This is a genomic window from Hydrogenophaga sp. NH-16, from assembly GCF_004006415.1.
GTDB lineage: Bacteria > Pseudomonadota > Gammaproteobacteria > Burkholderiales > Burkholderiaceae_C > Hydrogenophaga > Hydrogenophaga pseudoflava.
In genome coordinates this window covers 1,625,010-1,737,296 of the sequence record NZ_CP029344.1, presented here as the reverse complement: position 1 = coordinate 1,737,296, position 112,287 = coordinate 1,625,010, and the positions used below count along the sequence as shown (strand labels likewise).

108 protein-coding genes, 2 tRNA genes, 1 pseudogene, 1 riboswitch and 1 other annotated feature (2 of these 113 running past the window's edge) are annotated in these 112,287 nt (G+C 67.2%); of the genes and pseudogenes, 46 read left to right on the top strand and 65 right to left on the bottom strand.

The features are described 5' to 3' along the window. Window positions 1–253, top strand: partial view of a substrate-binding domain-containing protein gene (locus DD542_RS08425; protein WP_127805033.1) — the final stretch only. Its footprint begins 374 nt before the window's first position; 253 of the gene's 627 nt are visible here — the last part of the coding sequence; its start codon lies beyond the left edge, outside the window; it ends in the stop codon at window positions 251–253. Window positions 254–275: 22 nt separating this feature from the next. Here the strand turns inward: DD542_RS08425 and DD542_RS08420 are convergent, their stop codons facing one another. Further along, window positions 276–2,129: an integrase arm-type DNA-binding domain-containing protein gene (locus DD542_RS08420; protein WP_127805031.1), complete on the bottom strand. Its 1,854-nt coding sequence runs from the start codon at window positions 2,127–2,129 to the stop codon at window positions 276–278. Window positions 2,130–2,368: 239 nt separating this feature from the next. Continuing rightward, window positions 2,369–2,442, bottom strand: a tRNA-Gly gene (locus tag DD542_RS08415). Window positions 2,443–2,617: 175 nt separating this feature from the next. On the opposite strand from DD542_RS08415, the gene DD542_RS23920 reads away from it, so the two are divergent. From DD542_RS23920 to DD542_RS08395, 4 genes are all read left to right on the top strand, one after another. Next, window positions 2,618–3,949 (top strand): tetratricopeptide repeat protein, encoded by a 1,332-nt coding sequence (locus tag DD542_RS23920; protein ID WP_241559727.1) that lies wholly within the window; start codon window positions 2,618–2,620, stop codon window positions 3,947–3,949. After that, complete coding sequence (locus DD542_RS08405) at window positions 3,939–5,345, top strand: sensor histidine kinase (RefSeq protein WP_127805029.1); 1,407 nt, start codon at window positions 3,939–3,941, stop codon at window positions 5,343–5,345. The genes DD542_RS23920 and DD542_RS08405 overlap by 11 nt, the downstream gene beginning before the upstream one ends. After that, the gene (locus DD542_RS08400; protein WP_241559726.1) at window positions 5,311–5,970 is read left to right on the top strand and encodes a response regulator transcription factor; all 660 of its coding nucleotides are present in this window, start codon (window positions 5,311–5,313) and stop codon (window positions 5,968–5,970) included. The genes DD542_RS08405 and DD542_RS08400 overlap by 35 nt, the downstream gene beginning before the upstream one ends. Window positions 5,971–6,101: 131 nt before the next feature. Then, on the top strand, window positions 6,102–7,400 hold the full coding sequence (locus DD542_RS08395) for a DUF3047 domain-containing protein (protein WP_206610783.1): 1,299 nt from the start codon (window positions 6,102–6,104) through the stop codon (window positions 7,398–7,400). A gap of 12 nt (window positions 7,401–7,412) precedes the next feature. Here DD542_RS08395 and DD542_RS08390 read toward each other — a convergent pair whose 3' ends face one another. Genes DD542_RS08390 through gabT form a run of 11 tightly spaced genes read right to left on the bottom strand, consistent with a single transcriptional unit; the run spans window position 7,413 to window position 18,631 of the window. Then, window positions 7,413–8,891 carry an NAD-dependent succinate-semialdehyde dehydrogenase gene (locus DD542_RS08390; RefSeq protein ID WP_127805027.1) on the bottom strand — a complete coding sequence of 493 codons (1,479 nt, stop codon included), beginning with the start codon at window positions 8,889–8,891 and terminating at the stop codon, window positions 7,413–7,415. A gap of 33 nt (window positions 8,892–8,924) precedes the next feature. After that, window positions 8,925–10,001 carry an ABC transporter substrate-binding protein gene (locus DD542_RS08385; RefSeq protein WP_127805025.1) on the bottom strand — a complete coding sequence of 359 codons (1,077 nt, stop codon included), beginning with the start codon at window positions 9,999–10,001 and terminating at the stop codon, window positions 8,925–8,927. Window positions 10,002–10,011: 10 nt separating this feature from the next. After that, complete coding sequence (locus tag DD542_RS08380) at window positions 10,012–10,296, bottom strand: cupin domain-containing protein (protein WP_066158306.1); 285 nt, start codon at window positions 10,294–10,296, stop codon at window positions 10,012–10,014. Between the two features lie 26 nt (window positions 10,297–10,322). After that, window positions 10,323–11,282: an agmatinase gene (speB, locus tag DD542_RS08375; protein WP_127805023.1), complete on the bottom strand. Its 960-nt coding sequence runs from the start codon at window positions 11,280–11,282 to the stop codon at window positions 10,323–10,325. 4 nt (window positions 11,283–11,286) lie between these two features. Continuing rightward, the gene (locus DD542_RS08370) at window positions 11,287–11,892 is read right to left on the bottom strand and encodes a GNAT family protein (protein ID WP_066158310.1); all 606 of its coding nucleotides are present in this window, start codon (window positions 11,890–11,892) and stop codon (window positions 11,287–11,289) included. Window positions 11,893–11,895: 3 nt separating this feature from the next. After that, the gene (locus DD542_RS08365) at window positions 11,896–12,714 is read right to left on the bottom strand and encodes an ABC transporter permease (RefSeq protein ID WP_127805021.1); all 819 of its coding nucleotides are present in this window, start codon (window positions 12,712–12,714) and stop codon (window positions 11,896–11,898) included. A 13-nt stretch (window positions 12,715–12,727) separates the two neighbouring features. After that, a complete protein-coding gene (locus DD542_RS08360) occupies window positions 12,728–13,969 on the bottom strand; it encodes an ABC transporter permease (protein ID WP_241559725.1) in 1,242 nt (413 codons plus the stop codon). 2 nt (window positions 13,970–13,971) lie between these two features. Beyond that, window positions 13,972–14,997, bottom strand: a complete 1,026-nt coding sequence (locus DD542_RS08355; RefSeq protein ID WP_066158314.1) for an ABC transporter substrate-binding protein — start codon at window positions 14,995–14,997, stop codon at window positions 13,972–13,974. A gap of 39 nt (window positions 14,998–15,036) precedes the next feature. Further along, a complete protein-coding gene (locus tag DD542_RS08350; protein WP_127805017.1) occupies window positions 15,037–16,119 on the bottom strand; it encodes an ABC transporter ATP-binding protein in 1,083 nt (360 codons plus the stop codon). A gap of 44 nt (window positions 16,120–16,163) precedes the next feature. Beyond that, a complete protein-coding gene (locus DD542_RS08345; protein WP_127805015.1) occupies window positions 16,164–17,339 on the bottom strand; it encodes a CaiB/BaiF CoA-transferase family protein in 1,176 nt (391 codons plus the stop codon). Further along, window positions 17,336–18,631, bottom strand: a complete 1,296-nt coding sequence (gene gabT / locus DD542_RS08340; RefSeq protein ID WP_127805013.1) for a 4-aminobutyrate--2-oxoglutarate transaminase — start codon at window positions 18,629–18,631, stop codon at window positions 17,336–17,338. The genes DD542_RS08345 and gabT overlap by 4 nt, the downstream gene beginning before the upstream one ends. Before the next feature lie 147 nt (window positions 18,632–18,778). On the opposite strand from gabT, the gene DD542_RS08335 reads away from it, so the two are divergent. After that, window positions 18,779–20,185: a PLP-dependent aminotransferase family protein gene (locus tag DD542_RS08335; protein ID WP_127805011.1), complete on the top strand. Its 1,407-nt coding sequence runs from the start codon at window positions 18,779–18,781 to the stop codon at window positions 20,183–20,185. 104 nt (window positions 20,186–20,289) lie between these two features. Next, window positions 20,290–22,917, top strand: a complete 2,628-nt coding sequence (alaS, locus tag DD542_RS08330; protein WP_127805009.1) for an alanine--tRNA ligase — start codon at window positions 20,290–20,292, stop codon at window positions 22,915–22,917. 3 nt (window positions 22,918–22,920) lie between these two features. Here alaS and DD542_RS08325 read toward each other — a convergent pair whose 3' ends face one another. Continuing rightward, on the bottom strand, window positions 22,921–23,862 hold the full coding sequence (locus tag DD542_RS08325; RefSeq protein WP_127805007.1) for a pseudouridine synthase: 942 nt from the start codon (window positions 23,860–23,862) through the stop codon (window positions 22,921–22,923). 47 nt (window positions 23,863–23,909) lie between these two features. Here DD542_RS08325 and DD542_RS08320 point away from each other — a divergent pair, with 47 nt between their 5' ends. Next, on the top strand, window positions 23,910–24,167 hold the full coding sequence (locus tag DD542_RS08320) for a hypothetical protein (RefSeq protein ID WP_127805005.1): 258 nt from the start codon (window positions 23,910–23,912) through the stop codon (window positions 24,165–24,167). 14 nt (window positions 24,168–24,181) lie between these two features. Here DD542_RS08320 and trmB read toward each other — a convergent pair whose 3' ends face one another. Further along, complete coding sequence (gene trmB, locus DD542_RS08315) at window positions 24,182–24,925, bottom strand: tRNA (guanosine(46)-N7)-methyltransferase TrmB (protein WP_206610782.1); 744 nt, start codon at window positions 24,923–24,925, stop codon at window positions 24,182–24,184. Window positions 24,926–25,100: 175 nt separating this feature from the next. Here trmB and DD542_RS08310 point away from each other — a divergent pair, with 175 nt between their 5' ends. After that, on the top strand, window positions 25,101–26,258 hold the full coding sequence (locus DD542_RS08310) for an ABC transporter substrate-binding protein (RefSeq protein ID WP_066158331.1): 1,158 nt from the start codon (window positions 25,101–25,103) through the stop codon (window positions 26,256–26,258). Between the two features lie 7 nt (window positions 26,259–26,265). Here the strand turns inward: DD542_RS08310 and gluQRS are convergent, their stop codons facing one another. From gluQRS to DD542_RS08295, 3 genes are all read right to left on the bottom strand, one after another. Further along, window positions 26,266–27,156 (bottom strand): tRNA glutamyl-Q(34) synthetase GluQRS, encoded by an 891-nt coding sequence (gluQRS, locus tag DD542_RS08305; protein WP_127805001.1) that lies wholly within the window; start codon window positions 27,154–27,156, stop codon window positions 26,266–26,268. Window positions 27,157–27,163: 7 nt separating this feature from the next. Further along, the gene (locus DD542_RS08300; protein WP_127804999.1) at window positions 27,164–28,282 is read right to left on the bottom strand and encodes an FAD-dependent oxidoreductase; all 1,119 of its coding nucleotides are present in this window, start codon (window positions 28,280–28,282) and stop codon (window positions 27,164–27,166) included. A gap of 68 nt (window positions 28,283–28,350) precedes the next feature. Continuing rightward, on the bottom strand, window positions 28,351–29,295 hold the full coding sequence (locus tag DD542_RS08295; RefSeq protein WP_066158335.1) for a LysR family transcriptional regulator: 945 nt from the start codon (window positions 29,293–29,295) through the stop codon (window positions 28,351–28,353). Between the two features lie 147 nt (window positions 29,296–29,442). On the opposite strand from DD542_RS08295, the gene DD542_RS08290 reads away from it, so the two are divergent. The 3 genes from DD542_RS08290 to DD542_RS08280 all read left to right on the top strand — a co-directional run bounded on the left by DD542_RS08290 (window position 29,443) and on the right by DD542_RS08280 (window position 31,513). Continuing rightward, window positions 29,443–30,144 (top strand): pirin family protein, encoded by a 702-nt coding sequence (locus DD542_RS08290; protein WP_079367187.1) that lies wholly within the window; start codon window positions 29,443–29,445, stop codon window positions 30,142–30,144. 66 nt (window positions 30,145–30,210) lie between these two features. After that, window positions 30,211–30,765 carry a flavodoxin family protein gene (locus DD542_RS08285; RefSeq protein ID WP_066158339.1) on the top strand — a complete coding sequence of 185 codons (555 nt, stop codon included), beginning with the start codon at window positions 30,211–30,213 and terminating at the stop codon, window positions 30,763–30,765. Window positions 30,766–30,817: 52 nt separating this feature from the next. Then, on the top strand, window positions 30,818–31,513 hold the full coding sequence (locus DD542_RS08280; RefSeq protein ID WP_066158472.1) for a DUF599 domain-containing protein: 696 nt from the start codon (window positions 30,818–30,820) through the stop codon (window positions 31,511–31,513). Here DD542_RS08280 and DD542_RS08275 read toward each other — a convergent pair. Next, complete coding sequence (locus DD542_RS08275; RefSeq protein ID WP_241559724.1) at window positions 31,494–32,198, bottom strand: phosphatase PAP2 family protein; 705 nt, start codon at window positions 32,196–32,198, stop codon at window positions 31,494–31,496. The genes DD542_RS08280 and DD542_RS08275 overlap by 20 nt on opposite strands. Before the next feature lie 168 nt (window positions 32,199–32,366). Between DD542_RS08275 and DD542_RS08270 the strand changes: the two genes are divergently transcribed. From DD542_RS08270 to DD542_RS08195, 16 genes are read left to right on the top strand one after another with little or no spacing between them, the layout of a single operon-like run. Continuing rightward, a complete protein-coding gene (locus DD542_RS08270) occupies window positions 32,367–32,612 on the top strand; it encodes a phosphopantetheine-binding protein (RefSeq protein WP_066158342.1) in 246 nt (81 codons plus the stop codon). Further along, on the top strand, window positions 32,609–33,868 hold the full coding sequence (locus DD542_RS08265) for a beta-ketoacyl-[acyl-carrier-protein] synthase family protein (protein ID WP_127804997.1): 1,260 nt from the start codon (window positions 32,609–32,611) through the stop codon (window positions 33,866–33,868). The genes DD542_RS08270 and DD542_RS08265 overlap by 4 nt, the downstream gene beginning before the upstream one ends. Window positions 33,869–33,884: 16 nt before the next feature. Beyond that, the gene (locus DD542_RS08260) at window positions 33,885–34,166 is read left to right on the top strand and encodes a phosphopantetheine-binding protein (protein ID WP_066158346.1); all 282 of its coding nucleotides are present in this window, start codon (window positions 33,885–33,887) and stop codon (window positions 34,164–34,166) included. After that, entirely contained in the window at window positions 34,163–35,515 is a 1,353-nt protein-coding gene (locus DD542_RS08255) for an AMP-binding protein (RefSeq protein ID WP_127804995.1), read from the top strand. Before DD542_RS08260 ends, DD542_RS08255 begins: the two co-directional genes overlap by 4 nt. Next, on the top strand, window positions 35,502–35,807 hold the full coding sequence (locus DD542_RS23915; RefSeq protein WP_079367192.1) for a hypothetical protein: 306 nt from the start codon (window positions 35,502–35,504) through the stop codon (window positions 35,805–35,807). The genes DD542_RS08255 and DD542_RS23915 overlap by 14 nt, the downstream gene beginning before the upstream one ends. Beyond that, the gene (locus DD542_RS08245) at window positions 35,804–36,724 is read left to right on the top strand and encodes an acyl-CoA synthetase (RefSeq protein ID WP_206610781.1); all 921 of its coding nucleotides are present in this window, start codon (window positions 35,804–35,806) and stop codon (window positions 36,722–36,724) included. Before DD542_RS23915 ends, DD542_RS08245 begins: the two co-directional genes overlap by 4 nt. Next, window positions 36,721–37,290, top strand: coding sequence for an outer membrane lipoprotein carrier protein LolA (locus DD542_RS08240; protein ID WP_079367193.1), 570 nt, complete (start codon window positions 36,721–36,723; stop codon window positions 37,288–37,290). The genes DD542_RS08245 and DD542_RS08240 overlap by 4 nt, the downstream gene beginning before the upstream one ends. Further along, the gene (locus DD542_RS08235; protein WP_241559723.1) at window positions 37,287–39,650 is read left to right on the top strand and encodes an MMPL family transporter; all 2,364 of its coding nucleotides are present in this window, start codon (window positions 37,287–37,289) and stop codon (window positions 39,648–39,650) included. The genes DD542_RS08240 and DD542_RS08235 overlap by 4 nt, the downstream gene beginning before the upstream one ends. Beyond that, a complete protein-coding gene (locus DD542_RS08230; RefSeq protein WP_206610780.1) occupies window positions 39,647–40,288 on the top strand; it encodes a hypothetical protein in 642 nt (213 codons plus the stop codon). The genes DD542_RS08235 and DD542_RS08230 overlap by 4 nt, the downstream gene beginning before the upstream one ends. After that, entirely contained in the window at window positions 40,285–41,085 is an 801-nt protein-coding gene (locus DD542_RS08225; protein WP_127804993.1) for a polysaccharide deacetylase family protein, read from the top strand. Before DD542_RS08230 ends, DD542_RS08225 begins: the two co-directional genes overlap by 4 nt. Beyond that, window positions 41,082–41,804, top strand: a complete 723-nt coding sequence (locus tag DD542_RS08220; protein WP_127804991.1) for a class I SAM-dependent methyltransferase — start codon at window positions 41,082–41,084, stop codon at window positions 41,802–41,804. Before DD542_RS08225 ends, DD542_RS08220 begins: the two co-directional genes overlap by 4 nt. 25 nt (window positions 41,805–41,829) lie before the next feature. Then, window positions 41,830–43,020 (top strand): beta-ketoacyl-[acyl-carrier-protein] synthase family protein, encoded by a 1,191-nt coding sequence (locus tag DD542_RS08215; protein WP_127804989.1) that lies wholly within the window; start codon window positions 41,830–41,832, stop codon window positions 43,018–43,020. Then, the gene (locus DD542_RS08210; protein ID WP_079367195.1) at window positions 43,017–43,826 is read left to right on the top strand and encodes a beta-ketoacyl synthase chain length factor; all 810 of its coding nucleotides are present in this window, start codon (window positions 43,017–43,019) and stop codon (window positions 43,824–43,826) included. Before DD542_RS08215 ends, DD542_RS08210 begins: the two co-directional genes overlap by 4 nt. Then, entirely contained in the window at window positions 43,811–44,266 is a 456-nt protein-coding gene (locus tag DD542_RS08205) for a hotdog family protein (RefSeq protein WP_079367196.1), read from the top strand. Before DD542_RS08210 ends, DD542_RS08205 begins: the two co-directional genes overlap by 16 nt. Then, window positions 44,263–45,000 carry a 3-oxoacyl-ACP reductase FabG gene (fabG, locus tag DD542_RS08200; protein ID WP_079367197.1) on the top strand — a complete coding sequence of 246 codons (738 nt, stop codon included), beginning with the start codon at window positions 44,263–44,265 and terminating at the stop codon, window positions 44,998–45,000. The genes DD542_RS08205 and fabG overlap by 4 nt, the downstream gene beginning before the upstream one ends. 23 nt (window positions 45,001–45,023) lie before the next feature. Beyond that, window positions 45,024–45,518, top strand: coding sequence for a hypothetical protein (locus DD542_RS08195; protein ID WP_079367198.1), 495 nt, complete (start codon window positions 45,024–45,026; stop codon window positions 45,516–45,518). 12 nt (window positions 45,519–45,530) lie between these two features. Here the strand turns inward: DD542_RS08195 and DD542_RS08190 are convergent, their stop codons facing one another. The 9 genes from DD542_RS08190 to DD542_RS08150 form a co-directional block, all read right to left on the bottom strand. Continuing rightward, window positions 45,531–46,709 carry a cation:proton antiporter gene (locus tag DD542_RS08190; protein WP_127804987.1) on the bottom strand — a complete coding sequence of 393 codons (1,179 nt, stop codon included), beginning with the start codon at window positions 46,707–46,709 and terminating at the stop codon, window positions 45,531–45,533. Further along, entirely contained in the window at window positions 46,706–47,467 is a 762-nt protein-coding gene (locus tag DD542_RS08185; protein WP_127804985.1) for a class I SAM-dependent methyltransferase, read from the bottom strand. Before DD542_RS08185 ends, DD542_RS08190 begins: the two co-directional genes overlap by 4 nt. A gap of 1 nt (window position 47,468) precedes the next feature. Next, window positions 47,469–48,239, bottom strand: a complete 771-nt coding sequence (locus tag DD542_RS08180) for a glycosyltransferase family 2 protein (protein WP_127804983.1) — start codon at window positions 48,237–48,239, stop codon at window positions 47,469–47,471. Next, entirely contained in the window at window positions 48,236–49,006 is a 771-nt protein-coding gene (locus tag DD542_RS08175) for a lysophospholipid acyltransferase family protein (RefSeq protein ID WP_127804981.1), read from the bottom strand. Before DD542_RS08175 ends, DD542_RS08180 begins: the two co-directional genes overlap by 4 nt. Further along, entirely contained in the window at window positions 48,999–49,853 is an 855-nt protein-coding gene (locus DD542_RS08170) for a MipA/OmpV family protein (protein ID WP_127804979.1), read from the bottom strand. Before DD542_RS08170 ends, DD542_RS08175 begins: the two co-directional genes overlap by 8 nt. Further along, window positions 49,850–51,187 carry an NAD(P)/FAD-dependent oxidoreductase gene (locus DD542_RS08165; RefSeq protein ID WP_127804977.1) on the bottom strand — a complete coding sequence of 446 codons (1,338 nt, stop codon included), beginning with the start codon at window positions 51,185–51,187 and terminating at the stop codon, window positions 49,850–49,852. Before DD542_RS08165 ends, DD542_RS08170 begins: the two co-directional genes overlap by 4 nt. Window positions 51,188–51,263: 76 nt before the next feature. Continuing rightward, complete coding sequence (locus DD542_RS08160; RefSeq protein ID WP_127804975.1) at window positions 51,264–52,907, bottom strand: tryptophan 7-halogenase; 1,644 nt, start codon at window positions 52,905–52,907, stop codon at window positions 51,264–51,266. A gap of 61 nt (window positions 52,908–52,968) precedes the next feature. After that, window positions 52,969–53,766, bottom strand: a complete 798-nt coding sequence (locus DD542_RS08155; protein ID WP_127804973.1) for a beta-ketoacyl synthase chain length factor — start codon at window positions 53,764–53,766, stop codon at window positions 52,969–52,971. Then, window positions 53,763–54,980, bottom strand: coding sequence for a beta-ketoacyl-ACP synthase (locus DD542_RS08150; RefSeq protein ID WP_206610815.1), 1,218 nt, complete (start codon window positions 54,978–54,980; stop codon window positions 53,763–53,765). Before DD542_RS08150 ends, DD542_RS08155 begins: the two co-directional genes overlap by 4 nt. Window positions 54,981–55,103: 123 nt before the next feature. On the opposite strand from DD542_RS08150, the gene DD542_RS08145 reads away from it, so the two are divergent. The 3 genes from DD542_RS08145 to DD542_RS08135 all read left to right on the top strand — a co-directional run bounded on the left by DD542_RS08145 (window position 55,104) and on the right by DD542_RS08135 (window position 61,730). Next, window positions 55,104–55,790 (top strand): hypothetical protein, encoded by a 687-nt coding sequence (locus DD542_RS08145; protein WP_127804971.1) that lies wholly within the window; start codon window positions 55,104–55,106, stop codon window positions 55,788–55,790. Between the two features lie 36 nt (window positions 55,791–55,826). After that, window positions 55,827–59,393, top strand: a complete 3,567-nt coding sequence (gene dnaE, locus DD542_RS08140) for a DNA polymerase III subunit alpha (RefSeq protein ID WP_127804969.1) — start codon at window positions 55,827–55,829, stop codon at window positions 59,391–59,393. A gap of 111 nt (window positions 59,394–59,504) precedes the next feature. Beyond that, the gene (locus tag DD542_RS08135; RefSeq protein ID WP_164868368.1) at window positions 59,505–61,730 is read left to right on the top strand and encodes an ATP-binding protein; all 2,226 of its coding nucleotides are present in this window, start codon (window positions 59,505–59,507) and stop codon (window positions 61,728–61,730) included. Window positions 61,731–61,737: 7 nt separating this feature from the next. Here DD542_RS08135 and tolA read toward each other — a convergent pair whose 3' ends face one another. The 19 genes from tolA to DD542_RS08035 form a co-directional block, all read right to left on the bottom strand. Further along, on the bottom strand, window positions 61,738–62,655 hold the full coding sequence (gene tolA, locus DD542_RS08130) for a cell envelope integrity protein TolA (protein WP_164868367.1): 918 nt from the start codon (window positions 62,653–62,655) through the stop codon (window positions 61,738–61,740). A 10-nt stretch (window positions 62,656–62,665) separates the two neighbouring features. Beyond that, window positions 62,666–63,115, bottom strand: a complete 450-nt coding sequence (locus tag DD542_RS08120; protein WP_066261352.1) for a biopolymer transporter ExbD — start codon at window positions 63,113–63,115, stop codon at window positions 62,666–62,668. Between the two features lie 2 nt (window positions 63,116–63,117). Continuing rightward, window positions 63,118–63,822: a protein TolQ gene (gene tolQ, locus DD542_RS08115; RefSeq protein WP_066158399.1), complete on the bottom strand. Its 705-nt coding sequence runs from the start codon at window positions 63,820–63,822 to the stop codon at window positions 63,118–63,120. A gap of 32 nt (window positions 63,823–63,854) precedes the next feature. After that, window positions 63,855–64,286: a tol-pal system-associated acyl-CoA thioesterase gene (ybgC, locus tag DD542_RS08110; RefSeq protein WP_127804963.1), complete on the bottom strand. Its 432-nt coding sequence runs from the start codon at window positions 64,284–64,286 to the stop codon at window positions 63,855–63,857. After that, complete coding sequence (locus tag DD542_RS08105) at window positions 64,283–65,503, bottom strand: pyridoxal phosphate-dependent aminotransferase (RefSeq protein WP_127807325.1); 1,221 nt, start codon at window positions 65,501–65,503, stop codon at window positions 64,283–64,285. The genes ybgC and DD542_RS08105 overlap by 4 nt, the downstream gene beginning before the upstream one ends. 17 nt (window positions 65,504–65,520) lie before the next feature. Next, window positions 65,521–66,018, bottom strand: a complete 498-nt coding sequence (gene nusB, locus DD542_RS08100; RefSeq protein WP_127804961.1) for a transcription antitermination factor NusB — start codon at window positions 66,016–66,018, stop codon at window positions 65,521–65,523. Window positions 66,019–66,023: 5 nt separating this feature from the next. Next, window positions 66,024–66,488 (bottom strand): 6,7-dimethyl-8-ribityllumazine synthase, encoded by a 465-nt coding sequence (gene ribH / locus DD542_RS08095; protein ID WP_127804959.1) that lies wholly within the window; start codon window positions 66,486–66,488, stop codon window positions 66,024–66,026. A 22-nt stretch (window positions 66,489–66,510) separates the two neighbouring features. Further along, entirely contained in the window at window positions 66,511–67,143 is a 633-nt protein-coding gene (locus tag DD542_RS08090) for a riboflavin synthase (protein WP_066158405.1), read from the bottom strand. A gap of 67 nt (window positions 67,144–67,210) precedes the next feature. Further along, window positions 67,211–68,356: a bifunctional diaminohydroxyphosphoribosylaminopyrimidine deaminase/5-amino-6-(5-phosphoribosylamino)uracil reductase RibD gene (ribD, locus tag DD542_RS08085; protein ID WP_127804957.1), complete on the bottom strand. Its 1,146-nt coding sequence runs from the start codon at window positions 68,354–68,356 to the stop codon at window positions 67,211–67,213. A 4-nt stretch (window positions 68,357–68,360) separates the two neighbouring features. Beyond that, on the bottom strand, window positions 68,361–68,855 hold the full coding sequence (locus tag DD542_RS08080; protein ID WP_127804955.1) for a type IV pilin protein: 495 nt from the start codon (window positions 68,853–68,855) through the stop codon (window positions 68,361–68,363). A 10-nt stretch (window positions 68,856–68,865) separates the two neighbouring features. Beyond that, window positions 68,866–73,161: a PilC/PilY family type IV pilus protein gene (locus tag DD542_RS08075; protein WP_127804953.1), complete on the bottom strand. Its 4,296-nt coding sequence runs from the start codon at window positions 73,159–73,161 to the stop codon at window positions 68,866–68,868. A 46-nt stretch (window positions 73,162–73,207) separates the two neighbouring features. Further along, window positions 73,208–73,804: a hypothetical protein gene (locus DD542_RS08070; RefSeq protein ID WP_127804951.1), complete on the bottom strand. Its 597-nt coding sequence runs from the start codon at window positions 73,802–73,804 to the stop codon at window positions 73,208–73,210. Window positions 73,805–73,821: 17 nt separating this feature from the next. Then, window positions 73,822–74,856, bottom strand: coding sequence for a PilW family protein (locus DD542_RS08065; RefSeq protein WP_127807324.1), 1,035 nt, complete (start codon window positions 74,854–74,856; stop codon window positions 73,822–73,824). Then, window positions 74,856–75,446, bottom strand: a complete 591-nt coding sequence (pilV, locus tag DD542_RS08060; RefSeq protein WP_164868366.1) for a type IV pilus modification protein PilV — start codon at window positions 75,444–75,446, stop codon at window positions 74,856–74,858. The genes DD542_RS08065 and pilV overlap by 1 nt, the downstream gene beginning before the upstream one ends. 14 nt (window positions 75,447–75,460) lie before the next feature. After that, window positions 75,461–76,039, bottom strand: coding sequence for a GspH/FimT family pseudopilin (locus tag DD542_RS08055; RefSeq protein WP_127807323.1), 579 nt, complete (start codon window positions 76,037–76,039; stop codon window positions 75,461–75,463). Window positions 76,040–76,231: 192 nt separating this feature from the next. Beyond that, window positions 76,232–76,771 (bottom strand): GspH/FimT family pseudopilin, encoded by a 540-nt coding sequence (locus DD542_RS08050; protein ID WP_127807322.1) that lies wholly within the window; start codon window positions 76,769–76,771, stop codon window positions 76,232–76,234. Window positions 76,772–76,903: 132 nt separating this feature from the next. Further along, on the bottom strand, window positions 76,904–77,353 hold the full coding sequence (gene nrdR, locus DD542_RS08045; protein WP_066158421.1) for a transcriptional regulator NrdR: 450 nt from the start codon (window positions 77,351–77,353) through the stop codon (window positions 76,904–76,906). Further along, window positions 77,350–78,594 (bottom strand): serine hydroxymethyltransferase, encoded by a 1,245-nt coding sequence (gene glyA, locus DD542_RS08040; RefSeq protein WP_066158424.1) that lies wholly within the window; start codon window positions 78,592–78,594, stop codon window positions 77,350–77,352. The genes nrdR and glyA overlap by 4 nt, the downstream gene beginning before the upstream one ends. A 63-nt stretch (window positions 78,595–78,657) precedes the next feature. Next, a riboswitch (ZMP/ZTP riboswitch) is annotated at window positions 78,658–78,802 on the bottom strand. 53 nt (window positions 78,803–78,855) lie between these two features. Next, window positions 78,856–79,656 carry a lytic transglycosylase domain-containing protein gene (locus DD542_RS08035; protein WP_241559778.1) on the bottom strand — a complete coding sequence of 267 codons (801 nt, stop codon included), beginning with the start codon at window positions 79,654–79,656 and terminating at the stop codon, window positions 78,856–78,858. A gap of 838 nt (window positions 79,657–80,494) precedes the next feature. Between DD542_RS08035 and DD542_RS08030 the strand changes: the two genes are divergently transcribed. Then, window positions 80,495–83,164, top strand: a complete 2,670-nt coding sequence (locus DD542_RS08030) for a DUF349 domain-containing protein (RefSeq protein WP_127804945.1) — start codon at window positions 80,495–80,497, stop codon at window positions 83,162–83,164. 22 nt (window positions 83,165–83,186) lie between these two features. On the opposite strand, the gene DD542_RS08025 is transcribed toward DD542_RS08030, so the two are convergent. From DD542_RS08025 to DD542_RS08000, 6 genes are all read right to left on the bottom strand, one after another. Further along, window positions 83,187–84,035 carry a M90 family metallopeptidase gene (locus tag DD542_RS08025; protein WP_127804943.1) on the bottom strand — a complete coding sequence of 283 codons (849 nt, stop codon included), beginning with the start codon at window positions 84,033–84,035 and terminating at the stop codon, window positions 83,187–83,189. Beyond that, complete coding sequence (locus DD542_RS08020; protein WP_066158431.1) at window positions 84,032–84,826, bottom strand: UDP-2,3-diacylglucosamine diphosphatase; 795 nt, start codon at window positions 84,824–84,826, stop codon at window positions 84,032–84,034. Before DD542_RS08020 ends, DD542_RS08025 begins: the two co-directional genes overlap by 4 nt. Window positions 84,827–84,849: 23 nt before the next feature. After that, a complete protein-coding gene (locus DD542_RS08015) occupies window positions 84,850–85,356 on the bottom strand; it encodes a peptidylprolyl isomerase (protein ID WP_079367223.1) in 507 nt (168 codons plus the stop codon). Window positions 85,357–85,358: 2 nt separating this feature from the next. Beyond that, window positions 85,359–86,084: a peptidylprolyl isomerase gene (locus DD542_RS08010; protein ID WP_127804941.1), complete on the bottom strand. Its 726-nt coding sequence runs from the start codon at window positions 86,082–86,084 to the stop codon at window positions 85,359–85,361. Continuing rightward, window positions 86,084–87,328, bottom strand: coding sequence for a L,D-transpeptidase family protein (locus tag DD542_RS08005; protein ID WP_127804939.1), 1,245 nt, complete (start codon window positions 87,326–87,328; stop codon window positions 86,084–86,086). Before DD542_RS08005 ends, DD542_RS08010 begins: the two co-directional genes overlap by 1 nt. Before the next feature lie 233 nt (window positions 87,329–87,561). Next, complete coding sequence (locus DD542_RS08000; protein WP_241559777.1) at window positions 87,562–88,515, bottom strand: nuclear transport factor 2 family protein; 954 nt, start codon at window positions 88,513–88,515, stop codon at window positions 87,562–87,564. 382 nt (window positions 88,516–88,897) lie between these two features. Here DD542_RS08000 and cysS point away from each other — a divergent pair, with 382 nt between their 5' ends. The 6 genes from cysS (at window position 88,898) to DD542_RS07970 (ending at window position 94,512) form a co-directional block, all read left to right on the top strand. Then, a complete protein-coding gene (gene cysS, locus DD542_RS07995; RefSeq protein ID WP_127804934.1) occupies window positions 88,898–90,283 on the top strand; it encodes a cysteine--tRNA ligase in 1,386 nt (461 codons plus the stop codon). Beyond that, window positions 90,283–90,933, top strand: a complete 651-nt coding sequence (locus DD542_RS07990) for a DNA-3-methyladenine glycosylase (protein ID WP_066158440.1) — start codon at window positions 90,283–90,285, stop codon at window positions 90,931–90,933. The genes cysS and DD542_RS07990 overlap by 1 nt, the downstream gene beginning before the upstream one ends. A 60-nt stretch (window positions 90,934–90,993) precedes the next feature. Continuing rightward, the gene (locus DD542_RS07985; RefSeq protein ID WP_066158442.1) at window positions 90,994–91,977 is read left to right on the top strand and encodes an acetyl-CoA carboxylase carboxyltransferase subunit alpha; all 984 of its coding nucleotides are present in this window, start codon (window positions 90,994–90,996) and stop codon (window positions 91,975–91,977) included. An 8-nt stretch (window positions 91,978–91,985) separates the two neighbouring features. Then, window positions 91,986–92,969 (top strand): tRNA lysidine(34) synthetase TilS, encoded by a 984-nt coding sequence (gene tilS, locus DD542_RS07980; protein WP_347232069.1) that lies wholly within the window; start codon window positions 91,986–91,988, stop codon window positions 92,967–92,969. A 110-nt stretch (window positions 92,970–93,079) separates the two neighbouring features. Then, window positions 93,080–94,360 (top strand): aspartate kinase, encoded by a 1,281-nt coding sequence (locus DD542_RS07975; protein WP_066158444.1) that lies wholly within the window; start codon window positions 93,080–93,082, stop codon window positions 94,358–94,360. A gap of 59 nt (window positions 94,361–94,419) precedes the next feature. Beyond that, window positions 94,420–94,512, top strand: a tRNA-Ser gene (locus DD542_RS07970). A 418-nt stretch (window positions 94,513–94,930) separates the two neighbouring features. Here DD542_RS07970 and DD542_RS07965 read toward each other — a convergent pair. The 6 genes from DD542_RS07965 to DD542_RS07940 are packed head-to-tail and all read right to left on the bottom strand — an operon-like array spanning window position 94,931 to window position 100,579. Beyond that, window positions 94,931–96,232 carry an ATP-binding protein gene (locus DD542_RS07965; RefSeq protein ID WP_127804932.1) on the bottom strand — a complete coding sequence of 434 codons (1,302 nt, stop codon included), beginning with the start codon at window positions 96,230–96,232 and terminating at the stop codon, window positions 94,931–94,933. After that, window positions 96,229–96,951 (bottom strand): response regulator, encoded by a 723-nt coding sequence (locus DD542_RS07960; protein ID WP_127804930.1) that lies wholly within the window; start codon window positions 96,949–96,951, stop codon window positions 96,229–96,231. The genes DD542_RS07965 and DD542_RS07960 overlap by 4 nt, the downstream gene beginning before the upstream one ends. A gap of 10 nt (window positions 96,952–96,961) precedes the next feature. Next, window positions 96,962–97,678, bottom strand: a complete 717-nt coding sequence (locus tag DD542_RS07955; RefSeq protein WP_127804928.1) for an ABC transporter ATP-binding protein — start codon at window positions 97,676–97,678, stop codon at window positions 96,962–96,964. A 1-nt stretch (window position 97,679) separates the two neighbouring features. Next, entirely contained in the window at window positions 97,680–98,873 is a 1,194-nt protein-coding gene (locus DD542_RS07950; protein ID WP_127804926.1) for an ABC transporter permease, read from the bottom strand. 22 nt (window positions 98,874–98,895) lie between these two features. Then, on the bottom strand, window positions 98,896–100,047 hold the full coding sequence (locus tag DD542_RS07945) for an efflux RND transporter periplasmic adaptor subunit (protein ID WP_127804924.1): 1,152 nt from the start codon (window positions 100,045–100,047) through the stop codon (window positions 98,896–98,898). A gap of 16 nt (window positions 100,048–100,063) precedes the next feature. After that, window positions 100,064–100,579 (bottom strand): cytochrome b/b6 domain-containing protein, encoded by a 516-nt coding sequence (locus tag DD542_RS07940; RefSeq protein ID WP_164868365.1) that lies wholly within the window; start codon window positions 100,577–100,579, stop codon window positions 100,064–100,066. A 192-nt stretch (window positions 100,580–100,771) separates the two neighbouring features. On the opposite strand from DD542_RS07940, the gene DD542_RS07935 reads away from it, so the two are divergent. Continuing rightward, window positions 100,772–101,233 (top strand): hypothetical protein, encoded by a 462-nt coding sequence (locus tag DD542_RS07935; RefSeq protein ID WP_127804920.1) that lies wholly within the window; start codon window positions 100,772–100,774, stop codon window positions 101,231–101,233. 231 nt (window positions 101,234–101,464) lie between these two features. On the opposite strand, the gene DD542_RS07930 is transcribed toward DD542_RS07935, so the two are convergent. From DD542_RS07930 to DD542_RS07920, 3 genes are all read right to left on the bottom strand, one after another. After that, a complete protein-coding gene (locus tag DD542_RS07930) occupies window positions 101,465–102,133 on the bottom strand; it encodes a transmembrane anchor protein (RefSeq protein WP_347232068.1) in 669 nt (222 codons plus the stop codon). After that, on the bottom strand, window positions 102,130–102,771 hold the full coding sequence (locus tag DD542_RS07925; RefSeq protein WP_241559722.1) for a HupE/UreJ family protein: 642 nt from the start codon (window positions 102,769–102,771) through the stop codon (window positions 102,130–102,132). Before DD542_RS07925 ends, DD542_RS07930 begins: the two co-directional genes overlap by 4 nt. Window positions 102,772–102,933: 162 nt before the next feature. Next, window positions 102,934–103,359 carry a hypothetical protein gene (locus DD542_RS07920; protein WP_127804916.1) on the bottom strand — a complete coding sequence of 142 codons (426 nt, stop codon included), beginning with the start codon at window positions 103,357–103,359 and terminating at the stop codon, window positions 102,934–102,936. Window positions 103,360–103,425: 66 nt separating this feature from the next. Between DD542_RS07920 and DD542_RS07915 the strand changes: the two genes are divergently transcribed. Together DD542_RS07915 and DD542_RS07910 are read left to right on the top strand one after the other, a co-directional pair. Then, window positions 103,426–103,704, top strand: a complete 279-nt coding sequence (locus DD542_RS07915) for a metal-sensing transcriptional repressor (RefSeq protein WP_127804914.1) — start codon at window positions 103,426–103,428, stop codon at window positions 103,702–103,704. A 47-nt stretch (window positions 103,705–103,751) separates the two neighbouring features. Next, the gene (locus tag DD542_RS07910) at window positions 103,752–105,080 is read left to right on the top strand and encodes an MFS transporter (protein WP_127804912.1); all 1,329 of its coding nucleotides are present in this window, start codon (window positions 103,752–103,754) and stop codon (window positions 105,078–105,080) included. Window positions 105,081–105,419: 339 nt separating this feature from the next. On the opposite strand, the gene DD542_RS07905 is transcribed toward DD542_RS07910, so the two are convergent. Continuing rightward, entirely contained in the window at window positions 105,420–105,989 is a 570-nt protein-coding gene (locus tag DD542_RS07905; RefSeq protein ID WP_127804910.1) for a hypothetical protein, read from the bottom strand. A 605-nt stretch (window positions 105,990–106,594) separates the two neighbouring features. After that, window positions 106,595–107,472: pseudogene (locus DD542_RS07895) on the bottom strand (DUF2130 domain-containing protein). On the opposite strand from DD542_RS07895, the gene DD542_RS24280 reads away from it, so the two are divergent. Next, window positions 107,392–107,694 (top strand): DUF4113 domain-containing protein, encoded by a 303-nt coding sequence (locus DD542_RS24280; protein WP_127804908.1) that lies wholly within the window; start codon window positions 107,392–107,394, stop codon window positions 107,692–107,694. The pseudogene DD542_RS07895 and the gene DD542_RS24280 sit on opposite strands and share 81 nt — an antisense overlap. A gap of 39 nt (window positions 107,695–107,733) precedes the next feature. Here the strand turns inward: DD542_RS24280 and DD542_RS07885 are convergent, their stop codons facing one another. Further along, window positions 107,734–108,009, bottom strand: a complete 276-nt coding sequence (locus DD542_RS07885) for a helix-turn-helix transcriptional regulator (protein ID WP_127804906.1) — start codon at window positions 108,007–108,009, stop codon at window positions 107,734–107,736. 159 nt (window positions 108,010–108,168) lie between these two features. Here DD542_RS07885 and DD542_RS07880 point away from each other — a divergent pair, with 159 nt between their 5' ends. The 4 genes from DD542_RS07880 to DD542_RS07865 form a co-directional block, all read left to right on the top strand. Continuing rightward, window positions 108,169–108,522: a hypothetical protein gene (locus DD542_RS07880; protein ID WP_127804904.1), complete on the top strand. Its 354-nt coding sequence runs from the start codon at window positions 108,169–108,171 to the stop codon at window positions 108,520–108,522. A gap of 297 nt (window positions 108,523–108,819) precedes the next feature. Continuing rightward, window positions 108,820–110,051 (top strand): IS3 family transposase gene (locus DD542_RS07875; protein ID WP_241559720.1). Its coding sequence is split into 2 segments (ribosomal slippage): window positions 108,820–109,114 and window positions 109,114–110,051, totalling 1,233 coding nucleotides; the frame shifts between segments, so codons are not numbered across the junction. After that, window positions 109,101–109,217: a sequence feature (AL1L pseudoknot), on the top strand. Its footprint overlaps the gene before it by 117 nt. A 180-nt stretch (window positions 110,052–110,231) precedes the next feature. Continuing rightward, entirely contained in the window at window positions 110,232–110,909 is a 678-nt protein-coding gene (maiA, locus tag DD542_RS07870; protein ID WP_087864359.1) for a maleylacetoacetate isomerase, read from the top strand. 207 nt (window positions 110,910–111,116) lie between these two features. Continuing rightward, window positions 111,117–112,287, top strand: the 5' portion of a protein-coding gene (locus DD542_RS07865) for a serine hydrolase domain-containing protein (RefSeq protein ID WP_127804898.1). The gene runs 17 nt beyond the window's last position; only the first 1,171 of its 1,188 coding nucleotides appear in the window; it begins with the start codon at window positions 111,117–111,119; its stop codon lies beyond the right edge, outside the window.

The window sequence follows — 112,287 nt, the reverse complement described above, 5'->3', positions numbered from 1 at the left end:
CCTGTTCGAGGACGAGCTGCAGGGCCGCGAGCAGGTGGTCAGCACCTTCGACATGGCCATGACGCTCGTTGCAGCGGGCTACGGCATTGCCTTTGCGCCTGCCGCAAGGCTGGCCAGCTACCTGTGCCGAGGCATCGCCGCGCGGCCGCTGGCCGGCTCACCGGCCATCGTGATGGCCTATCTGCTGCGTCCCTGCACGTCCTTGACCGAGCCCCAGGAGCGATTCGCGCGCCGCGCCCGTTCCGTGTCCTGATGAGGGGCGCAGCGCAAGGCTGCTATGCGAACCCCACCACCTTCTCCTGATCCCACTCGCTTGCCTTCACGCTCGTGACCACGGCCATGATGATCTTGTCGAGATTGTTGGCGGTGGCGCCCTCCAGGGCCGAGCGGCCGCGCAGCATCGCACGCGGCTGCAGCAGCGCGTGGTAAATCTGCCAAGGGTCCGCGCCCCGGCTCAGCTTCATGACGGACTGGACCAGCTCGTGTTTGAGCGGGTCGAGGTGCCAGTCCGGCACCCGCTGGCCGCGGTTTCCCAGGTTCAGTGCCAGCAGGTTGCCCGCCTTGATCTCGTAGCTGATCCACCGGCGCGACTTGCCCGCCATCTTGGCGAACTCGACGACCGGAAGGTTGTGCGGCGACTCGAAAACATCGACGAGTTCCATCCGCTTGCGTTGAACGTCGGACAGTGGCTGCTCCATCACCGAGCGCGGCGCCGTGACCGCCGGCAGCCGCTGCGCCGCAGCTGACACCAGCGGCATCGCATCGCCAGGCTTGGTCACGAGCAGGATCGGCGTCGTCGCCGCCCTGGGCGGTGCGCTGTCAGCGGGATCGCCCCCGATGGCGGGCACGCCTTCCAGGTGAATGGTGAGCGGCATGCTCGCCGCTTCGACCATGTTCTGCTCAAAGAGGTCGAGGCGGTCGGCCCAATCCTGCATCATGCGGCGGCGCTGCTCCACGTACTCGGCGTGGTTGTACGTGCTGCTGACCTTGTTGGGATCGACGTGGGAGAGTTGCGCGTCCACCCAGGCTTTCGGATAGCCGAACTCGTTGAGCGCGGTGGACATCGTGGCCCGGATGCCGTGCCCGGTCAGCAGGTCACGGTAGCCCATGCGCTTGAGCGCACCGTTGAGGGTGTTCTCGCTCATGCGCTTCTTCAGGTCGTTGTCGTGCCGGAGCAGATAGCGCTGGGCCGGCTTGAACTCCTCCAGCATGTGCCGGACGATCTCGATGGCCTGCACCGACAGCGGCACGATGTACGGTGGAATGTCCTGCGGCCGCTGGCGCTTCCTGCGCATGTCCACCTGCAACTGTTTCACGACGTCGGGCGGGATGATCCACAACCCCTTGTCGAGGTCGAACTGATCGGGCGTCGCCAGCCGCAACTCGCCCGTGCGCACGCCGGTCAGGCACAGCAGCCGCAATCCAAGCTGGGTGCGCAGCCTGCCGCGGTACTTGCGCAGCCGCTGCAACAGTTTCGGCAGATCCTCCATGCGCAGGAACGGGTTGTGGTTCACCGGCGGCAACGGCACGGCGACCACATCGAGGTCGGACGCCGGGTTTTGCTCCAGCCCCGGCACGATCACCAGCGCGTAGCGAAACAAGTGGTTCAACCACGTCCTGACCTTCTCGGCGACGGAGAGCGCCTTGCGCTTCTCGATCTTGGCGATCACGTCCAAGAGGTCGGAGCGCTTGATCTCGTAGATCGAGCGCTTGCCCAGGTAGGGCAGTACATCCTTGTCGAAGACGCGCGGGAGGATGGAGTGCGTGGTCTGCCGGCCCTTCTTGAGGCTGAGCGCACGATGGGCAAACCACTTCCTGTAGATGACCTCGAAGGTGTGCTCGCCGGCGAGCTTGACCGCGGCGCGCTTCTGCTTGCGGTGAACACGGGGGTTGATGCTCTTGGCCACCAAGGCGCGCGCCTCGTCGCGCAGCGCGCGGGCTTCGAGCAGCGATACCTCGGGATAGGTGCCGAACGACATCCGCTTGGGCTCCTTGAGCCAGTAGTAGCGGAAGTGCCAGGTCTTGCCTCCCGTCGCTGCAACAGCGAGGGAGAGGCCCAACGTGTCGGGGAGGGTGTAGTCCTTGCCGGTGGCTTTGGCGCGTCGAACGGCCAGGTCGGAAAGTGCCATGCTTCTAGCTCCTGAACGTGAGTCAGGAACTCGATGCTGGTCACATCACCTGCGCGCCTCTACAAACAATCCGGAAGCGGTCGTGCCCGCAAAAATGGACACAATCATGGACATAAAAGTCCTGGCTTCAGGCGGATTTCCGTGGATGACAGCAGAACATCAAAGAGAGAGAAAACCGTTGCGTGACAACGACTTGCAGACTCCCTTGGATTTCAGCGGACCTCCGCAGAAAGATGCAGTGGAGCGGGTGAAGGGAATCGAACCCTCGTATGAAGCTTGGGAAGCTGCCGTTCTACCATTGAACTACACCCGCAATGGTGTGGCGATTGTAGCGGTGCCGGCCCGGGCCTCGCCGGTCGACCGGGCATTTTGCCCGCCGCCGCCCGGGCGGCGTGCCCTGTGTGCCTCCGGCCGCCCACAATCCCTGCGTTCCTTCCTAGCATCGCGCCACTCCCAAGCCCGGGAGCCCACGACACGAAGGAGCCCTCATGCGCAGGTTTGTGACCACCGCCCTGTTTCTCACCGCTCTCGCGGCACCTTCGGCCTGGGCCGCCGACGGCACCTCCGGTGAACAACTGCTGCCCATGCCGCCGGAGCGGGTCTGGCGGGCGGTGCAGCAGGCGCTGGCCGACCGCGGCGCGGACCACGCCGAGGTGCTGGTGCTGGACGGCGCGCGCTACGAAGCCCGCCTGCGGCCGGAAGCTCTAGACGGGTCCGACCTTCACCTGGATGTGGACTGGGACACCCGCACCGGCGGCACGCGCCTGCGCTGGTCCGCCACGGCCGCCGGGGCGCAGGTCCAGGCTGCGGCGTGGGTGCAGCGGCTGGCCGAACGCGCGGGTGGGCTGCGCGCCAGCAATCAGCTCTGCCGCGGCCCCCACCCGACGGCCGAGGAGATCGAGGCGGCGCAGATCGAGATCCCCGCCAGTTGCGAGTACAGCACCGGCCATTTCTCCACCGCGCTGTTCGAACTGGAGAAATGCGGCGATTTCGACACCGCGCTCCAGATCATGGCCGACTGCGTGAAGCGGCGCCATGCGGGCGGACTGATCCGCCTCTCGCAGTACTTCGACCTCGGCTACGGCGTGCCCAAGCGCCCCGAACGGGTGGTGGAGTTCCTGCGCCTGGCCATGGACAGCGACAACGAGGGCTATGCCCGGCTGGCCCGGCTGCACTACGCGACGGCGCTGCATTTCGGCCTGGGTGTGGCACCCGACCGAACAGCCGCACGCCGCCTGTTTGAAGACCTGGCCCGGGAAGGGCAGGCCGATGCGCAGGAGTTCCTGCGCCTGGGTCACCACGGCGCCTGGCTGCGACCCGACGGCCAGCGCTTCCGGGACACGCCCGCAGCCTCGCCGGCCGCCGCGGTGTCGCGCGACGACTCGGGCAACGACATGAGCTACGGCGCGTTCGTGAACAGCGACAAGCGCATCAAGTGCCTCTACGGCTACGCCGCAGACAAGACCGGCGACCACGCGGCGGCGGTGCGCATCTTCGAGGACTGCATCAGCCGCTGGAACGACCCGTACTCGATCATCTGGCTGGCGCATCTGCTGGAGAACGGTCATGGTGTGCCCAGGGACCTGGCGCGCGCGGCGCAACTGCTGCGCCAGGGCGCCGAGCACCCCGACACCTCGGGCTACGCAACGCTGGCGCGCTACCACTACGGCATGGTGCTGGCGCAGGGTCAGGGCGTGCCGGCCGATCCGGCGCAGGCGCGCCACTGGCTGCAGCGCGCAGCGCAGGAGGGCCTGGACGAGGCGCGCGAGGCCCTCGCCCGGCTGGAGGCCGGGCCCGACAATCGGGCCCATGCCCGCTGAGCACGCTTCTGTCCTGTTCCCCGTCCCCGGCTACCGCCTGCAGCGCCGCCTGGGCGCCTGGCTGCTGGCGGGGGCGGCGCTGCTGCTGCTGGCCTCGGGTGGCTGGAGCCTGTGGCGTGTGGCCTCGGCGGTCGACCCGCAGCTGCAGCGCCTGGCGCGGACCATCGAACGCCTGCGGCTGAACGAACTGGGAGCCGAGCCCGGCGTGTTCCAGGCCACGCTCGCGGGCGAGGAGCTGCAGAACCTGGTCGGGCTGGGCGAGCTGGTGCCGTTCTGCCTGACCGTGCGCAACATCCACGGCCTGGCGGTGGACCAGCGCTGCCTGGGCACGGCGGGGGCGCATCCCGGTGGGGTGGAGTCGCTGCTGCGGGCCACGGCCGGAGAAGAGGTGGGCGCGCTGCTGCCGCTGGTGCGCTACCCCGGCACCCGCGTCGGCGAACTGGCCCTGGCGCCGCACTGGCCGGCGCAATCGGCCCTGCTGTGGCAGCACTGGTGGCAGACCCTGGTGAGCGCGGCGGGCGTGCTGGCGGTGGCGGCACTGGCCTATCTGGCGGCGCGGCGCGCGCTCAGGCCCACCAGGGCCATGCTGGCCACCTTGCAGCGTCTCGAGGCGGGCGACCTGTCGGCCCGCATGCCGCCCGCGGGCCCCCGCGAGCTGCAGCGCATTGGCGCCCAGTTCAACCGCATGGCCGACCGGCTGCAGGACACGGTGGGCGCGCAGCGGCAACTGGCCGACCGGCTGCTGACGGTGCGCGAGGAGGAGCGGCGCCACCTGGCGCGCGAACTGCACGACGAACTGGGCCAGTCGCTGACGTCGATCCGGGCCGAGGTCGCGTTCGTGGAGGAGGTGGCGCGCGAGTCGGTGCCTGCGCTGCTGCCCAGCGCCGACGCGCTCACGCGCACCTGCGAGGGCATGGTGACCGCGGTGCGCCACATCGTGCAGCAGCTGAGGCCGCCGGGGCTGGAGGCCTTCGGGCTCACCGCCTGCCTGCAGCAGCTGGTGGACAGCTGGCGGCGCCGCGACGCCGGGCGCTGCGGGTACAGCCTGCAGATCGACGGCGACCTTGACCGCTGGGACGACACGCTGTCGGTCAGCGTGTTCCGCCTGGTGCAGGAAGGGCTGACCAATGCGGTGCGCCACGGTCAGGCCTCGCAGATCGAGGTGGTGTTGAGCGAACGCGCCGACGGCCTGCACCTGCGGGTGCAGGACAATGGCCCGCTGGCTCAGCCGCCTTCGCTGCCGGACAGCGGCGGCCAGGGCCTGCTGGGCATGCGCGAACGGGTGCAGGCGCTGGGCGGCACGCTGGCACTGGAAGTGGCCGATCCGCACGGCCTGCGCCTGCGCATCCACCTGCCGGTTCATGAAGGACACCATGCTGCGCCTGCTGATCATTGACGACCACGCCATCGTGCGCGAGGGCTACCGCCGCCTGCTGGAGCGGCGGCAGGACCTTCGCATCGTGGCGGAAGCGGGCACGGCCGAAGAGGGCTACGAACAGTTCAAGACGCACGAGCCCGAGGTGACCCTGCTGGACCTGAGCCTGGGCGCGGGCAGCGGCCTGCGTCTGCTGTCCCAGATGCTGCGCCACAGCCCGGAGGCGGCGGTGCTGGTGTTCTCCATGCACGCCGAGCCGCTGTACGCCGTGCAGGCGCTCAAGGCCGGCGCGCGCGGCTACGTGACCAAAGGCAGCGCGCCGCAGGTGCTGATCGACGCCGTCTACCAGGTGGCGCGCGGCCAGCGCGCGCTCAGCCCCGACATCGCGGGTGAGGTGGCGGGCATGCTGCTGGACGGCGAGGGCGAACACGCCGGACTGACGCCGCGCGAGTTCGACATCCTGCGGCTGCTGATGCAGGGGCTGGACGTGGACGCCATCGGCCTGGCGCTGCACATCAGTCCCAAGACCGTGCGCAACGGCCACTACCAGCTCAAGGCCAAGCTGGGCGCGCGCAGCGACATCGAGCTCACGCGCAAGGCGCTGCAGTTCAAGCTGTTGGGCAGCAGCGACCCGGCCAGCGCCTGACCCGGGACGCTGTCCCGGACGGGGTCGGGCAAAACGCCCGCCGTGTCCGAAGCGGCCGTGGTGCTTCCTAGCATGGGTTCCAGCCCGCCGGCATCCGCTCCGGCTGGCAGCCACCCCTTCAGGAGACCACCGTGACCCTCTCGACAACCGTTCCCGCCGCGCCCCTCGACCACGGCCAAAACCACGGCATACACGACCATTGCTGTGGCCACACCCACGCGGGTGAACACGCCACCCCGGCCATGCCCAGCGCCAGCCGTCGCCAGTGGGTCAAGGGCCTGGCCGCGGCGCCGCTGCTGGCCGGCCCCTGCGCCGTGGCCCATGCCAACAACCCGCAGCCGGCGCCCGGTGCCGTCCGCCCGGCGGCCGAGCTGGCACAGGAGGTCCGGCACCTGGCGCGCGGGGTCGACGCGGTGGCCCGCATTGAGCCCTTCACCTTGACACCGGCGAACCTGCCCTGGAGCCAGGCGCTGGGCGAGCTGCAGGCCGGGCAGCAGGCCACGTTCTTCCTCAACGGCCTCTGGTGGTTCAGCAAGGAACACGGCCGCTGGCTGGAGCCGGGTTTCGTGTTTTTCGCCCGCGTGGCGGGCAGCGGCGGCAGCAGCGCCATCCAGAACACCATGCAGAACACCGGCACGCTGACGGCGGACCGGGCGGGGCGCCTGCAGATCGCGCGTTCGGCGGGTGAGTTCGCCAACCCACAGGGCGATCTCGCGGTGCCGCTGGCGCAGTACCTGGCGGGGGAGGGCCGCATCGAAGGCGTGGCCATCGTCTGGAAGGGCAGCGCCGAAGACGGGCTGCTGGCCCTGTCGGCCCAGGGCGATGTGCAGGGCCTGGTGCGCGCCGAGCTGCAGCGCCAGCGCCAGGCGCGGCTCATGCCGGCGGGCTGGCAGCACTTCTTCGCCTTCGGCGACGGCGGCATCTTCACCGAGGGGCCCGACCAGCGCATCGACTGTGAGACGCACAAGAACGTCGGCATCCTGCAGTACCCGCTGGCCGACCAGCCGCTGCGTCCGGGGCTCACGCTGGACTGGCGCTGGGTGGTGGACCGCCTGCCCTCGCACCTGCCCGAAGACCAGATCCTGACCCACGACTACCTGTCCATCGCGGTGGAGTTCGACGACGGTCAGGACATTACGTATATGTGGAGTTCCAGCCTGCCGGTGGGCCAGGTGTTTCGCTGTCCGCTGCCGGGCTGGGACGCGGTGGAGACCCATGTGGTGCAGCGCAGCGGGCTGGCCGACCTGGGCAAGGCCTTCGACGAGCGCCGCGACCTGTACGAAGACTACCGCCGCATCGTGGGCGGCCAGGCGACGCGGGCGGTGCGGGTCTGGCTGATCGCCAACTCGCTGTTCCTGCGCCAGGTCGGGCGCTGCGCCTACCGGCGCATTGCCATCGGCCAGACCGGCCAGCAGCAACGCATCCTGTAGGCGGGGGTCAGATCACTTGAGCACGTCGCCGATGCAGACATACTTGATCTCGACGTAGTCGTCCATGCCGTAGTGCGAGCCCTCGCGGCCAAGGCCGGACTGCTTGACACCACCGAAGGGCACGTGCTCGGTGGCCAGGATGCCGACGTTCACGCCGACCATGCCGTACTCCAGCGCTTCGCTCACGCGGGTGATGCGGCCGATGTCGCGGCTGTAGAAGTAGCTGGCCAGGCCGAACTCGGTGTTGTTCGCCGCGTCGATGGCTTCCTGCTCGGTCTTGAACTTGAACACCGGGGCGAAGGGGCCGAAGGTCTCTTCGCGCGCGCACAGCATGTCGGCCGTGGCATCGGCCACCACCGTGGGTTCGAAGAACTGGCCGTCCAGGCGCTTGCCACCCACCAGCACACGGCCGCCCTTGGCCTGTGCGTCGGCGACGTGGCGTTCCACCTTCTGCAGCGCGGCATCCTCGATCAGCGGGCCCTGGTTCACGCCATCTTCAAAGCCATTGCCGACCTTGGCGGTTTTCACCTTGGCGGCGAACTTCTCGACGAACTGCTCGTACACGCCTTCCTGCACGTACAGGCGGTTGGAGCAGACGCAGGTCTGGCCGGCGTTGCGGTACTTGCTGGCAAACGCGCCTTCGACGGCGGAGTCGATATCGGCGTCGTCGAATACGATGAAGGGCGCGTTGCCGCCCAGTTCCAGCGACATCTTCTTGACCGTGGGAGCGCTCTGCGCCATCAGGATGCGGCCGACTTCGGTGGAGCCGGTGAAGCTGATGTGACGCACCACGTCGGAGGCGCACAGCACCTTGCCCACGGCGATCGAGTTCTGGTCGTCGGCGGTGAGGATGTTGAGCACACCGGCCGGGATGCCGGCGCGGATGGCCAGCTCGGCGGCGGCCAGGGCCGTCAGCGGGGTCAGTTCGGCGGGCTTGATGACCACCGGGCAGCCGGCGGCCAGCGCGGGCGCGACCTTGCGCGTGATCATGGCCAGCGGGAAGTTCCAGGGCGTGATGGCCGCGCAGACGCCGATCGGCTGCTTGAGCACCATCAGGCGGCGGTTGTTGTCGAACTGCGGCAGGGTCTCGCCGTTGACGCGCTTGGCTTCTTCGGCAAACCACTCGACGAAGCTGGCGCCGTAGGCGACTTCGCCCTTGGCTTCGGCCAGCGGCTTGCCCTGCTCGGCGGTCATCAGGCGACCCAGGTCGTCCTGGTTGGCCATCAGCAGGTCGAACCACTTGCGCAGGATGATGCTGCGCTCCTTGGCGGTCTTGTTCTTCCAGCTGGCCCAGGCGGCGTTGGCGGCGGCGATGGCACGCTCGGCATCAGCCGGGCCGAGGTTGGCGACGTCGGCCAGCTTCAGACCCGTGGCCGGGTCGAGCACGTCGAAGCGGCTGGCGCCTTTCACCCACTCGCCGTTGATCAGGCCGTCGGTCTTGAGCAGGGTCGGGTCCTTGAGCAGGGCCAGGGGGGAGGTCTTCATGTCCATGCGGGTCTCCTTGAATGCAATGGGTGGAATGCTCTATTTCAGCGCGTCGGCGAACCGCTTTTCAAGCTGCGCGCCATTGCCCACCCAGAAGGTCGGGTTGAAGCCCAGCGAGCGGCGCAGGTTGCCGGGCGCCGATGGCAGGTCGCTGGGCGCCATCGACAGGTCGATCAGGTGGGCGTCGTCGATGACCCGTTTGCGGCCGTTGTCGTACTGCAGGATGGCGTTGTAGTGGGTCGGGCCGTAGGCGATTTCGCGCGAGAACGCGAGCTGGGCCGCGTCCGTGGTGGCGAAGTTCACGAACGCGCGCGCCTGTTCGGCACGCGGCGAACCCTTGACGATGGCCCAGTAGTCGATGTCGTAGATGGCGTCGGTCCACACCGTCGACAGGGTGGCGCCATCGGCCACGGCCGCCGAAATGCGGCCGTTGTAGGCGGTGCTCATCACCACCTCGTCGGCGGCCAGCATCTTGGGTGGCTGCGAGCCGGATTCCCACCAGACGAGGTGGGGCTTGAGCTGCTGCAGCTTGGCCAGGGCGCGCTGCAGACCGGCTTCGGTGTCCAACACCTTGTAGACGTCGCGGCGGTGAACGCCGTCGGCCATCAGCGCGAATTCGAGGTTGTAGCGCGCGCCCTTGCGCATGGCGCGCTTGCCCGGGAATTTCTTCACGTCCCAGAAATCGGCCCAGTTGCGTGGCGCGGTCTTGAGCGTGGCGCTGTTGTAGGCCATCACCGTGGACCACACGAAGGCGCCGACACCGCACTCCTGCACGCTGCCGGCCAGCAACATGGAGGTGTGCGGCACCTTGCTCTTGTCGAAGGGTTCGAACAGGCCTTCCTTGCAGCCGGTGGTCAGCTCGGAGGATTCGACTTCGACCACGTCCCATTCGACCTTGCGGGTCTGGACCATCTTGCGCACCGGGCCGAGGTCGCCGTCGTACTCGACGCCCTTGGCCGGCACCTTGCTGGCCTGGGTGAAGGGCTTGAGGAAGGCCACTTCCTGCGCCTTGCCGTTGGCGCCGCCGAAGTTGGCAACCACGAGGGGCTGGGACTGGGCCGAGACCAGCGCGGGGACCGTGAGGGCCAGAAGAAGGAGGGGTCTGTAAAGGGCCATGGACGTAGCGTCAGCGCATTTCGATTTCCACGAACACGACCTCGTGTCCGGTGGGGTTGATGACGTTGTGCTCCACACCGACCTGGCGCGTGTACGACTGGCCCGGCACCAGCGGCGAGGTGCGGTTGCCCTCCGGAGTCTCCAGCAGCAGCTCCCCGCCGGTCATCGGCACGACGACGTAGTCGTGCGCATGGCGGTGCCAGCCGGTTTCGGCGCCGGGCGGGAAGCGCCATTCGGTGACGATCACGCGGTCGTTGTCGATCTGGACGGTGGGGATGGCTTGCGGTCTGCTCATCGGATGCTCCTGGTCAAAAGATGGGTTCAGCGGTACGCCACGCCGGGCAGCACGCACAGCATCTCGAACAGCAGGTTGGCGCCCAGCAGCGCGGTGTTGCCGCTGGTGTCGTAGGCGGGCGAGACCTCGACCAGGTCGCAGCCGACCAGGTTCAGGCCGCGGCAGCCGCGCACGATCTCCAGCGCCTGCGGCACGTTCAGGCCGCCAATCTCGGGCGTGCCGGTGCCACCGGCGTAGGCGGGGTCGATGCCGTCGATGTCGAAGCTGAGGTAGGTGGGCGTGTCGGGGCCGATCTTGGCCCGGATGTCGGCCATCAGCGGAGCCAGCGACTGCCACCAGACCTCGTGCGCCGGCACGATGGTGAAGCCCTGCTGGCGCGGCCAGTCGAAGTCTTCGGCCGAGTAGCCGCTGCCGCGCAGGCCGATCTGCCAGACCTTGTCGCCGATCAGCAGGCCTTCCTCGACGGCGCGGCGGAACGGGGTGCCGTGCGCGATGCGCTCGCCGAACATGTCGGGGTTGACGTCGGCGTGCGCGTCCACGTGGATCAGGGCCACCGGACCGTGCCTGGCCTTCATGGCACGCAGGATCGGCAGGGCGATGGTGTGGTCGCCGCCCAGCGTGAGCGGGATGCAGCCGGCGTCGATGATCGGGCGGTAGTGGCCTTCGATGATGTCGACCGACTTGAGCAGGTTGTAGGTGTTGATGGGCACGTCGCCCAGGTCGGCCACCTGCAGCGCGTCGAACGGCGCGGCCCCTGTCGCCATGTTGTAGGGGCGGATCAGGCAGGACTCGGCGCGGATCTGGCGCGGGCCGAAACGGGCGCCCGGGCGGTGGCTGGTGCCGATGTCCAGCGGGACGCCGATGAAGCCTGCGTTCAGGCCGACGGCGGAGGTCGCGACGGGCAGCCGCATCATGCTGGCGAGGCCGCCGAAGCGCGGCATCTCATTGCCACCGAGGGGCTGGTTGAAGGTGGTGGGTTCGCTCATGTCTTCAGGTGCGGGGCTTGCTCAGCTGAAAGTCCAGGTGGGCCTTCACGCTCGGCCACTCGTGCGCCACGATGCTGTAGACGCAGGTGTCGCGCAGCGCGCCTTGTGCTTCCGGATGTCTGTTGATCTGGTGGCTGCGCAGCACACCGTCGAGCTTGGCACCCAGGCGCTCGATGCCGCGGCGGCTGGCGTGGTTGAACCAGTGGGTGCGGAACTCCACCGCGATGCAGCCCAGCGTCTCGAAGGCGTGGGTCAGCAGCAGGCGCTTGGCCTCGGTGTTGAGCGGCGTGCGCTGCACCGCCTGGCGGTACCAGGTGGAGCCGATCTCGACGCGGCGGTTGGCGGCGTCGATGTTCATGTAGGTGGTCATGCCCACCGCTTGGCCCTCCGGGTTGAGCACCGCGAAGGGCAGCATGCTGCCGGCCTTCTGCAGGCCCAGGCGGCGCTGGATCTCGGCCGCCATGCCCTCGGGCGTGGGGATGGCGGTGTACCAGAGCTTCCAGAGTTCGCCGTCGCGCACCGCCTCGACCAGGTCGTCGTGGTGCTCGGGTCGCAGCGGAACGAGGCGAACGTGGCGGCCGGCGAGGGTGGTGTCGGTGGTGAAGGGCATCCGTTATTTCCTGCGGCCGCGCAGCCACTCCAGCGTCAGCATCAAGGCGGTCGTGAACAGGATCAGCAGCGTGGCGACGGCGGCGATGGTGGGCGAGATGTTCTCGCGGATGCCGGTGAACATCTGGCGCGGCAGCGTGACCTGCTCGGGTCCGGCGAGGAACAGGGTCACCACGACTTCGTCGAACGAGGTGGCGAAGGCGAACAGCGCGCCCGAGATCACGCCCGGGGCGATGACGGGCAGCGTGACGCGGAAGAAGGTCTCCAGCGGGCTGGCGCCCAGGCTCAGGCTGGCCTTGACCAGGTTGTGGTTGAAGCTCTGCAGCGTCGCCAGCACGGTGGTCACGACAAACGGCGCGCCCAGCGCGGCGTGCACGATCACCAGACCGAGGTAGGAGTCGTTCAGGCCCCAGCGCGCGAAGTACAGGTAGGCGCTGACGCCGACCACGACGATGGGCACCACCATGGGCGAGATCAGCAGGCCGGTGATGAAACCCTTGCCCAGGAACTTCGTGTTGGCCAGGCCCATGGCGGCCAGGGTGCCCAGGGTGGTCGCCAGCAGCGTGGCGAGTGGCGCGACGATGAAGCTGTTCTTGGTGGCGCGGATCCAGTCGTCCGAGTGGAACATCTCCTGGTACCAGCGCAGCGACCAGCCTTCGATGGGGTAGGCGAGGAAGGACGAATCGCTGAAGGACAGCGGGATGATCACGATCACCGGCATCAGCAGGAAGGCCAGCACGGCCAGTCCACCGGCGCGCAGGGCGAGCCAGCCGAGCTTGTCGAACAGGGTGTAGTAGGCGGGGAAGTCGGGCAGTTTGAACATCTTGGACTCCCGCTCAGCCGAGGCTCAGCTCGGCTTTCGAGACCTTGCGGTAGATCGAATACAGGATCAGCGTGGTGGTCAGCAGCACGCCGCCGAGCGCGCAGGCCATGCCCCAGTTGACTTCGACGTTGGTGTACTGCGCGACGTAGTAGCTCAGCATCTGGTCGCCCGCGCCGCCCAGCAGGGCCGGGGTCACGTAGTAGCCGATGCTGGTGATGAAGACCAGCAGGCCGCCAGCGGCGACGCCCGGGTAGGTCTGCGGCAGGTAGACGCGCACGAAGGCGGCGAATGGCGCGCTGCCCAGCGAGATGGCGGCGCGCAGGTAGTTGGGCGGCACCGACTTCATGACGCTGTAGAGCGGCAGGATGGCAAACGGCAGCAGGATGTGGACCATCGCGATGATCACGCCCACGCGGTTGAACAGCAGCGGAATCGGCGCGTCGGTCAGGCCGATCCACATGAAGAACCGGTTGACCAGGCCGTTGTTCTGCAGCAGCACGATCCAGGCCGCGATGCGCACCAGCACCGAGGTCCAGAACGGCAGCAGCACCAGGATCAGCAGGATGTTGGCCTTGCGCTCGGGCAGGGTGGAGAGCCAGTAGGCCAGGGGGTAGGCCAGCAGCAGGCAGAAGAAGGTGACGACCGCGCTCATCTGGAAGGTGCGGCCCAGGATGTCGGAAAAGGCGGCCTCGTCGTCGGCCACGCGCACGATGTCGCCCAGCGGCGTGCGCTTGAGGTCGACCGCGGCCAGCAGGTAGTCGGGCGTCCAGCGCGAGCTGTTCTGGGCGATGGCCTGCCAGTAGGGCAGCTCTTCCCAGCGCGCGTCCTGCTCGATCAGTTTGGCTTTGGCCTGTTCGGAGGCGAGGTCCTTGAAGCCCGAGTCTTCGGATTGCACGGCACGGTAGGTGCCCATGACCAGCGAACGTGCACCAGGGACTTCGCTGTTGAGGCGCCGCGCCAGCACGCCGGCCTGCGCGGTGTCCTCGATCGCCGACAGGTCGGCGATCACCGCCGCGAAGGCGGCGGCGTCGGGCGGGCTGTGTCGATCCCAGCCGGCCAGCGCCTGCCCCGTGCGGGGCAGGGCGTCGGCGACCTCGGGGTTCTCCACCGCCCGCACCAGCAGCGATGCCAGCGGAACCAGGAAAAAAACGACCAGAAACGCCAGCAGCGGCAGCGTGAGCGCCACCGCGCGCTGTTTGCGGCGCCGCTCGGCGCGGCGCAGCTGCGTGGCCAGGTCCAGGGTTCCGCCGGCCATCATCATTGCGCTGCCCAGGCCGAGAAGCGCTTCTCCAGGGCTTCACCCTGGTCGGCCCAGAAGCCCACGTTGAACTGCAGCGCGTCCTTGGCATTGGCCGCAGACGTGGGCAGCTGGCTCAGCACTTTGGCGTCGAGTTTGCCCAGGGCCTTGGTGTTGGTCGGGCCGTAGCTGATGTTCTTGGCGTATTCGGCCTGTGTGTCGGCCGAGCTGGCCAGCGCGATGAACTTCAGTGCGGCGTCCTTGTTGGGCGTGCCCTTGGGCATGACCCAGTAGTCCAGGTCGTAGATGCCGCCGGTCCAGGTGATCTTGAGGTTCTTGCCTTCGCGCTGGGCGGCGTCGATGCGGCCGTTGTAGGCGGTGGTCATGGCCACGTCACCGGCGACCAGGAACTGGGGCGGCTGCGCGCCAGCTTCCCACCACTGGATGTTCGGCTTGAGCTCGGTCATCTTCTTGAAGGCGCGGTCGGCACCGTCCTTGGTGGCCAGCACCTTGTAGACGTCGGCGGGCTTGACGCCGTCGGCCATCAGGGCGAATTCGAGGTTGTAGCGGGCGCCCTTGCGCATGCCGCGCTTGCCCGGGAATTTCTTGGTGTCCCAGAAATCTGCCCAGGTGACGGGAGCGTCCTTGAGCTTGTCGCCGTTGTAGGCCATCACGGTGGACCACACGAAGGTGCCCACGCCGCACTCGTGCACGGCGGCTTTCTGGAAGTCGGCCTTGTTGCCGATCTTGGCCCAGTCCAGCTTCTCGAACAGGCCTTCATCGCAGCCGCGGCTCAGGTCCGGGCTCTCGACTTCCACCACGTCCCAGGTGACCTTCTTGGCTTCGACCATGGCCTTGATCTTGGCCTGTTCGCCGTTGTATTCGACCATGGTGACCTTGGTGCCGGTCTTTTCGAACGGATCGATGTAGGCCTTCTTCTGCGCGGCGCCGTTGGCACCGCCGAAGTTGACGACGGTCAGGCTCTGGGCCATGGCGGGCAGGGCCACGAGGGCGGCCACGGCAATCAGGACAGGTTTGAGTTTCATCTGGAGGGTCTCCATGGGTTGAGGAACGGGGGAAAGGGCTCAGCGGTACACGCGCAGATGGGTGGGCGGCAGGTGCAGGTGCACCGTCTGCCCGGCCTGCATGTGGCCCTGGTGCTGCAGCGGCACCTTGACGCTCATCTCGGGCTGCTCGGGCACATGGCAGCGCAGGCGCAGGTGGTCGCCGAAATAGATCACGTCGGAGATCGTCGCGGCCACGCGGTTGCCGGCGCTGTGGCCGGCGTCCACCACGGCGATGCGTTCGGGCCGCACGCTGCACTGCACCGTGTCGCCGACCTGGGCGTGGTTGACGTTGATACCGTGCAGGTGCGTGCCATCGGCCAGCTGCACCTCGCAGGTGTCACCGTTGTTGTGGATCACGCGCGCGTCGAGCACGGAGTTGTCGCCCACGAAGCCGGCGACGAAGCGGTTGGCGGGCGTTTCGTAGAGGCGGTCGACCTGGTCGATCTGCTGGATCACGCCCTCGTTGAACACGGCCACGCGGTCGGACATGGTCAGCGCTTCGCTCTGGTCGTGCGTGACATAGACGAAGGTCACGCCCAGGCTGCGGTGCAGGGCCTTCAGTTCGATCTGCATGTGCTCACGCAGCTGCTTGTCCAGCGCGCCCAGCGGCTCGTCCATCAGCACCAGCTGCGGGTCGAACACCAGGGCGCGCGCCAGGGCCACGCGCTGTTGCTGGCCGCCCGACATCTGCGACGGATAGCGCTGGCCCATGTGGCCCATCTGCACCATGTCCAGCGCGCGCTTGACCTTGGTGTCGATCTCGTTCTTGTCGAGCTTGCGCACCGTCAGCGGGTAGGCGATGTTGTCGGCCACTGTCATGTGCGGGAACAGTGCGTAGTTCTGGAACACCATGCCGAAGTTGCGCTTGTGCGGCGGGGTGCGCGTGATGGGCACGCCGTTGAGTGCGATCTCGCCCGAGGTCGGCGACTCGAAGCCGGCGAGCATCATCAGCGTGGTGGTCTTGCCCGAGCCCGACGGGCCCAGCAGTGAAAGGAATTCCCCCTTCTGGATCTCGAGGTTGAGGTCGCGCACCACCAGGGTGTTGCCGTCGTAGGTTTTCTGCACACCGGTGAAGGTGACGAGTGCGGAGCTGGTGGTCATGAACGCTTGGGTTGTGTGTGGGAGCGGGCCCGGTGGGCGGATCATCAGGAGGTATGCAACCACCGTGCCTGATGCGCGTCCAGTGCGGGCGGCGGCAGGTCGGCGACCGGGCGCTGGCCATCGAACAGCATGGGGTTGGCGACCATGGGCGGGGTCGACGCGTCGCGTGGTTGTAGCGCCATTCCGCGCGCCGCCACATGCGGATGTTCCATGACTTGAGCAATGTCAAGAATCGGTGCGCAGGGCACGCCCGCCTGGTCGAGCAGGGCGACCCATTCGGCCGTGTCTTTCGTCATCGTCCAGCCGGTGATCAGCGGCACCAGCGTGGCGCGGTGTTCGACGCGCGCCGGATTGGTCGAGAAGCGCGCGTCGCGCGAGACCGCGGGCTGCCCGGCGGCGTCGCAGAACTTGGCGAACTGGCCGTCGTTGCCCACCGCCAGCACCATGTGGCCGTCGCGCGTGGGGAACACCTGGTAGGGCACGATGTTCGGGTGCGCGTTGCCCATGCGCGTCGGGGTCTTGTTACCGATGAGCTGGTTGCTGGCCTGGTTGGCCAGCATGGCCACCTGCACGTCGAACAGTGCGGCGTCGATCACCCGGCCCTTGCCCGTGCGTGCGCGCTCGTGCAGCGCGGCGAGGATGGCGGTGGTGGCGTAGACGCCCGTCATCAGGTCCGTCACGGCGACGCCGACCTTCTGCGGCTCTTCGCCCTTGTTGCCGGTGATGCTCATCAGGCCGCCTTCGGCCTGTATGGCGAAGTCATAGCCGGCGCGGTGAGCGAGTGGTCCGGTCTGGCCGTAGCCGGTGATGGAGCAATAGATCAGGCGCGGGTTGATGGCCTGCAGGCTCACCGCGTCGAGGCCGTAGCGCGCCAGCTGGCCGACCTTGTAGTTTTCAATGAGCACGTCCGCCTCGCGCGCCAGCTCGCGCACGGTCTGGATGCCTTCGGGCGAGGCGATGTCGATCGCCACCGAGCGCTTGCCGCGGTTGGCGCAGACGAAGTACGCGGCCACGCGCGCCTCGCCTTCGCCCCACCACGGCGGGCCCCAGGTGCGGGTGTCGTCACCGGCGCCTGGGCGCTCGACCTTGAGCACCTCGGCGCCGTAGTCGGCCAGCATCTGGCCGGCCCAGGGACCGGCCAGCACGCGCGACAGATCGAGCACACGCACGCCCTCGAGCGGCCGGGGCGGCTGGGCGCTCATGCGATCGGGCGCCGTCATGCCAGCGCAGCAGCCAGCGAAGCGGCCATGATGTCCAGACCCTCGTCGAGCAGGGCGTCGCTGGCCACCAGCGGCACCAGCACGCGGATCACGTTGGCGTACACACCGCAGCTCAGCAGGATCAAGCCACGCTTCTGCGCCTCGGCCACCATGCGCTTGGTCAGTTCTGCGTCGGGCTGGTGCGGGTCGCCGTTCTTGCACAGTTCGATGGCCACCATGGCGCCCAGACCGCGCACCTCGGCGATGCAGTTGTGCTGCGCCTGCAGGGCCTTGAGGCGGCTGGTCAGGCGCTCACCCACGGCGCGGCTGCGCGCCAGCAGGTTTTCCTTTTCGAAGGTCTCGATCACCGCCAGCGCGGACGCGCAGGCCAGCGGGTTGCCGGCGTAGGTGCCGCCCAGGCCGCCCACGGCAGCGGCGTCCATCACCTCGGCCTTGCCGATCACGGCCGACAGCGGCATGCCACCGGCCAGCGACTTGGCCATGGTGATCACGTCGGGCGCCACGCCCCACTGCTCGCAGGCCAGCCAGGTGCCGGTGCGGCCGGCGCCGGTCTGCACTTCGTCGGCGATCAGCAGGATGCCGTGCTGGTCGCACAGGGCGCGCAGGCGCTGGGCGAAGGCGGGCGACGCGGCGTAGAAGCCACCTTCACCCTGCACCGGCTCCAGGATGATGGCGGCCACGCGCGAAGCCTCCACGTCGTACTTGAACAGCGCTTCCACCGACGCGATGGCGTCGTCTTCGCTCACGCCGTGCAGCGGGTTGGGGAACTTGGCGTGGAAGACTTCAGCCGGGAAGGGTCCGAAACCCGCCTTGTACGGGGCGACCTTGCCGGTGAGGGCCATGCCCATCAGGGTGCGGCCGTGGAAGCCGCCACCGAAGGCGATGACGGCCGAGCGCTTGGTGTAGGCGCGGGCCACCTTGACCGCGTTTTCCACCGCTTCGGCGCCGGTGGTCAGGAAGAAGCTCTTCTTGGCGAAGTTGCCCGGCGCCATGGCGTTGAGCTTTTCGGCCAGTTCCACATACGACTCGTAGGCCAGCACCTGGAAGCAGGTGTGCGTGAAGCGCTCGAGCTGGTCTGCCACGGCCTTGACCAGCGCGGGGTGGCGGTGGCCGGTGTTCAGCACCGCGATGCCGCCCGCGAAGTCGATGTAGCGACGGCCTTCGACGTCCCAGACCTCGGCGCCTTCGGCGCGGTCGGCGAAGATTTCGAAGCCCTGGCCCAGCCCGTTGGGCAGGGCGGCGCGGCGGCGGGCCATCAGGGCGGCGTTGGTGAAGTGGGGTTCGCGTTGCATGCTGGGGCTCCGTTCGTGAACAAGTTTCAGACTGGGGCGCACTGTAGGCGCCAAAGCCGACGGCTAACATATACAGACACTGGCTGCACAGCGATGCACTGTATAGCCCTGTCGGCCTGTACAGACAAACCCCAATTCCCCCCGACCATGTTCTCCCTTAACCCGAAAGGCGCGACCCCGCTGGTGGTGCAGATCGTCGAGGGTTTCCGCGCCGCCATCCAGAGCGGTGGCCTGCGACCGGGCTCCAAGGCCCCTTCGATCCGCCAGTTCGCGCACGCGCACGGTGTCAGCACCTATACAGTTGTCGACGCTTACGACCGGCTGGTGGCGCTGGGCTACTTCGTGTCGCGCCCGCATTCGGGCTTTTTCGTGCGCCAGCGCGAGGCCCTGGCCCGGCTGAGCGCCGGCAACGCACCGGCCGAGGCGGCCAACTACAACTTCGATTCGATGTGGTACCTGCGCCGGGTGTTCGAGGCGCGGGCGCTGCGCATGAAGCCCGGCTGCGGCTGGCTGCCCGGCGACTGGCTGTTCGAGGAAGGCATGCGGCGCAGCCTGCGCACGCTGGCGGCCGAGAACGTGGACCTGGGCGGCTATGGCGAACCCAAGGGCTTCATGCCGCTGCGCCAGCTGGTGCGCGACCTGCTGGCCGAGCAGGAAATCGCCGTCAGCGCCGACCAGGTGCTGCTCACCCAGGGCTCCAGCCAGGCGATGGACCTGGTGGCGCGCCGCCTGGTGCGCCCGGGCGACGCGGTGCTGGTGGACGACCCCGGCTACCCGAACATGCTGTTCTCGCTGCGCTTCCTGGGCGCGCGCCTGATCGGCGTGCCGCGCACGCCCGACGGCTACGACCTGGCGGCGCTGGAAGCGCTGGTCAAGGAGCACCAGCCCAAGGTGTTCTTCACCCAGCCGCGCCTGCAGAGCCCCACCGGCTCGGTCGCCAACCTGGCCCACCTGCACCGCGTGGTGCTGCTGGCCGAGCAGCACCAGTTCACCGTGGTCGAGAACGACATCTACGCCGACCTGGACCCCGAGCCGCGCCCCTCGCTGGCCAGCCTGGACCAGCTGCAGCGCGTGGTCTACATCAGCAGCTTTTCCAAGACCATCTCACCCAACATCCGGGTGGGCTTCATGGCGGCGCCGCCGGATCTGCTGGAGGACTTCGCCCAGCTCAAGATGATCTCGGGCCTGACCTCGTCCGAGTTCAGTGAGCGGCTGGCCTACGGCGCCCTGGTGGACGGCCGCTGGCGCAAGCACCTGCGCGGCCTGCGCGAGCGGCTGGCGCAGGCGCACCAGCGGGTGGGCCAGGCGCTGGAGAGTCTGGGCTTCGACCTGTTCTGCGAACCCAAGGCCGGCATGTTTCTCTGGGCGCGCCACCCCGACATCCAGAACGCCACCGAACTGGCCTACCAGGCGGCCGAACAGGACATCCTGCTCGGCCCCGGCCACCTGTTCGACCCGGAGCTGCAGCCCAGCCCCTGGTTCCGTTTCAACGTCGCCTTCACCGACGATCCGCGCGTGCTGAGCTTCCTCAGCGACCACCGCCACGCCGGGTGACCCCGCAGTTTGCGAAAATGGCGGGCTTCGCGCCCGCAAAATACCGGGTTTCGCGTCTGCGTCAGCCGGCGCCACCCACCGATAACCCCCAAAGACAGGCCACCATGACCGCCCCCGCCGTTGCTTCCGTCGCCGACATCCGCAAGACCTTCCTGGATTTCTTCGCCTCCAAGGGCCACACCGTGGTGGCGTCCAGCCCGCTGGTGCCGGGCAACGACCCGACGCTGATGTTCACCAATTCGGGCATGGTCCAGTTCAAGGACGTGTTCCTGGGCACCGACAAGCGCAACTACGTGCGTGCCGCCTCCGTCCAGGCCTGCCTGCGCGCCGGCGGCAAGCACAACGACCTGGAGAACGTGGGTTACACCGCCCGCCACCACACCTTCTTCGAGATGCTGGGCAATTGGTCCTTCGGTGACTACTTCAAGCGCGAATCGCTGAAGTGGGCCTGGGAATTGCTGACCGAGGTCTACAAGCTGCCGCCCGAGCGCCTGCTGGCGACCGTGTACGCCGAGGACGACGAGGCCTACGACATCTGGACCAAGGAAATCGGTCTGCCGCCCGAGCGCGTGATCCGCATCGGCGACAACAAGGGCGGCCGCTACAAGAGCGACAACTTCTGGATGATGGCCGACACCGGTCCTTGCGGCCCCTGCTCGGAGATCTTCTACGACCACGGTCCCGAGATCCCCGGCGGCCCTCCGGGCAGCCCCGACGAAGACGGTGACCGCTTCATCGAGATCTGGAACAACGTGTTCATGCAGTTCGACATGAAGGAAGACGGCTCGGTCACGCCGCTGCCCGCCCCCTGCGTGGACACCGGCATGGGCCTGGAGCGCCTGGCCGCCATCCTGCAGCACGTGCACAGCAACTACGAGATCGACATCTTCGACGTGCTGATCAAGGCCGCCGCCCGCGAGACTGGCACCGCTGACCTGAGCAATCCCTCGCTGAAGGTGATCGCCGACCACATCCGCGCGACCTCGTTCCTGATCAGCGACGGCGTGATCCCCAGCAACGAAGGCCGTGGCTATGTGCAGCGCCGCATCATCCGCCGCGCCATCCGCCACGGCTACAAGCTGGGCCAGAAGACCCCGTTCTTCCACAAGCTGGTGCCCGATCTGGTGAAAATGATGGGCGAGGCCTATCCCAACATGGCCTCTCAGGCGCAACGCATCACCGAGGTGCTCAAGGCCGAGGAAGAGCGCTTCTACGAAACCCTGGCCAACGGCATGGAGATCCTCGATGCCGCGCTGGCCGACGGCGCGAAGGTGCTGCCGGGTGATGTGGCCTTCAAGCTGCACGACACCTACGGCTTCCCGCTCGACTTGTCGGGCGACGTCTGCCGCGAGCGTGGCCTGACGGTGGACGAAGCCGGTTTCCACGCCGCCATGGAAGCCCAGAAGGCCAAGGGCCGCGCGGCCGGCAAGTTCAAGATGGACAAGGCGCTGGAGTACAGCGGCGCCGGCAACACCTTCGTCGGTTACGACCGGCTTGAGGCGCCTGCCAAGGTCGTGGCCCTGTACCTGGACGGCACGCCCGTGGCGGAACTCAAGGCCGGCCAGCAAGGCGTCGTGGTGCTGGACACCACCCCGTTCTACGCCGAAAGCGGTGGCCAGGTGGGTGACGAGGGCGTCATCACCAGCGGCTCGGCCCGGTTCGCCGTGGGCGACACCCAGAAAATCAAGGCCGACGTGTTCGGCCACCACGGGACGGTGGAGCAGGGCACGCTGGCCGTGGGCGACAGTGTCACCGCCTCGGTCAACCTCGACCAGCGCGCCGCGACCATGCGCAACCACTCGGTCACCCACCTGATGCACAAGGCCCTGCGCGAGGTGCTGGGCGCCCACGTGCAGCAGAAAGGCTCGCTGGTCGATGCCGAGAAGACGCGCTTCGACTTTACGCACAACGCGCCCGTGACCGACGACCAGATCCGCGAGATCGAGCGCCGCGTGAACATGGAGATCGTCGCCAACGCGCCGACCCAGGCACGCGTGATGGACATCGAATCGGCCAAGTCCACCGGCGCCATGATGCTGTTCGGCGAGAAGTACGGCGACACCGTGCGCGTGCTGGACATCGGCAGCAGCCGCGAACTCTGCGGCGGCACGCACGTCAAGGCCACCGGCGACATCGGTTTCTTCACCATCACCGCCGAGGGTGGCGTGGCCGCCGGCGTGCGCCGCGTCGAGGCCACCACCGGCCTGAACGCACTGCGCTATGTGCAGGGCATGGAAGACACGCTGGGCGGCGTGGCCGGCACGCTCAAGGTGGCGCCGGGCGAGGTGCCGGCCCGCGTGGGCGCGCTGCTGGAGCAGATGCGCGAGCTGGAAAAGGAAATGAACGCGCTCAAGAGCCGCCTGGCGTCGGCCCAGGGCGACGAGCTGGTGAATCAGGCGGTGGACGTCAAGGGCATCAAGGTCCTGGCGGCCACGCTGGCCGGCGCCGACGCCAAGGCCCTGCGCGAGACCATGGACAAGCTCAAGGACAAGCTCAAGACCGCCGCCATCGTGCTGGCCGCCGTGGACGGCGGCAAGGTGCAGCTGGCCGCAGGTGTGACGGCCGACAGCGTGGGCAAGGTCAAGGCAGGTGAACTGGTCAACTTCGTCGCCCAGCAGGTGGGCGGCAAGGGCGGCGGCAAGCCCGACATGGCCATGGCCGGCGGCACCGATGCATCGGGTCTGCCAAAGGCGCTGGCGTCGGTGCAGGCCTGGGTTTCTGAAAAACTGTAGATCTCAGCCCGGGCTGGGCCATTTGAGGTCCAGCCCGCTTTCAAAGCTCCGTTGCTCGCCCGTCACCGGGTCGGTGAACGCGATGGCACGCGCCAACAGGCGCAGTGGGTCCGCGAAATCCTCAGGCTCTCCTGGCCCGCGCCGCACGCGCGGGTAGAACTGGTCGCCCGCCAGCGGCAGGCCCAGCGCGGCCATGTGCACGCGCAGTTGGTGGCGCTTGCCAGTGACAGGCTCCAGGCGGTAGCGGCCCCAGGCGCCGCGACACTCCAGCAGGGCGATGGCGGTTTCGCTGTTGGGTTCGCCGTCCACTTCGGTCATGCGGTAGAACGCTTCGGGGTCTTCGGCCATGCGGCTGCGGTGCACCCGGGGCAGCGCCAGCGCAGGGTCGAGCGGCGCCATCGCTTCGTAGACCTTGTCTACCGAGCGCTCGCGAAACAGCGCCTGGTAGGCACCGCGGTCCTGCGGGCGCAGGCTGAACACCACCAGTCCGGCGGTCTCGCGGTCGATGCGGTGGATCGGGCTGAGCGTGTCGATGCCGGTGGCCTGCTTGAGCCGCACCAGCAGGCTCTGGCGCACGAAGCGGCCGGTGGGGGTGACCGGCAGGAAGTGCGGCTTGTCGACCACCAGCAGGTGCGCGTCCTGGAACCGCACCGTGGCCTCGAACGGGATCTCGGGCTCGTCGTCCAGCGCACGCCAGTAGTAGAGCCGGCCGCCGCCCCGGTAGGCATTGTCCGCGCGCACCGGCTGGCCGTGTTCGTCCAGCACCTGGCCGTCGGACAGGCGCTGTTGCCAGGCGCCGCGGTCCACCGCCGGCAGGCGCTCGGCCAGAAAGTCGAGCAGGGTCGGCCAGCGACTGTCGCCCGCAGGCAGCAGCGGCAGCGCCACGCAACTGGGCGAAACGCCGTCGCGGGTCGGGATCAGGGGGTTTTTCGGCGGACGGGCCATGGTGGAAGCGGGTATTCTCTGCGCCTTCTCACCCAGACCCCGCCGCGATGATTGCTGTGCCGCCCCTGTGTTCTGAACGTTCCGCCCGCCGCTGGCGCGTGCTGGGCGCGCTGCTGCTGTCGGTGCCCCTGCTGGGTGGCTGCGCGGTGATCGCGGTGGCCGATGTCGCGGCCTCGGCGGTGGTGGGCGTGGCCGGCCTCGCGGTCGATGCCGCCGTGGGCACTGCCCGCATCGGCGGCAAGATCATCGGCGCCGGGGCCGACGCGGTGCTCGACGACGACGAAGACGAAGCAACGGACGACTGAGCCTTGCGGCGGGCTCAGACCCGCCGGAACACCAGGTCCCAGACGCCGTGGCCGAGCTTGAGGCCGCGGTTCTCGAACTTGGTCAGCGGGCGGTAGTCGGGCTTGGGCGCGTAGCCGTCACCGTCGGCCGGCGCGGTGTTTTGCAGCAGCGGTTCGGCGCTCAGCACCGCCAGCATCTGCTCGGCGTAGGGCTGCCAGTCGGTGGCCAGGTGCAGGTAACCCCCGGGCCTGAGGTGGCGCGCGAGCCGGTTCACAAACGGCCCCTGGATCAGACGGCGCTTGTGGTGGCGGCTCTTGTGCCAGGGGTCGGGGAAGAAGATGTGCACGCCGTCCAGGCTCTGCTCGGGCAGCATGTGGTCCAGCACCTCGACCGCGTCGTGGCGGAAGATGCGGATGTTCTCGATGCCCTGTTCGCCACAAAGCTTGAGCAGGGCGCCCACGCCCGGCTCGTGCACCTCGCAGCACAGGAAGTTGTCGCCCGGCCGCACCTGGGCGATCTGCGCCGTGGCGCCGCCCATGCCGAAGCCGATTTCCATGATCAGCGGTGCCTGCCGGCCAAAGGCCGCGACCGGATCCAGCAGGGTGGACGCGTCGTAGTGCAGCAGGAAACGCGGACCGAACTGCTCGTAGGCACGCTGCTGGCCGGGGCCTACGCGGCCCGTGCGCAGCACGTAGCTCTTGACCACGCGCATGAAGGGCTTGGACGGTGTGCCCGGCTGGGCGGCATCTGGGGTGTGGGGCGTGGAGTCGTCGGACATGTGAGGCTGCCGCAGGCCATGGATCGCCCGGGGTGCGTGATTGTAGGTGCGGTGCTGTACTGAAAAAGAATGTGCCTTGCCAGGCTGCGCGATGGGCGGTCCCATCGGGCGTATGAAAGTTGCTTCACAAGGTGTGAGCCATGGTTAGCATTCGCGGCATCTTCGTTGGGAATTCATGACACACCACACCTCTTCCATCCGCCGCGGCCTGACCCGCCGAGCCTTTGCCGGTGGCATCGCCGGAGCCGCCGCCCTGGCGGTGCCCGCGCTGCGGGCGCAGTCGTCCAACCGCATCGTGCTGGGCCAGTCGGCCGCCTTCACCGGCGCGGCCGCCCAGTTGGGCATCCAGTTCCACGCAGGCGCCAAGCTGTTCTTTGACCAGTACAACGCCCAGGGCTCGGGCCGGGCCCGGGTCGAGATCGAGCAGATGGACGACGGTTACGAGCCGGACCGCTGCGCAGAGAACACCCAGAAGCTGCTGGACAAGGACGTGTTCGCGCTGTTCGGCTATATCGGCACGCCCACCAGCGTGGCGGCGCTGCCGCTGGCGACCAAGGCCGACATGCCGTTCATCGCCCCGTTCACCGGCGCCATGTCGCTGCGCCAGCCGTTCAACCGCATGGCCTTTCACCTGCGGGCCTCGTACAACGACGAGACCGAGCTGATCGTCAAGAACCTGGTCAACCTCGGGCTGACCCGGGTCGCGGTGTTCCACCAGAACGATGCCTATGGCAAGGCCGGTCTGGACGGCACCGTGCTGGCGTTGGCCAGCCGCGGCCTCAAGCCGGTGGCGACCGGCACGGTCGAGCGCAACAGCGTGGACGTGGCGGCGGCGGTGGCCACCATCAACGCCGCCAACCCGCAGGCCGTGGTGCAGATCAGCGCCTACAAATCCTGCGCCGCGTACATCCGCGCGGCACGCAAGGCCGGCTTCGGCGGCAGCTTCTACAACGTGTCTTTCGTCGGCACGCAGGCGCTGGCCGATGAGCTGGGCAAGGACGGGGCCGGCGTGGTGGTGTCGCAGGTGGTGCCCAACCCGTTCAGCACCGCCAAACCCATCACCCGCGAGTTCAGGGACGCCATCGCCCAGGGCGGCAACAAGGTGCAGGCCAACTTCTCCAGTCTGGAAGGCTATCTCGCCGCCAGGCTGGTGGCCGAAGGCCTGCGGCGCGCGGGCGGCCGTTCGGGCCGCGACGGTCTGATCAGCGGACTGGAGGCAATTGGCGACACCTCGTTCGAGGGCTATGCGATCTCCCTCGGCCCGAAAGACCACGTCGCGTCGTCGTTTGTCGAGCTCTCTATGCTGACCGGCGACGGCAAGGTCCGTACCTGATCCCGCGTCAGCCGGTGATCGGTTCGCGCCAGGGCCAGGCGCGGGTCCAGGTGGCTAGCGCCTCGTGCAGCGGGCCGGCCGCACCCGGCAGGCCCAGCTCCGCGGCCGCCGTCTGAAGCGCCGCCAGCGGATCGCGCAGGTCCAGGGCCTTGGCCCCGTTCTGCTTGCTCAGCTTTTCTCCGCTGGCGTCCCGCACCAGGGGTGTGTGCAGGTACGAGGGCGTGGGCAGGCCCAGGGCACGCTGCAGCAGGATCTGGCGCGGCGTGTTGTCGGCCAGATCCTCGCCGCGCACCACATGGGTGATGCCCTGTGCGGCGTCGTCGACCACGACCGCCAGCTGGTAGGCCCAGAGGCCATCGGCGCGGCGCAGCACGAAGTCGCCCACCTCGGCGGCCACATCCTGCTGCTGAGCCCCGAGGCGCCGGTCCTGCCAGTGCATCTCACCGGGGTCGACCTGCAGCCGCCAGGCGCGAGCCGCCTTGCCCTGCAGGCCGCCGCGCTCGGGCCGGCAGGTGCCGGGGTAGACGGCGGCGTGGTGGCGTTCGCGGTGTCGGCCGGCGGCGTGCAGGGCGGCTTCGATGTCCTTGCGCGAGCAGGCGCAGGGGTAGGCATCGCCTTGTGCGATCAACCGGTCCAGCGCCGCCTGGTAGTGGGCGCCGCGCGTGGATTGCCAGCACACGGGCTCGTCGGACACCAGGCCGCAGGCGGCCAGCTGTTCAAGGATGAGCCAGTCGGCCCCGGGCACGCAGCGAGGCGTGTCCACGTCTTCGATGCGCACCAGCCACGCCCCGCCGTGTGCCCGCGCATCCAGCCAGCTGGCCAGCGCCGCGACCAGGGAACCCGCGTGCAGCGGGCCGGTAGGAGAGGGGGCGAAACGTCCGCGGTAGCCGGATGCCACGGTTGTGTCAGATCACCGCAAGCGCCAGTTCGAGCCCGGACACGAAGGCGTCCTCGACCCGGTGGCCCAGACACCAGTCGCCACACAGGCCGATGCCCAGCGCCGGATCGAACAGGTGCGACCGGCCCAGCGGGGTCTGGGTCTGCGCGTAGCGCCAGCGGTGCACGACGGCGTGGGGTGGCGTGGCGCGGATGCCCGTGATCTCGGCGAAGCCCTTGAGCAGCTTGGCCTTGACGCGCTCGGCATCGTCTTCCAGGTGTTTGGTGGACCAGGCCGGGCTGGCCTGCACGGTCCAGCGCTCGATGCGCTCGCGCCCGGGCTTGCTGTTCTCGCGGGCGAGCCAGCTGATGCGGTGGTGGGTGCTGCGCGCGGCGTTCCACTGCGGGCCCAGGTGTGCCAGGCCCGGCTGCATCGCGTTGGGATAGGCCACCATCAGCGTCCAGCAGGGCGCCACCTGCACCTCGGTGAGCGCCTGGCGCAGGTCGGGGGCCAGGCCGGAGGACTGCAGCAGGTCGTGCGCCTGCATGTGCGGCACGGCCAGCAGAACGCGGTCGAAGCCGCCGATCACCATCTGGCCACCATCGGCGTCTTCGGCCCGCAGCTGCCACTGCTCGGGGTGCAGCGCGTCGCGCTCGATGTGGTGGACACGGGTGCCGGTGAAGGTGCGGGCCGGCAGGTGACCGTGCAGTTCGGGCTGGGCCAGGGGCTGGGCCCAGTGGTTCACCAGGCCGCTCATGCCCGGCACGGCGACGAAGTGGGGTTCGGTGGGCGGCGGGGCGCTGGCCAGCACATGGCCGAAGGCGTCGAGCACGCGCACCGTGCTCACGCTCCAGGGGCGCACCTGGGCCTGGGCGGTCAGCAGCACGCGGGCAAAGCGGCTGTCCCGCACCGTGAAGTACTGGGCGCCGTGGTCGAAGCCGCCGAACTCGGTGCGGCGGGTCGCCATGCGGCCGCCGAAGCCGCGGCTCTTTTCGAACACCGAGACGCGGAGGCCTGCCTGCAGCAGTGTTCGTGCGCACGCCACGCCGGCCATGCCTGCGCCGATCACTGCAAAGTGCAGCGGCTCGGTCACCTTGGGAGCCCGGGCAGAGGTCGTGCGTTTGCTGGGAGCCTTCTTGTTGTTCATGGTGTGGCGCAGTGGGTTGGGATGAGAGCACTGTAGCAGTGCAGATGCGGTTGCAGGCTTGCGGCGCCTCAACCCACGTGATGGTTTTCCAGCAGGGCGCTGCGGGTGGTCGGGTGCTGCAGGCGTTCCAGCCACCAGCGCATGGCCTGGCCGGCCTCGCCGCTGTGCGGCCGGCGCCAGGCATAGCCGACGCGGAAGACGTGGTTGGGGCGCTGGACCGCCTTGACCACCAGGTGGCCGGCCGAGATGTAGGGCTGGGCCAGTGGCAAGGGCAGGAAGCCACAGCCCAGGCCGCGCAGCTGGGCTTCGAGCTTGTGCTGCATGGTCGGCACGGTGAGCACGTCCTGCCCGGGCAGGATGTTGAACGACTGCCCGTTGCCGCGCTGGGTGCTGTCGGCCACCGCCACCGCCCGGTGCGGGCGGATTTCGTCGTCCCCGATGCTGTGCTCGATGTCCGCCAGCGGGTGGTGCGGCGCCACCGCGAACACGAAGCGCAGCTGGCCCATCGGCGCGGTCTGGATGTCCGGCAGCGAGGCGTCGGCCGACACCCCGAGCGCCAGGTCGGCCAGGCCACCCCGCAGCGCCTCCAGCGTGCCCGAGAGGGTTTCGGCCCGGATCTTCAGCCGGGTCGGGGCGCCCGTGGCGTAGAAGGCTTCGCACAGTTCAAACAGCGTGCTGCGTGCCATGACCGCGTCGGTGGCGATGGTCAGCTGCGGCTCCCAGCCGGTGGCGACCCGCTTGACGCGCTGGGCCACCGCATCGAGCTCGTCCAGCAGGTACTGGCCCGAACGCAGCAGCTCGGCCCCGGCAGGGGTGAGCTGGGCGCGGCGCGCGCTGCGGTCGAACAGCAGCACGTCCAGCGCGTCCTCGACCTGCCGCACCCGGTAGGTCAGGGCGCTGGGCACCATGCCCAGCTCACGGGCCGCGGCGGCCATGCTGCCCAGTCGCGCGACCGCTTCGAGCAGGCCCAGGTTTTCCGGAGACAGGGCAGACCGGGGGGCGGTGGAGGCCATGGAATCACCATCGGGAAAGTGGTTGTGGAGACATTTTCATTCAACTGGATTGAATGGTGCCAACAATTTCCTGCGACCTCCCAGGTGGGCGCCGTGCCCACAATGACTCCCATGCCGGCACTCTGCCGGCGCCAGCAGGAGACCCACATGATGAAAATCCGCCGCTCCCAGGACCGTGGTTATGCCGACCACGGCTGGCTCAAGAGCCACCACTCCTTTTCGTTCGCGGGCTACCACGACCCGGCCTGGATGGGCTGGGGCAACCTGCGCGTGATCAACGAAGACCGGATCGCCCCGGGCACCGGTTTCGGCACGCATGGTCACCGCGACATGGAAATCATCAGCTACGTGCTGCAGGGCAACCTGGCGCACAAGGACAGCATGGGCAATGTCAAGGGCATCCCGCCGGGGGAGGTGCAGCGCATGAGCGCCGGCACCGGCGTGATGCACAGCGAGTTCAATCATGCGCCGAACAGCGTGACGCACTTCCTGCAGATCTGGATCGAGCCGTCCCGGCGCGGCATCGAGCCCGGCTACGAGCAGAAGGCCTTCGACTCGGCGGAGAAGACCGGCCGGCTGCGCCTGGTGGCGTCACCCGATGGTGCGCAGGGCTCGGTCACCATCCACGCCGACGCCTCGCTGCACGCCGGGTTGTTCGACGGTGAGCAGCGCGCCGAGCTGGCCATCGACCCGGCGCGCAAGGCCTATGTGCACCTCGTCCGTGGCGCGCTCGATGTCAACGGCCAGCGCCTGCAGGGTGGCGACGCCGCACTGCTGGCCCAGGAGGAGCGCATCGTGCTCGAACACGGCGACAGCGCCGAGGTGCTGGTGTTCGAATTGTCCCAGTGAGCGGGGCCTGGCCCTCTGTCTCTTTTCACCATCCCGCGCTCCGGCGCATTCACTCAGGAGTCACAAATGGCAAAAGTTGTCGTGGTCTATCACTCGGGTTACGGTCACACCCAGCGCATGGCGCAGTCGGTGGCCCAGGGCGCTGACGCGGAGCTGCTGGCGATCGACGCCGATGGCAACCTGCCCGAAGGTGGCTGGGAAACGCTGGATGCGGCCGACGCGATCATCTTCGGCTCGCCGACCTACATGGGCTCGGTGAGCTGGCAGTTCAAGAAGTTCGCCGACGCTTCCAGCAAGCCCTGGTTTGCCCAGAAATGGAAAGACAAGGTGGCCGCAGGCTTCACCAACAGCGCTGGCATGAACGGCGACAAGTTGCAGACGCTGAACACCCTGTTCACCCTGGCCATGCAGCACGGGATGATCTGGGTCAGCCAGGGCCTGATGCCCAGCAACACCAAGGGCGCGCAGCGCAACGACGTGAACTACCTGGTGAGCTACAGCGGCGCCATCGCCCAGTCGCCATCCGATGCCGGCGCCGCCGACATGCTGCCGGGCGATCTGGAGACGGCCCGCCTGTTCGGTGAGCGGGTGGCGTCTGTGGCTGCGAAATTCAAGGGCTGACCACGGGTCGGCACCTGTGTCCGTGGCCGGGATGGGCCTTACCATCCCGGCCATGAAAATTTTCTCGATCCTCCCCTGGGCAGACTGGCTGGCGCTGGTCTGCTTTTTTGCCTTGTGGGTGGGCTACGCCTGGTTCGCCAAGGTGCTCGGGCAGCGCCGGTCCTCGCTGCTGATCACCACCAACCGCTACCGGGGCTACTGGATGAAGCAGGCGGCGATGCGCGACCCGCGCATGCTCGATGGTCTGATTACGCAGACCCTTTCCAACACGCCGGCGTTCTTTTCTTCCACGTCCATTCTGGTCATCGGTGGTCTGTTCGCCCTGCTGGGCACCACCGACAAGGCGACCGAGCTGATGAGCGAGATCCCGTTCGCCCAGGCGACGCCGCTGATCGTCTTCGAGTTCAAGATCCTCGTGCTCGTGAGCATCTTCGTCTACGCCTTCTTCCGCTTTTCCTGGTGCATGCGGCAGTACACGTTTGTGGCGCTGGTGATCGGATCCATGCCGCCGCCGTCCGATTTCCAGTCCGGCAAGTTCGATGCCCAGGAGTACGCCCACCGGGCGGCGGCCATGGTGGGCGCCGCCGCCGAAACCTTCAACGACGGCCTGCGCGCCTACTACTTCTCGTTCGCGGCGCTGGCGTGGTTCATCTCGCCGCTGGCGATGGTGCTGGGCACCATGGCCGTGGTGGCCATTCTCTACAGCCGCGAGTTTCACTCCGAAGTGCTCAAAGTCTTGCGGGACTGAGGGGGCGCGGGGTCGTGTCCCGGATGTGGGCCAGGGACGCGGCCGAAAACAGCAACCCCAGCGCGGCGCCGCCCAGCACGTCCAGCGCTACGTGCTGCAGGGTGGCCATGGTCGACCAGGCGATGGCCACGCAATGCAGCGCGGACAGCCACAGCACCCAGACCGGCGTCCGGAGCTGGCGCAGGAGGCGGTGCAGCCAGCAGGCGCTGAAGACCGCCGAGGCCACGTGCAGCGACGGGCAGGCGTTGCCCGCGGCGTCCACGCCCTTGATCAGGGCCAGGCCCGGGTAGAGCGCCCAGTCGACGTCGAACACCGGCGTCTGCGTGGGCCAAGCCCAGAAAATGGCCAGTCCGGTCAGGCACAGCGCGCCGACCCACACGCCGAACCAGATCAGGGCCCGGAGGTTGCCGATCAGGGCGGGTGCGAGCGACACATAGACCCAGAGCGACAGGTAGACCGGAAACGCTGAGGGGGTGAACTGCACCCAATGGTCCAGCCAGATTTCGGGCATGACCGTGGGATCGGCCTGCGGGTTCTCCAGCAGCGCGAAATAGGCGCGGAAGAACAGGAACATGAAGGCGCTGGTGCCGATGGCCTTGAGCCAGGTCTGGAAACAGATGCGTTGCCATACCCGCGACCACCAGCCCTCGGCGGCCGGCGCCAGGGTCTCCATCGAGGGGATCATGTCAGGGCGAGGGGACCGGGTCCCCGAAGGTGCGGGCTGTACAATCGAAAGCTTCCAAAAATGAGATGTTCGGCGGTCTGCGCCGGGCTTCGTGCTGGCCCTGCGGTCCATCTGGGTTCCGCGTCCGGCGCCGGTGTCAGGCCACTGGCCAGCCATGAAATGTATGTCATGCAATCGACCGAACTGATCCGTCAATTCCTTCACGAGCGACTGGGCGCCGATCCGCAACTGGTCGTCCATGAGGCGCGCCTGGCGGACATCGGCGTGGACTCGCTGATGCTGGCAGAACTGATGTTCGAGGCGGAAGACCGCCTGGGCATCTCGATCGATTCCAATGTGCCGCCCCCCAAGACGGTCGGCGACATGGTGACCCTGATCGATTCGCTGCAGGCTGCCAAGACCGGCCGACCATGACCCGCCGCCGAGTCGCCATCACGGGCCTTGGCATGGTCAGCCCGTACGGAGACGGCGTCGATGCCTTCTTCGCACACCTGCTGGCAGGCCGATCGGCTGTGCGCCTGCTGCAGACCGAGGACAAGCCCCGTCCTCTGAACATGCCCTTTGTCACCTGCAGCGGCTTCGATGCGGGCGCTGCCCTGGGCAAGCCCCTGGCCGGCATGATGGAGCGGTTTGCTCACCTCGGTGTGGCCTCCGCGTTCGACGCCTGGCGGGATGCCGGTCTGGAGCGCCAGGCCGCCGATCCGGCCGAGCGTGAGAACTGGGCTTGCATCTGGGGCACCGCCCTCGGCGGCATCCTGGCCTTCGAGAAGGGTTACCGCGACCTGTGGCAGAACGGACGCGAGCGCCTGTCGCCCCTGTCGGTGGTCATGGGCATGAACAACGCCGTCAACGCCCACCTGTCGATCCAGCTCGGGCTCGGTGGCATCAGCATGAGCCACACGGTGGCCTGTGCGTCCTCAACGGTGGCCATCGGCGAGGCCTTTCGCCGCGTGCGCGACGGCGATGCCACGGTGGCCATCACCGGTGGTTCCGATGCCACGCAGGCCTACGGTGTGGCCAAGGCCTGGGAAGCCATGCGCCTGGTGGCGCCGGGCAACGAGGACACCGCCTTCATGGCCTGCCGGCCCTTTTCCTCCGACCGCGCCGGACTGGTGCTGGGCGAGGGGGGCGCCGCCATGGTGCTGGAAGACTGGGACCATGCGGTGGCCCGGGGCGCCCGCATCCACGCCGAGATCGTCGGTTACGGGTCCAGCTGCGACCGCAGCCACCTGGTGCGCCCCGAGGCCGATGGCCAGGCGCGGGCCCTGCGCGCAGCGCTGGCCGACAGCGGGCTCGGGGTGGACGAGATTGGCTACGTCAACGCCCACGGCACCGCGACGGTCGAGGGCGATCCGGTTGAAATCACGGCCCTGCGCCAGGTGTTCGGCGACCGGGCCCCGCGCCTGGCGGTCAGCGCCACAAAGTCCATGCATGGCCACCTGCTCGGTGCCGCCGGCGCGATTGAGGCCCTGGCAACCGTGCTGGCCCTGCGCGAAGGAGCCATTCCCCCGACGGCCCACCTCCAGGGGCGGCTGGATCCCGCCTGCGAAGGGGTGGACCACGTGTTCGAAGGGCGCGAAGGCGTGCCGCTAAGGGCCGCGCTGTCCAACTCCTTTGCCTTCGGCGGGAGCAACGCCGTGCTGGCGTTCCGCGCCGCGCCCGCCCCCTGATTCACCGAGACCGACCATGTCCCAAGCCCCACAGACTCCCCTGAACGACCTCATGGCCGAGGTCGCCGCCCTGATCGTCGAGGCGCTCAACCTCGACGTGACGCCCGAAGACATCCAGCCCGACGATCCGCTCTATGGCGAAGGTCTGGGGCTGGACTCGATCGACATGCTGGAGATCTCGCTGGTCATTTCCAAGCAGTACGGCTTCCAGCTCAAGTCGGACAACGAGAACAACGTCAAGATCTTCGCCTCGCTGCGCTCCCTCTCGGAACACATCGCGAGCCAGCGCACCAAGTGAAGCCGATCACCGGTCACGGGCTGGACGATGTCCTGGCCTGGCGTCCTTCCGGGCCGGTCCGGGTGCGCGAGTTCCTGGCCGATACCCTGTCCGTGGCGGCGCTGCTGCCAGCAGGCTCCGGTGTGCTCAACCTCTGCGAAGACCGCTACCACTTCGCGGTGCTGTTCGCGGCCTGCCTGCTGACGGGCAAGGTCAGCCTGCAGCCATCGTCCCATTCGGCCGAGACGCTGCAGCGCCTGGCGCAGGAACATCCCGGCTGTTTCGCCGTGGTCGACGGGCCGTTCGACGTGGCCGGGCTGCCGAGCCTGCCGTTCCCGGATCTCGCTGCCTTGAACCGCGTGTCGGTGGACCGTGTCCCCGAGATCGACGAGGGCCGTGTGGTCGCGATCCTGTTCACCTCCGGGTCCACCGGCCTGCCGCAGCCGCACGCCAAGACCTGGGGCCGCCTGGTGCAGAACGGCCGCGCCGAAGCGGTGGCGCTCGGGCTGGACCGACGGCCGCATGTGCTGGTCGGCACAGTGCCGGTGCAGCACAGCTACGGTTTCGAGTCCACCTTCCTGCTGGCGCTGCATGGCGGGTGCAGCTTCTGGAGCGGCAAGCCGTTCTTTCCGCAGGACGTGGTCGACGCGCTGACCGCCGTGCCGCAGCCGCGCATGCTGGTGACGACGCCCTACCACCTGGGTACCTTGCTGGGGTCCGGTCTGGACTGGCCGGCCCTGGACATCTGCCTGTCGGCGACCGCGCCGCTGGGCACCGAACTGGCGACCCGTGTCGAATCGCACAGCGGCGCGCCGGTGCACGAGATCTACGGATCGACCGAGTCGGGCCAGCTGGCCACCCGCCGCACCACCGCTGGCGCCGTCTGGCAGCTCCTGCCCGGCGTGCGCCTGGTGCAGCACGCCGACACCACCAGCGCCTGTGAGGGGCATGTGGAAGGCGTCGTGCCGCTGTCGGACATCATCGAGCTGCAGGACGGTGGGCGCTTCCTGCTGCACGGACGCCACGCCGACCTGGTCAACATCGCGGGCAAGCGCAGCTCGCTGGCCTACCTCAACCACCAGCTGTGCGCCATCGAGGGGGTGCAGGAGGGGGCTTTCTTCCTGCCCGACGAGGCCGACCAGTCGGCCGATGGCATCACCCGGCTCACCGCCTTCGTCGTCGCGCCCGGCGTGCCGCCGCGGTCGCTGCAGGCGGCGCTGCGCCAGCGCATCGACCGCGTGTTCCTGCCGCGCCCGCTGGTGTTTGTCGAGGCCCTGCCGCGCAACAGCACTGGCAAGCTCATGCGCTCGACGCTGCAGGAGCTGTACCGCCTGCATGTCGGGCCGGGGAGTCACCATGGTCCTGCTTGATCAGACCTGGCGCGTGCCCGCCGACCACCCGGCGTTCGCTGGACATTTCCCCGGCCATCCCATCGTGCCGGGGGTGGTGCTGCTCGACCGCGCGGTGCAGATGGCCCAGCGGCTGCGGGGTGGTCCGCTGGCCGGTTGGCAGGTCACGCAGGTGAAGTTCCTCAGCCCCTGTGGCCCGGACGATGAGCTGGTCTTCGTGCTGCGCGAGGGCACGCGGGGCGGGCTGGCGTTTTCGGTGCACTGTGGCGACCGCGAGGTGGCGTCCGGCGGTTTGCTGCCACCTGCGCCATGAGCCTTCCCGACCCCACGGACAGCGCCCAGCCCGAGTGGATGCGGCGCCAGGAGCGCAGCAACCTGGCGATCCTGCGCCTGATGGTCTGGATTTCGCTGACCTTCGGCCGGGGCATCGGCCGCGTCGTTCTGCACGCCATTGCGGCGTACTTCGTGCTGTTCGCGCCGGCCGCGCGCCGGGCCAGCCGGGCCTATCTGCGCCGGGTGCTGGGCCGCTGGGCGCTCTGGCGCGACGGCTTCCGGCATGTGTTCAGCTTTGCCAGCACCATCCACGACCGCATCTACCTGCTCAACGACCGTTTCGACGTGTTCGACATCCAGGTCCACGGTGGCGAGGCGCTGATCGAGTCGGTGCGCAGCCAGCCCGGGGCGCTGCTGGTCGGCGCCCACCTGGGCAGTTTCGAGGTACTGCGCGCGATGGGGCGGGGCAAGGAGGGGCTCAAGGTCGCGATGATGATGTACGAGCAGAACGCCCGAAAGATCAACGCCACGCTGGCCGCGATCAACCCCAAGGCGATGCAAGATATCATTTCCCTGGGGCAGATGGAGTCGATGCTGGAGGCGCGCGACAAACTCGACCAGGGCTATCTGGTGGGCATGCTGGCCGACCGTTCGCTGGGCGATGACGCCACGCACGAGGTGGAGTTCCTGGGCTCTCCCGCTGCATTCCCGCTGGGGCCTTGGCGCATGGCGGCGATGCTGCGCCGGCCGGTGTTCCTGATGGCCGGTCTCTATCTGGGCGGCAACCGCTACGAGCTGCATTTCGTCGAACTGGCCGACTTTTCCAAGGTCGAACGCAGTGGCCGCGACGCCGCGATCCGCGAGGCGGTGCAGCGCTACGCCGACAGCCTGGCCGATCTGTGCCACAAGGCCCCCTACAACTGGTTCAATTTCTTCGATTTCTGGCAAAAAAAATGATGCGACGTTTTGTGCTGGCCCTGCTGGGCCTGGGCCTCTGGACCAGTGCCCAGGCCGCCTTCGACATCGACCAGCTGATGAGCGAACTGGCGACGCAGAAGGGCGGTCGCGCTCGTTTCGTCGAGACGCGCCATGTGGCGCTGCTGGACAAGCCGGTGCGGGCCAGCGGCGAGATGTTGTTCAGCCCGCCGGACCGGCTGGAAAAACGCACCCTGCTGCCCAAACCCGAAACCATGGTGCTGGACAAGGACACCCTGAGCCTGGAGCGCGACAAGCGCAAGTTCACCATCCACCTGGCCAACCGCCCGGAGGCGCAGGCTTTCGTCGAGAGCATCCGCAGCACCCTATCGGGCAACCGCAAGGCGCTGGAGCAGGACTACGCGCTCGCGCTGGAAGGTGAAAGCCAGCGCTGGGTGCTGACCCTGGTGCCCAGGGACGACACCATCCTGGCGCTGCTCAAGCGCATCACGGTCAGCGGCAGCCGGAACCAGGTGCGGCACATCGAGTACCTCCAGGCTGACGGCGACCGTTCGGAAATCAGCATCGACCCGATCGAGGCCCAGTGAAGTCCGCGGCGGTCCGAGTCTTCCTGGTCTGGCTGGCGCTGATGCTGGCCGGTCTGGCCGTGGTCTGGAACAGCCGGTTCACGGCCGACATGTCGTTCTTCCTGCCGTCCAATCCCAGCGCCGAGCAGCGCGCCCTGGTGGAGCAGTTGCAGGACGGGTCCGTCTCGCGCCTGCTGATGGTGGCGGTCGAGGGCGGCGACGAGAAGCAGCGGGCGGCGGTGTCGCGGGCGTTGCGCCAGGCGCTGGCGGCCGACCCGGACTTTCTCTCGGTCCAGAACGGTGAGGCCGGTGGCCTGGAGGGCGAGCGCGACCGCCTGCTGGCGCACCGCTACGCGCTCAGCCCGTCCGTCTCGCCCGAGCGCTTCACCGAGGACGGCCTGCGCGCGGCAGTGACCGACACCATCGACCTGCTGTCCTCGCCCGCGGGCATGCTGCTCAAGCCCTACCTGGCGCGCGACCCGACCGGCGAGGTGCTGTCCATCCTGGGTCAGCTCAACCCCGGCGCCCAGCCCCAGATGCGCGCGGGCGTCTGGGCCTCGCGCGACGGCGAACGCGCCATGCTGCTGCTGCAGACGCGGGTGCTCGGTTCGGACACCGATGGACAGGCGCTGGCCATCGACAAGGTGCATGCCGCCTTCGAGCAGGCTCGCACATCCACCGGTCACACCGCGCTGACGATGGCACTGTCCGGCCCGGGCCAGTTCGCGGTGCAGGCGCGGGAGACCATCAAGAGCGAGGCCAAGCGCCTCTCGTTGATGAGCTCGATCGCGATCTGGCTGGTGCTGTTCTGGGTCTACCGTTCGTTCAAGCTGCTGGCCCTGGGCCTGATCCCGGTGCTCAGCGGCACGCTGGCCGGCATCGCCATGGTCAGCCTGGTGCACGGCACGGTGTTCGGGGTCACGGTGGGCTTCGGTTCGGCGCTGATCGGCGAGGCGGTGGACTACGCCATCTACTACTTTGTTCAGGCCGGCCACCAGGGCGTGGACCAGTGGCGCCGGGTGTTCTGGCCGACGATCCGGCTGGGCGTGATGACGACCGCTATCGGCTTCGGCGCGCTGCTGTTCTCGGGCTTCCCGGGGCTGGCCCAGCTGGGTCTGTACGCGCTCTCGGGCGTCGTCACGGCGGCGCTGGTCACGCGCTTCGTGCTGCCTTCGCTGACCGGGCCCGGCCTGCGCGTGCCGGCACACGAGGTCTGGGTGCGGCGCTGGATGGCGCTGCTCGGTCGGGCGCACCACCTGCGCTGGGCGATGGTGGGGCTGGCGGTGGTCGTGGCGGCCTACCTATGGGTCCAGCGCGATTCGCTCTGGAGCGCCAACCTGTCCGCGCTGTCCTCGGTCACCGCGGACGAGGCGAACGCCGACGCGCGCATGCGCTCCGACCTCGCGGCGCCCGACGCGCGCTACCTGGTGACGGTCAGCGCCGACAGCCAGGAAGCGGCCCTGCAGGCGGCCGAGAAGGTCGGGCAGCGGCTGGACGCGCTGGTGGAGCAGGGCGTCATCGGCGGCTACGACTCGCCCGCCCGCTTCCTGCCCAGCGCGCAGCTGCAGCAGCAGCGCCTGGCCAGTCTGCCGCCGGCCGAGGTGCTGCGCGAGCGCCTGCAGCGGGCGCTGGTGGATGCCCCGCTGTCCGCGGCGCGGCTCGAACCCTTCATCGCCGACACCGAGGCGGCGCGCGCCGCCGGGCCGATGACCCGTGCCGACCTCGACGGCAGCGCCCTGGCGCTGGCGGTGGACTCCCTGCTGATCCACGGCAAGGACGGGCACTGGACCGTGATGCTGCCGCTGCGCCCGGCGCCGGGCGTCCCCGATGCCGCCATCCCGGCCCAGCCGGTGGAGCAGGCGCTGGCTGGCAGCGGGGCCCTGTTCGTCGACCTCAAGACCGAGTTCGAGGGTCTGTACGCCACCTATGTCGACGAGGCGGTCGAGCTGTCCCTGCTGGGGGTGCTGGCCATCGCGCTGCTGCTTGCGGTCTCGCTGCGCTCGGTGCTGCGGCTGGCCCGGGTGCTGTTCACGCTGGCACTCGCCGTGGGCCTGGTGATGGTGATGCTGAATCTCGCGGGTGTCAGGCTGCACCTGCTGCACCTGGTGGGCCTGCTCCTGATCTTTGCGGTCGGCTCCAACTACGCCCTGTTCCTCGACCACCCCGGAGACGGCGAACCGCTGGACCCGGCCACCCTGCTGTCGATGGGGGTGGCGGTGCTGACCACGGTGATCGGCTTCGGCACGCTCGCCAGTTCGAGCGTGCCGGTGCTGCAGGCGGTGGGCATCACCGTCGGCCCGGGCGCCCTGCTGGCGCTGGTTCTGTCGGCCGTGCTGGTGTACCCGAAGCCGGCTCACCCGCCGAGCGGGGCCGCTCCGTGAACCCGACCGAGCGCCTGCTCCAGGGGGCCGACACCCTGCTGCTGATGTTGCCCGGGGCGCTGATGACGCCGCAGCACATGGTGCAGGCCGGCCTGTTCGACGAGCTGGCGAAGCGCCGGCTGGCGCTGGACCTGGTGGCGCCCGACCTGCACGCGGAGGGGGCCGACAACCGGATCGCGCTGAGGCGGCTTGAGGACGAGTGGCTGGCCCCTGCGCGCAAGCACTACCGGCGCGTGTGGCTGGGCGGCATCTCGCGTGGCGGGCAACTGGCGCTGTCCTGTTGGGCGGGGCAGGTGGGCGCGGTGAACGGTCTGTGCCTGCTCGCGCCCTATGCGGGCGGGCGCCTCACCACCAACGCCATCGTGCGCGCCGGTGGCCTGGCGAGCTGGATCGCGACCGACGACCAGATGAGCGACCCGGACGTGCGCCTGTGGCACTGGCTGCAGTCCCCCCCGCTGTCCGTGCCGATGTTCATGGGCTATGGCGACCGGGACCGGTTCGCCGACGGCATGTCGCTGCTCGCGCAGCACCTGCCGCTGCCGCGCTGCGAAGTGCTGCCGGGCGACCACGACTGGTCCGCCTGGCTGCCACTGTGGCGGCGCTTCCTGGACGCCGGCCATTTCGACGCCCAGGCATGAGCAGACCCTGGTCGCCGTCCCCCTTTCTCAAGGCCTCGGCCGTGCTGCACGCCGGTGCGGCGGTGGGGGCGGCGGTCGACCCGTCCACCTGGCCCTGGGCGCTGGGCGCGGTGGTGGCCAACCACGCGGTGATCACCACCGCCGGACTGCTGCCGCGGACCACCCTGCTCGGGCCCAACCTCACCCGCCTGCCGGCCGCCGCCCAGGCGCGCGGCGAGGTCGCGCTGACCATCGACGACGGGCCCGATCCGAAGGTGACGCCGCAGGTGCTGGACCTGCTGGATGCCGCGGAGGCCAGAGCCACCTTTTTCTGCATCGGCTGGCGCGCCCGTCTGCATCCGGCGCTGTGCCGGGAGATCGTGGCGCGCGGCCACCGGGTGGAGAACCACGGCGACTCCCACTCCAACGCGTTCTCGCTGTTCGGCCCCGGCCGCATGCGCGCCGACATCGCTGCCGCACAGGCCACGCTGGCCGACATCACCGGCCAGGCGCCGCTGTTTTTCCGGCCCACCGCCGGGCTGCGCAACCCCTTCCTCGACCCGGTGCTGGCGTCGCTGGACCTGCGGCTGGCGGCCTGGACGCGGCGCCCCTACGACACGCGCGACGGCCGGCCGGAGCGGGTGCTGGCGCGGCTGACCCGCGGACTGGGCGCTGGCGACATCCTCCTGATGCACGACGGGCACGCCGCGCTCACGCCCGACGGCCTGCCCGTCATCCTCTCGACCCTGCCGGTGCTGCTGCAGTCCCTGGGGGCGCAGCGGCTGCGGCCGGTGACCCTGCAACAATCCCTGCAATGAGCCAGACCTTCTTTCCTCTGCTGCTGGATGAGGCCACCAAGGGCTTCCGTTCCGGAGGGCCGTTCGCCCACCACTACGCCCGCGGCAAGCTGGGCACCGACCCGATCTTTCGCGAGATGCTGCGGCGCGGGCTGCTGCCGGCCGGTGGCCGCCTGCTGGACCTCGGCTGCGGCCAGGGCAGCCTCTTCGCGTGGCTGCTGGCGGCCCGCCGGCTCCACGAACAGGGGCAGTGGCAGGCCGACTGGCCGGCGCCGCCCCGGTTCCGCAGCATGCGGGGCGTCGAGCTGATGCAGAACGACGTCGACCGCGCAGCCCACACCTTCGGCCGCGACCACCCGGTGGTGCGGGTGGAGCAGGGCGACATGAACGCGGTCGACTTCGGCCAGGTCGACGCGGTCACGATTCTCGATGCGCTGCACTACTTCGACCATGCCCAGCAGACCAAGGTGCTCAAGCGCATCCACGCCGCACTGCCCGAAGGCGGCCTGTTCCTGACCCGCATCGGCGACGCCAGCGCCGGCCTGCCGTTCCACATCTCCAACTGGGTCGACCACGTGGTCACCTTTGCCCGCGGCCACCGGCTGCCGCAGCTGTACTGCCGCTCGCTGGCCGACTGGACCGCGCTGCTGACGGACCTCGGCTTCGACGTGGAATCGGCCCCGATGAGCGAGGGCAAGCCCTTCGCCAATGTCATGCTGGTCTGCCGCAAGCACGGCTGACGGCGGTTTTCCTACACTGCGCCCCATGACCCCGCTCGCGCTTTCCGCCTACACCCTCACCACCTGCCTCGGCCGCGGGATCGACGCCACCCGCGAGGCCCTGCGCGCCGAACGCTCGGCGCTGGCGCCGTGCACCTTCGAGACGGTGCGGCTCGACACCTGGATCGGCGAGGTCGCCGGCGTCGACGAGCAGCGCCTGCCCGAGGCGCTGGCCCGCTACGACTGCCGCAACAACCGCCTCACGCTCATGGGTCTGGAAACCGACGGTTTTGGCGACCGCGTGCGCGAGGCCGTTGCACGCTACGGCGCGGACCGCGTCGGCGTGTTCCTGGGCACCAGCACCGCCGGCATCCTGCAGACCGAGCTGGCCTACCGCCACCGCGATCCCGCCACCGGCGCGCTGCCCGACGACTTCCACTACCGCACCACGCACAACGCGTTCTCGCTGGCCGAGTTCACGCGCGACCACTTCGGCCTCACTGGCATGGCGATGGCGATCTCCACCGCCTGCTCGTCCAGCGCCAAGGTGTTTGCCGCCGCCGCGCGCCAGCTGGCGCTGGGCACGATCGACGCGGCCATCGTCGGCGGTGTCGACACGCTGTGCCTGACCACGCTCTACGGCTTCGCCTCGCTGCAGCTCACGTCGAAGAACCCCTGCCGGCCCTACGACGCATCGCGCGACGGCATCTCCATCGGCGAGGGCGCGGCCTTCGCCTTGCTGGAGCGCAGCGCATCGCCCGCTTCGGGCACGGTGAAGCTGCTGGGTGTGGGCGAATCGAGCGACGCGTACCACATGTCTTCGCCGCACCCCGAGGGCCTTGGCGCGCGGCTGGCGATGGAGGCCGCGCTGCGCTCGGCCGGTCTTGTGGCCTCTGACATCGACTACATCAACTTGCACGGCACCTCCACGCCGGCCAACGACGCCGCCGAGGGCAAGGCCGTGGCCGCGCTGTTCGGCGACTCCGTGCCGGGCAACTCCACCAAGGGCTACATGGGACACACCCTGGGCGCCGCTGGCGCCATCGAGGCCCTGGTCTGCGCGATGGCGCTGACCGATGGCCGTCTGCCCGGCAGCCCGGGCACCGGCGCGCTCGACCCGTCGATCCCGATCCGCTACCAGTTGCGAGGTGAAGACCGACCGCTGCGCCATGCGTTGAGCAACTCGTTCGGTTTTGGCGGCAGCAACTGCAGCCTGGTGCTGGGAGTCGCAGCATGAACCGCACGACCATGCAACCACTGCAAGCTTTCGTCACCGGCATCGGCCTGATCGCCCCCGGGTTGACCGACTGGGCCAGCGCCGCCGCCGTGCTGCGCGGTGAGCAGCCCCACACGCCGGCCCCCACCGTGCTGCCCGTGCCCGAGCTGCTGCCGCCGGCAGAGCGCCGCCGCGCCAGCCGCGTCATCAAGCTCTCGCTGGGCGCGGGCCTGGAGGCGGTGAAGCAGGCCGGCGCCGACGCGTCGACGCTGGCGACGGTGTTTTCCGCCTCGGGCGCCGACGGCCACAACTGCCACGCGCTGTGCGAACAGCTGGCGGGCGAGGACCGCCAGATCTCGCCCACGCGCTTCCACAACTCGGTGCACAACGCGGCCGCCGGCTACTGGGGCATTGCCACCCGCGCGATGGCGCCGTGCCAGGTGATCGGCGCCTACGACGCCAGCTTCGGCGCGGGCCTGCTGGACGCGCTGGCGCAGGTGGCGGTGGATGGCCAGCCGGTGCTGCTGATCGCCTACGACAGCGAGTACCCCGAGCCGCTGCGCGCCAAGCGCGACACGCCCGACTGCGGCGCCGTGGCGCTGCTGCTCTCGCCAGAGGCCGAGGGCGCGCTGGGCGTGCTCACCGTGGCGCCGACCACCGAGGCCGCCGAGCCGATGCCCGGGGCCTCGCTGGAGGCGCTGCGCACGTCCATCCCCGCGATGCGCGCGCTGCCGCTGCTGCGCCGCGTGGCGGCCGGGCAGGGCGGCGAGGTGGTCCTGGACTACCTCGCGCCCATGCAGCTGCGGGTGGGGTGGCGGCCGTGCTGAGCGCGCCGCTGGACCACGGCTGGATCGCGGCCCACATCCCGCACCAGGGCAGCATGTGCCTGCTGGACCGCGTGCTCGAATGGAGCGAACAGCGCATTGTCTGCGAGGCGGTCAGCCACACCGATCCGGCGAATCCGCTGCGCGATGCGGGCCGCCTGGGCGCGGCTATCGGCGTCGAGTACGCGGCGCAGGCCATGGCGGTGCACGGCGCGCTGCTGGCACCGAGCGACGCGGCCCCCACACAGGGCTACCTCACCAGCGTGCGCGGTCTGAGCCTGCACACCGACCGTCTCGACGACGTGGGTGGCCCGCTCACCATCACGGCCGAGCGCCTGTCGGGTGACGCGCGCCTGATCCTCTACCAGTTCACCCTCCACTGCGGCGAGCGCTGCCTGCTCGACGGCCGCGCCTCCGTGGTGCTCGATGCCCAGTCCCTATGAACACAGACAGCAAACGCCGCCGCGCCCTCGTCACCGGTGGCAGTGGCGGTATCGGCGCCGCCATCTGCGAGCGCCTCGCGGCCGACGGCCACCACGTCATCGTGCACGCCAACCGCGGTCTTGAAAAAGCCCAGGCCCTGGCTGAAAAGATCAACGCGGCCGGCGGCAGCGCCGAGGCCGTGGCCTTCGACATCACCGACCGCGCCGCCACCGCCGCGGTGCTGGAGGCGCTGGTCGAGGTCGCGCCGATCCAGATCCTGGTCAACAACGCCGGCATCCACGACGACGCGGTGTTCCCCGGCATGACCGGCGAACAGTGGGACCGGGTGCTGGACGTGTCCCTCAACGGCTTCTTCAACGTCACCCAGCCGTTGACCATGCCGATGATGCGCACCCGCTGGGGCCGCATCGTCAGCGTGTCCTCGGTGGCGGCGGTGGCCGGCAACCGCGGGCAGGTCAACTACTCGGCCGCCAAGGGCGCGCTGCACGCGGCGAGCAAGTCGCTGGCGCTGGAGCTGGCCAGTCGCGGCGTGACGGTCAACGTGGTCGCACCCGGCCTGATCGCCACCGGCATGATCGAAGGCAGCTTCGACGCCGACGCCGTCAAGCGCATGGTGCCGATGCAGCGCGTCGGCCAGCCGGCCGAGGTGGCGCACCTGGTGGCCTTCCTCGCCTCGGACCAGGCTGGCTACATTTCGGGACAGGTGATTTCGATCAATGGCGCGATGATCTGAAGCATCCAAGGAGTGTCCGAGCCATGAAGCAGCGTTTCCTGTCCTTGCCTGTCACAGCCTGTGTGCTGGCCCTGTCGGCATGGGTGTCGGCCACCTCGGCCCACGCCCAGGAGACGGACACCGTGCAGAGTGCCGCCCAGGCCTGTATGCGGGCCTGGGGCAGCCAGCACCCGTTCACCGACACGCCGCCGCTGCGCACGGTGTCGGGCGCGGTGCGGGTGCTGGGGCGCGGCTCGTCGGTGGCCGACCGCGAGGTCACCGACTTTCCCGTCCTCGTGGTCGTGCAGCCGGGCGTGAACGTGCTGGGCGAGAGCGAGATGGAACTGCTCAACCCCAACGGCTGGTACTGCCTGCGCGCGGCGGTCAACGTGGGCGGCGGGCTGCGCATCAAGCTGCACTGCGACGCCCGCCTCGCGTCGGCCACCTCGGGCACTTCGGTGCTGGGCGACAACGCCGGGCGCGGCGTGTCGGTCATGGGCGCGATCAGCGTCGAGCGCGTGGGCTGCGCGCGCAGCTGATCGGGCCCGCGTTCAGCGGTGCGCCGACATCCTCGGCGCCACCACCGGCACCGTCAGCATGGTGCTGGCCACAGCCATCAGCAGCAGGGCGGTGAAGGTCTCGCTGGTGATGACCTGCTTGTCCAGCAGGATGTTGACGAAGATGATCATGATCAGCGCCTTGGTCTGCAGCAGCCAGCCAATGACGCTGGCCTCGCCCGGGCCCCAGCCCAGCACGCGGCCCGCGATGCGCACTCCGATCAGCTTGCCCGCCACGGAAACGAACAGCAGCAGCGCCGCCGCGGCGAACACCTCGGCGCCGCCGACAGCCCAGTTGGTGCGCAGGCCGGTGGAAAGGAAGAACACCGGCATCATCACCAGCAGCACGTGGTGGCGCAGCTGGTCGAGCCTGTCCTGGTTGAACCAGTGCGCGTCCATGATGGCGCCGGCCAGGAAGGCGCCCACCATGTAGTGCAGGCCGGCCCAGTCGGCACCGAAACCGCAGGCCGCGAGCCAGATCAGTGCCACGTACCAGCGGTCGCGCTCCTGCAGCCAGGCCATCAGGCGCCGGAAGCCCCAGCCCAGCACCACAAAGGCGATCAGGAAGACCACCTGCTTGCCGATGCGGCTCCAGTCCATCAGGATCAGCGCCAGCACGCCCCAGATCGCGATGTCGTCCAGGCTGGCGTAGCGCAGGATGCGCTGGCCCAGCGGGTGGCGCAGGATCTCCAGCTTCTCCATCAGCAGGATCAGGATCGGCAGCGCGGTGACCGCGCAGGCCATGCCCACGCCGGTGATGAACTGCCAGTCCTGCGCCAGCGGCCCCATCCAGCCCGGGAACTGCAGCAGCACCAGCGCGGCGCCGCAGCCCAGCAGCAGCGGCACACCCAGCGCCAGGCCGGCGGTGATGCCGCTCTCGCGCCGGTGCTTCCAGGCCTGGGCCAGGTCCAGCTCGACGCCGGCGATCATCACGAACAGCATCACGGCCCACCAGGCGATGCCGTTGAGCGACTGCACCACCGCGGGCGTGAACACGAACTGGTAGTACTCGGGCGACCACTTGCCCAGCACCCCGGGCCCGAGCAGGATGCCCATGATGATCTGCACCACCACCAGCGGTGCGAAGTAGTCGGTGTTGAAGACTCTCCAGACCAGCCAGGGCAGGCTGAAGATGATCAGCATCGCGATCAGGAAGATCTCGGTGGTGTTCATGCCGGGCGCACCCCGGTGTACTCGCGGAAGATGCCCAGCGACACCGAGCAGCCCACATCGGCAAAGCCGGCGCGCCGCAGCGCGTCCATGATGGTCTCGGGGTCCAGCGCCGCCTCGATGGTGTCGCCGTAGTAGGCCCAGAGCTTCTGCACGTCGGCGTGCCGGCCGGTGAGCCGCGCCATCAGCGGCACCAGCACCGAGATGTGGAAGCGCAGCAGGCCGCGCAGCAGGCGGCCGCGCGGGCGGCTGATTTCCATGATGCAGACCTTGCCACCGGGCTTGAGCACGCGCAGGTACTCGGACAGGACCTTGTCCAGGTCGTCGACATGGCGCAGGGCATAGCCCATGGACACGAAGTCGGCCTGCGCGTCGGGCAGGGGAATGGCCTCGCCGAAAGCCTCGATGGTCTCCACCGACACCTTCTTGCGCAGCTCGGCCAGCATGCCGGGCGAGGGGTCGACCGCGATCACCCGGCCCGTCGGGCCGACCAGCTCGACCCCGGCCACCGTGACCAGTCCGGTGCCGGCCGCCACGTCCACCAGCGTCATGCCGGCGGACAGGCCGTTGCGCTTGAGCACGTCGCGCCGGTACCAGGCGCCACTGCCCAGGGCGGTCAGGCTCTCGGCGCTGTCGTAGCCGCCGGCCGCCTGGTTGAACATGGTCTGGGTGAGGGCGCGGCGCTCGCCCTCGCTCTTGAAATAGGGGCGCAGGCGCGGGTCGTCCTTGAGGGCGCCTTTCCCCTTGCTGGGGTTGTTCATGTCAGTGTTCCGATCCAAAAAGACGCCGCCAGACCAGCAGGGGCAGCCGCAGCACGAAGCCGATGAAGAGGCGGGTGTGCATCCAGGTCAGCAGGGTGTTGTCGCGCAGGTATTTGAAGTGGGAGACGCCGCCTTCTTCCGCGCTGAGGTAGCGCACCGGGGCGTCGATGTTGAGCGGCCTCACGCCGGCCCAGCACAGCCGCACCACGGCCTCGGGGTCGAAGTCGAAGCGGCGCATGAAGCGGTTGCCGCGCATGATCTTCGCCAGTGGCGCGATGGGGTAGACGCGAAAGCCGTAGAGCGAATCGCCCACGCCCATCCACAGCGTCTCCAGGTTGGCCCAGCCGTTGGAGACCTTGCGGCCGTTGACGCGCAGGGCCGGCGCCTCGGGGCCGAACACCGGCTTGCCCAGCACCATCGTGCCCGGGTCGCGCTGCGAGGCGGCCATGAAGGTCGGAATGAGGTCGGCCGGGTGCTGGCCGTCGGAGTCCATGGTCAGCGCGTGGGTGAAGCCCTCGCGCGCGGCCTGTTCGATGCCGGCGAGCACGGCCGAACCCTTGCCCTGGTTGTGGGGCAGCACGATGACGCGCAGCCCGGGGTCGCGGGCGGCTTCGGCCTGCAGCAGCCGGTCGGTGCCGTCGGTGCTGCCGTCGACGACGACCCACACGGGTGTCCATTGCGCGCGGGCCTGGCGCACGGTGTCCAGCACGCCCGGGCCGGGGTTGTAGCTGGGGATCAGGACCAGGTGGGTGCTCGAAGGAGAAGCGGTCATGCGGTTGGGGCGGCGGGCGCTTGGACCTCGCGGCGGAAATAGGCCTCCAGCTCGGTGGTGAAGGCCATGTGGTCGGTGGGGGCATCGAAGCGCCGGCCCAGGCGGGCCTTCACGGTCAGCGGCAGCACCGGCGGGCGCAGCAGCGGCCAGGCCTTGCCCAGATAGGCGGTGGAAAAGTCCAGCAGCACGGTCTGCACCGGGACACCGGCGCGGCGGGCGATCATGCCCGTGGTGGGCTGCAGCGGGTCGACCGGGAAGTGCACGGTGCGGCTGCCCTCGGGGAACAGCACCAGGTGGGTGCCCTGCTGCAGCGCTTCGCAGCCCCCCGCGATGATCTGCAGGATGCCGTCGTTGCGCACATAGCGCGCCAGCCGTGCGGCCGAGCCGAACAGCGGGTTGTCCATCAGGCTGGCCTTCATCACGCAGATCGCATCGGGCAGCTGCGAGACCAGGATCACCGCGTCGAGCAGCGAGGGGTGGTTGGCGGCGATGACCAGTCCGCGCTCATGGCGCAGGCCCTCGATCTCGGACAGGTCGAAGCGGCAGGCGCACAGCCGCTGCAGCAGGCCCAGGTAGAAGCGGAAACCCGCCGCGATCACGCGCCGGCCCAGCCGCTGGCCCACGGGCCGCGGCAGCAGCGGGTGCAGCAGCATGGCAAAGGGCAGCCAGGTCAGGCAGAGCAGCGCCAGGGCCCCCAGGCCGAGGTGCATGGCCAGGTGCTCGTACAGGGTCCACAGCGGACCACGTGGCCGCAGCGTGTCATTCATCGACCGGTACGTGCTCGCTCGATTCGCCCAGGACCCAGGACACCGCCACACCGCCGGCCACGTAGTTTCGCGTGCGCACCAGCGGGCTGGCCTCGAACGCCGCGCCGCGCAGGCTGTCGTAGCGCAGGAAGGCGCCCACCCACTGGTTGCCGAAGCGCTTGGACACGCCCACCAGGTACTGCATGCCGGCGAAGCCGGCGCTGGCCCGGTAGGCCGCGCGGTCGGCGGTGGCGTAGGCGGCATCGACGCCGTAGAAGTACTGGTGTTGCTTGCGGTCGCCGAACAGCGGGCCGGCCTGCAGGCCGACGTTCCAGCCCGGCAGACCGGACAGGTCGGTGAGATCCAGGTTGAGCTTGGGGTGCAGCACCCAGCCCAGGCTCTTCGGGTTGCGTTCCAGCGTGTAGGCGGCGCGCAGCGGCAGCAGCAGCTTGAGCTGGCGCGCCTTGCCCTCGGTCTGCCACAGGGTCAGGTTCAGCTGCGGGCCTACCTCGAAGTTGGCGCGCAGGTCGGGCATGCCGGCGCGCGCCCGGATGTCCTCACTCGACGCCGGCGGCGACAACGCGGCCGAGACCGTCAGCTCGGCGCGGTCGGAATCGAACAGCTCGGCGCGCACGCCGTCGCGGTCGGCCTTGAGGAACTCGCCGCGGTAGACGAAGTAGGGGGTGGGCAGCACGAAGGCCTGGCGCTGGTCAGAGCCGCGGTAGGCCGGAAAGCTCACCGCCGCCACACCGGCGCCGGCTTCCCACAGCGGCTTGTCTTCCGCGCCCTGGGCCGGGGCGGTGGTCCCCAGGCCCAGGAGCAGGCCGGCCATGCCGGGTGCGGACGCGAGGCGGAGCAGGGTCTTCATGCGTTGTACATGGCGGGGTCGTCCACCTTGCGGATGTTGAAGCGGCGCCGCTGCCAGGCTTTGAACGCGCGCCGGGGCTGGGTGATGTTGGCGATGTAGTACATCGCCTTGAATATGAGGATCGAGCGCCAGATCGGGGTCCTGCCGAACACGTCGCCTGCCAGCACCGACAGGATGGCTTCCTTGACGCGGAACACGTTCTTCGGACCCATCAGGAAGTCGCGCATGATCGGATTGGTGACGCGGTAGATGAACCAGGAAAACTCCTTGGGCCCGTGGCGCATCACCCGGTCGAAACGCTTGAGCGCGGCAGTGGCCCGCTGCGGCTGGCGCAGGCAGGTGTCGATGGTGTCGGCGCCCACCACCGCGCTGTGCATGGCGAGCCAGACACCCGAGGAGAACACCGGGTCGATGAAGGCATAGGCGTCGCCGAGCAGGAGGTAGCTCTGGCCGTGGTTGCGTTCGGAAACGTAAGAGAAGTTGCCGGTGGCCTCCACCGGGCTCACCTGCGTGGCCGTGGCCAGGCGTTCGGCCAGCGGCGGGCAGGTGGCGATGTTGTCCATCAGAAACTGCTGCAGGCTGCGCGCGCCCTTGGACTTCATGTGGTACGGCCAGGTGACCATGCCGATACTGGTGGTGCCGTTGGTCAGCGGGATGAACCAGAACCAGCCGTGCGCGAACCAGAAGATGCGGATGTTGCCTTCTTCCTCTCCTTCACCGCGGTCGGCGCCGTGGAAGTGGGCGTAGAGGGCCGAGCTGTTGTGGCGCGGGTTGCGGTGCTTGATGCGGAAGCGGTTGGCCAGGAAGGTGTCGCGCCCGGAGGCGTCGACCACAAAGCGCGCGTGCCAGCGCACCGCCTGGTCATCCGCGTCCATGGCGCTGACATGGGCGCCGCCGCCGTCCAGGAATTCAACCCCGGTGACCTTGACGCCCTCCAGCGCCAAAGCGCCCTTGTTGCGCGCATGGCGGAACAGGATGTGGTCGAAGTCGGCGCGCCGCACCTGGTAGGCGGCGGGCATGGACTTGTCCCAGGCGTCGGCGAAATAGAAGGTCTGGGCGCGGCCGTGCTCCATGGAGACGAACTCCGCACCCGGCTTGTGCATGCCGATGGCCTTGATCTCGTCGGCAATGCCCATCTGTTCGAACAGCGGCAGGTTGGCGGGCAGCAGCGATTCACCGATGTGAAAGCGCGGGTGGTGGGCCTTTTCGAGCAGCACCACCTGGTGGCCTTTTTCGGCGAGCAGGCTGGCCACCGTGGAGCCGGCCGGGCCGCCGCCGATGACCAGCACATCGCAGGAAGGGGCGCTGACGCTGCCCGGGACCGGTGTGTTCATGGCGTGGGATTCGGAATGCAATGCGGAAGCCGCCGGGCGGGTGCCGGCGGAAGCCCCGCATCATAGTCCGTCGCCCTCAGCCGACCGGCTCGGGCAGCCGGCCCGGCAGCAGGGCGCGGGCCGGGTCATTGGCGGCCGGGTCGGGCGCCACCAGCCGGCCCAGCGCGCCGGTGTCGAGCCCCGGATGGTCGGCCAGGGCGCGACCGAGGATCTGCCCGGCCAGCGTGTGCAACTGGGCGTTGGACGCGCGGATGCGGGCCACGAAGCCGGCGGCGTCCAGTGTGTCGTTGAGGCTGCGGTTGAGTTCGGCGAACCAGGGCAGGGCGGCCTGGTCCAGCATCACCGCGGGGTTGCGCTTCTCGCTGACCACCGACCAGGCGCGCAGGAAGTCCTGCACCGCTCGGTTGAGCGCCTGGCACTGCGCCAGCTCGGTGCGCAGTGCGGCCAGCGACGACAGGTCGGCCAGCCGGTCGTGGAAGACGAACTGCGCCAGCACGCCCCAGTAGTAGGTGTAGTCCCAGATCACCTTGACCGGCAGCACCTCGGGGTCGCCGAAGATCGGGTACTGGTCCTGGTAGAGCGCCAGCGTGCTCTCGTAGAACGAGTGCAGCAGCTGGTCGAACACCTGCACCCGCGCGCCCAGGCGCTCGCCGCGCCGGTCCATGCTGACCAGCTCGGTGATGTAGGTGTTGCTGATGGCGATGAAGTCGCTGCCTGGTGAATAGAAGGGGTCGAGGAACAGCCCGGCCTCGCCGGTCAGCGCCCAGCGGTCGGCCGAATAGACCTGCTTGCAGCCGTAGGAGAAGCGCTTGAAGAAGGCGAAGTCCTGCAGCAGGTGGCGCTTGCCGTCCAGCTCGTCGAACAGCAGCGGCTGGTAGGTCTGGAACCAGTCCATGGCCTTCTCGAAGGTGTCCATGGTGTCCAGCGGGTGGATGGCCGGGTCGGCCACGATGCCGACCGAGTGCGAGCCCGAAGACAGCGGGATCAGCCAGACCCAGTAGCCCGCACCGACCAGGTGGTTGGTCGAGAGCCAGCGCGCCGGCGGGTCGCAGCGCCCGCGCCACTCGGCGTTGTCGGTCCAGCGGTCGATCTCAATGCGGTCCTTGATCCGGAACCAGATCGCGTGGGCGGCGTGGTTGTTCGGCTCCGCCAGACCGAGCTTGCGCTTGATCAGGCCGGCGCGGCCGCAGGCGTCGACCACCCAGCGGCTGTCCACCTCGTGTGGCGATGTGCCCAGCGAGTAGCCCACCCGGTGCAGGGCGGCCGGGTCGGCGGACGACTCGGCCAGGTGGATCTGCCGCACCATGGAGCCCTCGATCACCTCGATGCCGCGGCGGCGGGCCTCTTCGACCAGGAAGTTCTCGAAGATGCCGCGGTCGATCTGGTAGCTGGGCACGGAGAGGTGGCGGCTGGCGCCGATCTCGGTCACCTGGTCCAGGTCGCGCCGGCCTTCGGAGAAGAAGAAGCGGAAACCGAACTTGCGCAGGTGGCGCTCGCGCAGGTGATCGCCCAGCCCCACGACCTTGTCGAAGTAGTGCGCACCGACCTCGACCGTCGATTCACCCACCTTGTGGGCGGCTTCGGGCGCCGGGCCTGCGCGGCGCTCCAGCACCAGGATGTCCAGGTCGGGCTCGCGCTGGCGCAGCTGCAGGGCCAGCGTCAGGCCGGCCAGTCCACCACCGAGGATGACGACGTCGCGGGGAGGGTGTTGCGGATTCATGGCGGCAGTATCGCCGCATTGCTTCGTTGTGGCGGCCTGCGGAACGGGGAAACCGAGGGGTTCAGGGGGCGATGAGCAGGTCCAGCGACTGGTGGGCCGACAGCGGCCAGACCAGCCGCGCCGGTTGCGCGGCGGCCAGGGCCTCGAACAGGGGCAGGGCGGGCGCCATGGCGTTGCGGCCCAGCGCCTGCGCGGCGGGGCTGCGGGCGGCCGGCGCCTCGGTGGCGCCGGGGCGCAGTTGCCAGTCCAGCCGCGCGGTGCGGGCCGGCCCGGCCTGCGGCGCCAGCACCAGCGCCACGGCCAGTGCGCCCTGGCTGCGGGTGGTGTTGGTCAGGGCGCCGACGGCGGCGGTGTCGTAGGCCACGTACAGCACCGGCCGCTGCTCGGCCTGGCACTGCACCAGCGCTTCCAGCAGGCCGTGGGCGAAGCTGTGCGCGGCGCCGCTGACCGCGGTGTTGCTCTGGCTGTTGCGGGTGAGCATGCTCCAGAACCCGGCCGGCGCGTTGTGGATCGAGTGCAGGAACCGGGTGGGCGACACCAGGGTGGGCGTGTGCACCAGGGTGCGGCACAGCTCGTCGATCACCGGCAGGTCGCCATGGGCCGAGGCAAACACTGCCAGCAGCTGTGCCGGATCGTGGCCGCAGGCGGCCACCGCCTCGTGGGCGGCGGCCAGGGACAGGGCCACGGTATGGGGCGCCCGGCGCCGCTCGGCCGGTGGCAGCTGGCTGGGCGCTGGAATCGGCAACGGCGGGTCCGCCGGGGGGGCCTCGCCCCGCAGCGCGGAGCGCGCCGCGGCCCAGCCGGGCAGGGTGGGTGACCAGAGCGCGAGGCCGTCGATGTGGGCGCTGAACCGGCTCATGAATCCGCTCCGTCGGCGCGACCGAACACCAGCACGCAGTTGCTGCCGCCGAAGGCAAATGCGTGGCTGGCCACTGCGCGCACCCGCTGTTCCCGCGGTGCCAGCAGCAGCCGGCCCTGGAGGCCCGCCTCGGGGTCGCGGGTGTTCACCGTGCCGGGCAGCAGGCCGTGCTCCAGCGCCAGCAGGCTGAAGACCGCGCCCAGGGCGCCGGCCGCGCCCAGCGTGTGGCCGGTCATGCCCTTGGTGGAGCTGACCGGTGTGCCAGGGGAAAAGCGCCGCCCGATCAGCCGCGCCTCGACCTCGTCGTTCTTGGGCGTGGCGGTGCCGTGCAGGTGCACGAAGCCGATGTCGCCGGTGCCCAGCCCGGCGCGGGCCAGCGCCTGGTCCAGTGCGGCCTCGGCGCCCGCGCCGTCGGGGTCGGGGGCGGACAGGTGGTGGGCGTCGCTGGACTCGCCGTGGCCCAGCAGCTGCAGGCCGCCGCTGCCGCGTTCGAGCAGGGCGAAGGCCGCGGCCTCGCCGATGCTGATGCCTCGGCGCGCCTCGTCGAAGGGCCGGCAGGGTTCGGGCGAGACCAGCTGCAGCGCATGGAAGCCGAACAGCACGCTGCCGCACAGGCTGTCGACCCCGCCCACGACCGCCGCGTCGGCCAGCCCCAGGCGGATCAGGCGCTCCGCGGCGGCAAAGACCTTGGCACTCGACGAGCAGGCGGTGGACACCGTGAGCGCCGGACCCTGCAGGCCCAGCGCCTCCTGCGCAAAACCGGTGAGCGAATGCAAGGTGTGCAACGCCGGGTTGGCGGGCTGGGGCGGGAACACGCCGGTGGCGTCGAGCGCCTGGTAGGCGTCCTCGGTGGCGCCGATGCTGGCGGTGGACGAGCCGAGCACCAGGGCCACCCGAGCGGCGCTGTGGCGCTGCACCGCGGCGCCGACCGCATCCACAAAGCCGTCCGCCTGCAGGCCCCGCCAGGCCAGGCGGTTGTTGCGGCAGTCCCAGTGCGCCCATCGCGCCGGCAAGGGCTGGTCCAGCCCGTCGACGCGGCCGACCCAGGTGTTCAGGGGCTCGGCCATCGGGGCGGCGCCAAAGTCATGGGGTCCGAGTGGGCGCAGGCCGCCGCGGCCCTGCGCTATGGCGTCCCGCATCGCCGCCCGGCCGTCGCCCAGGGCCGACACGGCGGTGAAGGCTCGGACGCGAAGCGGAGGAATGGGCACGGTGATCGGTCGGTGGATGGGGTGGTGGCCGGCATTGTAGGGAGCCGACCCGGGGCCGCGGACACACCACCCCCCGGTAAAATCACAGGTCCGTTTCTATGGCGCCTGTTGGCGCGCACCCCCCACCCCATGCCCCCTTCGACGACCGAACTGCCCCCGCCGGCGGCCTCTTCCATTTGGCCCTGGATCAAAGGCTTGGCAGCGGCCCTGGTGGCGGTGGCCTGGGCCGTGGCCTCGCACATGGCGGCCGGGCAGAGCGAACCCTCCGGCTGGGGCGCGGCCCTGGCGCTGGCGCCGGTGGTCACGGCCCTGGTGCTGGGCCTGTGGAGCCTGCCGGCGCGCTGGCTGGGCCTGACGGGCCTGGTCCTGATGGCGGTGCTGCTGGTCGGCGCCTGGCCCTGGCTCACCGCCCGCGTTCCGCTGCTGTTCTTTCTGGACCAGACCGGCGTCTATATATTGATGGCGGTGGTGTTCGGCCGCACCCTGCGGGGGCCGGGCGAGTCGCTGGTGACCCAGATGGCGCGGCTGGTCCACGGCGGGGTGCTGTCGGCCCGGCAACTGGTCTACACCCGGGGGGTCACCATCGCCTGGAGCGTGTTTTTCCTGGTCATGGCCCTGGTGTCGGTGGCGCTGTTCCTGTGGGCACCCACGCCGGTCTGGTCGACCTTCGCCTACCTGCTGGGCGGCCCGCTGATCGGCCTGATGTTCCTGGGCGAATTCCTCTGGCGCCGCCACGCGCTGGCCGGCGAGGACAAGGCCACCATCGCCGACGCCATCCGCGCCTGGAAGGCGCACAACGCCGACAAGGCGCCCTGATTTTTTCCGCCCGCCACCCGCGGGCCGTTTGCACCGATGTTCATCCACCTGCGCCTGCACACCGAGTTTTCCGTCGTCGACGGCACCAACCGCATCGACGACGCTGTGGCCGCGGCGCAGGCCGACGGCCAGCCCGCGCTGGCGATCACCGACCTCAACAACCTGTTCGGTGCGGTCAAGTTCTACAAGGCCGCCCGCGGGGCCGGCGTCAAGCCGGTGCTGGGGGCCGAGGTGTCGCTGGCCGGCTTCACCGACGAAACGCCGGGTGCCATGCCCGGTGCCCACCAGCCGCCGGCGCCGCGCGTGATCCTGCTGGTGCAGGACAAGCAGGGCTACCTCAACCTCAGCGAGCTGCTCGCCCGCGCCTGGACGCGCAGCGACGGCCGGGCCGGCGCGGTGGTGCAGCGCGAATGGCTGGAGGAACTCAACGCCGGCCTGCTGATGCTCTCCGGCGCGCAAGCCGGCCCCGTGGGGCAGGCGCTGGTGCAGGGCGATGCGCAGCGCGCCGCCGACCTGGCGCTGCAGCTGGCCAGCCTGTTCCCGCACCGGTTCTACATCGAGCTGCAGCGCGCGGGCCGTGCCGACGACGAGCGCCATGTGATCGCCGCGGTGCAGCTCGCCGCGCGCCTGCACCTGCCGGTGGTGGCGACGCACCCGGTGCAGTTCCTGGCCGAGGACGACTACGAGGCGCACGAGGCGCGCGTCTGCATCGCCGAGGGCGAGATCCTGGCCAACAACCGGCGTGTGCGCCGTTTCACACGCGAGCAGTACTTCAAGTCGTCGGCGCAGATGGAAGCGCTGTTCGCCGACATCCCCTCGGCCATCGCCAACACGCTGGAGATTGCCAAGCGCTGCAACCTGACCCTGGTGCTGGGCAAGCCGCAGCTGCCGAACTTTCCGATCCCGCCGGTGGACGGCCGCATCATGTCGGTGGAGGAGTACTTCCGCCACGTGTCCTACGAGGGACTGGAAGGGCGTCTGAAGCACCTCTTCCCCGACGAGGCCAAGCGCGAGGAGCAGCGCCCGCGCTACGTCGAGCGGCTGGAGTTCGAGCTCAACACCATCCTGAAGATGGGGTTTCCGGGCTACTTCCTGATCGTGTCGGACTTCATCAAGTGGGCCAAGGAAAACGGCTGCCCGGTGGGGCCGGGCCGGGGTTCCGGGGCCGGTTCGCTGGTGGCCTACGCGCTGCTCATCACCGACCTCGACCCGCTGCAGTACAACCTGCTGTTCGAGCGCTTCCTGAACCCGGAGCGGGTCTCCATGCCCGACTTCGACATCGACTTCTGCCAGTCCAATCGCGACCGGGTGATCGACTACGTGAAGGACCGCTACGGCAAGGACGCGGTGAGCCAGATCGCCACCTTCGGCACCATGGCCGCGCGCGCGGCCATCCGCGACGTGGGCCGGGTGCTCGACTTCTCCTACGGCTTCTGCGACGGCATCTCCAAGCTCATCCCCAACAAGCCGGGGATGAGCGTGACGCTGCAGTACCCGCCCAACCCAAAGAAGGAGGGCGACAAAAACAACTACGCCATCGAGATGGAGCCCATCCTGGCGGAGCGCATCGAGAAGGAAGAGGACGTCAGGACCCTGATCGAGCTGGCGCAGAAGCTCGAGGGCATGACCCGCAACATCGGCATGCACGCCGGTGGCGTGCTGATCGCGCCGGGCAAGCTGACCGACTTCTGCCCGCTCTACCAGCAGCCGGGCAGCGAGTCGGCGGTGAGCCAGTACGACAAGGACGATGTGGAAGCCATCGGCCTGGTGAAGTTCGACTTTCTGGGCCTGGCCACGCTGACCATCCTGGAGATCGCGCGCGAGTTCATCATGAAGCGCCACAAGGGCCAGGAGAACTTCCGCTTCGAGGACGTGCCACTGGACGACAAGGCCGTGTACGCGCTGTTCTCCAAGGGCCAGACCGAGGCCGTGTTCCAGTTTGAAAGCCGCGGCATGCAGGGCATGCTGCGCGACGCCAAACCCAGCCGGCTGGAAGACCTGATCGCCCTGAACGCGCTCTACCGCCCAGGCCCGATGGACCTGATCCCCAGCTTCGTGGCGCGCAAGCACGGGCGCGAGGTGGTCGAGTACCCGCACCCCCTGGTGGAGCCGGTGCTGGCCGAGACCTACGGGATCATGGTCTACCAGGAGCAGGTGATGCAGACCGCCCAGGTGCTGGGCGGCTACTCGCTGGGCGGCGCCGACATGCTGCGCCGGGCCATGGGCAAGAAGAAACCCGAGGAGATGGCCGAGCACCGCCTGATCTTCCGCAAGGGCGCGGCCGAGAAGGGCATCAGCGAACAGAAGGCCGACGAGGTCTTCGACCTGATGGAGAAGTTCGCCGGCTACGGTTTCAACAAGTCGCACGCCGCCGCTTACTCGCTGCTGGCCTACCACACGGCCTGGCTCAAGGTGCACTACACGGCCGAGTTCTTCTGCGGCAACATGACCGTGGAAATGGACGACACCGACAAGCTCAAGGTGTTGTGGGAGGACGCGCGCAAGATGGGCATGGCCTTCGAGCCGCCCGACGTGAATCGCGGCGGCTACCGTTTCGAGCCGGTCACCGACAAGCTCATCCGCTACGGCCTGGGAGCCGTCAAGGGCACGGGCCAGCAGGCGATCGAAGCCATCGTTGCGGCGCGCGAAGGGCGCGGCGAAGGCCCGAACGGCGACGAAAAAGGCCCGTTCACCAGCCTGTTCAATTTCTGCCTGCGGGTGGACCGCCAGCGCATCAACAAGCGCACGGTGGAGGCGCTGATCAAGGCGGGGGCCTTCGATGCGCTCAACCTCAACCGGGCCGAGCTGCTGGCCTCGCTGGACGTGGCCTTCGAGTACGCTGCGGCCACCCAGGCCAACGCCCACCAGGGCGGGCTGTTCGACATGCTGGGCGGCGACGACCATGGTTCCAGCGCGCAGGAGCCGGCCTACGAGACCACCACGCCCTGGGGTGTGAAGGAGCGGCTGACGCACGAGAAGACCGCCATCGGGTTCTACTTCTCGGGCCACCTGTTCGACGAGGTCGAGCGCGAGGTGCGGCGCTTCGCGCGCACGCCGCTGGCCGACGTGAAGGAAAGCCGCGACCCGGTGATCCTGGCCGGCATCGTCTCGGACTTCCGCGTCATCAACGGACAGCGCGGCAAGCTGGCCTTCTTCAAGCTCGACGACAAGAGCGGCGTGCTGGAGGTCAGTGCCGACGAGCACCTGATCAACCAGTACCGACACCTGCTCAAGGACGACGAGCTGCTGGTCGTACAGGCGACCGTGCAGCCGGACCGCTTCTCCGGCGGGTTGCGGCTGAAGATCCAGCAGATCTGGGACCTGGCGGCCGCCCGCTGTCGTTTCGGCAAGTACCTGCGTGTGGCGGTCAACGGCCACGCACCGGCCATTGCCCAGCTGGTGCGCGACTTCCCGCCCCGGCGCGAAGACACCGAGCAGGGTGAACTGGTCCGTGGGCTGGGGGTGCGGCTGATGATCGAGCGCGCCGGCGCGCGCTGCGAGCTGCAGCTGGACGACCGGGCGCTGTTTTTCCCCACCGATGCTGCGCTGGCCAGCTGGATGGCGCAGGCACACGAGCGGCGCGCCGAGATCGTGTTCGACTGACCGCAGAACGGCCCTCTGCGGCAAAAACCCCCCAGGGTTGTCAATCCTGTCACGCTGAGACGGGTCTCGGCGTTCAAGTCGGCACTGGCTGCGCCGATGAGTTCGACAACCATGAAACTGCAATACAAAGCCTGGGCGCTGGTGTTTGCCATCGTCGGGCTCGCCGCCGGCTCGGCCATGCTGGGCGCCCGATACATTGTTGGCGAATCGTTCGCGCAGCTCGAAGCCGAGCGTGCCCAGCGCGAAGGCGAGCGGGCACGGCGGGTGCTCGACCAGCAGGTGCAGGCCCTCAGCGCCACCGCGCGCGACTACGCGCAGTGGGTGGACGCGGTCGACTTCCTGCAGGGGCGCAAACCCGAGTTCATGGACGACAACTTCGATGTGGGCAACCTGGGGTATCTGCGCATCTCCGAAGTGGCGGTGTTCGACGCAAAGGGCGGGTTGGTCGCCAGCGTCACCGTGGACGAGCAGGGCCGCAAGGTGGTGGTGCCCGATGTGCGGATCGAGTCGATCAGGCCCCTGGCCCGGGAGGTGCTGGCGTCCCCCGACCCTCTGCACTCGCTCCAGACCCTGCGCGTCGCCGATGGCCAGCTGGACCTGGTGGCCGCGGCCTCGGTGCAAAAGCCCGGCGTCCGCGGGGAACCCGCGGTCGGGGCCATCGTCATGGTGCGCCGTTTCGACCAAGCCGAGCTGGCGCGTTTTTCCGAGGTGTTGATGACGCCGGCGACCCTGTCGTTCGACGCGCCCGACCATCGCGGACAGGACCTGCACCTCGAGCCGGTCGACAACCAGCACGCCGACCTGCACGCGGTGCTCAAGGACCACCGGGGCCAGCCGGTCGCGGAACTGGTGCTCACGCTGGACCGTTCCCTTGAGGAGCAGGGCCGGGTGCTGACCTGGAAGGGCATGGGGCTGTCGGCGCTGGCCGGTTTGCTCGCCAGTGTGGTGCTGGTGCTGCTGCTGGACCGTCTGGTGCTGCGCCGCCTGCAGAAGCTGCACCACGACGTGAACCGCATCACAGTGGAGGGGCCCACCGCGGGCCACGAGGTCCAGGTGGCCGGCGACGACGAACTCACTCAGCTCGCCGAGGGCGTCAACGGTCTGCTGGGCCGGGTCCGGTCCGATGCCCAGGCTCAGCGCGAGTCGCATGTGCAGCAGGAGGCCTTGCAGGTGCAGCTCATGCAGTCGCAGAAGACCGAGGCATTGGGGCGGCTGACCGGCGGCATCGCACACGATTTCAACAACTCGCTGGCGGCCATCACGGGCTGGATCCGCCTGGCCAGCGAAGACCTGGACAGCGCGCACCCGAGCCACGAAGCTCTGCAGCAGGCGCTCAAGTCGACGCGCTACGCCGATGGGTTGATGCGCCAGCTGCTGGCCTTCGGCCGGCAGTCCGCGCCCCGGCTGCGGCGGCTGCACTGGGCGGCGCTGATCGAGGAGACGAAGGTCATGGTCTCTGCCGGCCTGACCCGCGACTGCGAGCTGGTGGTGCATTACGAGGTCGACGACGACGAGGTCGATGCCGACCCCACACAGCTGCAGCAGGTGCTGGTGAACCTGCTGATCAACGCGGCCGATGCCATGAAAGGCCGGGGACGCATCGATCTCACGCTGGGTTCGGTGGAGTTTCCACCCGGGCGTGGCCACGAACTGCCCGCCGGTGCCACCGGTCTCCCCGACGGGCGTTATCTGGTGCTGCGGGTGCGCGACCACGGTCCTGGCATTCCGCCCGAGCATGTGAACCGGGTGTTCGACCCCTTCTTCACCACCAAGGCCAAGGGCAGGGGCACCGGACTGGGCCTCTCGGTGGCGCAGGGCATCATGGCGCGCCACCACGGGTCCCTGGGCCTGGTCAATGGTCCGGACGGTGCGTGCTTTGTGCTGTGCCTGCCCGCCAGCCGGCGCGACGAGGCGGTGGCCTCCGTCACCACCCCGGGCGGGCCGGGCAAGGGGCGACAGCTGCTGTTCGTGGACGACGACCAGTCGGTGCGCCACGCCTGGGCCGCGCTGCTGGAGCGCAAGGGCTGGCAGGTCACCCGCTCACGCGACGGCGAAGAGGCCTGGAGCCAGTTCTCGCAGACGGGCAAGCACTTCGATGTGGTGCTGACCGACCAGTCCATGCCGCGTCTGGACGGGGTGGGTCTGGCCCAGCGGATCAGGGCCACCAGCGCGCCGCCGCCCGTGGTGCTGATGAGTGGTCATGTCGACGAGGTCGATGCCGGCCTGCTCAAGACGCTGTTTGCTTCGGTGTTGCACAAGCCGGTGGACCCCACCGAGCTGGACCGGGTGCTGCAGGGGCTGTCGTTGCCGGAAGAGGCCTCGGCGACCCCGCCATGAACGCGGGTCAGTCTGTCGGGCGGACCACAATGATGATGGGCGAGGGAACCCGGCCATCGACATCGCGTGGCAGAGAACCGGTCCGGTCGATGGCCTTCAGGGCGGCCTCGTCCCAGGCCGGGTTGCCGCTGCTGTCGACCACGCGCCGCGAAGTGATGGTGCCGTCGGACAGCGCGCGCACCTCGATCTCGGTGCGCAGGGAGCGCGGGAAGTCCTCCGTGTAGCGGATGTTGGGGCTGACCTTGGCCCGGACCCGGCCCGCATAGCCCGACGACGGTCCGCTCGACTGCTGGGCCGAACCGCGGGCTTCGGGGCCGCCGCTGGCGCCCACCTGGCCCATCATGCGGGCGATCTGGTCGCGGCGCATCTTGTCGGCCAGCTCATCCTGGCGGCGTTCGGCCTCCCTGCGCTCCTGGTCCTGCTTTTTCTTCTTCTCGGCGAGTTCCTTCTTCTTGAGGTCCTCGGCCTTCTTCTTCTCGGCCAGTTCTTTCGCTTTCTTCTCGCGATCAGCCTTCTCCTTGGCCGCTTTTTCCTTCTTGGCCTCTTCCAGCTCGCGCCGCTTCTCTTCTTCCAGCTTCTTCTGCTTGGCCTTCTCGGTTGCGATGTCCGGCTGCTTCACCGCCGGCTGGGGCGGTGGTGGCTCCGGCTTGGGTTCCGACTTCGGTTCGGGTTTGGGTTCCGGCCGGGGCTCCGGCTCAGGAGGTGGTGGCGGCGGGGGCTCCACCGCACGGGGCGCGGCCTCGCGCGGCAGGGCCGACCAGATCTCGGCCTCGAACGCCACCGGCGGTTCGTCCTGCTTCCAGTGCACGCCCCAGGTGAGCGCCGCCATCAGCAGCACGTGCGCGCCCAGGGCCAGCGCCAGCGGCGTGCCCCAGCGGCCGGAGCGCGGCGGCTTGAAGTCGATGGCGTCGGTGATGATCTGCATGTCCTGACGTTCAGCGGCTGGCCTGGACCGCCAGGCCCACGCGGTCGACGCCCGCGCGCTTGAGCGTGTCCATGGTCTTCACCACGGTGTCGTACTTGATGTCCTTGTCGGCGCTGATGACCACCGGCACGGCGTCGGCCGGGGTGCCCGCTTCGGCCGCAGTGCCCTGCAGCTTGCGGACCTCGCCGGCCAGTTGCGGCAGCTTGACGCCCTGACCGCCCTTGCTCGCCGTGCCCAGGCGCACCTGGATGGTTTCGTCCTTGCTGATCACCACCTGCACGAAGCTCTTGGGCTGTGCGTCGGCCTGGCCCACGCTGGGCAGGCTGATCTGGCTGGGGGAGATGAGGGGCGCGGTCACCATGAAGATGATCAGCAGCACCAGCATCACGTCGATGAACGGGACCATGTTGATCTCGTTCTTGGTGCGGCGGGTGCGGCCCCGCGATGAGACAGCGGCCATGTTCAGTGTCCCGACGGCGTGGCCTGGCTGGGCTGCTGGCCCAGGTTGCGGTGCAGGATGTTGGAGAACTCTTCCATGAAGGTTTCCATGCGGTTGGCGACGCGGTCGATGTCGGTCGCAAAGCGGTTGTAGGCCACCACCGCGGGAATGGCAGCAAACAGGCCGATGGCGGTGGCCACCAGGGCCTCGGCGATGCCGGGCGCCACCGTGGCCAGCGTCACCTGGGCCAGCGCGGCCAGGCCGGTGAAGGCGTGCATGATGCCCCAGACTGTGCCGAACAGGCCCACATACGGGGCCACCGAGCCGACGGTGCCCAGGAAGGAGAGGTTGGTTTCCAGCACGTCGAGTTCCCGCTGGAAGCTCGCCCGCATGGCGCGGCGCGCACCGTCGAGCAGGGCGCCCGCGTCGGTGATGCGGCGCTCGCGCAGCTTGTGGTATTCGCGCATGCCACTGGCGAAGATGCGCTCCATCGGGCCGCCGTGGCGCGCACTCTGGGCCGCGGCCGAGTAGAGGTCGTTCAGGTTGGTGCCCGACCAGAACTCCTTCTCGAAGGACTCGTTGTGGCGGTTGACGCGCTTGAGGGTGAACACCTTGCGGAAGATGGCCGCCCAGCTGATCACGGACATGAGGACCAGCAGCACCACCACGGCCTGCACGACCCAGCTCGCGTTGAGCATCAACTGGACGATGGAAAGATCTTGGGACATGTCGATGGAAGGGTTGGAGTCGGGTCAGAGGGTCATTGGTTCCCGGGGGCCAGCGCCTGCAGCACGGCCGCCGGGATGCGCTGGGGTCGAAGCTGCACCGCATCGACCCAGCCGATGCGGATGCTGCCTTCGCAAAGCAGGATCGGTGCCGAGCCGTCGGCAGGCTGCAGCGAGGCGGTCTGTTCGATTGTGAGTGAGGCCCGGCCCGGTTCGGTCACACGGGCGGTAACAGTCAGCAAATCGTCGAGCCGCGCCGGGCGGTGGTAGCGCAGCTGCGTGCCCGTCACCACGAACATGCCGCCCACCTGCTCGCGCAGCTTCTGCTGCTCCACCCCCAGGTGGCGCAGCCACTCGGTGCGCGCGCGCTCGAAGAACTTGAGGTAGTTGGCGTAGAACACGATGCCGCCGGCATCGGTGTCTTCCCAGTAAATCCGAACCGGCCAGTGGAACACATCGTTGCTCATAGCGCGGCCTCCAGCCGGTGCACCGCTTCCTGCAGCTGGGGCAGGGCGTTGGCGGTGGAGAAGCGCAGGTAGCGGCCGGGGTCGGCCAGGCCGAAGTCGCGCCCGGGCGTGGTGGCCAGCTGGCAGCGGCGCATCAGCTCAAAGGCCAGTGCCCAGCTGCCGCCTTCTTCGGGCCGGCCGTCCGGTGCCTTCAGATTCCAGCGCTCGCACAGCGCCTTCACGTCGGCCCAGGCGTAGAACGCACCGTCGGGCATCACCGGGACCGGCAGGCCCAGGCGGTCCAGGGCCGGGATGAAGAAGTCGCGCCGGGCCTTGAACTCGGCGCGGCGGCGTTCGTACTCGGCCAGGCTCTCGGGATCGAAACAGGCCAGCGCCGCGTGCTGGGCCACCGTGCTGGCGCAGATGAAGAGGTTCTGGGCCAGCCGCTCCACCGCCGGCACCAGCGCGGGCGGCAGCACCAGCCAGCCCAGGCGCCAGCCGGTCATGTTGAAGTATTTGGAAAAGCTGTTGACGCTGATCACCTCGTCGCCCAGGCCATCGGGCAGGCCCAGCGCGCTGTGGCCGTAGACGTCGTCGTAGGACAGGCCCAGGTAGATCTCGTCGACCAGGGTGACCCCGCCTTTTTCCCGCACGAAGCGGGCGATGCGCTCCAGCTCGGCTCGGGCGATCGAGGTGCCGGTGGGGTTGGACGGCGAGGCCAGCAGCACGCCGCGCGTGGCCGGGCCCCAGGCCGAGGCCACGTGGTCGGCGCTGAGCTGGAAGCGGTCTTCGGGGCCGGACGGAATCAGCACGGGCGTGCCCTCGGCCGCCTGCACGAACTGGCGGTTGCAGGGATAGCACGGGTCGGGCATCAGCACCTCGTCGCTCGCCTCGATCACCGCCAGGCAGGCCAGCTGCAGTGCTGCCGAGGCCCCGGCGGTGACGACGATGCGGGCCGGGTCGATGTCCAGATCAAAACGGCTGGCGTACCAGCCGCTGATGGCCTCGCGCAGAGCGGGCAGGCCGGTGGCCGGCGTGTACTGGCTGCGGCCATCGCGGATCGCGCGTTCGGCCGCCGCCTGCACCGGCGCGGGCGCGGTGAAGTCCGGCTCGCCGATGTTCAGATAGATCATCGGCCGGTCACCCGGGCGGGCCAGCCGCGCCATGTCCGCCGCGGCCTTGGCCAGCTCCATCACATAGAAAGGTTCGACGCGCCGGGCGCGGCTGGACAGGCGCAAAGGGTCCGGGCGCAACGTCATTCCGCCTTGGACGACTTGCGCGCGCCGGCCGGCGCTGCCGCCGCTTCGTGCGGGCGCAGCCGGGCGCCGAGCTGGTGCAGCACCCCGTTGACGTACTTGTGGCCATCGGTGCCGCCGAAGGACTTGGCCAGCTCGACGCACTCGTTGATCACGACGCGCAGCGGCACGTCCAGGCAGTGCTGAAGCTCGTACGCGCCGATCCACAGCACGCCGTGTTCGATCGGCGAGATCTCGGCCATCGGCCGGTCCAGCAGCGGCGTGATGAGCGCATCCAGCGAATCGGCCTGCTCCACGCAGCCGTGCAGCAGCGCGTCATAGTGGGCGCTGTCGGCCTTGTGGAAGCCCGAGAGGTCGCGCGTGAAGATGTCGATGTCGCTGGCAGTGTTGCGGCCCACCAGGTGCTGGTACAGCGCCTGCAGCGCGAACTCCCGCGCCCGGGTGCGCGCCGACTTGTCGGCCGCCTTGCGCGGTTTGATGGGGCTCTGGTCGTTCATGGAGTTCAACCGATCTGCTCCAGCACATGGGCCATTTCGACCGCCACGCGCGCCGCGTCGCGGCCCTTTTCGGTCTGGCGGGCCACGGCCTGTTCCAGGTTCTCGGTGGTCAGGATGGCGTTGGCGATCGGCGTGTGGGTGTCCAGCGAGACCCGGCTGACGCCGGCGCCGGATTCGTTGGCGACCAGTTCGAAGTGGTAGGTCTCGCCGCGGATGATGCAGCCCAGCGCGATCAGTGCGTCGTACTCGTCTTGCTCGGCCATGGCCTGCAGAGCAATGGGCACCTCCAGGGCGCCGGGCACCGTCACGCGGGTGATGTGTTTTTCCTGCACGCCCAGCGCGAGCAGCTCGGCGTGACACGCCTCGAACAGCGCGTTGGTGATGCCTTCGTTGAAGCGGGCCTGGACGATACCGATGGAGAGCTTCTTGCCGTCGAGCAGGCTGGAGCTGCCTTTGTCTGCGCCAAACATGGGGGTCTTTCTTGGGTGGGGGTCAGTTCTGGGAGGGCGCTGCGCCGAGCATGCGCTCGACATAGCGGGCCACGGTGTCGATTTCCAGGTTCACTGCGCTGCCAGCGCGCAAGTCGCCCAGGGTGGTGTTCTGGACGGTGTGCGGAATCAGGTTGATGCTGAACTCGCAGCCATCCGGGCGGTCTTCGATGCGGTTCACGGTCAGGCTCACGCCATTGATCGTGATCGAGCCTTTGTAGGCGAGGTATTTGGCCAGGGCCGGCGGCGCGAGCACGCGCAGCTCCCAGCTCTCGCCCACGCGCTCGAAATGGGTGACCTGCCCGACGCCATCGACGTGGCCCGACACGATGTGGCCGCCCAGCCGGTCGTTCGCCCGCAAAGCCTTTTCGAGATTGACCCGGTGACCGGCTTCGGCCAGCCCGGTGGTCTTGGAGAGCGATTCCGCCGAAACGTCGATGGTGAAGCGGGAGGCGGCGGCGTCGAGGGTCGTGACGGTCATGCAGGCGCCGTTGTGGGCGATGCTGTCGCCCAGGGCGACGTCGTCGAGGTAGCCCGGTGGCGCCTCGATCGTCAGGCGCCTGCCGTGGTCCAAAGAGCTGCCCAGGGGGTGAAGGTCGGCGATGCGACCCACACCGGTGATGATGCCGGTAAACATCCGCGTATTTTCGCAGGGTTTGGCCCGGCGCCGCGCGTGTCGCCAAAAGGCCGGGTGTTTGCAGGCCTCAGGCGTGCAGGAAACGGTCCCGACCCTGCACCCGCGCGAGGATGCGCAGGTCGTCGCCCACCGGTTCCACCGAGGCGAACCGCAGGGGCAGGCGCTGGTCCAGCGATTGCAAGGGCCCCCAATTGGCCAGACCCGATCCGCCGGCACCGAGCATCTGGGGTGCCACATACAGCAGGAACTCGTCGACCAGGCCTTCGCGGATGAAAGAGCCGTTGAGCTTGTGGCCGGCTTCCAGGTGCAGTTCGTTGACCTCCCGTGTGGCCAGGTCGCGCAACATGGCGGCCAGATCGACCTTGCCGCCCGGGCCGGGCAGGGCGATGACGGTGGCACCCAGCTGTTCCAGCGCGGCCTGGCGGCTGGTGTCGGTGGCGGCGCAGTAGATGAAGATCCGGCGCGCCAGCCCTTGCGCCGGGGCCTGGAACAGGCGTGCGGTGGGCGGGGTTTCGAGCTTGCTGTCGACGATCACCAGATGGGGTTGCCGGGGTGTCGGCACCTGCCGCACGTCCAGCATGGGGTCGTCCTCCAGCACGGTACCGATGCCGGTCAGGACCGCGCAGGCGCGTGCGCGCCAGGCGTGACCATCGGCCCGGGCGGCTTCCCCGGTGATCCACTGGCTGACGCCGTTGCCCAGGGCAGTCACGCCGTCCAGCGACATCGCAGCCTTCATGCGAACCCAGGGGGTGCCGCGGATCATGCGGCTGAAGAAGCCGATGTTCAGCTCGCGCGAGGCCAGGGCGATGGGATGGTCCGCCGGCAGCAGCTCCACCTCGATGCCCGCGGCGCGAAGACGCGCCAGGCCTTGTCCGGCCACTTTCGGGTTCGGATCGCCCGTGGCGACCACCACCTTGGCCACACCGGCGGCGATCAGCGCGTCGCAGCAGGGTGGGGTGCGGCCATGGTGGGAGCAGGGTTCCAGCGTGACGTGGGCGGTTGCGCCCCTGGTGGATTCGCCGCGCTGCGCCGCATCGCGCAGCGCCATCACCTCGGCGTGCGGACCACCGGCCTGCTGGGTGTGGCCGCGCCCGATTTCCCGGCCATCGGGCGCGACAAGCACACATCCGACGCGGGGGTTGGGGTTGGACAGCGTCAGGGACTGCTGAGCCTGTCGGACAGCGTCGGTCAGAGGTCCTTCATTGAGCGACATGGGATCAGGAAGCCTTGAAGCACTCTTCCCGGGTCACTCCGCTGGCTTCGTTCTCGATGTCTTTAGCGCCCGTATTGCTGATCGTGAGGTCGCCGCAGCGATCAGCGGCCATGCTGCCGGTGCGGACCGCGCGCAAGGTGAATCGGCTCGCATCTGTGGTTGGAGTGCCTGCCACAACGCCAACCACATTCCCGTCTTCAACCAGTTGGATGTTGTAAGCGGCCGCACCAGAGCCGGCGCGTGGCGATGTCAGCAGCGATGCGGGCAGGACCACGCCAGCGAACGTGTCCCGGGCACTGAAATACCGCCGCATGTACTGCTCGGCCTCCATCAGGGCCCGTTGGGCGTCGGCACGGCGGGACTTCGCGATCTGTTCCTGGTACGACGGATAGCCGATCGCGGCCAGGATGCCGATGATGGCGACGACGATCATCACCTCGATCAGGGTGAAACCGCTTTGGGGCCTGCGGCAAGCCTCGTGGGTGGATCTGTTGTTCATTGTTTGGGACTCAGTTGCTCGGCGGTGCGCTCAGCTGGAACTGGGTGCGGCTCCAGCCCGTGGTGGGGCAGTACACACCACCTTGCAGCGGTGTTTCTCCTGTGCCCAGGATGATGCCTCGCATGGTTCTGCACTTGGGTGCGCTGCCCGACTGGCTCAGGGCCGATTCACCCGAGGCTTCATCGGCGGCTTTTTCCATTCGATCGGAGACGCTTTCCGTGACCTGCGGATCGCTGGGGTCGCCCGTGTCCGTCTGAGGGTCGTCGGGCAGCGCGGTGCCATCGGCGCGCGTGCGGAAGCGGCTCACGGAGATGCCGCGGGTGAAGCCGCCCTGAGGCGCATAGGCCACGGCGTAACCGGCATCCACCCGGGTATCGCCGTCTGAATCGTACGCATCCATGCGGCCGTCGCCGTTGATGTCGAACGAACGGCTCAGTTCGGGAGAGGCGCTCTGGGCGTTCAGGATGTACACGTAGTTGCCGGGGAGATCGGCCACGGTGCACATTTCGCCTGCTGGCGGCGGGCGCAGCACGGTGGACGTGATGATCACGCTTCGCCCGAAGTTCTGGACGTCGGCGATGGAACGTTCGCCCCCGCGCAGCGCGTCGTCCTGTTGATGGACGTTGTTCATGTGGAGGTACCAGCCTCGCTGGGTGTCCCAGTCGATGGTGTCGCCGCTGATCGCATAGTAGAAGAAGCCGCCTCTGGAAGCCTCCGATGCCTGGATGATGGTGCGTTGCTCCAGCTGTGAGTCACTCACCGGCGTGAAGGACTCGCCGTTGAGCATGGTGCCGTCGATGGTCTGGCGGTCCCAGATGCCATAGATGGTCTGCTGGCCCAGGTCTTCCAGGTGCTCGTCCTCCAGCATGATGCCGGTCGCAAACACCACGATGAAACCGCCGGCCTCGTGGGCCTGCCAGGCGGGGTGCCCGTAGATCGGGCGGTTGCCCGGCACGGTGAACAGGGGGCGGTTGTGTTCCACGTGCCAGGTGGACGGGTCGCCGGACAGGTTGAACTTCCACAGCTGGCCGTTGGCGTCACCAGCGTAGGCCGCCACCACCCGCGTGTTGGTGCCATAGCTGCGCAGCAGCGTTACGCCGCTGAGCCCGTCTCCGGCCGAATAGCCGTTGGGCAGGGGAATGGTGCGGATGACTTCGCCGGTCACGGCGTCCAGAACGACCAGTCCGTTCTTTTCGCCGTTGGTCTCGCCGTTGTAGTGGCCGTTGTTGACCGCCACGATCCAGCGGCCACGCCGGGCATTGGTCGCGTCGCTCAGGTCTTCTGTCTGGCCGCTGCGCGCTGAGTTGGACATGTAGCCCGTGGTGACATCGCTCCCATCGGCGCCATCGATCACGTCAGGGCCAGTTTCCCACAAGAAGTCTTCGCGGTCGGGGATGCGGTTCGGCGTCACGCCGGGCTTGATCGGCGAGTTGACGGCGTAGACCAGCTTCTCGCCCCGGCCCCCCGTGCCGATGGCCAGATGGCGCCACGCCCGCCACTCGTTGGCTTCAGAGAGTCCATCCGCGGTGGCTTTGCGGCGGTCGAAGATGTCGTTCTCCGTGATCGGGCCATCAAGCACGTACTCGAAGGTGTACGGTTCGGCCGCGAAGTTCAGCATGCGCCTGAGGCTGCGGCGCGGCATGATGGCTGCCATTTCCGTGCCCGCGGTTGCCGAGAAAGCATGCATGGTGCCCGCGTTGGTGGCCACGAACAGCGACTTGGGATAACCGCGCTTGCGGTTGGTGTAGTCCACGTAGCTGCCGCGTCCGTCGACGCCGCCGCTGCCGTCCTGGTCGTAGGCAAAGTCCCGGGCGTCGCCCATGAACACCGCGGGCGGGTTGACCATGGCGGCGATCTGCGACACGCGCTGCCTGAAGAGCAGCCCATAGCTGTCCAGTGCCGAGTTGTCGCCGCGCAGGTAGTTGATGAAGCTGGCATCGCTGCGAATACGTCCGGCGTCGGGGCCGGTGGCCAAGGCACTCTGGATGTCGCTCTGCAGTCCGCTGAACGAGCCGATGAAATCGACGGGCTGGTTCAGGCCGTGCATGGTGAACACACGGCGGGCGGCAGGGCTCAGCATCAGCTGATTGGCCGACCACGCGGTCACGCCTGTTTCGCGTCCATCGGCGGCCAACTCCCGCGCCAGGATGTCCCCTGAGTTGTCCATGGTGCGGTAGGACACTGTGTACTTGAGGCGACCAGCCAGCGTGCTGTTGTCGCCACCGCCGGTGTTGACGGACACCCCCGCATCCTTGCCGGACGCGCTCAGGATTTCGGCCAGGATGGTGTTGAAGATGGACTTGACGTCGTCGGCCGTCTTGGCGCTGAACGAACGGGCGCCACCGGTGTAGCCGGCGTGGATGAAGTCGTCCACCCGGGTCTGGGTGCTGCTGCTCAGCAGGTCGCCGACTGGAAGCGACGGAAACACAGTGCTGCCCCCGGGGCCATTGAGCGTGTAGTTGGTCCGGTACTGGTCGATCTGGCTGAAGCTCAGTCCGGTGCCAGTCACCTCCCCGGTGGGCTGAATCAGGTAGCCCACGGTGTAGGTCGCCATGTTCTGCCAGAACGTGGGCTGCCCGGGGCGGGTCTGGATGTTGTTGTCCAGGCCGGTGCGCATGTCCGTGTGCCAGTAGTAGCGTGCGGTCAGGTCGGCCAGGCCGCCGGTGCCTGTGCTAGGGAAGGGGACGTACTGCAGGCGGCCAGCCACGGTGTTGATGCCGCTGGCGATATAGCGGAACGATTCCGTGGTGCCATCGGCCCGGGTCCGGGTGAACGGAGTGGCACCGTTGGTGTTGTCGTAGTCAAGACCGGCGACAGTGGGGCCCCACGGGGCGCCTGACGACCAACCCCCGTCGGAGAACAGCAGGTTGAAGGAACGGCGGCAGCTCATCTCGGGGCTGCTCGCGTCGGTCGGGTCGGTGCGCCATGGGTTCTCTGTCACGCCGGCCTGCATGCTGTAGTAACCAGCTGCCCGTTCAACGGCGTAGTGCAGTGGCGTCCCACCCTGGGACACCATGGTGTTGAGCCAGTTGAACAGGTCGTTGTTGGCGGTCGACCCGCGGTTGAGCAGCCGCACGCCTCGCGACAGTGTCACCGGGGCGCCGGCACCGGGCGGGAGCGTCAGCGGGCCGTCGTACCGCTGGTTGATCGGCATGTACCCGATCCGCAACTCGTTGTCGAACTTCGACGGGATGTTGAGCGCTCCGGCAGCGTCGGTGTCCGCAAGTGCAAGGCCGATGGCCGTGCTGGTGGCCAGTTGCCGTGTGCTGTACCAGCGGTACCAGTTCAGGATGTTGGCGACCTCCTGAGCGTTGTTGCAGACGTTGGCCGTGCAGTCCGTGCGGTTGTTGGGGGTCGGGATGGTGTAGGTGGCGGTGTCACCGAGCCGGACATCGACCTGGGTGCGGGCGGCGCACCCGGTTTCCTGCCCTAGTCCATTGGTGACCACGCTGGTGCAGTACGCATAGCTGAAGGTGGTCGCAGGGCCTGCAGTCGGTGCTGCGGTGTAGGCGATGTGCTGCGGAATCTTCAGCGAGTACGTGAGGTTGTAGCGGGACGTGAAGCCCGCAGGGGCCAGTGTGTTGACATGCCCTTGGGAATTTCGCGTGGCGAGGCTGCCCGTGGGAGGCGTTGCAGCGTTGTTCGCATACATCGAGTGGTAGATGCGGAAGTCTCTGGGAGCAACGTTTCGCTCATAGACGGTGTACCGGAAGTCCACGGAGTTCTGGTTGGAGACCCAGACCACGTTGTAGTTCAGACCCCGCTCGCCGGCCGGAACAGTGGCCGGGAGCAGCGGGTCGCGCGGGCTCACGATCGCGCCGCTGCCATCGACCCGGGGCAGGTAGCGCACGCGCGGGTTGTAGTAGATCGGATTGACCTCGGCCGAACGCTGGGCGGACCAGTTTCTTTCCTGTGCTGCTACGTCAGTGCGGGCTTGTGTGACCCAGACGCCCGAGACTCGGACTCGCTGGTAACACGTGTAGACGGGCCCTGGGGAGACGTTCGCATCCTGTCCCACGCCGTTGTTGAAGGTAGTGGAGTCGGTGGACGAACTTCTGGAATAGGGGTTGGGGCAGTAGAACCTCTCGTTGCTGTTCGTGACGTTGTAGGTCTCGTGGTAGGTGAAGGCCATGGACCCCGAGTTGTCCAGCGCCACCATCAGGTTGGGCTTGGCGCCCGACTGGTTGGTCAGCAGCGGTCGGTTCGCTGGCTGGGCCCAGGCCTGCACAGCGGGCAGCAGCACCGCCCCGAGGGCGACCGACCAGAGCAGGCGGCGTGCGAGACGGCTTGTGACGGGGGAATTCATGGGAACCTCACTTGAAAGCTCTTTTCTTGGACATCAACGGACCGCATCAGCACACGCCGTTGTTGGGACAGAGGGTCGGAACCACCGGCGTCAGGATGGACTGCAGCCAGACTTCCGATCCGGCGGTCAGCAGGCCGTTGGCGTCGACCGCTGCGTCGTTGGACAGTCCCCTGGATGTGATCAGGAAGCGGTCATTGACCATGGCCTGGATGATGCAGGTGGGCGCGTTCCTGAGCTGTGCGTTGGATTGCGCTTCGCTGCCGGTGTACTGGGGCGTCACGGTGATCAAGTTGGCCCCGGTGGACGCCCAGTTGGAGCGTGTGTTCCAGAGGCCGCCGCTGATGGCCGCTTCGGTGTCGGCAGATATCACGTTGGTGTCCTCGACCCGGTCCACGTCGGTCCCGAACGCAGCACTGCCCTCGACACTCGCCCGGGCAATGCGTTCGCAATAGCGCAAGGCATCCTCGGCAGACACGCGCGCGACCTGGTTGGTGCGCATGTTGTTGGAGAACTGCTCGAAGGTGGCCGAGTTGCGGGCCGCCAGCAGGCCGGCGAACGAGATGATGACCAGCATGATCAGCGCGATGGGAAGCACGACGCCGCGCTCGGAGCTTCTCGCGTTGGTGGGGTTGTGACAGCGCATGGTGCGGTTCTCGTGCGTCAGTTGTCGTACATGTATTGCCATGGATCACCACCGAGTTCGTAGTCGGAGGGCAGGCCGGGGCGCATGTTGCGCAGCTGAATGGTGGTCACGTAGGCCCGGCGGAGAAAGCGGTCGTTCGGTGTCTGTTCAGCTCCGGCGCAATCGATGTATCGGCCGATATCGGCGACCGCGTTGTCGCCAGTGGGTACTGGCCGGGCACTGCGAGCCACTAGGCAGACACGCAACGCGGCCACCCGCGACCAGTTGATGGCGGGGTCGCCCAGCGCTGCGTGGTCGGCATCCACATAGCCGGCCACCTGGTGGGGGATGGGATTCCCAACCGAAGGCAGGGCCGTGACCGCGTATTGCACCTGCATGTCTTCAATGTTCGGGATCAGGGCGGTGGCATTGCCAAACCCTGCGTCGGTGCGCCCCTGGCACCAGAGGGTGGGTGTGCCGTTGTCGTCTGCGATGTAGTAGCGGTTGTCGGCCAGGGACCGCTGTTCCGACAGTGGCACTAGTGCTGTGTCGGTGTAGTCGCTGGCTCCTTCAGCACTGGCGTCCCATTTGGCTAGGCCCTCGTGTGCGCAGTTGCCGGGGCGCTGGACGCCACCTGCGTCGGTCACCGACTGGCTGTTGAGCAGAGAAGCTTCGTAACGCACAGCGAGTGCGTCAGGACCCGTGCCACCATTGCAGGTCAGGAGTGGCGGCGATGCCGGATCGAGGAACACCGCGGTGTTGTCGGCAAAGCCTCCGTCGCAGCCCCTCACCGCTTGCCCAGGGAACAGCCGGTTGCCGGAGGCGTCCACATTGGAAAAACCGGTCAGCCGGATCTGTTGCTGCAGCAACTCCAGTGCCAGCGCCGCGTCCTCGTTCATCTGGGATTCCAGCGTGCTGCTGCGGGAAGTGGTGGCGGTGTTGACGTAAATGATGCCGACCGCGCCCAGAAGAAAGAGGCCGATGGTCAGCGCGACCATCAGCTCGACCAGACTCAGGCCCTGCTGGGTCCGGCGAAGCGACAGAGGTGCACGTGGTTTGGTCGTCATGGTCATCACAGCCCCACCTTGAAGTACATGCAGCTGTACAAGGCCTGCTCGTCTGGAGTCAGGCTGTTCGGACAGTTGCCTTGTCCTGCACCGAAGAGTGTGTCTCCTGCGTCGGTGGTGGGTTCCTGCCACAGCAGCCACACATCCAGATCGCGGGCAGTTGCACCGGGTCGGCTGATCACGACCGCGTCGCCCTGGGGCAACCGGTTGCGCACGCTGCGCAGGAATTGGTCGATGTCCGCCGCGGCCAGAGCGTCGGCTGCGGTGATTGCGTTGGCGGGGACGGAGGGGTCGAGGTCGAGATTGGCGTCGGGCACGGTGGCCGCTGTGCCTGCGTAGTTGTCGCTCAGGGCAATGTCATAAGCCCCCCGGTCATACCCGTACACGTTGACACGAGCCCGGTCGGCCAGGTCGTTGACCAATGCGATGCCAGTCAACCGCATCTGGGACACCTTGTTGTAGCTGAAGGTGGCGCCGGAGAGTCCTGCAATGCCCAGCAGGCCGACAGAGACCAGCAGGATGGCCACCAGCACTTCGATCATGCTGGCGCCGGCTTGTCGATGGCTGGCAGACAGGTCTGGCTTCGTTGTGTTCATGGAACCCCGGCGTGTCATGGCAACTCCGTGACGACAGAGGTGCGTCCCACAGGGGACACGGTGATCTTGTCGACCTTGGTGGAAGAGGTCGCGCCCGAGGGCGTGACCGTGAAGGTGACGGCGGCATTGGCGCCTGTGCGCATGAGGCCGTTGGGCAGGAACTGCAACCACTGCACGTTCCCTGAGCTGGTGAGTGTGGCTACGCCGGCCTGGGCGGACACGATCTTGAGCATCCGCTCGTCGGTGTCGTAGGTCTGGTTGTTGGCGTTGGTCTGGGTACCGGCCCCATCGTCGACGAACACCATCCAGCCGGTACTCCATTCGGAGCTGGCCTCACAAGCGGTGCCATCGGTGCTCGGGCAGACGACCATCTGGCGCGATGTCTTGATGGCCTCGGATCGCGCCAGCTGCAGACTGGTCGACAGCTCGCGTGTGGCGCTGTCGCGGCGCCACTGGCGCAGCACCTCGCTGAAGCTGGGAATCGCCAGTGTCGTGAGGATGGCGACCAGCGCGATGGTGACCACCAGCTCAACCAGCGTGAAACCTCGCTGGCGAGAGTTGGGCGGCTTCGGGAATGAGGGCAGGTTGTTCAATTTGCAGCTCCGTACTGCAATGTATCGTCCGCCTTCAAGGCTCCTCAGGACGCCCTGACACGCGGTCGAATTTGGCCTGCTCAGCGGCAAAAAGCATTCATTTTTCACGCAGCTGTCGCTTTGGGTCGCCACAAACCGCTGGCAGGTCGCCGCCAGCCTGGGGCCGCCCGCATCCGCAACGGGCCCCCGGTGTCATTCCGCCGGCTGGCCTGTGCTGAGCTGGATTCTCCCAATTCGATTGATGATGATTCTCTGGCTGGCTCCCGTTTCGGGAATGATCTCCAGCGTGCCCATTCCCGATGCCATCATTCCTGTTGGCATGAATACGAAGCGCTGGAGCAATGCATTGCCGCGGATGCTTTGAATTCCACTGACGCCCTGTGAAACAGCGACCAGTTTGTCGGAAGGGCTGAATTGGCCATTGCTGTCGATGTCCTGAAACACGAGCCATCCCGATTTCCATTCCCTGTTGGAGCCGGGAGAGCAGCGAAGGCCATCTGCACTGCTGCACATCACCACGCGCCGGGACCAGCGGATGGCCTCCGATCTCGCGAGCGCAAGGTGATCGGTGATGGCTCGGGTGGCGTTGTCTCTTTGCCAGTCAGAGAGCAGCCGGCTCATGGGGGGAACAGCGAGCTGAATGAGAATGGCCAGCAACGCGGTCGCCACGACCAGTTCGATGAGGGTGTATCCGCTGATTTGACGAGGAGGTTGACAGACAGGCAATCGCATGATGGGTTCGAAGTAATTCGTTCGAACTCATTATTTCCCTGCGTTGCCACCGAATCATGCCTTCAATGAGGTACATGTCGGTATCGTGTCCCTCCGATGGAGGAGGGGCTTTTCCCAATAGCCGGCGGCGCGCTACCGGCGGACCTCATCCACGAGCGCGCGAAACTCGTCGATATCCTCAAAACTGCGGTAAACGCTGGCGAAGCGGATGTAGGCCACCTTGTCGAGTTTCTTGAGCTCGCGCATGACCATCTCGCCCAGTTTGGTGGAGGCCACTTCGCGGCTGCCCAGGTTGAGCAGCTTTTCCTCGATGCGCTCGATGGCGGCGTCCACCTGTTCGGTGCTCACCGGTCGCTTGCGCAGGGCGAGGGTGAATGAGGCGCGCAGTTTGGCCGGCACGTAGTCCACGCGCCGACCATCCTTCTTCACCACCGCCGGGAAGCTGACCTCTGGCCGCTCATAGGTGGTGAAGCGCTTTTCGCAGTGGCCGCACTGCCTGCGGCGGCGGATGAAGTCCGCGTCTTCGGAAACCCGGGTCTCAACGACCTGGGTTTCCAGATGGCCGCAAAAGGGGCATTTCACCTGTAGACGGGGAAACGGGCGGTCAGGGCATTGACCTTGGCGCGCACCGCTTCGATGTTCGCCGGGTCGCGCGGGTTGTCCAGCACGTCGGCAATCAGGTTGGCGGTGATGCGGGCTTCCTCGTCCTTGAAGCCGCGGGTGGTCATGGCCGGGGTGCCGATGCGCACACCACTGGTGACCATCGGCTTTTCCGGGTCGTTGGGGATCGCGTTCTTGTTGATGGTCATGTGGGCGCTGCCCAGCACGGCCTCGGCTTCCTTGCCGGTGATGCCCTTGGCGCGCAGGTCCACCAGCATCACATGACTCTCGGTGCGGCCGCTGACGATGCGCAGACCGCGCTGGGTCAGGGTCTCGGCCACGATCTGGGCGTTCTTCACCACCTGTTGCTGGTAGGCCTTGAACTCGGGCTGCAGCGCTTCCTTGAAGGCGACCGCCTTGGCTGCGATGACGTGCATCAGCGGACCGCCCTGCAGGCCGGGGAAGATGGCGCTGTTGATGGCCTTTTCGTGCTCGGCCTTCATCAGGATGATGCCGCCGCGCGGGCCGCGCAGGCTCTTGTGGGTGGTGGAGGTCACCACGTCGGCGAATGGCACCGGGTTGGGATACACGCCCGCGGCGATCAGGCCGGCGTAGTGGGCCATGTCGACCATGAAGATGGCGCCTATTTCCTTGGCGATCTTGGCAAAGCGCTCGAAGTCGATGCGCAGGCTGTATGCGGACGCCCCGGCGACGATGAGCTTGGGCTTGTGCTCGCGGGCCTTGGCTTCCATGACGTCGTAGTCGATCGCTTCGTTCTTGTCGAGGCCGTAGCTGACCACGTTAAACCACTTGCCCGACATGTTCAGCGGCATGCCGTGGGTGAGGTGGCCTCCTTCGGCCAGGCTCATGCCCATGATGGTGTCCCCGGGCTTGAGGAAGGCCAGGAAGACGGCCTCGTTGGCCGAGGCGCCGCAGTGCGGCTGCACGTTGGCGGCATCGGCACCGAAGATCTGCTTGACGCGGTCGATGGCCAGCTGTTCGGCCACGTCGACGTACTCGCAGCCGCCGTAGTAGCGCTTGCCGGGGTAGCCCTCGGCGTACTTGTTGGTCAACTGGGTGCCCTGGGCGGCCATCACGGCCGGCGAGGCGTAGTTCTCGCTGGCGATCAGCTCGATGTGGTGTTCCTGGCGGGCGTTTTCCGCTTGAATGGCCTTGAACAGTTCGGGGTCGGTTTGCTCGATGAGGATGTTGCGGTCGTACATGGTTTGGCAGTCTCGGGACGGTCTCGGATGAGATGGGACCCCGCGCACTCTCTGAAAAGCGGCAGGGACTGCCCAGGCGAACGGCTGAACACCCGTAGAGTGGGCGGTGCGCTTCCCAGTGGTTGTCCCGCTCGCCAGGAGCGGAGGGCCACGTCAGCGCGGACGGCAGGTGGCTGCCGCGCGCCTATCGCCAGTTGCGCACCTGTGTAGTTTATCCGAGTGGCGAGGCGCCCGCAGGCCTCGGAGCTTGGCAGTCTGTGGTCAGGAGCTGGTGAGAACGGCGTCGGCTGCCGGTTCAACCGGCTGGCCGGCAGGGATGGCTTCGGGCTGGGGATCGAGCAGCCCGGTCTGGGTTGGCTCGATCGGCTCCGGCGCGGCGGGCGCAGGCGCGGCGGTGAAGATCGGGAAGGAAGTCGGCATCGGTTTGCCCAGCGCCACGCTCTGGATCCGAAGGTGCTCGGCCATGACTTTGTTGATGTAGCCGCTGCCGTCGGTGGTCACCGCCCCCACGTAGAGCCGCAGTCCACCTTCGACAGAGCCGGCCTGCTTGATGCAATCCTGGAGCACCTTGACGCCGACCCGCAGATTGGAAAGGGGGTCGAAGGCGGCCATGGCGCCCCCGTAGTCGTCGTACTTGTCGGTGTGGACGCGGGTGAGCACCTGCATCAGGCCCTGAGCGCCCACAGGGCTCTGCGCGTAGGGATTGAAGCGCGACTCGATGGCCATGACTGCCAGGATCAGTGTCGGATCAAGGCGCACCTTGGCACCGACCGCAAAGGCTTCGGCCACCAATGCGCCCAGCGGTTCCGGCGCCACACGGTATTTGCGGCTGAGCCACTGGGTCACGGCAGCCTGCTGCTTGGGCAGAAGGGGGGGCGGAGCGACCGCAAGGCGGTCGTCATTGCTGTTTTCTGGCATGGGGGCGTCATCTGCTGCCACCACGGCCGAATCCTGGCGCTCCTGCAACCAGCTCAGCAGCAACTGCTCCATGTTCGAGCGCAGGTCGCTCTGCACGGCGAGTGCAATGACCAGCACCGCAAAGCCAGCACCCAGCGCGACCATGCCGTTGCGAGCGAGGGCGACGAAGCCCCTGTACACATCGGCGAGCGCGATGAACACGGAAGATTGGACAGCAGAGGCGCTGCTCTTTTGCTGCGCCTCTGAAATCGAAAGCGTTGTCATGTTGTCGCTCCTTGCAGGGCTGCGCCGACCACAAGGTCTGATGCAGCGGTGAGGGGGGGCGCCATCAATGGCGGTTTCGCGGGCACCTGTGGTGTTTGAGGGGCGCCGACGTCGTGAGGGTTTACCCGGAACGGAAAACGGGGCGAATGGTATGTGCCCGTTAATGTTCGGTCAATGTTTTAAACGACGTTTAAAACAATATTTGGTTATTAAGAGAATGGGGATTTGGCCCTTGTTTGCAGATTCCTAGCGGCGGGTCCAGCACACATGCAGGTTGCCGTCCATCCGCCTTTTCGATGCCGTTCGTCGGGTAAGCCAGTCGTTGCACCTGGTTGCAGCACGGGGTGCTACCGCCAGTCGGACAGACTGAAGTGCACGGGTAACTGAGCGTCTCTGCGCTTGAAATCGAGACGCTTCCGGCGTAATCTTCAACCGTCGGTTGTGATGACCGGCATTCAGCCGATCAGGCAGTTCAGCTGCCAGTCGGCTCCCAATGGAAGCAATCTCTTGCTTCCAGGCGTCAGGGACATTCAACTCCCTGTCTGCCAGCCCCGACGGCAAGTGCAGTTTGCCCGCCGTCAACCCCGGCAGGCTCTCCTGCCGGGGTTTCTTTTTTGGGCCAGCGCATCAGGTCGTTGGCGGGTCATCCCGGGCGACAATAGCGGATGTGGTCCATCGCCCGTCGGCGTGGGCGTCTCTCACTGCTGTACCTATCAATATGTCGCTGTTCTCCCTGCGCAAGAGCGCGCCCCAGTCTCCCACGCCCGATCCCGCCGCGACACCGGCCGGCGGCGGCGGGGCCGCCTCGACCCCGTCGTCCCACCCTCTGGATGCATTGACGGGAGGTGCGTTTTCCGCACCTACGAGTGGAGAACGCGCGGCCCGCGTGCGTGCTTGGTTGCAGACCGAGCCAGGCTGGGAGGCCATGAACGAGGTGTTCAAGGAACTGTCCCAGCGGGACCGCGGGGCCGCCAAGCCTCTGAAGGAAAAGCTCGACGAACTCAAGCGCCAGAAGGCCCAGGAGCACATTGGCGTGGAATGGGCCCAGAAAGCCCAAGCGCTGATTGCGCAGTCGCGGCTGAACCTGGCCGACGCCATGGCTTGGCAGCGCGATGCCGCGCGGGCAGGGGCGCCGCTGTCGCGCGAACCACTCGCAGGGCTCAAGGCGGCGCTGGCCGAGCGGGTCAAGGCCATTGAAGACCTGCAGCACCGGGTGCAGGTCGAGCGCGAGTCCGCTGTGTTGATGGCCCAGCGCATCGAAATCCTCTCGACCAAGTCATGGAAAGAGGCCCAGGCGGGCATTGATGGGCTGCGGGCGGATGTCCAGCAGTGGCAGGCGCAGGCCAGTGGGCTGGCCGACGACCCTCAGTGGCCCAGCGTGGAAGTGCGGTTTCCGCCCATGCTGGAGGCATCGCGACAGCAGTTGCAACTGGTCTGGGACGCCTTTGAAGCCGCACTGGCCCAGGCCGTGGCCGCTGATGCGGACCCGCAGGCGCCATTGCCGGCCGTTCCGGTGTGGGCCGATGAGTTGAGGCAGGCGCGTGGCATCGAGACGCCTGCTGAAGCCGACAAGACCGACACGCAGGCGGCCGAGCGCCGCGCCCGGGCGCAGGCGGAGCTACAGAAGGCTTTGGAAGCGCTGGAGCGTGAGCTGGCGCAAGGACATGGCAAGGCCACGCCCAAGGCTGCGGCCGATGTCCGTGCGCTGCTCCGTTCGTCGGGGCGGCTGGTCGGGGCTGAGCTCGAAGGCAAGGCGAACGCGATTCTGGCCCAGGCCGGTGAACTAGAAGACTGGCAGCGCTGGCGCGCCGACCAATTGCGTGAGGAGCTGGTTCGCAAAGCCGAAGCTCTGATGGCAGCGCCAGAAGGGCAGCGTCTGGGTGGCCGCAAGATGCAGGAAACCCTGCGCAGCCTTCGAGACCAATGGAAGACGACGGACCAAGGCGGGCCTGCCAACCACGCCCTCTGGAAGCGCTTCGATGAGGCCTGCACCCTGGCGCACAAGGAGGTTGAGGTCTGGCTGAGCCAGGTGCGCCAGCAGGCGGAGGCCCACAGGGCCCAGCGGCTGGCCATCATCGAAGAGGTCAAGGCCTGGACCGCGGCCCACGCCGGCCAGAGCGACTGGAAAAACCAGATCCGTGACCTGCACGCGTTCTCCGAGCGCTGGCGCGAGGCCGGGCACCTCAGTGAAAAAGCATTCGCCGAGCTTCAGCCCCTCTGGAAGGCCGCCATGCAGGCTGCCCACGTCGAACTGGAGGCCGCCCAGGCACAGAGCGTGGCGCGTCGCCGCGCCATGATCGACGAGGCGGTGGCGCTGGGTGAGGCGCCTCAGCTGCGCATCGATGCGGTGAAGGCCTTGCAGCAGCGCTGGCAGGCCGAGGCACACGCGGTGCCGCTGGAGCGAAAGCAGGAACAGAAGCTCTGGGAGGCGTTCCGCCAGCCGATCGACGCTGCGTTCCAGCGCAAGAGCTCCGAGCGGGAACGCGCCGTGGCCACGCTGAACGCACACGACCAGCGCGTGCTGGATGCTGCTCGTGCGCTCGATGCCGCCAGCGCCAGCGGCGATGCCCAGCAGATCCGTGCAGCGCAGGCGGCGCTTGAGCAGGCGATGCGGGGTGAAACCCTTGCTCGGGAAGAGGCGGCCAACGCTCCCGCCTTGGATGGCGCGACGCCACAAGCTGAGACCGCTCCTGAGGCCGCCGATTCGCCCGAGGCAGTGCCGAAGCCAGCATCCGCGCCGGCCCGCAAGCTGGTGGCCATGCGTGGTGACGACCGGCCGGGCATGAAAAAGGCAGAGCCCGCCGGGCGCGACGAGCGCCGTGGACCCGCTGGACGGGATGGTCGCGGGGCTCGGGACGCAGGAAGAGGCCCGCGCGATGGCTGGGGGGATGCCCGCCCGCCCCGCGAACCGCGGGGTGCACCGGCTCCCAGGCTGGGCGATGCGGCGTTCCGCGCACAGCGCCAGGCGCTTGAGCATGCCGAAGCGGCGCTGCGCAAGCTGGCGGCGCAGGCGCATGGTGAGGTGCTCACGCAGTTGCTGACTGCCTGGGAGAAGCGCGATCCGTCGGCAGTGCCGGCAGCCCAGGCCTTGGGCGGCCGTGGGGTGACGGCGGCGCGCGGCTCCTGGGTGCAGTCGCTGGGAGCGGCGCCGTCCGTGGCCATACCCGCCGAGGCCTTGTTGCGCCTGGAGATGGCGGCCGAAGTGCCCACGCCCGCCGAACAGGTGGAGGCGCGCCGGCTTCTGCAGCTGCAGCTGCTGACCCGGCGCCACGAGGCCGCTCCGGCGGACACCTGGCCACAGGATGTGGGGCGTGTGCTGGCCGCACCGTTCGACGCAGGTTCCGCGCGGCGCCTGCAGCAGGCGCTGAAGGTGCTGCTGCGGCGCTGATCTGTCCGGCCCGCCCGGGTGCTCAGGCGTCCGGGCGGAAGAAGCCGTCGTAAAGCGCGAGGAGCGCGGGAAACTCCTGGCCGAACCGGAGTCTGCTGACGAAGTAGGCCTCGCAGGTCACGGCAAAAAACTCCGCAGGGTTCGTTGCCGCGTAGTCGTCCAGCCAGGGCCGTTCGGCGCCGAATCGCTCTGCCATGGACACGCTTTCCCGGAAGTGGTCGTAGGCCTGCGTCATGGTGCTCCGCCAGTGTTCCCGAGCCTGGGCATCGCTGCGAGTGCCCCAGAGCCCCGCAACCAGGGCGGGCGCGCCGTCCGGGTTGCCCCCTGCGTGCATGCCCCGCATGTCGATCTTGTGCACGAACTCGTGAATCACAACGTTGCTGCCGGTGCCGGCGGCATCGGGCGCCTGGCGCACCTCCTCCCAGCTCAGCATGACCGGCCCCCGGTCCATGGCTTCGCCAGCCAGCACTTCCTCGTAGTGGTGAACCACCCCGCTGGCGTCGGCGACGCGTCGGTGTGCCAGCGCGGCCCCCGGCTGCACCACGATGCCGACGAAGTCGTCGTACCAGGCCAGCGCGTCCAGCGGATTCGACGCGGCTTGGCCTGAGGGAGGACGGATGTGCAGCAGGGGCAGGCAGGCCTGGGCGGCAATCGCCAGCGCCATGGGGTCGGTCACGACCAGTCCATGGGCGCCATGAAATTCCTTTTCCATCAGGAAGTGGCCGCTGAGCTGGCGCAGGCGGAAGCGATCCGGCCCGGAGAGCTCCGCCAGAAAGGGGTGGGACCCAAGAATGGCCGACCACGGCCCGTCGGGCAGTTGGGGCTCCGTGCGCCAGCGGCGCGGAAGCCAGCGCTGCAGTGTCTGTATCACGGGCGCAGGTGCGAAAAACCGCTGTGGCTGAGGCGCAGGATGTCCAGCCGGGCGGGGGTGGCTGCGGCGTCCCAGTCGCTGAGCACCACACGTTGCAGACCCTCTCCCAGGTCGTGCGTCGCAGGGCGGTGGGTGTGTCCGTGGATCAGTGTGGCGGCACCAGCGGCTCGGAGCCAGCGGCGCGCCTCTTCCGCGTCGACATCCGCCCACAGCGCAGGGTCGTGCGCCAGGCTCTTCTTGCGGGCTTCGCTGCGTTCGCGCAGGTCGCGCGCCACGGCTTCCCGCTGGGCGAGCGGTTGGGCCAGGAAGCTGCGCTGCCATTCTGCAGAGCGGACCATGGCCCGGAAGGCCAGGTAGTCGGTGTCGTCCAGGCACAGCGCGTCGCCGTGGCTGAGCAGCCAGCGCGCCCCCATGAATTCGAGCACTGTGGGATCATCCAGGCCCTGCATGCCGCAGGCGCTCAGGGCAGAGGGGCCAACGAGGAAATCCCGGTTGCCGCACATGAAGAACACCGGCGTGTCGATGCTGTGCTGGTGCAGCTGCCGGGCGCACAGGGCGCCGAAGGAGTCCGGGTTCTCCAGCGCATCGTCTCCGACCCACACTTCAAACAGGTCGCCGAGAATGAACAGTGCATCGGCCCGTTCCTCTGGCGGGCGTTCCAGGTAGCGCCACCAGGCGCCCAAGGTCTGTGGCTCCCCGGGGTGCAGATGGAGGTCTGAAATGAAATCGACCGCCTGCCAGTGCGCGGGGGCGCGCAGCTCGGCAAAGCGGTCGACAGGCAGGTTCGTCATCGGTCAGGGATGCACCCTGAGCCTCAGAGCGCGACGGCCTTTTCGATCACCACGTCCTGCTTGGGCACGTCGTCGTGGAAGCCGCGGCGACCGGTGGGGGTGGCTTCGATCTTCTTTACCACATCGGACCCCGACACCACCTTGCCGAACACCGCATAGCCCCAGCCCTGGGCGCTCGGAGCGGTGTGGTTCAGGAAAGCGTTGTTGGCGACGTTGATGAAGAACTGCGCGCTGGCCGAATGCGGGTCGCTGGTGCGCGCCATGGCCACGGTGTAGATCTCGTTGCGCAGGCCATTGTTGGCTTCGTTCTGGATCGGGGCGTCGGTGGCTTTCTGGTTCATGCCGGGCTCGAAGCCGCCGCCCTGCACCATGAAGCCGGGGATCACGCGATGGAACACGGTGTTGTTGTAGTGGCCCTTGTTGACATAGGCCAGGAAGTTGGCGGTCGTCAGTGGGGCTTTTTCGGCGTCGAGTTCGAGCGTGATGACGCCGAGGCCCGTGATGTGCAGTTCGACCTGGGGGTTGGCCATGTTCAGTTCTCCAGAGTGGCTTTGAGGATGGTGACGGGCGTCTTGGGGACATCCGTCGGGAAGGGGCCGCCGGCACCGGTGGGCGTGGCCTTGATCTTGTTGACCACGTCCATGCCGGCGATCACCTTGCCGAACACGGTGTAGCCAAACAGTTGTCCGGCCGCCAGCAGATTGGCGCGAGGCACATTTTCATAGACACGGCCGCCGTATTCGAAGCGCGGCACTGGATCCCCTGGCGGGATGGGGGTCGGGTCCAGGAAGGCGTTGTCCTTGACGTTGATGAAAAACTGGGCGGTTGCGGAGTGCGGGTCGTTGGTGCGCGCCATGGCGACCGTGCCCACCACGTTGCGCGGGCCACCTCGCTCCAGCGCCGCCTGGCCCTCGTGCACCACCGGTGCGCGGGTGGGCTTCTCGCGGTAGCGGGCGTCGTATCCGCCACCCTGGACCATGAAGTTGTTGATCACGCGGTGGAACACCGTGCCGTCGTAGTGTTTGTCACGGACGTATTGAAGGAAGTTTTCGACCGTCTTGGGTGCCTTGTCGGGGTACAGCTCCAGCACGATGTCACCGGCCGAGGTGCTCAGGCGAACTTTGGGGTTCGACGCGCCGGCGGCCCTGGCGTCCGATATGGACAGGGCGCCGAAGGTGCGTGCCGCCAGGGCGGCGAGTGCAAGAGTGCGCACCGTGGTTCGGCGGTTCAGGGTGGTGTGATCGAGCTCGGACGGCATCAGGGAGTCCCTTCATGAAAAATCTTCCACTGGTCGCTTTCACGAGCCCAGTACTGGCGCCGGGTCACCCCTCGGCTCTGTCCTTGTGGCACCTCTCCGAACGTGACCACCATCGTGTCCTGCTGGTCCTGCCAGCGGAGCACGGAAACATCCTTGATGTCGACTGCTTTCACGCCTTTTGCGGACTCTGGACCGACCTCCGGGCGGCCGCCGCTGGACCCGCTCCCGGCGAGCAACTTGCTGGAGTAGAACGCGCTCAGGCGTTCGCTCTGGCCCGTGCTCTTGGCTTCTTTCCAGGAGGCCAGTGCGCTTTCGAACGCACGCCGTTCGGCGTCGAGTTCCTCCGGTTGCACCCATTGGAGTTCGGCGGCGATCACCACCGGTGTGGTGCGGATCTGCACGGTGGACAGCAGTCGCTCCAGATCCGGGTTGGACAGCACCACGCAACCGTCCGACGCTTGTGGTGCACGGACAAATTGCTCCCGGGGTGTTCCATGCAGCCAGATGCCGCTGCCGGTCTTGCCGCGCTGCAGGTCCAGCGGATTCGGGTAGTTGATGGGCAGCGCCCCGACGCCATACAGGTCGGGCAGGCTGTCGGGATGCAGGTTGCTGGTGATGTAGTACACGCCCAGAGGGGTGCGCTTGTCGCCCTCAATCTCTTTCTCGATGCCTGACAAGCCGACCGAGATGTAGAAGTCGCCCAGCAGCTTGAGCCTGGGAGGGGCGGCCAGCAAACCGTTCGTACCGCCGGATGGCGTCTGGTTCTCGAACAGGTACAGGCGCGACCGGGATGCATCAACGGCGATCGCATGCCTGCTCAGGGAGGCGAGGCTCAGGAACTGGGACGGAACGGCGCCTTCAGGCGGCCTTTCGGTCAGTGCAAGCAGGCGCCGGCGCGACTCGTCCCGAAGAACGGCGAGCTGCTGCGCCGCTGCAATGGCGGTGGTGTCGGGTACGTCACCCAGCTGGCGGACGGGCCGAACCTGCAGGCTCAGCAGGTCTCCGTGCACGAGGTGTGCGAGGTGGAAGTTGGGGTGATCGCGGACCAGGCGCTCGGCTTGTGACAGCGCCTCGCGGTGCTGGCCCTGGCTGATGAGTCGGTAGATGTCGATCAGTCTGGCCTCGGCCCGACCCAACAAAGGGGCGACGCGGGCCATGGCATCGTCCGACAGCGGCTGTGGATGCAGACCGGAGGATCTGGTCACCGACTTGATCGCATCGGACGCGTCGTGCATCCGGGCCATGGCGGAATCAATAATCGATGGGCCAGATCTTGCGGAGTCCTCTGAGGTCGATACGGCAGGGAGGCGGGGGAGCAGGGCACCCGCAGACCCCTGGTGAAACAACGCCAGGAGAGAGCCTGACAGTGCGGCAAATGCCACGGCTCCGATCAGCCATCGGGGCAGGCCGGAGACGGTGCGCAGGGAGGCGGCTGGTACGCTGGCGTGACCCCGTTGGAAAAACCGCCGACCGGCCATCAGGATCCCGTGGATTCGCGCACGATCAGCCAGCGATTCCCGCTCTTGACCAAGTCCAGTGTCTTGCGGCTTGTCACACTCAGCGAATCGGAAGAGTAAGCCTGACGGAATTTGGCAGAGGCCCGATCACCGTTGACCGAAACGGAGAGTTCGCTGATGTCCACGTCGATGCGGTTGCGCGGCATGATGCGGGCCTTGCGGTCGGCCTCCCACTCGCTGCGGCTCTGGCCGCCAGGAGGGGTGAAGCTACCGGCGTAGGCACCCAGGTAGCCCGACATGTTCTTGCTGGACCACGCCTTGGCCCAGGCCGCCACGGCTGATTCCACGTCGCTTTCGGCGTTGCTGGTGGTGGCAGGCGCCTGGGCGGCGGGGGGGGCCACTGGGGCCGATGCTGTGGGTTTGGCTGCGGCGACAGGCGGCGCCGAAGTTGCTGGAGCAGCCGCTGGCTTGGCACCCTTGGCGTCGGTGGCGAACAGGTTGCGGATCAGGCTCAGCTTGGGGGCCACTCCGGCATTTCCTGCATCCAGCTGCAAGGCCTTGCTGTAGGCCTGGCTGGCGAGCTTGGCGTAGACGTCACCCAGGTTTTCGTGCGCTGTGGCGTAACTGGGGTTGGTGCGAATCGCCATTTCGAGCGCCGCTCGTGCCTTGTCAAACTGGCTCTGGCCTGCGTACAGGACGGCTAGGTTGTTGTAAGGCTCGGGCAACTCGGGGAACTCCTCGGTCAGCTTCTGGAAGGTGGCGACGGCATCGGCCTGTTTGCCACTTTCGGTCTGGATGACGCCCTTGAGAAAGCGCATCTGGGGGTCCCGGGGCTTGCCTGCAAGGTACTGGTCGGCCTTGTTCATGGCCTCCGAGAACTGTCCGGCGCGCAACAGGCGATTGACCTCTGCGTAGTCGTCGGGCTGGGCCTGCGTCAGCGGCGCGGCGAGGGCGGCTGACACTGCGACGCACATGGCCATCAGGCGCAGCGAAGCGAAGGGTCGCCGGGTGCCGAAACTGCGGGACTTGACGGGCTGGGCAGAGGGAAATTGCATGGGGTTGATCATGTGACCTCAGATGGCGACAACAGCAAACCGAAGGCCGGCCTGCGCCGGTCGACGAATACTATAGCGCTCCTGTGTGTGGGCATCGAAAATGCCGGTGGCGCACTGGGCTGGATATACTGGCGAATTGTATCTGAGGGCCCCCGCCAGGCCCCGCAGTCCGGTGGTCGCGCGACACCGGTGTAATGTCCGCTGTTCTCGCGCTTCTTTTCTCTGAATCCTGTCGACGTCTCGGGTCGAGATGCTCCCTGCATGCAGGTGCGCTCCAGTCGGGTCATTCGGCTGGCCTTCCATGTCCTTGCGAATCTTCAACACCCTCTCGCGCGGCGTCGAGCCGTTCCTGCCGCTCGACCCCGGGCATGTGCGCATGTATGTCTGTGGCATGACCGTCTACGACCTCTGCCACCTCGGTCATGCCCGGTCGATGCTGGCATTTGATGTGGTGCAGCGCTGGCTCAAGGCCAGCGGGTATCGCGTCACCTATGTGCGCAATGTGACGGACATCGACGACAAGATCATCGCCCGTGCGGTCAGGAACGGTGAAACCATCACCCAGCTGACCAACCGCATGATCGAGGCGCTGCACCAGGACGCGGATGCGCTGGGCATCGAGCGGCCCACTCACGAGCCGCGCGCCACCGACTACGTGCCGCAGATGCTGGGCATCGTGCGCCAACTGGAAGACAAAGGGCTGGCCTATCGCAGTCCCAATGGCGATGTGAACTACGCGGTGCGCAAGTTCCCTGGCTACGGCAAGCTCTCCGGCAAGTCGCTGGACGATCTGCGCGCCGGCGAGCGTGTCGCAGTAGACGACGGCAAGCAGGACCCGCTGGACTTTGTGCTCTGGAAATCGGCCAAAGCCGAGGAGCCCGCCGAAGCGAAGTGGGACAGTCCCTACGGCAGCGGTCGACCGGGCTGGCACATTGAGTGTTCCGCCATGAGCTGCGAGATGCTGGGTGAGAGCTTCGACATCCACGGCGGTGGCGCTGATCTGCAGTTCCCCCACCACGAAAACGAGATCGCCCAGAGCGAGGGTGCGACCGGCCAGCCGCTGGCGCGCTTCTGGATGCACAACGGCTTCGTGCGGGTGGACAACGAGAAGATGTCCAAGAGCCTGGGCAATTTCTTCACCATCCGCGAGGTGCTGGAGAAGTACGACGCCGAGACGGTGCGCTTCTTCGTGCTGCGGGCCCACTATCGCAGCGCCCTGAACTACAGCGATGCCCATCTGGACGATGCGCGCTCGGCCCTCAAGCGCCTCTACACCGCGCTGGCCGCGGTCAAGGCCGAGGTGCCCGAGAGCATTGACTGGAACCAGCCGTCTGCCGCCCGGTTCAAGGTCGCCATGGACGAGGATTTCGGTACGCCCGAGGCCGTCGCCGTGTTGTTCGATCTGGCCAGCGAAGTGAACCGCACCCGCGATGCCTCGCTGGCCGGTGTGTTGCAGGCGCTCGGGGGCGTGCTGGGTCTGTTGCAGCAGGATCCGCAAAGCTATCTGCAAGCGGGTGGCGCCGGTGATGGCCTGGACGAAGCCGCCATTGCTGATCAGATTGCGGCCCGGGCCGCCGCCAAAGCCGCCAAGAACTTCTCCGAGGCGGATCGCATCCGCCAGGCGCTGTTGGCCCAGGGCATCGTGCTCAAGGACAGTCCTGCCGGCACCACCTGGGAGCGTGCCTGATGGTGACCTCGCAATTGCCCGATGTCGGGCCCGATGCGCCGCTGTATTGGCAGGAGGCATGTCGGCATCTGATGAAGCGCGATCGGGTGATGAAAAAGCTGATCCCGCAGCACGCGGGTGCCAGCCTTCAGTCTCGGGGCGATGCGTTTGTCACGCTGGCCCGCAGCATCGTGGGGCAGCAGATATCGGTCAAGGCGGCGCAATCCGTGTGGGACCGATTCGAAAAGCTGCCGCGCAAGATGACGCCGGCCTATGTGCTCAAGCTCAAAGTGGACGACATGCGGGCAGCCGGTCTGTCAGCACGCAAGGTCGAGTACCTGGTGGACCTGGCGCTTCACTTTGCCAACGATCAGGTGCACGTCGACAAGTGGGCCGAGATGGACGACGAGGCGATCATCGCCGAGTTGGTGGCCATCCGCGGCATTGGCCGCTGGACCGCCGAGATGTTCCTGATTTTTCACCTGATGCGTCCGAACGTGCTGCCGCTGGACGACATCGGCCTGCAGAACGGCATCAGCCGCGCCTACTTTTCCGGTGAACCGGTCAGCCGCAGCGAGATCCGCGAAGTGGCTGCCTCCTGGGCGCCTTACTGCAGCGTCGCCACTTGGTATATTTGGCGCTCGCTGGACCCACTGCCGGTCAGCTACTGAGCCCTTCGGGGCTTTCCTGTTTCCGGACGTCGTTCGCACAAAGACCAAAGGAGTCATACCTTGGCCAAAAGAAATTTTCTCGACTTCGAGCAGCCCATTGCCGAACTCGAAAGCAAGATCGAAGAGCTCCGCTATGTGCAGACCGAATCCGCGGTCGACATTTCTGCCGAGATCGAACAGCTGTCGGGCAAGAGTCTGCAGCTCACCAAGGACATCTACAGCACCCTGACGCCGTGGCAGATCACGAAGATTGCGCGCCATCAGGACCGGCCGTACACGCTGGACTACGTGAACGAGATCTTCACGCACTTCCAGGAACTGCACGGCGATCGGCATTTCTCGGACGATCTGTCCATCGTCGGCGGTCTGGCCCGTTTCAACGGTCAGCCCTGCATGGTGATCGGCCACCAGAAGGGGCGGGATACCAAGGAGCGTGGTCTGCGCAACTTCGGCATGACCAAGCCCGAGGGCTACCGCAAGGCGCTGCGCCTGATGAAGCTGGCCGAGAAATTCAAGCTGCCGGTGTTCACCTTCGTCGACACGCCCGGTGCCTATCCCGGCATCGACGCCGAGGAGCGCGGCCAGTCCGAGGCCATCGGCCGCAACATCTTCGAGATGGCGCAGCTGGAGGTGCCGATCATCTCCACCATCATCGGTGAAGGTGGTTCGGGCGGTGCACTGGCCATCTCGGTGGCCGACCAGGTGCTGATGCTGCAGTACTCGGTGTACTCGGTGATCAGTCCCGAGGGCTGTGCGTCGATTCTCTGGAAGACCAGCGACCGTGCCAGCGACGCGGCCGAGGCGCTGGGCATCACGGCGCATCGCCTCAAGGCGCTGGGTCTGGTCGACAAGATCGTCAACGAGCCGGTTGGCGGTGCGCACCGTGACCCTGGTCAGATGGCCGCGTTCCTCAAGCGCGCCCTCAACGACGCCTGGCGTCAGGTGGCCGATCTCAAGGTCAAGGAGCTGCTGGAGCGACGCCACGCTCGCCTGGACAGCTACGGCCGCTTCACCGACACCAAGGCCGACAGCGCCAAGCGCTGAGGCGCAGCGTGGCGGCGTCGCCCAACCCGTGCGGGCCGGCGCTGCTGCGCTGGTGCGCTTCCAGGGCCCCAGACGCCTCCGCCAGGCTGGCTGTCGCGTACAGCGCCGGTGCCGATTCCTCCGCGCTGCTGCTTGCGGCCCACGCGCTCTGGCCGGGGTGCGTGGTGGCCCTTCATGTGCACCATGGCTTGCAGGCCGCGGCAGATGCCTTCGAAACCACGGCAAGGACCACCTGCGACCGGCTGGGTGTGCCATTGCATCTGGCGCATGTCCGTGCCACCCCCGTGCGAGGGCAGAGCCCGGAGGACGCAGCGCGCCTCCATCGGTACCGCGCACTGGCGGATCTGGCCAGGTCTGCGGGTGCGGACCTTGTGCTGCTGGCCCATCACGCCGATGACCAGGCCGAGACCCTGATGCTGGCGCTTAGCCGCGGCGGCGGCCTGCCGGGGCTGGCAGCCATGCCCGATCACTTCGAGCGCCACGGCATGCGTTTTGCCCGTCCCTTGCTGGAGATTCCTGCGAGTGCTCTGCGGGCCTGGGTCGAAAGCAATGGGGAGCCTTTTGTCGACGACCCGAGCAACGCCGACTTGCGCTACACGCGCAATCGCATTCGCAAGACCTTGCTGCCCGCCTGGGACGCCTGCTTCCCGGGGTTCCGCCCCATGCTTGCGCGCAGCGCGCGCCATGCCGCGCAGGCCCAGCAGTTGCTGGGCGACCTCGCGCGCATTGACCTGGCTACGGTGGGAGAGCCCCCGTCCATCGCCGGTTTGCAAGCGCTCAGCCGCGAGCGTCAAGCCAATGCCTTGCGCCATTGGTTGCACAGGCACTGGGGTGTGGTGCCCGCTGCGGCTCAGATGGAGCAGGTGCTGGACCAGTTGGCGGCCTGTCGGACGCGGGGGCATCGCATCGAGCTCAAGGTGGCCGACGGGACCCTGCGTCGGGACGGTGGGCATCTGACGTTCGGCCGGACGGCCAGGGCCGCGCCGATATAATTCCAAGGCTTTGCCGGATGCATCCGGCGGCCCGGCCGGTTCCGGCGACCGGCCCAGCGCGACCAACGGCCGCGTGGTCATTCCAACGATCCTCTTCCCGATCCAACCCGATGGCTTTGATTGTTCACAAGTACGGCGGCACCTCCATGGGGTCCACCGAGCGCATCCGCAACGTGGCCCGGCGTGTCGCCAAGTGGCACAAGGCTGGTCACCAGATGGTGGTGGTACCCAGCGCCATGAGCGGCGAGACCAACCGCCTGTTGGCACTGGCCAAGGAACTGCAACCCGCCCAGCTGGGCAAGGCCTACGGCCGCGAGCTGGACATGCTGGCCGCCACCGGCGAGCAGGCCTCGTCGGCCCTGCTGGCCATCGCGCTGCAGGCCGAGGGCATCGACGCCGTGAGCTATGCCGGCTGGCAGGTGGCCATCAAGACCAACGACGCCTACACCAAAGCCCGCATCGAATCCATTGACGACGCCCGCGTGCGTGCTGATCTGGCCGCTGGCAAGGTGGTGATCGTCACTGGTTTCCAGGGCGTGGACCCCGATGGCAACATCACCACGCTGGGCCGTGGTGGCAGCGACACCTCGGCCGTGGCCGTGGCCGCGGCGATGAAGGCCGCCGAGTGCCTGATCTACACCGACGTGGACGGCGTGTACACGACCGACCCGCGCGTGGTGCCCGAAGCCAAGCGCCTGGAGCGCGTGAGCTTCGAGGAAATGCTGGAAATGGCCAGCATGGGCTCCAAGGTGCTGCAGATCCGCTCGGTGGAATTTGCCGGCAAGTACAAGGTGCCGCTGCGCGTGCTGTCCAGCTTCACCCCTTGGGACATCGACCTGAATGAAGAAGCCAGCTCTGGCACCCTGATCACTTTTGAGGAAGACGAAGATATGGAACGAGCCGTTGTTTCCGGCATTGCCTTCAACCGCGACGAAGCGAAGGTTTCTGTGCTGGGCGTGCCCGACAAGCCAGGCATCGCCTACCAGATCCTGGGCGCCGTGGCGGCTGCCAACGTCGAAGTGGACGTGATCATCCAGAACCTGAGCAAGGACGGCAAGACCGACTTCAGCTTCACGGTGCACCGCAACGATTTCCAGAAGACGCTGGACCTGCTCAAGGGCCAGGTTCTGCCAGCCCTGGGAGCGGCCGACGTGGTGGGCGACAATCGCATCTGCAAGGTGTCCATCGTCGGCATCGGCATGCGCAGCCACGTGGGCGTGGCCAGCCGCATGTTCAAGTGCCTGAGCGACGAGGGCATCAACATCCAGATGATCTCGACTTCCGAGATCAAGACCTCGGTGGTGATCGACGAGAAGTACATGGAACTGGCTGTGCGCGCGCTGCACCGCGAGTTCGATCTGGATCAGACGGCCGACACGATTTCGAAGTGATGCCGCCAAGGCCTGGGTCCCCGGAAACGGAAAAGACTTGAGGCATAATACGCGGCTCAGGAGTGATGACCGAGTGGCCGAAGGTGCTCCCCTGCTAAGGGAGTATGGGGTGTAGAGCCTCATCGAGGGTTCGAATCCCTCTCACTCCGCCAGTAAGACAAGGCTCCCACGCAAGTGGGGGCCTTTTGTCTTTCTGGGCCCAGTGTTTTCGCGGGGTTGCGGGCGGTGGCCAATTCTCTGTGGATTCTCTCAAGGCGCCGTTTATGGCCGAAGCTGGGAGCCATTCTCTAACGCGGGTTTTTGGCAGTGAGGCTTTTGTCAAAGCTTCAGGCCAATTCAATCAGCGCGTGCCTTTTATGCATGCTGCCTTGTGATCTTCCCAGACCCTGGCAGGTGAGGGTGACCAGAGGTTGTTGAGGGTGGGTAGGGAGGCCGGTTGGCAGCGACTGCCGTCCGTGAGCTTCGCACCGAGACCTTGCGGCCTGCGCCTGGCAGCGGTCGTACGAGTGACGTTGCTTGAAGAAGGTCAGACGGCCGCTTTTAGTACCGAAGTTGACCAGCGATTGACTCTTATTTGGACACCATCGACAGTCGTGCCTGAAGCCCGCCTTCAGCCCGATTACTCAGATCGACGTCTCCTCCGTGGCTCCTGGCAATCTGGCGCACGATGGCCAGCCCCAGGCCCGCACCGCCGGTGTCGCGGCTGCGCGAGTGCTCGACGCGGTAAAAGGGTTCGAAGACTTTTTGCAGCTCGTCCTCGGGCAAGCCCGGCCCCTTGTCCTGCACCAGCACTTCCACGCCTGACGGCCCGGTGGCGAGCACCATGTGGGCCTGGCCGCCGTACTTCAGGGCGTTGTCGATCAGGTTGGTCAGCGCGCGCTTGAGCGCTTTGGGCCGGCACGACCACTGCAGCGCGTCCGGCGCCTGCAGCGTGACTGTGCCCAGGCTCTGGTAGTCCTCGACCAGACTTTCCACCAGCGCCACCAGATCGACACGCTGCAAGGGTTCTTCCACCGCCTTGCCGCGCAAGAAATCCAGCGTGCCGTCGAGAAGTTGCAGCATGTCGTCGGTGTCGGACTGGAGCTGCGCGCGCAACTGCGGGTCGGCCATCATCTCGGTGCGCAGGCGCATGCGCGTCAGCGGCGTCTTGAGATCGTGCGACACGGCCGCCAGAAAACGCTCACGCTCTTCGATGCCGCTGCGGATGTGCTTCTGCATGGCGTTGAACGCCTGCGCAGCCTCGCGCACTTCGGTCGGGCCAGTCTCGGGAACGGGCGGGCTGCGCAGGTCGCGCGACAGGCTGTGCGCTGCCTTGGCCAGTTCGGTAAGAGGGCGCACCGTGCTGCGCGCGGCCATGGCCACCAGCAGCACCACCGCCACCAGCATCAGGCCCAGGTTCAGCATGAGGTTCCAGGGCAGCGCAAACACGCCCTCCGGCGCGCTGCCGTTCAGGCGCAGCCATTCGCCAGACGAAAGCCGCAGGTGCAGCTTGAACGCGAACCGCCCCAGCCGCGGCAGCTCGCTGGTGCGCACCTCGGCGCGCGGGCCGAGCACGTCGGTGATGTGGCCGGGCAGGTTGTCGAGCATCGACGGCCCCGTTGCGGTTGGCGGTGGCGCTGAATCGACGATGTGAATCTGCAGACTGGGGGTGGATAACAGGGTGGCCATGGCCTGCCGCTGCGGGCCGGCCTGAATCTCGATCACCCGATAGATCGCCGCAATGCGTTGCGCCAGTTCGTGGCTCACGGTGTGGCTCAGCGTGCGCTGCCGGTCCCACGACTGGAGCATTGAGCCCGCGAGCTGCGCCATCAGCAGCCCGGCGCTCATGAGCAGCAGCAGGCGGCCAAACAGCGACTGCGGCCAGAGCCTCACAGCGCCTCCACGCTGGCCGCCAGCACGTAGCCTTCGCCGCGCACGGTCTTGATCAGGGCGGGCTCCTTGCCGTCGTCGCGCAGGCGCTTGCGCAGACGGCCTATGAGCACGTCGATGCTGCGGTCGAACAGAATGGCTTCGCGGCCATTGGTCAACTCCAGCAACTGGTCGCGCGAGAACACGCGGTGCGGGTGCTCCAGCAGCACCCGCAGCAGCCGGAACTCGGCACCGGAGAGCGGCACCACCAGACCGTCGGGCGCCGTCACGTTGCGCGAAGCCACCTCCAGCGTCCAGCCCGCGAAACGGAAAACCGCCACCTCTTCGGGCACCAGGTTGGGCGGCAGCGCGTGGGCGCGGCGCAAGATGCTGCGGATACGCGCCAGCAGTTCGCGCGGGTTGAAGGGTTTGGCCAGGTAGTCGTCGGCGCCCATCTCCAGGCCCACGATGCGGTCGATCTCCGAGCCCCGCGCGGTGAGCATGAGGACGGGAATGTTCGAACGGCTGCGCAGATCGCGGCACAGGCTCAGACCGTCTTCGCCGGGAAGCATCAGGTCCAGCACCACCAGGTCGAAGCGGTGCTGCTCCATCAGGCGCCGCATCGCCTTGCCGTCGGCCGCGCTGGAAACCCGGTAACCGGCCTGCGTCAGGTATTCCTCGATCAGGCGGCGGATTTCACGGTCGTCGTCGACGACCAGCAGGTGCTCGGGGGATGTACTCATGAGTGGGAGATCAGGCGTGGGCGACGGCGGTTTGCGGATCGGTCCGGTCCACCCGGGCCATGCGCCCGTCGTCCATGTGATAGACCGTGTCGAAGCCCTCGATCATGCGGTGGTCGTGGGTGACGGTGATCACCGCCGAACGCCGCTCCTGCGCGATCTTGCGCAGCAGGCCCATGACCTTGGTGCCGCGTTCGGTGTCCAGTGCGGCGGTGGGCTCGTCGGCCAGGATCAGGGCGGGCTCGTTGGCCAGGGCGCGGCCAATCGCCACACGCTGCTGCTCGCCACCCGACAGCCGGGCCGGCAGCGAATCGGCCCGGTGGCCCATCTCCAGGTAGTCCAGCAGGTCTTTCGCGCGGCGGCCGGCCTCGCGGCGGCTCGCGCCGTTGAGCTGCAGCATCAGGGCCACGTTTTCCTGCGCCGTCAGGAACGGGATCAGGTTGTGTTGCTGGAAGATGAAGCCGATCTTACGCAGCCGGAACGCGCGTTCGTCCACCCCAGTCGGTCCGTTGTCGTACAGGGTCTGGCCGTCGATGACGATGCGCCCGGTGGTGGGCGGCTGGATCAGGCTGATCGCCAGCAGCAAGGTGCTCTTGCCCGAGCCGCTGGGCCCCAGCAGGGCCACCAGTTCACCGGGCTCCACGCTCAGGCTGGTGGGCTTGAGCGCCTGCACCGCCAGCTCGCCTTCGCCGAAGGTCTGCGACACGTTGGTGAGTTCCACAACCGCCATGTCAGCCCCCCAGTGCCAGTTGTGGCGGTGTGCGCAGCGCATGCCAGATCGCCATGAAGCTGGCCACCAGGCCGCCAGCCAGCATCACAGCAAAGGTCACCGTGGTTTCCGTCGCGGCGAAGCCCAGGGTGCGCGGAAAACGCGGTGCAATCAATTCGCGCAGACCGTAGGCCAGCAGAAAACTCGCCAGCGTCAGCAGCATCGACTGCGTCAGGATCAGCTGCACGATGACGCGGTTGGGCGCGCCGATCAGCTTGAGCGTGGCAATGGACTTGATCTTCTCGATCGTCAACACGTAGACGATGAGCGCCATGATCACGATCGACACCAGGATTAGCAGCGCGCGGAACAGACCCAGCACGGCGGACATGCGGCTGAGCTTGCCTTCGATCATCAGGTTGCGCTCCTCGTCGGTCGTGTAGACGTTGAAGTACAGCCAGTCCCGGATGTGCTGCGCCACCGCCTGCGGGTCGGCCTGTGGCGCCAGCTTCACCAGCACTGCGTTGATGTTGGTCGAGCTGGCCGAGAGCAGCGGCAGCAGGCGGTTGGCCTGTTCCTCGCTGTAGCCCGCGCGCAGCAGCCGCTGCAGGCTGGCCGCGCGGGCAGCGGTCAGGGCGCGGTCGTCCTGTTCGTACTGCACCTTCTGCGCGTCCGGCAGCGACAGGTAGACCAGCGGATTGCCACCGGAGTCCACCGCGCCCTTGGTCAGGCCGACCACGGTGTAGGTGTCGCCGCCCAGCGGCACCCGGCTGCCCAGCTGCAGGCCGGTCTTGCTGTCGGCCACCATCTCGTAGCGGGGTGCCGTGAGGGTTCGGCCCTCCACCAGACGCCCGGGGCCGCCGACACCCCCGAACACGTCGTAGCCGATGACCGTGAACTGCTGGGAACGCCCGCCGATGTCGCGCTGCGCGGTGTACAGCATGATCGGGCTGGCGCGCACCACACCGGGCGTGGCCGCCACGCTTTTGTAGCTGTCTGCCGGCATGCGCGAAGGCTCGTTGAACGGCCCACCGCGGCCCCGCTCGACCACCCAGAGGTCGGTGCCCATGTTGTCGATCAGCCAGACGCCGTCTTCGATGTTGCCGCGGTAGATGCCGTTCATCACCAGCACGATCGCCAGCAGCATCGCCACGCCGGCGATGGTGGCCAGGAACTTGCCCAGATGCCGGCGGATGTCTTTGAGTGCCAGGTCCATGGTGTGCTTCGCCCTGACCGGATCAGCGGGGCTGGGCCACGCGCACCGACTGGTTGGCACGCACCCCGGTGGCGTTGCCGACCACGGTCTCGCCCTCGGCAAGCCCCGCCGTCACACGCACCAGCTGGTCGTCGGCTCCGCTGGCGGTGACGGCGCGAAACTGAGTGCGCCCGTCTTCCACCACCAGCACACCGGGCTGGCCGGCGCGGTCCTTGGTCAGCGCCGTCAGCGGCACAACGATGCCGGTCTGCTCGCCGGTGGCGATGCTCACTTCGGCCTCCTGATCGATCGCAAACTGCTGCGGCGTGCTGTCCAGCGCCAGGTGCACGTCCAGTTCGCGCGTGGCGGCGTCGCTCTGGCGCGCGATGCGCGCCACCTGGCCGCCCAGCGTTTCGCCGCTGCGCATGCGAATCTGTGCCCGCTGTCCGATCCGCAACTGGCCCAGCACCGACTCGTCGACCCGCATGGCCACCCACAGCGTGGCCGGGTCCACCAGTTTCAGGATCGGCGACCCGGTCAGCACGGTGCTGCCCGGTTCGGCCTGGCGCTGGATCACCATGCCGTCGATCGGGGCCAGCAGGCGCGTGTAAGTCAGCGAGACGCCGGCCGCCCGTGCCTCCTGGGCCACGGTCGTGGCGTCGGCCTCGCGCGCGGCCAGGCTGGCGCGGGCGGCATCGACACCGGCCCGTGCGCCGCGCAGGGCTGCGGTGCTGCCGTCCACCACCGCTTGTGAGACGAATCCTTGTTTCTGGAGCTCGGCATCGCGCCGTTGCTTGGACTGCGCCAATTCCAGCTCGGCCTGGGCCTTGGCCACGGTGGCCCGGGCCGATTCGATGTTGCGCGCGACGGCGCTCTGCTGTCCCTGGACCGCGGCAAGCCGCGCGGACGACTCACGGTCGTCGAGCGTGACCAGCAACTGGCCCTTGCGCACGCTGTGCCCCACGTCCACCAGCACCTCCACCACCGTGGCGTTGACGCGCGAAGCCAGCGACACCGCCGTGCGCGCCTGCAACGTGCCCGGCCCCAGCACCCGCAAGGGCACGGCGCCCTGGCGTGCGATGGCCACCGCCACCTCGACCGAACGGCCAAAGCGCCAATAGCCGAAAGCAGCGGCAAGGCCCACGAAGACCACCAGGGCCACGAGCAGGGTTTTGGTTTTGGATGTGAGGGTCATGGTGAGAGGGTTCGTTTCATGCCTGCTTTTTGCCGGGGCGCATGCGCAGCAGGAGGCCGTCCTTGACAACCCACTGATGGTACAGAGCGGCCAGCACGTGCACCGCCACCAGCGCCATCAGCAGGCGAGACGTCAGGCCGTGCACCTTGCGCAGCGTCCAGCCGTCCAGCGACTCGGGCAACGACGCCGAGCCCAGCACCGCGGCCAGCACGCCGCTCTGCAGCGCCAGCACCACGCCGCTGCCGGCCAGCAGCATCACCAGCAGGTTCAGGCCCATGTGGCCCAAGTGTGCCCACTTTTCGGCGACAACGGCCGGAGGGCGGGGCTTGACACGGCGCAAGAGCACGCGAGCCACTACCAGCCCGGCGGCCAGGGCGCCGAGGATCATGTGGATGCGGAAGTTGCCGATCTTGTCTGCGGTGTTGGGCATTTCGGCCAGCACGAAAGTGCCGGTGACCAGCAGGAAAACGATCAGGGCGGCGGCCAGCCAGTGGACGGCGATCTGTGAGGTGGCGTAGCGGAAGCGGTTCATGATGTGGGTTCCCGGGTTGCGATGGCCTGATCTTCGCGCCGCCATCGCGGCCCAAGGCGGGATCTTGGTAACACAGCATGTCAAGTGAGTCCCTGTCACGCAGGCTCACCAAACAGGCGGTGCGCAGACACACGGGCGCAGCGCTGGCTGCCTAGGATTGGGGCATCCCATCCACAAACCCCGGAGCCTCACATGAAAAAGATCGCCACCGCATTGCTCGTCGCCGCCTTGCTGCCCCTGCCCCTGCAGGCCCAGGACACCGCCGAAAACCTCGTCGCCGGCATGCGGAAGGCCGAAATGACCTACAAGGAACTCATGACCCTCATGGGCAAGTCCATCGGCATGATGCAGGAAGGGGTGCTGACCCACAACCGCGAGATGGTCGAGCAGGGCGCCAACATCATCTTCACCCACCCCGCGCCCAACCACTCACCCTGGGCCATCATGAAGCCCGAAGACCAGGCCGGCTTCAAGCAGGCCCTGGTGACCTACGACAAAGTGCTCGACGAGAACACCAACGACATCCTCAAGGCCACCCGCAGCCGCGACTGGATGGCCGCCACCGGCGCGCTGTCGCAGTTGCAGATCTCCTGTGTGTCGTGCCACGCGCAGTGGAAGGACAAGGCACAGAAGTGGCCGGCGCCGCTGCGCTGAACGATTCCAGACCGTGAACCGCCATCACTCGTGGCTGTGGCCGTGACCGCTTTGGTCGCTTTTTCCAAGTGAGCCCAGCTTGTCACATCCTGCGAGTGAGGCCAAGAAAGCGACCATCAGGAAAGTACCGATAACAGTTTTAAGAGTTTTCATGGGGAGATTGCATTGAGAAGGTATTTGGAGGGCTCTGAATGAAACGGACGCTGCGGCGGAAGCCGCAGCGCCCTCCAATTACTTCACGTGTTTGATGTCGGTGTAGTCGCCGCGCGTGCGCAGGACGACCTTCACGTTGGCTTCTCCCCGGTTGCGCCAGTACCAGCCGTGGTTGCCCGTGAACGCAGCCTCCAGAACACCCTCATCCGAGGCAACTCCGCGACCTTTTTCGTAGCTGATCGACTTGCCCGGTGCATCACCATGGGTGTCGAAGTTCACTGCGCCGCCCTCGACGACCCACGAATACTGCACCTTGGCTCCTTCGGCCATCTTCAGCTTGATTTCCGTACCTTCTCCCGGGGTCAGGATTACGGGCATTTCGTCGCGCCACACCACCTTGGGAGCAGCAGCCACCATAGCGGGCGCTGGTTGTGCGGCATTGGCCGAAGACACGCCCAGCGTCGTCCCGGCTGTCTGGGCCGGCGCCACCGGGGCGGCAGCGGCCGCATCGGCAGCAGCTTCTGCCGCCAGCTGTTGCTTGATGTCACCCATTTCGGTCATGCGCAGGACGCGCCCGATGCCGGTGGGATCGATGCCGTATTCAGCCGGCAGCACGACGGCAACCAGGAGCACCACCGCAGAGATGGCAGCCAGGATGGTGGAGCGCACCAGTTGCTTGGAGGAAGGCAGTTCGGCGCGCAGGGGGGTATCACTGTTGTACATATTGAATATTCCTTGGGTGTTCAAGACACAAAATAGCCGGTGAGCTGCATGCCCACCAAGATGAAGCCCGCACTCATCATGGCGACGTTGGCGGTGTAGGCATTGCGAACGAAGCTGGGGGTGCGGCGCCAGTAGCTCATGCCGATCAGGATGACTGCCAGTGCCAGCATCTGCCCGATCTCCACGCCCACGTTGAAGGCCAGCAGGTTGGGCACCAAGCCGTCGGTCGAGATCTCATACTCCTGAATCTTGGTCGCCAGACCAAAGCCGTGGAACAGGCCGAACACCAAGGTTGCCACCTTGGTGTTGGGCTGGAACCCCAGCCAACGCTGGAAAGCACCGATGTTGTCCAAGGCTTTGTAAACGACGGACAGACCGATGATCGCGTCGATCAGGTAGCTGTTGATCCCGACGTTGAAGTAAACGCCCAGGATCATGGTGGTGGAGTGACCCAACGCAAACAAGCTCACGTAGATGCCAATGTGCTTGATGCGGTAGAGGAAGAAGATCACACCGAACAGAAACAGGATGTGGTCGTAGCCCGTCATCATGTGTTTGGCGCCCAGGTACATGAAGGGCAGCAGATTGACGCCCGAAATTTCCTGGATGTAGCCCTTGTCCCCTGCTGTGACGGCGTGGGCAAAGGCCTCTGTGCTGCCCAATAAAAGGCAGATGAAGAAGGCTGAAAGTAGAAGCAGACGGGACTGCCAGATCGCACAAGGCGAACCTGGCAGCCTGTCGAGGACAGGACTGTGCATAAAGACTCCGATGGTCTGAAAGAAGGGGGAGCACTGCGTGGAGCAGTGCGGGGAGCGAGAAGCGTCTCAGCCCATGGGCGGGCGTTCCAGCCTGGACGCCTGCACCATTTCAATCCACGGCCGCACCCGCCCGACCCAATCGGGGAGCTGCGGTGCCGACGAGCTCCAGGCGACGGGCAGGGCGTGCGCTTTGTCGTGCGAGTGATCCGCCCCATGGTGGGAATGGTCGGCAGCGGCGCTCAGATTCACCATCGCCAATCCGTCGTCTCCACCCTGTTCATCTTCGTGCGCATGTCCATGCGCATGTTCGTGCGAACCGTCAGAGGAAAGCGGAGCGACGTGGATCGACGCTGCGATGGCAGCAAGGCCGTGGGAGCTCGTGCCCCCGATCGAAGAGAAGACAGTTCCGAACATGATCACCACCAGCACCAGCCATCGCACGCCCAGCGCTGCCCGGTCAGGGGGCAAGGAGCGGGGGAAGCGCAGGGTCATGGGTGTTGATGCATTCAGTGTTGGTCGAGGGATTATAGTAACCTCCCCCAGGGGATACGATCAGCCATGACGCAACCGCACACACATGCCACCCACCCAGCCATCATCAAACGCCTTCGCAGAGCCAGCGGACACCTGAGCAGCACCATAGAAATGCTGGAGCAGGGACGTACCTGCCTGGATGTCGCTCAGCAGCTGCAGGCCGTTGAGAAAGCGATCCAGCAAGCCAAGAATGCCCTGATCCGGGACCACCTGGATCACTGCCTCGAAGACCTCGTGGGGCCTCTGGGCACCGGTCAGCGCCATTCCCTCGACGAGTTCAAGGAAATCACCCGTTACCTCTGAGCCCCGGGCTCCCTCCGCACCCGAGCACTTCGACCCCGAGAAACAACATGCTGGACATACTCGCCCACCGCACCTACCGCCATCTGTTCGCAGCTCAGGTGATTGCCCTGATCGGGACCGGGCTGGCCACGGTGGCACTGGGCTTGCTCGCATTTGACCTGGCCGGCGACAACGCGGGCATGGTGCTGGGCACAGCCTTGGCCATCAAGATGATCGCGTACGTGGGTGTAGCACCGGTCGCGGCGGCCTTTGCCGAGCGCCTGCCCCGGCGCACCATGCTGGTCACGCTGGACTTGGTGCGTGCGGCTGTGGCGTTGCTGCTGCCGTTTGTTTCCCAGATCTGGGAGGTGTACGTGCTGATCTTTGTGCTGCAGGCGGCGTCGGCCGCCTTCACTCCCACTTTCCAGGCCACCATTCCCGACGTGCTACCTGACGAAAAGGACTACACCAAGGCCTTGTCACTCTCTCGTCTGGCCTACGACATGGAGAGTCTGGTCAGCCCCATGCTGGCGGCGGCCTTGCTCACGGTGATCGGCTTTCACGATCTGTTTGCCGGCACGGTATTGGGTTTCCTGGCGTCGGCGGCACTGGTGGTGTCAGTGGTGCTGCCGGTGCATCCGGCGCCGCAGCGTCGCGGCATCTACGACCGGACCACGCGCGGCTTGCGCATCTACCTGGCCACGCCCCGTTTGCGCGGGCTGCTGGCAGTCAATGTGGCCGTGGCGGCGGCTGGCTCCATGGTGTTTGTCAACACGGTGGTTATCGTTCAAGCCAGTCTGGGCCTCACCCAGGGTGCGGTGGCCGTAGCGTTGGCCAGTTTCGGCGCGGGCTCCATGGTGGCCGCACTGGTGCTGCCCCGCCTGTTGGAGAAGCTGCCGGACCGCAGCGCGATGCTAGGTGGTATCGGCTTGATGGTCGCAGGGCTCTTCGTGGGGACATGGGTTGAGGGGCACGCTTCGCTGATGGCCTTGTGGTTTGCGCTCGGTCTTGGTTACTCCACCGCCCAGACACCCTCCGGGCGCTTGCTGCGGCGCTCTGCGCATCCAGAGGATCGCCCAGCGCTTTTCGCCGCGCAGTTCGCCCTGTCGCATGCCTGCTGGTTGTTGTTCTATCCATTGGCCGGCTGGCTGGGTACTCGATATGGGATGGCAGTGACCTTTGTTGTCCTGGCTGGCGCGGGCGCATTGAGCTTCTGGATCACTTCGATTGTTTGGCCCTCTGAGGACCCTGAGGTCATCGAGCACGAACACCCTGACTTGCCAAGCGGACATGCACACACTCTGGGTGGTGCCGTTGACGCCAGCGATCAAGTCCGGCACGCACACCCTTTTGTTGTCGATGACTTCCATCACCAATGGCCCCGCGTTGGTCGATGAAATTGGGGCATTCGGCCTGCACTCAGTTGCGAGCACTATCTGACTTAGCCCGCGTAAGTCGAGTGACCGGTCTGCGTGCATGATCCGTCGCTGAATGTCCTGCTCGGCAATTGACCGGTTGCTGTTTCTGAAAAAACACAGTGCTTAAATTCGAGTGTCCGTACCCAGCCTTTACGAGGCATTGACCTGCAACCGCAATACACTCCGCGCCGCACTTCACGAGGCTCCGACCGTCCGCGCGCTCGCCGATTTCGCGAGCGGTAGGATGTCCTAATCGGCTAGCGACAGCCGCAAAGATCGCGATGCCAATGGAACCACAAAGACGTAGGAGCGTGGGTGTCAGGGAAGCCGACCTTTGAGGTACTTGCCCGCGCCGCCGCTCAACTCGCTGCGATCAATGAGTTTGCCTTGGAATTGGAAGTCCCGATCAATGCGGACGATCAGCAGCTTTTCGAAGTCGCCTTGGCTCTTAACCAGAACTTGGTCGCTGGTCTTTTCGGGCGAGATAGTCTTGACCTCAATGCGCTTGCCGTTAATCATGCCGTCCGAGCCAGGCGCGTGGGTCGCATGGCGGCGCAGACCAAACTTGATCTCTGCGTAGATTTCTCCCAGTTCGCCCCATATCTGAAGGTAGCGGCCGGTGTTCTCGAAATGCCGCTCGGCGCAGTCGACCAAGTTCTGGAAGATTTCCGTCTGCTCCAGGATGCTGAACGGAAACCCCTCTCTGCTCCGGACGGGCTGAACTGAGCGGGCGTCCTCTTCTGGCTCGCCCTCAAGTTGTTCTTCGGCCCACTGCCTGTCGATGTACTTCGCTTCCCAAGGGGCATAGCCGCAGGCGGCAGCGCCAGCGATGTCCTCGGCGCTGTAGCCACGGTCGTTCATCTCGTACAGAAAATCCCAATCGCTCACGGTTCTTTCTCCTCATCCTTCTCCAGCCCCAATTGTGGCTTGGTCACTGCAGCCCTGGTGCAAACCGTTTCCAGGCCTGTGCCCTTTACGCGCCGACACGGGACAAGATGCCAGCCAAGGTACGGGCATTGATCGACTTTCTGGTGGAAAAACGTGAGGCGACCGACCAAAAGGCAACGCCAGCTCCAACCAAGAAACAAAGTAAGCCGTAAAAGTCATGAGTCGCCGCCGAAGGACTCACGTGGGCGTGTGTCAGCTGGCCAGGCACCTTGCTTTGTGATCGACCGGAGAGGCATCATCGCTAACGTTCAAGCCTCACACAGGAACAACAGCAGGCAGCCTCAAGCCGGCATAGCCAGTTCATCGTGAAGCGGTCGCTGGCGTGGTCGATCGCTGAATGGCGGCTGATGGCCGTCCCTGCTGTTTGGATCGCCGTCCCTGAGTGACTCCGTTCAGCCTTGAACGGACATTGCGCAACTGAGGGTCAACAGTGCGTCGCCAGAGCTGGCGATGCAGCTCAATCCACAGAAGACCACCGATATGGCCGGTCGCGCCGGCGATAAGGGCTTTCTGCGCACGAGGTACTGAGGATCACACTTGTGTCGTCAGTCCTCAGCCGTGGCGCCGGTACTTTTGAGTTCGGCAAACTTGGCCGCCATGGTCGGGTTGCCCCTGGTCAGCTTCTTGATGGTCACGTCCTGGGCTTTGTCATTCGCCAATCGCAGGTTGCGATCAGCTCCCAGCAGGGCGTCTTTGGTTTTCTGCAGGTGGTCGATGGACTTGTCGATCTCCGCAATCGCCTTCTGGAAGTGTCCTGTGGCCAGATCGTAGTTGCGTGCGAAGGCGCTCTTGAAGGTCTCCAGCTGGTTCTCGAAGTTGGTGATGTCTATGTTCTGGGCCTTCACCAGGGCCAGTTCCGTCTTGTACTTGACGGCGTTCATTGCAGCGTTGCGCAGCAGCGTGATGATGGGAATGAAAAACTGCGGCCGCACCACATACATCTTCGGATAGCGGTGGAACACGTCAACGATGCCCGTGTTGTAGAGCTCGCTGTCGGGTTCCAGAAGGGAGACCAGCACCGCGTACTCGCAGCCCTTCTCTGTCCGGTCCTTGTCCAGCTCTTTGAGGAAGTCCTCATTGCGCTTCTTGGTGGCCGTCGCATCGCTCTCGTTTTTCATCTCGAACATGATCGACACGATTTGTGTGCCCGACTCATCAGCGTCGCGGAAGATGTAGTCAACTGGCGGGCCACCTGGCCGGCCTCCAACTGAGCCTTGAGCTTCTGGATCTCCGCATCCCGTTCAGCGCCCTGTTTTTGCAACTCCGCACTCAGCTGGGCACGTGCCAGTTCCACGGCAGTCTGTTTGTCGCGCTCGGCCAGCTCCAGCCGCTCGTGCAGTTGATGCTCAAAGTCGCTGTCGCGTACCAGTTCATCAAGGCGGGCGTCATCTTGGTGGATCTTCAGTCGGCCAGCGTGCAGCAGAGGGAGCTGGACCTGGGCGACCCGAACGAGCAGCCGGCCACGCGCGATCGCTCTCGGCTCATGGCGGCCATGGACCTGATCAACACCCGCTTCGGGAAAGGCACCGTGCACTCCGGTGGCACCGGCAAACCTGGAACGAATCGGGTGTGGACGATGAAGCAGGAGCGCAGGACGCCGGCCTACACCACCTGCCTGGCCGATGTACCGGTAGCCCGGGCGTGAGCGCGGTATCTCTAGCTGGAGTGGGTCACAGGCCAGGACTCACGGGACGCGCTTTTTGGACAAACGCATTTCGGTCTTGTAGCGCTTGAGCGTGACCTGCAGTAGTTCGGGCAGCTCCACCTCTAGCCCTCCGGCCAGCTTGAGCAACACCGTCAGCGTCGGCTGGTTTTGAGCCAGCTCCAATTTGGCCACAAAGGTGCGGTTGACATCGCTGCGATGCGCCAGGTCCTCCTGCGAGATCCCAAGCTCGCTGCGGCGTGCTTTGAGTTCGGCCGCAAACGCCCTCATCAACTCCAGGTTTTGAGCAGTTTTCATCCGGCGAATCTCTCCGGATAGAACCACTTATGCACCCGCTTATATGGTACAAAACGAACACCCAAGGATGCTCAAAAGCGAACAGCGCCCTACTCCCCAAACACCAGCGCTCGAGCAGTTCAAAACGAATTGGCTAACACCCAACGACCTCAACGCACCATGAACTCAGACAAGATCTACGCCGCCATCGTCCTGGCATTCATTGTTTTCATCATGGGAACCAGCGCACGAATCAACAGCAGCAAGCCGAAACCCAAGTACGAGCCCGAACCACTCCAATGGTCCGTCTCCAACCTCAATGAGAGCGACTGCAACACAACAACGACACCCGCGGAATGGGTGAGAGAACTCGCTGGCCCCAACATCCAGGCCTTCATGTCGATGAACGGTGATGGGTCAGTGACGGTCACCCAAATCACTGATCAAGAATGGAGGCGTCGATGGGTGCTCTACCCGACGCGCGTGGCCTGTCTGAATTCGATCTCAAGGTTTAACCACGTCGTGCGACCTTGAGCAACTGCGCTGTGGGCGTGACATCCGGCTTTTTGCGACCGCACCTCTTTTCGAGGGAGAGGTTGAAATCACTCCAGCGGCAAGCGATTTCGGCTTGGAACGACATCACGTCCGTGAGGCAGGATAAGGCTGGGAGCAGTCTGTGGTCACAGTTCGAACACAGGCGGCTTCCGACCCATACCGGCCATCGCCCAGATCCAAAGCCGCGCGTGGCGCCTTCTACGAAGCTGTCATCGCCGGCATGTAATGAACCGCCCCGGGTTTTGAGGAGGCTCTTTTCTCTGAGAGGATTGAGCCATGAGCAAGAAGTCGAACCAGTTTTCACCCGAGGTCCGCGAACGCGCTGTTCGCATGGTGCAGGAGCACCGAGGCGAGTACCCCTCGCTGTGGGCCGCCATCGAATCCATCGCCCCCAAGATCGGCTGCGTGCCCCAGACCCTCAACGAATGGGTCAAGCGCGACCAGATCGATGCCGGCGTGCGCGACGGCATCACGACATCCGAACGTGAACAGATGAAGGCGCTGGAGCGCGAGGTCAAAGAACTGCGCAAAGCCAACGAGATCTTGAAGCTGGCCAGCGCGTTTTTCGCCCAGGCGGAGCTCGACCGCCGTCTGAAGTCCTGAAGGACTTCATCGATCAGCATCGACAGGCCTACGGGGTCGAGTCGATCTGCAAGGTGCTGCAGATCGCCCCGTCAGGCTATTGGCGCCACGCCGCTCACCAACGCAATCCCGAACTGCGCTGTCAGCGAAATCAGCGTGACGACACCTTGGTGCCGCACATTGAACGCGTCTGGCAGGCCAACATGCGGGTCTACGGCGCCGACAAGGTCTGGAAGCAGATGAACCGAGAGGGAGTCGCCATTGCTCGCTGCACGGTCGAGCGCTTGATGAAGCGCCTGGGCTTGCAGGGCGTGCGCCGCGGCAAGGTGGTGCGCACCACTATCAGCGACATGAAGGCGCCATGCCCGCTGGACCGGGTCAACCGACAGTTCAAGGCAGAGCGGCCCAACCAGCTCTGGGTCTCGGACTTCACCTACGTTTCAACCTGGCAAGGCTGGTTGTACGTGGCCTTCGTGATCGACGTGTATGCCCGGCGCATCGTGGGCTGGCGAGTCAGCAGTTCCATGCACACGGAATTCGTTCTGGATGCCCTGGAGCAGGCGCTGTATGCCCGGCAACCCGAGCGTGATGGCGCACTGATTCACCATTCCGATAGGGGGTCCCAATACGTTTCTATCCGCTACAGCGAACGGCTCTCGGAAGCTGGCATTGAGCCTTCGGTGGGCAGTAAAGGTGACAGCTATGACAACGCCCTGGCCGAGACGATCAACGGGTTGTACAAGGCCGAGGTGATCCACCGCCGGTCATGGCCAACCCGCGAATCGGTGGAACTGGCCACGCTGGAATGGGTGTCCTGGTTCAACCATCACAGGCTGCTTGGCCCCATCGGATACATACCGCCCGCAGAAGCTGAGGCAAACTACTACCGGCAACTCGCCAGTCAGACCTCCATGGTGGTGGCCTGACTTAAACCAACCGGCCTCCACGAAACCCGGGGCGGTTCATAATGCGACCTGGTTGAGCTGTGAGTCGGTTCGCAATCGCTCCGTAGTCGCAGACACCACGTGCAATCACCCACAATCCGGCCCGTACGCACCCACGCTGCTTCTACAGGCGATAGCTCGCACCCTGCTAACAGGACTCCCATGACCAACACCGCCCGATTTGAGCTCTTCTCTTTTTGGCGCACCTCCGCGACCTACCGCGTCCGCGTCGCCTTCAACCTCAAGGGCGTGACGCCGCAGGAGCACACCATCAACCTCGATGCCGGCGAGCAGCGCAGCGAGGCTTTCCTCAAGATCAACCCGATGGGCGCGATTCCGGCGCTCGTGGACCACGGTCCGGGTCAGCCGCAGACGCCCCTGACGCAGTCGCTGGCCATCCTGGAATTCATCGAGGAAAGCTTTCCGACGCCCGCGCTGCTGCCGACTGATGCGCACGGCCGCGCTCGGGTGCGCTCACTGGCTGCCATGCTGGCGGCGGACACGCACCCGTTGATCACCCCGCGGGTCAAGAAGTACCTCACCACCCAAAGCGGCTTCGATGATGCGGCCTGGCGTGCCTGGCAGATCCACTGGTTCACGACGGGCTTGCAGGCCTTGGAGCAACGGCTGATCAACGAGCCCAGCACCGGCACCTTCTGCCATGGCGACACGCCGACGATCGCCGACATTTGTCTGGCCAGCATCATCGCGGTGATGCGCGTGTTCAAGATCGACGTGCCGGGCATTCCGACCGTGATGCGGGTGATGGCGGCCTGCGAGCAGCTGGAGGCCTTCGCCGCGGCCGATCCAAGCCGGCAGGTGGGCGCACCGAAGGCCTGACGGACGCCTTGGGCGGCGTCTCGGAGCGCCGCCGATCCTGCAAAGGCGCCGGCGAGCCCGCGCCCCGGTGCTGAATTCCTGCCATTTCCAGACGTCGCCTCGCCAGATCCAGACACGCGATCCTGGGTGCTCGCCATAAATTTGTCTCCAGCCGATGCCACGCCATCGCGGCGCACCGGTCACCAGCAGCAATCAAGGAGACATACCGTGACGAGTTCAAAGACAAAGGCCACGCTGGACAGCGTGCTCACCCAAACCACCCAGCGCCATGGCGGCGCACCGGGCGTGGTGGCCATGGCGACGGACCGCAATGGCAACTTCTACGAGGGCGCCTCCGGGACGCGAGAGCTCGGACAGGATCGACCCATGACGACCGACAGCGTCTTTGCGATCTTCTCCACCACGAAGGCGCTGACCGGCACCTGCATCATGCAGCTGGTCGAGGAAGGCCGCATCTCGCTCACCGACGATGCCGGCAAGTACGTGCCCGAGATTGACCAGCTCCAGGTGCTCGACGGCTTTGGCGCTGACGGCCAGCCCCGCACGCGTGCGCCCAGGCGCAAGATCACCGTCAACGACCTGATGCTCCACACCTCGGGGCTGTGCTACGAGTTCTTCAGCGCCGATGACCTGAAGTACCGCACGGCCAAAAACATCCCGACGGTGGTGTCGAGCAGCTTCGATTCGATCCGCACGGTGCTGCTCCACGAGCCGGGCGCTGCGTGGACCTACGGCGTCAACATTGACTGGCTGGGGCGCATCGTCGAGCAGCAGCGCGGCAAGCGCCTGGGCGAGGTGATGAAGGAGCGCATCTTCGGGCCGCTGGGCATGAACGAGATCGGTTTCCAGATGACCGAGGCGATGAAGGCCCGGCGCGTGACGATCCACGATCGCGCGGCCGACGGCAAGCTGACCCCGCTGCCCGACCTGGTGCTGCCCGATCCGCCGCCGATGGACATGGGCGGCCATGGCCTGTACGCCACGGTGGGCGAGTACATGAAGTTCATCCGCATGATCCTGAATGACGGCGCCGGGCCGAACGGCCGTGTGCTCAAGGCCGAGACCGTGCAGCAGATGTCGCAGGACGGCCTCGCCGCCCTCGGGCTGTCGGTTGGCGGGTGGACCACGTCGATCCCGTCGCTCAGCAACACCGGCGAGTTCTTCCCGGGCACCGCCAAGGGATGGGCCTACACCTTCATGACCAACCGCGAGCGCACGCCCTCGGGCCGCCCCGCCAACTCGCTGATGTGGGCCGGTCTGGCCAACTGCTTCTACTGGATCGACCGCAGCAGCGGGATCGGCGGCTACTGGGCGACCCAGATCCTGCCGTTCCAGGACACGGCGTCGTACCCAGGCTTTGTGGAGTTCGAGACGGCCG

Coding starts and splice junctions, on each gene's coding strand:
- DD542_RS07885 (WP_127804906.1), bottom strand. CDS start 108,009: ATGAAAACTGCTCAAAACCTGGAGTTGATGAGGGCGTTTGCGGCCGAA.
- DD542_RS08280 (WP_066158472.1), top strand. CDS start 30,818: ATGAAAATTTTCTCGATCCTCCCCTGGGCAGACTGGCTGGCGCTGGTC.
- DD542_RS08380 (WP_066158306.1), bottom strand. CDS start 10,296: ATGAGCAGACCGCAAGCCATCCCCACCGTCCAGATCGACAACGACCGC.
- gabT (WP_127805013.1), bottom strand. CDS start 18,631: ATGCAACGCGAACCCCACTTCACCAACGCCGCCCTGATGGCCCGCCGC.
- DD542_RS07920 (WP_127804916.1), bottom strand. CDS start 103,359: ATGACCCTGCGCTTCCCCCGCTCCTTGCCCCCTGACCGGGCAGCGCTG.
- DD542_RS08075 (WP_127804953.1), bottom strand. CDS start 73,161: ATGAATTCCCCCGTCACAAGCCGTCTCGCACGCCGCCTGCTCTGGTCG.
- DD542_RS08295 (WP_066158335.1), bottom strand. CDS start 29,295: ATGGCCTCCACCGCCCCCCGGTCTGCCCTGTCTCCGGAAAACCTGGGC.
- DD542_RS08050 (WP_127807322.1), bottom strand. CDS start 76,771: ATGCGATTGCCTGTCTGTCAACCTCCTCGTCAAATCAGCGGATACACC.
- DD542_RS08270 (WP_066158342.1), top strand. CDS start 32,367: ATGCAATCGACCGAACTGATCCGTCAATTCCTTCACGAGCGACTGGGC.
- DD542_RS08195 (WP_079367198.1), top strand. CDS start 45,024: ATGAAGCAGCGTTTCCTGTCCTTGCCTGTCACAGCCTGTGTGCTGGCC.
- DD542_RS08335 (WP_127805011.1), top strand. CDS start 18,779: ATGTTCTCCCTTAACCCGAAAGGCGCGACCCCGCTGGTGGTGCAGATC.
- DD542_RS08385 (WP_127805025.1), bottom strand. CDS start 10,001: ATGGCCCTTTACAGACCCCTCCTTCTTCTGGCCCTCACGGTCCCCGCG.
- glyA (WP_066158424.1), bottom strand. CDS start 78,594: ATGTACGACCGCAACATCCTCATCGAGCAAACCGACCCCGAACTGTTC.
- DD542_RS08325 (WP_127805007.1), bottom strand. CDS start 23,862: ATGGCCCGTCCGCCGAAAAACCCCCTGATCCCGACCCGCGACGGCGTT.
- DD542_RS08185 (WP_127804985.1), bottom strand. CDS start 47,467: ATGAACAACCCCAGCAAGGGGAAAGGCGCCCTCAAGGACGACCCGCGC.
- DD542_RS07955 (WP_127804928.1), bottom strand. CDS start 97,678: ATGGCGGTTGTGGAACTCACCAACGTGTCGCAGACCTTCGGCGAAGGC.
- fabG (WP_079367197.1), top strand. CDS start 44,263: ATGAACACAGACAGCAAACGCCGCCGCGCCCTCGTCACCGGTGGCAGT.
- nusB (WP_127804961.1), bottom strand. CDS start 66,018: ATGAACGACCAGAGCCCCATCAAACCGCGCAAGGCGGCCGACAAGTCG.
- DD542_RS08160 (WP_127804975.1), bottom strand. CDS start 52,907: ATGAATCCGCAACACCCTCCCCGCGACGTCGTCATCCTCGGTGGTGGA.
- DD542_RS08070 (WP_127804951.1), bottom strand. CDS start 73,804: ATGCGCTGTCACAACCCCACCAACGCGAGAAGCTCCGAGCGCGGCGTC.
- ribD (WP_127804957.1), bottom strand. CDS start 68,356: ATGTCGCTCAATGAAGGACCTCTGACCGACGCTGTCCGACAGGCTCAG.
- DD542_RS08285 (WP_066158339.1), top strand. CDS start 30,211: ATGGCAAAAGTTGTCGTGGTCTATCACTCGGGTTACGGTCACACCCAG.
- DD542_RS08135 (WP_164868368.1), top strand. CDS start 59,505: ATGAAACTGCAATACAAAGCCTGGGCGCTGGTGTTTGCCATCGTCGGG.
- DD542_RS24280 (WP_127804908.1), top strand. CDS start 107,392: ATGCTCAAAGTCGCTGTCGCGTACCAGTTCATCAAGGCGGGCGTCATC.
- DD542_RS23920 (WP_241559727.1), top strand. CDS start 2,618: ATGCGCAGGTTTGTGACCACCGCCCTGTTTCTCACCGCTCTCGCGGCA.
- dnaE (WP_127804969.1), top strand. CDS start 55,827: ATGTTCATCCACCTGCGCCTGCACACCGAGTTTTCCGTCGTCGACGGC.
- DD542_RS07880 (WP_127804904.1), top strand. CDS start 108,169: ATGAACTCAGACAAGATCTACGCCGCCATCGTCCTGGCATTCATTGTT.
- DD542_RS07910 (WP_127804912.1), top strand. CDS start 103,752: ATGCTGGACATACTCGCCCACCGCACCTACCGCCATCTGTTCGCAGCT.
- DD542_RS08405 (WP_127805029.1), top strand. CDS start 3,939: ATGCCCGCTGAGCACGCTTCTGTCCTGTTCCCCGTCCCCGGCTACCGC.
- alaS (WP_127805009.1), top strand. CDS start 20,290: ATGACCGCCCCCGCCGTTGCTTCCGTCGCCGACATCCGCAAGACCTTC.
- DD542_RS08360 (WP_241559725.1), bottom strand. CDS start 13,969: ATGGCCGGCGGAACCCTGGACCTGGCCACGCAGCTGCGCCGCGCCGAG.
- DD542_RS08215 (WP_127804989.1), top strand. CDS start 41,830: ATGACCCCGCTCGCGCTTTCCGCCTACACCCTCACCACCTGCCTCGGC.
- DD542_RS08225 (WP_127804993.1), top strand. CDS start 40,285: ATGAGCAGACCCTGGTCGCCGTCCCCCTTTCTCAAGGCCTCGGCCGTG.
- DD542_RS08190 (WP_127804987.1), bottom strand. CDS start 46,709: ATGAACACCACCGAGATCTTCCTGATCGCGATGCTGATCATCTTCAGC.
- DD542_RS08175 (WP_127804981.1), bottom strand. CDS start 49,006: ATGAATGACACGCTGCGGCCACGTGGTCCGCTGTGGACCCTGTACGAG.
- DD542_RS08245 (WP_206610781.1), top strand. CDS start 35,804: ATGAGCCTTCCCGACCCCACGGACAGCGCCCAGCCCGAGTGGATGCGG.
- DD542_RS07960 (WP_127804930.1), bottom strand. CDS start 96,951: ATGAGTACATCCCCCGAGCACCTGCTGGTCGTCGACGACGACCGTGAA.
- DD542_RS07945 (WP_127804924.1), bottom strand. CDS start 100,047: ATGACCCTCACATCCAAAACCAAAACCCTGCTCGTGGCCCTGGTGGTC.
- tolQ (WP_066158399.1), bottom strand. CDS start 63,822: ATGTCCCAAGATCTTTCCATCGTCCAGTTGATGCTCAACGCGAGCTGG.
- DD542_RS08355 (WP_066158314.1), bottom strand. CDS start 14,997: ATGAAACTCAAACCTGTCCTGATTGCCGTGGCCGCCCTCGTGGCCCTG.
- DD542_RS07940 (WP_164868365.1), bottom strand. CDS start 100,579: ATGAACCGCTTCCGCTACGCCACCTCACAGATCGCCGTCCACTGGCTG.
- DD542_RS08010 (WP_127804941.1), bottom strand. CDS start 86,084: ATGCCGTCCGAGCTCGATCACACCACCCTGAACCGCCGAACCACGGTG.
- DD542_RS08400 (WP_241559726.1), top strand. CDS start 5,311: ATGAAGGACACCATGCTGCGCCTGCTGATCATTGACGACCACGCCATC.
- maiA (WP_087864359.1), top strand. CDS start 110,232: ATGACCAACACCGCCCGATTTGAGCTCTTCTCTTTTTGGCGCACCTCC.
- DD542_RS08365 (WP_127805021.1), bottom strand. CDS start 12,714: ATGTTCAAACTGCCCGACTTCCCCGCCTACTACACCCTGTTCGACAAG.
- DD542_RS08000 (WP_241559777.1), bottom strand. CDS start 88,515: ATGTGCGTCGCAGTGTCAGCCGCCCTCGCCGCGCCGCTGACGCAGGCC.
- DD542_RS07915 (WP_127804914.1), top strand. CDS start 103,426: ATGACGCAACCGCACACACATGCCACCCACCCAGCCATCATCAAACGC.
- DD542_RS08240 (WP_079367193.1), top strand. CDS start 36,721: ATGATGCGACGTTTTGTGCTGGCCCTGCTGGGCCTGGGCCTCTGGACC.
- pilV (WP_164868366.1), bottom strand. CDS start 75,446: ATGAACACAACGAAGCCAGACCTGTCTGCCAGCCATCGACAAGCCGGC.
- DD542_RS08260 (WP_066158346.1), top strand. CDS start 33,885: ATGTCCCAAGCCCCACAGACTCCCCTGAACGACCTCATGGCCGAGGTC.
- DD542_RS08035 (WP_241559778.1), bottom strand. CDS start 79,656: ATGGTCGCGCTGGGTGCTGGCTTTGCGGTGCTGGTCATTGCACTCGCC.
- DD542_RS08170 (WP_127804979.1), bottom strand. CDS start 49,853: ATGAAGACCCTGCTCCGCCTCGCGTCCGCACCCGGCATGGCCGGCCTG.
- DD542_RS07975 (WP_066158444.1), top strand. CDS start 93,080: ATGGCTTTGATTGTTCACAAGTACGGCGGCACCTCCATGGGGTCCACC.
- DD542_RS08345 (WP_127805015.1), bottom strand. CDS start 17,339: ATGACGGCGCCCGATCGCATGAGCGCCCAGCCGCCCCGGCCGCTCGAG.
- DD542_RS08310 (WP_066158331.1), top strand. CDS start 25,101: ATGACACACCACACCTCTTCCATCCGCCGCGGCCTGACCCGCCGAGCC.
- DD542_RS08320 (WP_127805005.1), top strand. CDS start 23,910: ATGATTGCTGTGCCGCCCCTGTGTTCTGAACGTTCCGCCCGCCGCTGG.
- DD542_RS08155 (WP_127804973.1), bottom strand. CDS start 53,766: ATGAGCCGGTTCAGCGCCCACATCGACGGCCTCGCGCTCTGGTCACCC.
- ybgC (WP_127804963.1), bottom strand. CDS start 64,286: ATGAGCAACGATGTGTTCCACTGGCCGGTTCGGATTTACTGGGAAGAC.
- trmB (WP_206610782.1), bottom strand. CDS start 24,925: ATGTCCGACGACTCCACGCCCCACACCCCAGATGCCGCCCAGCCGGGC.
- DD542_RS08180 (WP_127804983.1), bottom strand. CDS start 48,239: ATGACCGCTTCTCCTTCGAGCACCCACCTGGTCCTGATCCCCAGCTAC.
- DD542_RS08145 (WP_127804971.1), top strand. CDS start 55,104: ATGCCCCCTTCGACGACCGAACTGCCCCCGCCGGCGGCCTCTTCCATT.
- DD542_RS08275 (WP_241559724.1), bottom strand. CDS start 32,198: ATGATCCCCTCGATGGAGACCCTGGCGCCGGCCGCCGAGGGCTGGTGG.
- DD542_RS08090 (WP_066158405.1), bottom strand. CDS start 67,143: ATGTTTACCGGCATCATCACCGGTGTGGGTCGCATCGCCGACCTTCAC.
- tolA (WP_164868367.1), bottom strand. CDS start 62,655: ATGCAGATCATCACCGACGCCATCGACTTCAAGCCGCCGCGCTCCGGC.
- DD542_RS07990 (WP_066158440.1), top strand. CDS start 90,283: ATGGTGACCTCGCAATTGCCCGATGTCGGGCCCGATGCGCCGCTGTAT.
- speB (WP_127805023.1), bottom strand. CDS start 11,282: ATGAGCGAACCCACCACCTTCAACCAGCCCCTCGGTGGCAATGAGATG.
- DD542_RS08020 (WP_066158431.1), bottom strand. CDS start 84,826: ATGACGAACCTGCCTGTCGACCGCTTTGCCGAGCTGCGCGCCCCCGCG.
- DD542_RS08220 (WP_127804991.1), top strand. CDS start 41,082: ATGAGCCAGACCTTCTTTCCTCTGCTGCTGGATGAGGCCACCAAGGGC.
- DD542_RS08210 (WP_079367195.1), top strand. CDS start 43,017: ATGAACCGCACGACCATGCAACCACTGCAAGCTTTCGTCACCGGCATC.
- ribH (WP_127804959.1), bottom strand. CDS start 66,488: ATGTTTGGCGCAGACAAAGGCAGCTCCAGCCTGCTCGACGGCAAGAAG.
- DD542_RS08300 (WP_127804999.1), bottom strand. CDS start 28,282: ATGAACAACAAGAAGGCTCCCAGCAAACGCACGACCTCTGCCCGGGCT.
- DD542_RS08005 (WP_127804939.1), bottom strand. CDS start 87,328: ATGGCCCGGATGCACGACGCGTCCGATGCGATCAAGTCGGTGACCAGA.
- DD542_RS08265 (WP_127804997.1), top strand. CDS start 32,609: ATGACCCGCCGCCGAGTCGCCATCACGGGCCTTGGCATGGTCAGCCCG.
- DD542_RS07935 (WP_127804920.1), top strand. CDS start 100,772: ATGAAAAAGATCGCCACCGCATTGCTCGTCGCCGCCTTGCTGCCCCTG.
- DD542_RS08420 (WP_127805031.1), bottom strand. CDS start 2,129: ATGGCACTTTCCGACCTGGCCGTTCGACGCGCCAAAGCCACCGGCAAG.
- DD542_RS08370 (WP_066158310.1), bottom strand. CDS start 11,892: ATGCCCTTCACCACCGACACCACCCTCGCCGGCCGCCACGTTCGCCTC.
- DD542_RS08350 (WP_127805017.1), bottom strand. CDS start 16,119: ATGACCACCAGCTCCGCACTCGTCACCTTCACCGGTGTGCAGAAAACC.
- DD542_RS08165 (WP_127804977.1), bottom strand. CDS start 51,187: ATGAACACACCGGTCCCGGGCAGCGTCAGCGCCCCTTCCTGCGATGTG.
- DD542_RS08080 (WP_127804955.1), bottom strand. CDS start 68,855: ATGAACAACAGATCCACCCACGAGGCTTGCCGCAGGCCCCAAAGCGGT.
- DD542_RS08290 (WP_079367187.1), top strand. CDS start 29,443: ATGATGAAAATCCGCCGCTCCCAGGACCGTGGTTATGCCGACCACGGC.
- DD542_RS07950 (WP_127804926.1), bottom strand. CDS start 98,873: ATGGACCTGGCACTCAAAGACATCCGCCGGCATCTGGGCAAGTTCCTG.
- DD542_RS08065 (WP_127807324.1), bottom strand. CDS start 74,856: ATGACCATGACGACCAAACCACGTGCACCTCTGTCGCTTCGCCGGACC.
- DD542_RS08030 (WP_127804945.1), top strand. CDS start 80,495: ATGTCGCTGTTCTCCCTGCGCAAGAGCGCGCCCCAGTCTCCCACGCCC.
- DD542_RS08015 (WP_079367223.1), bottom strand. CDS start 85,356: ATGGCCAACCCCCAGGTCGAACTGCACATCACGGGCCTCGGCGTCATC.
- DD542_RS08120 (WP_066261352.1), bottom strand. CDS start 63,115: ATGGCCGCTGTCTCATCGCGGGGCCGCACCCGCCGCACCAAGAACGAG.
- DD542_RS08390 (WP_127805027.1), bottom strand. CDS start 8,891: ATGGACATGAAGACCTCCCCCCTGGCCCTGCTCAAGGACCCGACCCTG.
- cysS (WP_127804934.1), top strand. CDS start 88,898: ATGTCCTTGCGAATCTTCAACACCCTCTCGCGCGGCGTCGAGCCGTTC.
- DD542_RS23915 (WP_079367192.1), top strand. CDS start 35,502: ATGGTCCTGCTTGATCAGACCTGGCGCGTGCCCGCCGACCACCCGGCG.